The sequence below is a fragment of the Methanobrevibacter smithii ATCC 35061 genome (assembly GCF_000016525.1).
In the GTDB taxonomy this organism is placed as follows: Archaea; Methanobacteriota; Methanobacteria; order Methanobacteriales; family Methanobacteriaceae; genus Methanocatella; species Methanocatella smithii.
In genome coordinates, this window is sequence record NC_009515.1 from 1,560,586 (window position 1) to 1,675,928 (window position 115,343).

Annotated in this window: 78 protein-coding genes, 3 tRNA genes and 2 pseudogenes (2 of these 83 only partly in view); 66 read left to right on the forward strand and 17 right to left on the reverse strand. The window is 29.7% G+C overall.

The window, feature by feature from the left end; translation table 11 throughout:
* The 10 genes from MSM_RS09430 to MSM_RS07725 form a co-directional block, all read left to right on the forward strand.
* A protein-coding gene (locus tag MSM_RS09430) for a hypothetical protein (protein WP_011954575.1) crosses the window boundary here: on the forward strand, window positions 1-618 show its 3' portion. It extends 2,841 nt beyond the left edge of the window; the window shows 618 of its 3,459 coding nt (coding positions 2,842-3,459); the start codon falls outside the window, past its left edge; the stop codon is at window positions 616-618.
* Between the two features lie 18 nt (window positions 619-636).
* Window positions 637-8,766 carry an isopeptide-forming domain-containing fimbrial protein gene (locus tag MSM_RS08990; protein WP_011954576.1) on the forward strand — a complete coding sequence of 2,710 codons (8,130 nt, stop codon included), beginning with the start codon at window positions 637-639 and terminating at the stop codon, window positions 8,764-8,766.
* A 230-nt stretch (window positions 8,767-8,996) separates the two neighbouring features.
* Window positions 8,997-9,992, forward strand: a complete 996-nt coding sequence (pseB, locus tag MSM_RS07690; RefSeq protein ID WP_004033459.1) for a UDP-N-acetylglucosamine 4,6-dehydratase (inverting) — start codon at window positions 8,997-8,999, stop codon at window positions 9,990-9,992.
* Window positions 9,993-11,144, forward strand: a complete 1,152-nt coding sequence (gene pseC / locus MSM_RS07695) for a UDP-4-amino-4,6-dideoxy-N-acetyl-beta-L-altrosamine transaminase (RefSeq protein WP_011954577.1) — start codon at window positions 9,993-9,995, stop codon at window positions 11,142-11,144. It begins immediately after the preceding gene.
* 4 nt (window positions 11,145-11,148) lie between these two features.
* A complete protein-coding gene (locus MSM_RS07700; protein WP_011954578.1) occupies window positions 11,149-11,979 on the forward strand; it encodes a cytidylyltransferase domain-containing protein in 831 nt (276 codons plus the stop codon).
* Window positions 11,976-13,373 (forward strand): bifunctional UDP-2,4-diacetamido-2,4,6-trideoxy-beta-L-altropyranose hydrolase/GNAT family N-acetyltransferase, encoded by a 1,398-nt coding sequence (locus MSM_RS07705; RefSeq protein ID WP_011954579.1) that lies wholly within the window; start codon window positions 11,976-11,978, stop codon window positions 13,371-13,373. Before MSM_RS07700 ends, MSM_RS07705 begins: the two co-directional genes overlap by 4 nt.
* Window positions 13,374-13,376: 3 nt before the next feature.
* Window positions 13,377-14,426, forward strand: a complete 1,050-nt coding sequence (gene pseI / locus MSM_RS07710; RefSeq protein WP_011954580.1) for a pseudaminic acid synthase — start codon at window positions 13,377-13,379, stop codon at window positions 14,424-14,426.
* A 45-nt stretch (window positions 14,427-14,471) separates the two neighbouring features.
* Complete coding sequence (locus MSM_RS07715; protein WP_011954581.1) at window positions 14,472-15,437, forward strand: NAD(P)H-dependent glycerol-3-phosphate dehydrogenase; 966 nt, start codon at window positions 14,472-14,474, stop codon at window positions 15,435-15,437.
* Between the two features lie 1,328 nt (window positions 15,438-16,765).
* The gene (locus MSM_RS07720) at window positions 16,766-17,461 is read left to right on the forward strand and encodes an IspD/TarI family cytidylyltransferase (RefSeq protein WP_004035290.1); all 696 of its coding nucleotides are present in this window, start codon (window positions 16,766-16,768) and stop codon (window positions 17,459-17,461) included.
* Between the two features lie 3 nt (window positions 17,462-17,464).
* Complete coding sequence (locus MSM_RS07725) at window positions 17,465-18,760, forward strand: surface carbohydrate biosynthesis protein (protein WP_011954583.1); 1,296 nt, start codon at window positions 17,465-17,467, stop codon at window positions 18,758-18,760.
* Here MSM_RS07725 and MSM_RS07730 read toward each other — a convergent pair.
* Window positions 18,748-19,581 (reverse strand): LicD family protein, encoded by an 834-nt coding sequence (locus MSM_RS07730; RefSeq protein ID WP_048058644.1) that lies wholly within the window; start codon window positions 19,579-19,581, stop codon window positions 18,748-18,750. The two genes, MSM_RS07725 and MSM_RS07730, sit on opposite strands and share 13 nt — an antisense overlap.
* Window positions 19,582-19,710: 129 nt before the next feature.
* On the opposite strand from MSM_RS07730, the gene MSM_RS07735 reads away from it, so the two are divergent.
* From MSM_RS07735 to MSM_RS07780, 9 genes are all read left to right on the forward strand, one after another.
* On the forward strand, window positions 19,711-20,754 hold the full coding sequence (locus MSM_RS07735) for a glycosyltransferase family 2 protein (RefSeq protein ID WP_011954585.1): 1,044 nt from the start codon (window positions 19,711-19,713) through the stop codon (window positions 20,752-20,754).
* Window positions 20,755-20,780: 26 nt separating this feature from the next.
* A complete protein-coding gene (locus tag MSM_RS07740) occupies window positions 20,781-21,230 on the forward strand; it encodes a hypothetical protein (RefSeq protein ID WP_011954586.1) in 450 nt (149 codons plus the stop codon).
* 62 nt (window positions 21,231-21,292) lie between these two features.
* Window positions 21,293-22,024 carry a phosphoribosylaminoimidazolesuccinocarboxamide synthase gene (gene purC / locus MSM_RS07745; protein ID WP_004035282.1) on the forward strand — a complete coding sequence of 244 codons (732 nt, stop codon included), beginning with the start codon at window positions 21,293-21,295 and terminating at the stop codon, window positions 22,022-22,024.
* Between the two features lie 13 nt (window positions 22,025-22,037).
* Window positions 22,038-22,304 (forward strand): phosphoribosylformylglycinamidine synthase subunit PurS, encoded by a 267-nt coding sequence (gene purS, locus MSM_RS07750; RefSeq protein ID WP_004033481.1) that lies wholly within the window; start codon window positions 22,038-22,040, stop codon window positions 22,302-22,304.
* A gap of 12 nt (window positions 22,305-22,316) precedes the next feature.
* The gene (gene purQ, locus MSM_RS07755; RefSeq protein WP_011954587.1) at window positions 22,317-22,961 is read left to right on the forward strand and encodes a phosphoribosylformylglycinamidine synthase subunit PurQ; all 645 of its coding nucleotides are present in this window, start codon (window positions 22,317-22,319) and stop codon (window positions 22,959-22,961) included.
* Between the two features lie 9 nt (window positions 22,962-22,970).
* On the forward strand, window positions 22,971-23,681 hold the full coding sequence (cobA, locus tag MSM_RS07760; RefSeq protein ID WP_004033483.1) for a uroporphyrinogen-III C-methyltransferase: 711 nt from the start codon (window positions 22,971-22,973) through the stop codon (window positions 23,679-23,681).
* 9 nt (window positions 23,682-23,690) lie between these two features.
* Window positions 23,691-25,472 carry a glutamine--fructose-6-phosphate transaminase (isomerizing) gene (gene glmS / locus MSM_RS07765; protein WP_011954588.1) on the forward strand — a complete coding sequence of 594 codons (1,782 nt, stop codon included), beginning with the start codon at window positions 23,691-23,693 and terminating at the stop codon, window positions 25,470-25,472.
* A gap of 5 nt (window positions 25,473-25,477) precedes the next feature.
* The gene (locus MSM_RS07770) at window positions 25,478-25,786 is read left to right on the forward strand and encodes a hypothetical protein (RefSeq protein ID WP_011954589.1); all 309 of its coding nucleotides are present in this window, start codon (window positions 25,478-25,480) and stop codon (window positions 25,784-25,786) included.
* 674 nt (window positions 25,787-26,460) lie between these two features.
* On the forward strand, window positions 26,461-28,344 hold the full coding sequence (locus MSM_RS07780) for an adhesin (RefSeq protein WP_233417976.1): 1,884 nt from the start codon (window positions 26,461-26,463) through the stop codon (window positions 28,342-28,344).
* Here MSM_RS07780 and MSM_RS07785 read toward each other — a convergent pair.
* Window positions 28,329-29,552 carry an MnmC family methyltransferase gene (locus tag MSM_RS07785; protein WP_011954591.1) on the reverse strand — a complete coding sequence of 408 codons (1,224 nt, stop codon included), beginning with the start codon at window positions 29,550-29,552 and terminating at the stop codon, window positions 28,329-28,331. The two genes, MSM_RS07780 and MSM_RS07785, sit on opposite strands and share 16 nt — an antisense overlap.
* 210 nt (window positions 29,553-29,762) lie before the next feature.
* On the opposite strand from MSM_RS07785, the gene MSM_RS07790 reads away from it, so the two are divergent.
* The 11 genes from MSM_RS07790 (at window position 29,763) to MSM_RS07840 (ending at window position 40,239) form a co-directional block, all read left to right on the forward strand.
* On the forward strand, window positions 29,763-30,821 hold the full coding sequence (locus MSM_RS07790; protein WP_004033498.1) for an acyltransferase: 1,059 nt from the start codon (window positions 29,763-29,765) through the stop codon (window positions 30,819-30,821).
* Between the two features lie 102 nt (window positions 30,822-30,923).
* On the forward strand, window positions 30,924-32,903 hold the full coding sequence (gene tgtA, locus MSM_RS07795; RefSeq protein ID WP_011954592.1) for a tRNA guanosine(15) transglycosylase TgtA: 1,980 nt from the start codon (window positions 30,924-30,926) through the stop codon (window positions 32,901-32,903).
* Between the two features lie 15 nt (window positions 32,904-32,918).
* Entirely contained in the window at window positions 32,919-33,581 is a 663-nt protein-coding gene (locus MSM_RS07800) for a class I SAM-dependent methyltransferase (RefSeq protein ID WP_004035273.1), read from the forward strand.
* Window positions 33,582-33,633: 52 nt separating this feature from the next.
* Entirely contained in the window at window positions 33,634-35,064 is a 1,431-nt protein-coding gene (locus tag MSM_RS07805; protein ID WP_011954593.1) for a flippase, read from the forward strand.
* 49 nt (window positions 35,065-35,113) lie between these two features.
* Complete coding sequence (locus tag MSM_RS07810) at window positions 35,114-36,541, forward strand: flippase (protein ID WP_004033513.1); 1,428 nt, start codon at window positions 35,114-35,116, stop codon at window positions 36,539-36,541.
* A gap of 55 nt (window positions 36,542-36,596) precedes the next feature.
* Window positions 36,597-36,670: transfer RNA gene (locus MSM_RS07815), tRNA-Gly, on the forward strand.
* Window positions 36,671-36,675: 5 nt separating this feature from the next.
* Window positions 36,676-36,749, forward strand: a tRNA-Gly gene (locus MSM_RS07820).
* A 151-nt stretch (window positions 36,750-36,900) separates the two neighbouring features.
* Window positions 36,901-37,938, forward strand: a complete 1,038-nt coding sequence (locus MSM_RS07825) for a hydroxymethylglutaryl-CoA synthase (RefSeq protein WP_004035269.1) — start codon at window positions 36,901-36,903, stop codon at window positions 37,936-37,938.
* 8 nt (window positions 37,939-37,946) lie between these two features.
* A complete protein-coding gene (locus tag MSM_RS07830; protein WP_004033515.1) occupies window positions 37,947-39,107 on the forward strand; it encodes a thiolase domain-containing protein in 1,161 nt (386 codons plus the stop codon).
* A 74-nt stretch (window positions 39,108-39,181) separates the two neighbouring features.
* Window positions 39,182-39,448 carry a hypothetical protein gene (locus MSM_RS07835; RefSeq protein ID WP_004033516.1) on the forward strand — a complete coding sequence of 89 codons (267 nt, stop codon included), beginning with the start codon at window positions 39,182-39,184 and terminating at the stop codon, window positions 39,446-39,448.
* A gap of 59 nt (window positions 39,449-39,507) precedes the next feature.
* A complete protein-coding gene (locus MSM_RS07840) occupies window positions 39,508-40,239 on the forward strand; it encodes a class I SAM-dependent methyltransferase (protein WP_011954594.1) in 732 nt (243 codons plus the stop codon).
* Here the strand turns inward: MSM_RS07840 and cobQ are convergent.
* Together cobQ and MSM_RS07850 are read right to left on the reverse strand one after the other, a co-directional pair.
* A complete protein-coding gene (gene cobQ, locus MSM_RS07845; protein WP_011954595.1) occupies window positions 40,214-41,794 on the reverse strand; it encodes a cobyric acid synthase CobQ in 1,581 nt (526 codons plus the stop codon). The two genes, MSM_RS07840 and cobQ, sit on opposite strands and share 26 nt — an antisense overlap.
* 42 nt (window positions 41,795-41,836) lie before the next feature.
* Window positions 41,837-43,054 carry a DDE-type integrase/transposase/recombinase gene (locus tag MSM_RS07850; protein ID WP_011953673.1) on the reverse strand — a complete coding sequence of 406 codons (1,218 nt, stop codon included), beginning with the start codon at window positions 43,052-43,054 and terminating at the stop codon, window positions 41,837-41,839.
* 239 nt (window positions 43,055-43,293) lie between these two features.
* On the opposite strand from MSM_RS07850, the gene MSM_RS07855 reads away from it, so the two are divergent.
* Window positions 43,294-49,875, forward strand: coding sequence for an Ig-like domain repeat protein (locus MSM_RS07855; RefSeq protein ID WP_011954596.1), 6,582 nt, complete (start codon window positions 43,294-43,296; stop codon window positions 49,873-49,875).
* A 67-nt stretch (window positions 49,876-49,942) separates the two neighbouring features.
* Here the strand turns inward: MSM_RS07855 and MSM_RS07860 are convergent, their stop codons facing one another.
* On the reverse strand, window positions 49,943-50,221 hold the full coding sequence (locus MSM_RS07860; protein WP_011954597.1) for a transcriptional regulator: 279 nt from the start codon (window positions 50,219-50,221) through the stop codon (window positions 49,943-49,945).
* A gap of 714 nt (window positions 50,222-50,935) precedes the next feature.
* Between MSM_RS07860 and lonB the strand changes: the two genes are divergently transcribed.
* Window positions 50,936-52,816, forward strand: coding sequence for an ATP-dependent protease LonB (gene lonB, locus MSM_RS07865; protein ID WP_230453975.1), 1,881 nt, complete (start codon window positions 50,936-50,938; stop codon window positions 52,814-52,816).
* Between the two features lie 122 nt (window positions 52,817-52,938).
* On the forward strand, window positions 52,939-54,366 hold the full coding sequence (locus MSM_RS07870) for a Mur ligase family protein (RefSeq protein ID WP_011954599.1): 1,428 nt from the start codon (window positions 52,939-52,941) through the stop codon (window positions 54,364-54,366).
* Here the strand turns inward: MSM_RS07870 and MSM_RS07875 are convergent.
* The gene (locus tag MSM_RS07875; RefSeq protein WP_011954600.1) at window positions 54,356-54,838 is read right to left on the reverse strand and encodes a hypothetical protein; all 483 of its coding nucleotides are present in this window, start codon (window positions 54,836-54,838) and stop codon (window positions 54,356-54,358) included. The genes MSM_RS07870 and MSM_RS07875 overlap by 11 nt on opposite strands.
* Window positions 54,828-55,799, reverse strand: a complete 972-nt coding sequence (locus MSM_RS07880; RefSeq protein WP_011954601.1) for an ADP-ribosylglycohydrolase family protein — start codon at window positions 55,797-55,799, stop codon at window positions 54,828-54,830. The genes MSM_RS07875 and MSM_RS07880 overlap by 11 nt, the downstream gene beginning before the upstream one ends.
* 18 nt (window positions 55,800-55,817) lie before the next feature.
* On the opposite strand from MSM_RS07880, the gene MSM_RS07885 reads away from it, so the two are divergent.
* Genes MSM_RS07885 through MSM_RS07895 form a run of 3 tightly spaced genes read left to right on the forward strand, consistent with a single transcriptional unit; the run spans window position 55,818 to window position 57,252 of the window.
* Entirely contained in the window at window positions 55,818-56,342 is a 525-nt protein-coding gene (locus MSM_RS07885; protein WP_011954602.1) for a GNAT family N-acetyltransferase, read from the forward strand.
* A 4-nt stretch (window positions 56,343-56,346) separates the two neighbouring features.
* The gene (locus MSM_RS07890; RefSeq protein ID WP_048058700.1) at window positions 56,347-56,877 is read left to right on the forward strand and encodes a nitroreductase family protein; all 531 of its coding nucleotides are present in this window, start codon (window positions 56,347-56,349) and stop codon (window positions 56,875-56,877) included.
* 6 nt (window positions 56,878-56,883) lie between these two features.
* On the forward strand, window positions 56,884-57,252 hold the full coding sequence (locus MSM_RS07895; protein WP_004035252.1) for a zinc ribbon domain-containing protein: 369 nt from the start codon (window positions 56,884-56,886) through the stop codon (window positions 57,250-57,252).
* 49 nt (window positions 57,253-57,301) lie between these two features.
* On the opposite strand, the gene MSM_RS07900 is transcribed toward MSM_RS07895, so the two are convergent.
* Window positions 57,302-57,793, reverse strand: coding sequence for a hypothetical protein (locus MSM_RS07900; protein ID WP_004033538.1), 492 nt, complete (start codon window positions 57,791-57,793; stop codon window positions 57,302-57,304).
* 88 nt (window positions 57,794-57,881) lie between these two features.
* On the opposite strand from MSM_RS07900, the gene MSM_RS07905 reads away from it, so the two are divergent.
* From MSM_RS07905 to uvrB, 3 genes are read left to right on the forward strand one after another with little or no spacing between them, the layout of a single operon-like run.
* Window positions 57,882-58,778 (forward strand): ribose-phosphate diphosphokinase, encoded by an 897-nt coding sequence (locus tag MSM_RS07905; RefSeq protein WP_004033541.1) that lies wholly within the window; start codon window positions 57,882-57,884, stop codon window positions 58,776-58,778.
* A gap of 2 nt (window positions 58,779-58,780) precedes the next feature.
* Window positions 58,781-59,080: a hypothetical protein gene (locus tag MSM_RS07910; protein WP_004033543.1), complete on the forward strand. Its 300-nt coding sequence runs from the start codon at window positions 58,781-58,783 to the stop codon at window positions 59,078-59,080.
* Window positions 59,081-59,086: 6 nt separating this feature from the next.
* The gene (gene uvrB, locus MSM_RS07915; protein WP_011954604.1) at window positions 59,087-61,054 is read left to right on the forward strand and encodes an excinuclease ABC subunit UvrB; all 1,968 of its coding nucleotides are present in this window, start codon (window positions 59,087-59,089) and stop codon (window positions 61,052-61,054) included.
* A 76-nt stretch (window positions 61,055-61,130) separates the two neighbouring features.
* Here uvrB and MSM_RS09435 read toward each other — a convergent pair.
* Window positions 61,131-62,003 (reverse strand): annotated as a pseudogene (locus MSM_RS09435) (hypothetical protein).
* A 332-nt stretch (window positions 62,004-62,335) separates the two neighbouring features.
* On the opposite strand from MSM_RS09435, the gene uvrA reads away from it, so the two are divergent.
* The 3 genes from uvrA to MSM_RS07935 all read left to right on the forward strand — a co-directional run bounded on the left by uvrA (window position 62,336) and on the right by MSM_RS07935 (window position 68,832).
* Entirely contained in the window at window positions 62,336-65,227 is a 2,892-nt protein-coding gene (gene uvrA, locus MSM_RS07925) for an excinuclease ABC subunit UvrA (protein WP_011954606.1), read from the forward strand.
* A 140-nt stretch (window positions 65,228-65,367) separates the two neighbouring features.
* Entirely contained in the window at window positions 65,368-66,186 is an 819-nt protein-coding gene (locus MSM_RS07930; RefSeq protein WP_004033548.1) for a DUF368 domain-containing protein, read from the forward strand.
* A 54-nt stretch (window positions 66,187-66,240) separates the two neighbouring features.
* Complete coding sequence (locus MSM_RS07935) at window positions 66,241-68,832, forward strand: DUF5814 domain-containing protein (RefSeq protein WP_011954607.1); 2,592 nt, start codon at window positions 66,241-66,243, stop codon at window positions 68,830-68,832.
* Here the strand turns inward: MSM_RS07935 and MSM_RS07940 are convergent.
* Window positions 68,806-69,210 (reverse strand): GIY-YIG nuclease family protein, encoded by a 405-nt coding sequence (locus MSM_RS07940; protein ID WP_011954608.1) that lies wholly within the window; start codon window positions 69,208-69,210, stop codon window positions 68,806-68,808. The two genes, MSM_RS07935 and MSM_RS07940, sit on opposite strands and share 27 nt — an antisense overlap.
* Window positions 69,211-69,366: 156 nt before the next feature.
* On the opposite strand from MSM_RS07940, the gene MSM_RS07945 reads away from it, so the two are divergent.
* The 7 genes from MSM_RS07945 to MSM_RS07980 all read left to right on the forward strand — a co-directional run bounded on the left by MSM_RS07945 (window position 69,367) and on the right by MSM_RS07980 (window position 91,560).
* Window positions 69,367-73,143, forward strand: a complete 3,777-nt coding sequence (locus MSM_RS07945; protein WP_048058645.1) for an adhesin — start codon at window positions 69,367-69,369, stop codon at window positions 73,141-73,143.
* Window positions 73,140-78,635: a right-handed parallel beta-helix repeat-containing protein gene (locus tag MSM_RS07950; RefSeq protein WP_011954610.1), complete on the forward strand. Its 5,496-nt coding sequence runs from the start codon at window positions 73,140-73,142 to the stop codon at window positions 78,633-78,635. The genes MSM_RS07945 and MSM_RS07950 overlap by 4 nt, the downstream gene beginning before the upstream one ends.
* Window positions 78,636-83,744: a right-handed parallel beta-helix repeat-containing protein gene (locus tag MSM_RS07955; protein ID WP_011954611.1), complete on the forward strand. Its 5,109-nt coding sequence runs from the start codon at window positions 78,636-78,638 to the stop codon at window positions 83,742-83,744.
* 141 nt (window positions 83,745-83,885) lie between these two features.
* Entirely contained in the window at window positions 83,886-84,368 is a 483-nt protein-coding gene (locus tag MSM_RS07960) for a helix-turn-helix domain-containing protein (protein ID WP_011954612.1), read from the forward strand.
* Window positions 84,369-84,701: 333 nt separating this feature from the next.
* Window positions 84,702-85,163, forward strand: coding sequence for a transposase (locus MSM_RS07970; protein ID WP_011954613.1), 462 nt, complete (start codon window positions 84,702-84,704; stop codon window positions 85,161-85,163).
* Window positions 85,164-85,283: 120 nt separating this feature from the next.
* Entirely contained in the window at window positions 85,284-90,938 is a 5,655-nt protein-coding gene (locus tag MSM_RS07975) for an adhesin-like protein (RefSeq protein WP_011954614.1), read from the forward strand.
* Window positions 90,939-91,146: 208 nt separating this feature from the next.
* Window positions 91,147-91,560 (forward strand): DUF371 domain-containing protein, encoded by a 414-nt coding sequence (locus tag MSM_RS07980; RefSeq protein ID WP_011954615.1) that lies wholly within the window; start codon window positions 91,147-91,149, stop codon window positions 91,558-91,560.
* On the opposite strand, the gene MSM_RS07985 is transcribed toward MSM_RS07980, so the two are convergent.
* Together MSM_RS07985 and MSM_RS07990 are read right to left on the reverse strand one after the other, a co-directional pair.
* Window positions 91,547-92,623: an ABC transporter ATP-binding protein gene (locus MSM_RS07985; RefSeq protein WP_011954616.1), complete on the reverse strand. Its 1,077-nt coding sequence runs from the start codon at window positions 92,621-92,623 to the stop codon at window positions 91,547-91,549. The genes MSM_RS07980 and MSM_RS07985 overlap by 14 nt on opposite strands.
* A gap of 10 nt (window positions 92,624-92,633) precedes the next feature.
* A complete protein-coding gene (locus MSM_RS07990) occupies window positions 92,634-93,413 on the reverse strand; it encodes an ABC transporter permease (RefSeq protein WP_011954617.1) in 780 nt (259 codons plus the stop codon).
* Window positions 93,414-93,491: 78 nt separating this feature from the next.
* Between MSM_RS07990 and MSM_RS07995 the strand changes: the two genes are divergently transcribed.
* Both MSM_RS07995 and MSM_RS08000 read left to right on the forward strand, forming a co-directional pair.
* Window positions 93,492-97,073 carry a bifunctional glycosyltransferase/CDP-glycerol:glycerophosphate glycerophosphotransferase gene (locus MSM_RS07995; RefSeq protein WP_011954618.1) on the forward strand — a complete coding sequence of 1,194 codons (3,582 nt, stop codon included), beginning with the start codon at window positions 93,492-93,494 and terminating at the stop codon, window positions 97,071-97,073.
* Between the two features lie 17 nt (window positions 97,074-97,090).
* Complete coding sequence (locus MSM_RS08000; RefSeq protein WP_011954619.1) at window positions 97,091-98,131, forward strand: FkbM family methyltransferase; 1,041 nt, start codon at window positions 97,091-97,093, stop codon at window positions 98,129-98,131.
* Between the two features lie 43 nt (window positions 98,132-98,174).
* On the opposite strand, the gene MSM_RS08005 is transcribed toward MSM_RS08000, so the two are convergent.
* Window positions 98,175-99,380 carry an ISNCY-like element ISM1 family transposase gene (locus tag MSM_RS08005; protein WP_011953615.1) on the reverse strand — a complete coding sequence of 402 codons (1,206 nt, stop codon included), beginning with the start codon at window positions 99,378-99,380 and terminating at the stop codon, window positions 98,175-98,177.
* A 252-nt stretch (window positions 99,381-99,632) separates the two neighbouring features.
* Here MSM_RS08005 and MSM_RS09095 point away from each other — a divergent pair, with 252 nt between their 5' ends.
* The 5 genes from MSM_RS09095 (at window position 99,633) to MSM_RS08020 (ending at window position 102,373) form a co-directional block, all read left to right on the forward strand.
* The gene (locus MSM_RS09095; protein ID WP_080513228.1) at window positions 99,633-99,788 is read left to right on the forward strand and encodes a glycosyltransferase; all 156 of its coding nucleotides are present in this window, start codon (window positions 99,633-99,635) and stop codon (window positions 99,786-99,788) included.
* Complete coding sequence (locus MSM_RS09235) at window positions 99,789-99,935, forward strand: hypothetical protein (protein WP_011954620.1); 147 nt, start codon at window positions 99,789-99,791, stop codon at window positions 99,933-99,935.
* Between the two features lie 401 nt (window positions 99,936-100,336).
* A complete protein-coding gene (locus MSM_RS08010) occupies window positions 100,337-100,936 on the forward strand; it encodes a class I SAM-dependent methyltransferase (RefSeq protein ID WP_011954621.1) in 600 nt (199 codons plus the stop codon).
* Window positions 100,937-100,940: 4 nt separating this feature from the next.
* Window positions 100,941-101,546, forward strand: a complete 606-nt coding sequence (locus MSM_RS08015; protein ID WP_011954622.1) for a methyltransferase domain-containing protein — start codon at window positions 100,941-100,943, stop codon at window positions 101,544-101,546.
* A 14-nt stretch (window positions 101,547-101,560) separates the two neighbouring features.
* A complete protein-coding gene (locus tag MSM_RS08020; RefSeq protein ID WP_011954623.1) occupies window positions 101,561-102,373 on the forward strand; it encodes a DapH/DapD/GlmU-related protein in 813 nt (270 codons plus the stop codon).
* Window positions 102,374-102,390: 17 nt separating this feature from the next.
* Here the strand turns inward: MSM_RS08020 and MSM_RS08025 are convergent, their stop codons facing one another.
* Window positions 102,391-102,879, reverse strand: a complete 489-nt coding sequence (locus tag MSM_RS08025) for a hypothetical protein (protein WP_019264446.1) — start codon at window positions 102,877-102,879, stop codon at window positions 102,391-102,393.
* A 161-nt stretch (window positions 102,880-103,040) separates the two neighbouring features.
* On the opposite strand from MSM_RS08025, the gene MSM_RS08030 reads away from it, so the two are divergent.
* The 5 genes from MSM_RS08030 to MSM_RS08050 all read left to right on the forward strand — a co-directional run bounded on the left by MSM_RS08030 (window position 103,041) and on the right by MSM_RS08050 (window position 107,393).
* Window positions 103,041-105,608: a bifunctional glycosyltransferase/CDP-glycerol:glycerophosphate glycerophosphotransferase gene (locus MSM_RS08030; RefSeq protein ID WP_011954625.1), complete on the forward strand. Its 2,568-nt coding sequence runs from the start codon at window positions 103,041-103,043 to the stop codon at window positions 105,606-105,608.
* A 107-nt stretch (window positions 105,609-105,715) separates the two neighbouring features.
* Window positions 105,716-105,799, forward strand: a tRNA-Leu gene (locus tag MSM_RS08035).
* Between the two features lie 31 nt (window positions 105,800-105,830).
* Window positions 105,831-106,136 (forward strand): DUF167 family protein, encoded by a 306-nt coding sequence (locus tag MSM_RS08040; protein WP_011954626.1) that lies wholly within the window; start codon window positions 105,831-105,833, stop codon window positions 106,134-106,136.
* Window positions 106,137-106,211: 75 nt separating this feature from the next.
* Window positions 106,212-107,063: a UTP--glucose-1-phosphate uridylyltransferase GalU gene (galU, locus tag MSM_RS08045; RefSeq protein ID WP_011954627.1), complete on the forward strand. Its 852-nt coding sequence runs from the start codon at window positions 106,212-106,214 to the stop codon at window positions 107,061-107,063.
* A 129-nt stretch (window positions 107,064-107,192) separates the two neighbouring features.
* A complete protein-coding gene (locus MSM_RS08050; protein ID WP_011954628.1) occupies window positions 107,193-107,393 on the forward strand; it encodes a hypothetical protein in 201 nt (66 codons plus the stop codon).
* A 253-nt stretch (window positions 107,394-107,646) separates the two neighbouring features.
* Here MSM_RS08050 and MSM_RS08055 read toward each other — a convergent pair whose 3' ends face one another.
* From MSM_RS08055 to MSM_RS08065, 3 genes are read right to left on the reverse strand one after another with little or no spacing between them, the layout of a single operon-like run.
* Window positions 107,647-108,777 (reverse strand): TIGR04083 family peptide-modifying radical SAM enzyme, encoded by a 1,131-nt coding sequence (locus tag MSM_RS08055; RefSeq protein WP_011954629.1) that lies wholly within the window; start codon window positions 108,775-108,777, stop codon window positions 107,647-107,649.
* A 1-nt stretch (window position 108,778) separates the two neighbouring features.
* On the reverse strand, window positions 108,779-108,988 hold the full coding sequence (locus MSM_RS08060; protein ID WP_004035214.1) for a TIGR04165 family Cys-rich peptide: 210 nt from the start codon (window positions 108,986-108,988) through the stop codon (window positions 108,779-108,781).
* 24 nt (window positions 108,989-109,012) lie between these two features.
* The gene (locus tag MSM_RS08065; RefSeq protein ID WP_011954630.1) at window positions 109,013-110,227 is read right to left on the reverse strand and encodes an aldo/keto reductase; all 1,215 of its coding nucleotides are present in this window, start codon (window positions 110,225-110,227) and stop codon (window positions 109,013-109,015) included.
* A gap of 314 nt (window positions 110,228-110,541) precedes the next feature.
* Between MSM_RS08065 and modA the strand changes: the two genes are divergently transcribed.
* The 5 genes and pseudogenes from modA to MSM_RS08090 form a co-directional block, all read left to right on the forward strand.
* Window positions 110,542-111,345 (forward strand): molybdate ABC transporter substrate-binding protein, encoded by an 804-nt coding sequence (gene modA, locus MSM_RS08070; RefSeq protein ID WP_011954631.1) that lies wholly within the window; start codon window positions 110,542-110,544, stop codon window positions 111,343-111,345.
* A 48-nt stretch (window positions 111,346-111,393) separates the two neighbouring features.
* Entirely contained in the window at window positions 111,394-112,068 is a 675-nt protein-coding gene (gene modB / locus MSM_RS08075) for a molybdate ABC transporter permease subunit (RefSeq protein WP_011954632.1), read from the forward strand.
* A 15-nt stretch (window positions 112,069-112,083) separates the two neighbouring features.
* Window positions 112,084-113,067 (forward strand): sulfate/molybdate ABC transporter ATP-binding protein, encoded by a 984-nt coding sequence (locus tag MSM_RS08080; protein WP_011954633.1) that lies wholly within the window; start codon window positions 112,084-112,086, stop codon window positions 113,065-113,067.
* Window positions 113,068-113,364: 297 nt separating this feature from the next.
* A pseudogene (locus MSM_RS08085) lies at window positions 113,365-114,668 on the forward strand (UDP-glucose dehydrogenase family protein).
* Between the two features lie 185 nt (window positions 114,669-114,853).
* Window positions 114,854-115,343, forward strand: partial view of a CBS domain-containing protein gene (locus MSM_RS08090; RefSeq protein ID WP_004033598.1) — the 5' portion only. The gene runs 413 nt beyond the window's last position; 490 of the gene's 903 nt are visible here — the first part of the coding sequence; its start codon is at window positions 114,854-114,856; its stop codon lies off the right edge, out of view.

Genomic DNA, 115,343 nt, shown 5'->3' on the forward strand with positions numbered 1-115,343 from the left:
GTTGGTGAAGTGGGGATTTATAAAATAACTGTAAACTTCCCAGACTTAAGAGTTCCAAACTTAGTTATTAAAGATGAGTCATATGGAATTAAGTATACTAACTTTACAATAACTACCAGTGATGGTGTTACTGTTCCTGAATATGCATATACAGTAACTTATACTTCAAGTGCTACTCATCCTGAAAAAAGTTATTTGACTATTGACTTTAATGGTGACCTTGTACCTGCTTATGCTAAGAATAACCAATTAATTGTTAATGCATATTATACTGTTGTTAATAATGAAAATGTTATTCCAACTGGTGCAGACAGTGCAACAACCAGTAATCATGCAAGTATTAGTTGGACTAATAATACCTTAAATTCTGATACTGTTTATGTTGATATATATCAGCCTAAAATAGACATAAATAAGGTATTTGGACCTAATATAGTTCAGGGTAATGATGAGGCTAGTTTCACAATTACTGTAACTAACAGCGGTAAAGGTACTGCTTATAATACTACTATTACGGATGATTTAACAGAATTTATCAAAACCTTTGTAAATAGTAGGAGTGATATAGGTGTAACTATACTAAAAGGTAATGAAACAGGTAAAGTTATTTTTAATTGAAATAATGATGTAGCTACTTTGAATGTTGGTGAACTTTTAGCCGGTCAAAGTGTCAGTGCTAAATTTACATTCAATGTAAAAAATGATGTTGTTATTGGAAAAGAATTTAAGAATATAGCTAAAGTAGATTATTATTCTATTTTTAATGAAACAAAATTCGATGAAAAAAGAAATTACTCTAACCAGGCAAGCAGTACCCTACACACTTACGATGCTAAAGTAAATAAAACTGTATTTAACACAACTATTGTAAATGGTAAGGATAAGGTAACTGTTGGTGAAAATGTAACCTACAATATAACTGTAATATTGCCTGTTGGAAAATACAATATTTTAAAAGTTACAGACACTCTTCCGGAAGGTTTAAAATACATTGACGGTTCAATTGTAGTTTACAAAGGAAATACTCAAAATAAAGCTGTTGAAGGTAAGGATTATACTGTAACTGTAAATGGCAATATTGTAGAATTAACATTTGCTTCTGAATTTGCAGATGAAATTATTAAGGAATATGGCGGTAAATTCCAGGCATTTTTAAATGCTACAGTATTAAATGTTAACAATAACAAAGCAGGTGCTGTTAAAACTAATAAAGCAGTACTTACCTGGAATACTCATGAATCCACATCTGATGCAGCTGTCGGCATTGTTGAACCGGCCATAGATATTACTAAAAACTTCAATGTAGACAATGTTATCGGTGGGGATGTAATATACTTTGATATTACTGTAACTAACAGAGGTCAGTCTCCATTATTTAATGTAACACTTAGTGACGATTTAAGTGATTTAATTAGTAAATTTGTCAGTGGAGGCATTAATATTACATCTGGTGGTGCTGTTGTAACTCCGACATGGGATAACAATATTGTAAGCATAAATATTGCTGAACTTGGTATAGGCAAATCATTAACTTACAGATTTACATTTAAAATAAGAGAAGATGTAGTTATAAGTAGTAGTTATACTAACACAGCTAATGCAATAGGTTACTCTGCACCGTCTAACGGTAGAAATTACACTGATGCTGCAAAAGACAGTTTTACCACCAAACTTCCGGTAATTACTAAATGGGTTGTTGATTCAGAGATTGATAATGGTAGGGATAAGGTAACTATTGGTGAAAAGGTAATTTATGGTGTTAATGTAACTTTGCCTGTTGGTAATTATACTAAATTGGTGATTAAGGATACTTTGCCTCAGGGATTTGAGTATATTGGTGCAGATGCATTTTATGCAAATGGTACAAAATTAGTAAATGGCAAAGATTGGACTGTAAATGTAAATAATTATGATATAACTATTACAGTCAATAATGTTCATTCTAGTAACTTTGCAAATGGTGTTTTGTCTATTAATTTGACTGCCAGACCTACAATATTTGATCCGTCCAATAAGGAAGGTGCGGTTAAAGTTAATAATGTGGAATTGTTCTTAAATGATGAAACTATGGGTAAGTCTAGTGCAAAGGTTACAATTGTAGAACCTACGGCAGACATTACTAAAAAATTCAATGTAACTGAAGTTGAAGGCTTAGATCATGTTTCATTTGATGTAATTGTTAAAAACAACGGTAAAACCCCATTATTTGAAGTGACTATTATTGATGATTTGGAAGACCTTGCTTCATTTATTGGTCAAACACCTGGTGAAGATAATGTGGTTATTAAAGTAACTGGTGCTGATGGAAATCCAATTGATGCTAAAATCAAATGGATTGGTTCTCATGTTGAAATTGATGTGGCTCAGTTAAATCCTGGAGATATAATTCATGCAAAATATTCATTTGTTATAAGGTCAGATATCCAAATTGGAAGCCAATATGTAAATATGGCTAATGTTGTCGGATATTCCGCACCTGATCATGGTAGAAATTACTATAATTATGATGAGGACACTTTAAAAACTAAACTTCCTGCAATTACTAAGTGGGTTGTTGATTCAGAGATTGATAATGGTAGGGATAAGGTAACTATTGGTGAAAAGGTAATTTATGGTGTTAATGTAACTTTGCCTGTTGGTAATTATACTAAATTGGTGATTAAGGATACTTTGCCTCAGGGATTTGAGTATATTGGTGCAGGTGCATTTTATGCAAATGGTACAAAATTAGTAAATGGCAAAGATTGGACTGTAAATGTAAATAATTATGATATAACTATTACAATTAATAATGTTCATTCTAGTAGCTTTGCAAACGGTATTTTGTCTATTAATTTGACTGCCAGACCTACAATATTTGATCCGTCCAATAAGGAAGGTGCGGTTAAAGTTAATAATGTGGAATTGTTCTTAAATGATAAGACTATGGGCAGGTCTAGTGCAAAGGTTACAATTGTAGAACCTACGGCAGACATTACTAAAAAATTCAATGTAACTGAAGTTGAAGGCTTAGATCATGTTTCATTTGATGTAATTGTTAAAAACAACGGTAAAACCCCATTATTTGAAGTGACTATTATTGATGATTTGGAAGACCTTGCTTCATTTATTGGTCAAACACCTGGTGAAGATAATGTGGTTGTCAAAGTAACTGGTGCTGATGGAAATCCAATTGATGCTAAAATCAAATGGATTGGTTCTCATGTTGAAATTGATGTGGCTCAGTTAAATCCTGGAGATATAATTCATGCAAAATATTCATTTGTTATAAGGTCAGATATCCAAATTGGAAGCCAATATGTAAATATGGCTAATGTTGTCGGATATTCCGCACCTGATTACGGTAGAAATTACTATAATGAAAGTAAGGATACTTTAAAAACTAAAATGCCAAGTATTACTAAATTAGTAATTGGAACTACACTTGGCAATAAAGAAGGCAACATTTTTACACCAAATATTGGTGAAAATGTAACTTATCAAATTATGGTAAAGTTACCTAAAGGTAATTACACTAATTTGCAGGTTAAAGATATCCTTCCACAAGGATTTGAATATCTTGAAAATTCAGTTATTTTATCAAATGGTACTTTAATCAGTGATGTCAGTGTAAATGGAAACCTTGTAACTATAAACTTTGGAAATACTACATCTTACAAATATTCTGACAACATTATATTTAATTTATCTGCTGTTGTCTTAAATGATCAATCTAACAAAGCACAATCTATTAAATCTAATAATGTTGAATTATATTTAAATGATGATAAAATAGATAATTCTAATGCACAAGTTAAAATAGCTGAACCTAATATAAGTGTTGTTAAAACATCAGATAAACAAAAATATGAATATTATGAAAATGCAACTTATTCAATTGTAATTACAAATAATGGAAACGGAATAGCATATAATATCACAATTAAAGATGTGCTGCCATTAGGTTTAAAATACACTGGTATTAATTCAACTTCCAAGTCAAATGGATGGGTTGTTGAATTTGATGAAAATACACGAACATTTACAGTTAATGGTCTTAATTTAACTGTTGGTGACAAATTCACATTCACATATAAAGTTTCATTTGATGAATGGGAAATAGATGGTGTAAAATACTCACCAATTGGCCAAAACTTTATAAACTCAGTTAATGTAGCTTATGTTTCAATTAATGGAACAAATCCAAATAATAGGACATACACTACTCAAACAACCAAAGAAGTTCATGTTACTGAAGCTGATCTTAATGTAGTTAAAAACTGTAATAATGAAGTAGTTATAGCTGGTGAAGATATTTACTACACAATTATAATTACAAATAACGGACTAGATACTGCTCAAAATGTTAAATTAAATGAATATTATCATTCAGAATATTTAACTAATTTAGAATACTCTTTAGACGGTAAAACATGGAATGTTTACAATAAGCCTATTGATTTAGGAAATATCAATTCTAAAGCTTCTAAAACTGTCTATATCAGAGGACATTTGGATGCAGGTATTGTTGATGATACAATATTAAACAATACTGTCAGAGTCAACACCACTACAGGAGAATTAAAACTTGAGGATAATGAAGCTACAAACATTAAAAATGTTACTACATTAGCTGAATTGCATGTTACTAAAGTTAATATTACTGAAGCAATTGCAGGTAAAATTATTAAATACGAAATAGTAATTACCAATAATGGACCTTCATATGCACGTGATATTATTTTAAAAGATATTTATAATGATTCTGAATTAACAAATATGTTGTATTCTTTAGATGGTCAATCATGGACTCGTTATGATGCTTCTATTAATATTGGAACATTAGCTAATGGTCAAAATAAAACAATATTATTTGAAGGATTCATTAAAACAACTGTTCGTGGAAATGTAATAAATAAAGCGGTTATTGGCTCTTCAACAAAATTAAGAGAAAATAGTACTTTAGAAGATGATGTTGCTGTAAATGTTAAAGGAGATACTACATTGGACATTACAAAAGTAGCTAATACCACTCTTGTAAATCCTGGAGATGTAATTAAGTATACTGTTCAAATAACTGCAGGAGGATTGTCAGATTCTTTAGATGTTATTTTAACTGATAATTTAAGTGAAATGTTCTTTGATGTTAGTAAGGCAACTTATTCTGTAAACGGAATAGACAAAGGTGTTTGGATAGGAAATGCAAACCTTGGAACCATTTCTTCAGGAATGACTGTTAATGTAGTAATTACAGTTCCAGTTAAAGCATATGTTGATGTTGGAAAATTAAACAGCATTACAAACTTTGCATCTGTAATTAATTCAGATAAAAAAGCAGCTAATGATACAAACATTGTTCCAATTAATGTAATTGATTTGGCAGTTAACAAAACAGCTAATCATCAAAATAAAACATATAATTATGGAGATAATGTTGAGTATGTTATTGAAATTGTTAACAATGGTCCTGGAATAGCTACTGATATTATAGCTACTGACAACTTACCAGAAGGATTGAAATTTATTAATGCTAATGTTCCGGGTGGTTGGACTCTTAGTATATCCAATAATAAAATCACAATAAATGGTGAAAAATTAGCTAATGGTGAAAAAGTTTTAATTACTATTATAGCAAAAGCTGCAAAATCAAATACAACCCTTATAAATAATATTAAAGTTAATGGTACTGGATTTGATTCAAACATCTCAAATAATAATGATTCTGAAACAATTAAAATAACTCCTTTAGTTGATTTGGCTATTACAAAAGTAGTTGATAATGCAAATCCATTATTTGACTCAATAATAACTTACACAATCACTGTTGTTAATAATGGTCCTGATAAGTCATTTAATGTTACTGTTGGTGATTTATTGCCTGATGGTGTTAAATTCATCAGCTCTGATGGCCGATACGATCCAGTTACTGGTGTTTGGTTTGTTGGTGATTTAGATGCTAATGAAAGTGTAACTTTAAAGATTGTTGTTCAGGTTATTAAGGTTGGAAATATTACTAATAATGTTAATGTTACTGGTACTGGTCATGATACTAATTTAACTAATAATAATGATTCTGTTAGTGTTAGTGTTCCTGATTGTGTTATTTTGGATATTTCTAAAGTAGCTAATTCTACTGTTATTGTAGCTGGTGAAAATGTAGGTTATACTGTTGTTATAAACAATTACGGTCCTTCTGTAGCTAATGATGTTGTTCTAAAAGATGTTTATAATGTTAAAGAGTTATTTGGATTACAATATTCATTAAACGGTAAAGATTGGTTCAATTACAATGAAGCTATTAATTTAGGTAATATTGATGTTGGTGCTAGTGTAACTGTTTACTTTAGGGCTAAAGTTAATGCTTCTGTTCGTGGTGATGTTTTAAACATTGTTAATATTATTACCAGTGTTGATGATGCTAGAGGTAACTTTACAGATAATGAAACAGTTAATGTAATTGCTAACACTACTTTGGTTGTAATTAAGGATGCTGAAATTAAGGAGTTAAATCCTGGTGATACAGTTCATTTCATTGTTACTGTTATTGCTGGTGGATCTTCAGATTCATTGAATGTAAACTTAAATGATATTTTGGATAATAAGTTGTTAGATATTAATTCAGCTAAATACTCTATTAACGGTGGTATTTTAAGTGACTTTAATGGAAATATTTATTTAGGCAATATGCTTACAGGTACTACTGTGACTGTTGATATTTGGGCTAAAGTATTGGATATTGCTGATAGGGACATTTTCAATTTAGTTAATGTTACTAGTGATGAGCATCCTGAGGGTAATACTTCTAATGTCAGTGTTCATGTTAGGATTGTTGATTTGGCTGTTGATAAGCTGGTAAATAATTCTGTTCCTAAGTATTTGGATATGATTGAGTATACTATTGTTGTTGTTAATAATGGTCCTGATAAGTCATTTAATGTTACTGTTGGTGATTTATTGCCTGATGGTGTTAAATTCATTAGTTCTAATGGTCAGTACAACCCAGTTACTGGTGTTTGGTTTGTTGGTGATTTAGATGCTAATGAAAGTGTAACTTTAAAGATTGTTGTTCAGGTTATTAAGGTTGGAAATATTACTAATAATGTTAATGTTACTGGTACTGGTCATGATACTAATTTAACTAATAATAATGATTCTGTTAGTGTTAGTGTTCCTGAATCAGTATTGTTAAACATTACAAAAGTTGCAAATTCAACAATAATTGTTGCTGGTGAAAATGTAGGTTATACAGTTGTTATAAACAATTACGGCCCTTCTGTTGCTAGTGATGTTGTTCTAAAAGATATATTCAGCAGTAATGAATTGCTTAACTTACAATATTCATTAAATGGTGTAGATTGGTTAGATTACAATGAGGCTATTAATTTAGGTAATATTGATGTTGGTGCTAGTGTAACGGTTTACTTTAGAGCTAAGGTTAATGGTTCTGTTCGTGGTGATGTTTTAAACATTGTTAATATTACTACTGGTGTTGATGATGCTAGAGGTAACTTTACAGATAATGAAACAGTTAATGTAATTGCTAACACTACTTTGGTTGTAATTAAGGATGCTGAAATCAAAGCACTTAACCCTGGAGACACAGCACACTTTGTCATTACTGTTATTGCTGGCGGGTCTTCAGATTCATTAAATGTTAAATTGGAAGATATTTTAGATGCTGGATTGTTGGATGTTAAATCTGCAACCTACAGAATAAATGGAGGTAATTTAACTGATTACACTCAAATTATTTCATTAGGAAATATGCATACTGGCAGTAAGATAGTTGTAGATATTTATGCTGCAATATTAGGTACAACCGGTCAGGATATCTTCAATTGTGTAAATGTCACTAGTGATGAGCATCCTGAAGGAAACACTTCAAATACTACAATACATGTAAATATTGCTGATTTAGAAATTATTAAAATAGTAAATAATGCTACTCCAAATTACGGAGACGAAATAACTTACACAATAACTGTAAGAAACAACGGTCCGGATAACTCAACCAATATTAAAGTATCTGAAGTATTGGCAGATAATTTCAAATTCATTTCAGCTAATGCTTCTAAAGGATATTATGATTTAACAAATGGTGTTTGGGCAGTCGGTAATTTAACTAATAATGAAACAGCTAAATTAGTTATTACTGTAAAAATAGTTAAAACAGGATTTATTCAAAACAATGTAAGTGTAAATGGAACAGGTTTTGATCCTAACGTAACTAACAACAATGCTACTGTGAATATTACTGTTCCTCAAACAGCAGATTTGTCTGTTGTAAAAATAGTTAATGTTGATAGGGTAAGTGTTGGAAATAGAATCACATACACTATTGTTGTTAAAAATAATGGTCCTGACACAGCATTAGATGTTTATGCAGTAGATAAATTATCAGATGCTCTTAAATTTGTTTCATATAAAGCAAGTGTAGGAGTATATGATCCGGCAACTGGTATTTGGACAATCGGTAATTTAACTAACAAAAGCAATGCTACATTGGAAATTACATGTATTGTTTTAAAAACCGGCGTAATATCTAATGAAGTATTTGTAAATGGAAGTACAGTTGACTTGAATATGACTAACAATTATGGTAATGTTTCAGTTACTGTAATTCCGGCTCCTGCTCCAGTACATCCTGCTGATAAAGATATTATGGATTCTGATGAAGTTGCAATGGGTGTTGATGCAATGGCAAAAACAGGAAATCCAATACTTGCTTTATTGGTTGTTTTAATCTTCGGAATATTTGGATTTGGAGTTTCCAGAAGGAAAAAATAAATTTAAGGGATTTTTATAAATCCTTCTTTTTTCTTTTTTTATTTTAAACTAATTTTAAATAGTTATTTTTTTATTTTAAATTAATTTTGTCATCAAATAAAAAATTAACAATTATATAATCTTCTATTTATCAAATACAATTTTCCTGTAAAGATATAAACTTGCTTCTAACAATATTTATATATTTTCAAAAATAAATTTATAAATAATTTAATATCGGAGTTTTGTTTATGTTAAATGATAAAACTATTTTAATTACTGGAGGAACAGGTTCTTTTGGTAAAAAGTTTACAAAAAGAGTATTGGAACAGTACAATCCTAAAAAAATTATTATATATTCAAGAGATGAATACAAGCAATATTTAATGCAAAGACAATTTGCCCAACATAAAAAAGTAATGCGTTACTTTATTGGGGACGTTAGAGACAAAGAAAGATTTGCACGTGCTTGTGATGGTGTAGATATTATTGTTCATGCAGCTGCATTAAAACAAGTTCCGGCTGCTGAATACAATCCGTTGGAAGCTATTAAAACCAATATTGATGGTGCTAGAAACATTGTGGATGTTGCTATTGACAAGCATGTTGAAAAGGTAGTGGCATTATCCACTGACAAGGCAGTTAATCCGGTTAACTTGTATGGTGCTACTAAAATGGTTTCAGATAAATTGTTCATAGCAGCAAATGCTTATGTGGGTGCTAAAAACACTCAGTTTTCAGTAGTTCGTTATGGTAATGTTTCAGGCAGTCGTGGATCTGTAATTCCATTTTTCAAAACTTTAATTGATGAAGGTCAAACTAAAATACCAATTACTGACATGAGAATGACAAGATTTTGGATTACTCTTGATGAGGCTGTTGATTTGGTAATTAAGGCTATTGGTGATGCTAAAGGTGGGGAATTATTTATCCATAAATGTCCTTCATTTAAAGTAACTGATTTGGCAAAAGCCATGCTTCCGGATTGTGAATTTGAAGATGTGGGTATCAGGCCAGGTGAAAAGCTCCATGAAGTAATGATAACCAAAGAAGATTCAAGGTCAGCTTATGAATATGATGATTATTATATAATTTACCCTGATTTGGAATGGTGGGAAGATGTTAATATAAAAGAAGGTGGAAAAAAGGTAGAAGACAGATTCTACTATGCATCTGACAATAATCCGGTTTGGTTATCTGTTGAAGAGATTAGGGAAGCTTTAAAAGATATAGATATTGTATACTAGGTGATTTTTATTTCTAAATTTTTACCCTATGGAAAACAATGTATAGATCAGGAAGATATTGATGCAGTTGCTGATGTTTTAAGTGAGGATTTTATTACTCAGGGGCCAAAAATAACAGAATTTGAAGAAGAAATAGCTAAATATGTTGGGGCTAAATATGGAGTTGCCTTCAATTCCGGAACTTCAGCTCTGCATGGTGCTTATTTTGCATTAGGTCTTGATAAGGGAGATGAAATGATTACAACTCCTAATACTTTTGTAGCTACTGCTAACGCTGGGCTATATTTGGGAGCTAAAGTTAATTTCTGTGATGTGGAAAAACAAACCGGAAATATTGATGCATCCAAATTGGAGGCTAATGAAAATACTAAGTTAATAACTCCTGTACATTATAGCGGAAATCCTGTTAACTTAAAGGAAATAGCTGATATTGCTGAGGATAATGATGCCAGAATTATTGAAGACGGAGCACATGCACTTGGTGCAAAGTATAACGGCAAAAAAATAGGCTCTTTAAAATACTCTGAAATGGCAATGTTTAGTTTTCATCCTGTTAAACATATTACAACAGGTGAAGGTGGAATTATTGTTACAAATGATGAGGAGTACTATGAAAGACTTCAGTTATTCAGATCCCATGGAATTACTAAAAATAACTTGGTAAATCCTCGTGACGGCGACTGGTATTATGAAATGCAGCATTTAGGATTTAATTACAGAATAACTGATATTCAATGTGCTTTAGGTTTATCACAGCTTAAAAAATTAGATTCCTTTGTTGAAAACAGAAGAAAAATAGCTGAAAAATATAATGGAATGTTTGAAGACAATCCATATTTTGATGTTGTTAAAGAAAATCCGGACGGTGAGTCTGCATATCATTTATATCCGATTTTGTTAAAAGAAAAATATGCAAATCATAAAAAGGAAATATTTTCAAAATTACGCTCTGAAGGATTAGGTGTTCAGGTGCATTATATACCTGTTTATTTACAACCTTACTATCAAAACCTTGGATTTAATAAAGGACTTTGTCCAGTAGATGAAGAGTTTTACAAAAGAGAACTTAGTATACCAATGTATCCTACATTAACTGATGAAGATTTAGAGTTTGTACAAGAAAAACTTTACAAAGTGTTTAGTGAGTATTAGGAAAATGAAAATTGGAGCAATTATTCAGGCCAGAACCTCTTCAACAAGACTTCCGCAAAAAGTTTTAAAACCACTACCTTTCAATAGCAAAACCAATGTATTGCAGCAGGTTATAAGAAGAGTATCCAAATCTGAACTTATTGATGAAATAATAATAGCTACAACAATACATGATGAAGATGAAAAAATAGTTGAAGTAGCTAAAAAAGAAAACATTAAGTTTTACAAAGGCAGTCTGGAAAATGTTCTGGAACGATATTATAATGCTGCTTTGGAAAACAGTTTGGATGTTGTTGTCAGGATAACCAGTGACTGTCCATGTGCCGATGCAAATATAATTGATGAAATTATTAAAAAACATATAGACTCCGATGCAGATTATACTTCCAATACATTAACTAGAGGATTTCCAAGAGGAATCGATGCTGAAGTAATTAATTTCAGTGTTTTGGAAAAGGCATATGAAAATGCCACTGACAAATTTGAAAAGGAACATGTAACTCCATTTATCTACAAAACACATCCTGAAGACTTTAAAATAGTGCAATATGAAACAAAAAACGACAACTCTGATATTAGGATTACTTTAGATACTCCTCAGGATTATGCTCTGCTCTGCAGTGTTTATGATAATTTATATGATAAAAATGAATTCTTCTCTCTGGAGGATATTATAGAATTATTTAACAATAAACCTTATTTAAAAGATATAAACTCCGAAATTACTCAAAAAAAGGTTTGCAATAGTTTGGAAGAGGAATTGGCTGAAGTTATAAATTTATGCAAAAAACAGGATTTGGACAGAGCCAAACAATACATTGAAAAGATAATATGAATGTAATAATATTAACTGAAGGTGGAAAAGACTACGGTTTTGGTCATGTAGCAAGATGCAGCTCAATATATCAGGCTTTTAGAAAATTCTGCATAACACCTCAATTTATTGTTAATGGAGACAAATCAATTGATGCGATTTTGCAAAATATTGATTATACTATTTATGACTGGCAGAATATGGAATTTGCTGATGATGATATTGTTATTATAGATTCATATCATGCACCACTCGAATTTTACCAGAAAATAGCTAAAACAACTGCACTGGCTATTTATATTGATGACAATAATCGTATAGATTATCCTGACGGAACAGTTGTAAACGGAACAATCCTTGCAACAACCAAAAGAAAAGATGCACTGTACGGTTCAAAATACATTCCGCTTAGACAGGATTTCTGGAACACAAAAATAATTGATGTTAATGATGAAATAAGAAATGTTTTAATTACTTTAGGTGGAAATGATTTAAGAAATCTGACTCCGAAAATCCTAAATTTGCTGAAAAATGAGGATTTTACAAAAAAGGTCATTATAGGAAATAGCTTTGATAATGTTGGTGAAATCGAGGAGTTTGATGATGAACTGATTTATTCTCCAGACAGCAGGCAAATGCTTGAGGCTATGGAAAGCACAGATTTGGCTATTTCATCAGCAGGTCAGACATTATATGAACTTGCAAGAGTAGGTGTTCCGACAATTGCTGTCGGGGTTGTTGATAATCAGATAAACAATATTAAAAACTGGCAGAAGCAGGGTTTCATTGAGTTTGCAGGATTTTGGGATGATGAAGATTTGGGGGAAAATATTTTAGCCAAACTCGAGTTGCTTAAAGATTTTGATTTAAGAAAAGAAAAACAGAATAGAGCAATAAGTGCCGTTGATGGTAAAGGTTCACTGAGAATAGCTAAAACTGCTCTAAACAAGTATTACAGGAAAAATTCTGTTTTTAGAGAAATTAAAAAAGAGGATTGTCTTAAAATATTTGAAATAGCTAATGATGAGGAAGTAAGAAAAAGCTCATTTAATTGTGATAAAATAGATTTGGAAACTCATAAAAAATGGTTCAATAGGATATTAAATGATGATACAACAGGATTTATGGTTTTGGAATACGGTCAGGATATTATAGGTCAGCTGAGATTTGATTTTGATGAAAAGTATCCTGTTATCAGCATCAGCCTAAATAAAAAATATAGAGGCTTGGGATTATCCAAATATCTGTTGAATAATGGAATAAATTATATTAAAGAGAATTATAATCAGAATACTTTAATTGCTGACATTAAAAAAAGCAATGCAAGGTCAATTTCATTTTTTGAGGCTATGGGATTTAAAAAAGAATATGAAATCAGAAACGGCAGTGCTTTAAGATTTATTTACAGAGGCTAAATTATGGAATTTAAAATTGAAGACAGATTAATTGGTGATGGACATCCTGCATTTATAATAGCTGAGCTTTCAGCAAACCATATGAATGATTATGACATAGCTGTTAAAACTATAGAAGCAATGGCAAAATCTGGTGCAGATGCAGTTAAATTTCAGACCTACACTCCGGATACCATAACTTTAGACTGTGACAATGAGTATTTTCAGATAAAACAGGGAACAATATGGGACGGTCAGGTATTGTATAACCTCTATGAGGATGCATTTATGCCATGGGATTGGCAGCCTAAACTGAAAAAGGTAGCTGAAGATTTGGGGTTAATTGTATTTTCTTCACCCTTTGATGAAACTTCAGTTGATTTTTTAGAAGATATGGATATGGGAGCATATAAAATTGCATCTTTTGAAATTACAGATATTCCATTAATTGAATATGTAGCAAGCAAAAACAAACCGGTTATAATCTCAACAGGAATAGCTTCAAAAGAAGACATTGATTTGGCCATTAAAACATGTAAGGATGCAGGTAATGATAAAATAGCTGTTTTAAAATGCACTTCATCTTATCCTGCTCCATTGGAAGAAATAAATCTTAAGACAATTCCTGATTTAAAAGAAAACTTCAAAACAGTTGTCGGACTTTCAGACCATACTTTAGGCAGTGATGTAGCTGTTGCATCTGTAGCTATGGGAGTTAAAATAATTGAAAAACACTTTATTTTAGACAGAACTATGGAAGGTCCTGATTCAGACTTTTCAATGGAACCTGATGAATTTAAGCAGATGGTTGATTCAATAAGAAATGTTGAAAAAGCTCTGGGCAAAGTTAGCTATGAATTGTCTGATAAAATGAAGGCAAACAGGGAGTTTTCAAGATCATTATTTGCAGTTAAAGACATTAAAAAAGGAGAACTCATAACAAAAGACAATGTCAAATCAATCAGGCCAGGCTTTGGATTGCATCCTAAATATCTCTCAGAAATTATCGGATGCAGGGCTTCTGAAGATATTGACAGAGGAACTCCTTTTAAACTGGAATTTGTAAACAAATAAATTTAAATTAAAAAAGGGTTAATATATAATTTTAAGAGGTGCTTAATGTCATTGAATGTTGGAGTTATAGGTGCTGGAGCAATGGGAACAGCTATTTCTCAGTGTATTGCACCAAATACTAATAAATTGTTATTGTATGCCAGAAGAAAAGAAATCTGTGATGATATAAATGAAGGACATATTAACTGCGAGTATCATCCAAGTGTTAAACTGCATGAAAATATTAGGGCTGTCAATGATTTATGTGATCTGAAGGATGTTGATGTTATATTTTTATGTATTCCTTCATCAGTTATGCGCCAGACAATGGTTCAGTTAAATGAAATAGTTTCAGATAAGTGTATTTTTGTAAGCACAGCTAAAGGAATTGAAAACAAGACAAATAAAAGAATGAGTGAAGTTATTAAAGAGGAAACCGGAAGATCTGCAGTAGTGTTATCCGGACCGAACATAGCTTCTGAAATGATGAAAAACCTGCCTTCTGCAACTACAATAGCCAGTATAAAGAAAAAAGATCTGGAAATAGTCAAAAGTGTATTGTCAACTTCCAAACTTAAAGTTAACACTAATCATGATGTTATCGGAACTGAATTTTGCGGTATCATTAAAAATATTTTAGCTATTTCTCAGGGAATCTGTAAAGGAATGGGCATTAATGACAATGCTAAATTTGCAGTTTTCACCAAAAGTTATAATGAAACTAAATGTATTATTGAGAAATTAGGTGGAAACAGATCAACAGTAGATGATTACTGTGGATTTGGAGATATTATAACAGCATCTACATTAAATGTAAGTAGAAATCATACTTTAGGTATCTGGTACGGTCAGGGTGTATATCTGGATGAGCAGACAGGAGTTCTTTTTGAAGGGAAAAACACAGCTATTGTTCTTAAGGAAATCTGTGATAAGTTAAATATTGAATGTTTAACTGTTAATTTTGTTTATGATGTTATTATTTTGAAAAAAAGTCCTAAAAAAGCATTTTATGCATTATGGGAAAAATTATAATTAATCTCATAATATGTCTATTTTATATTTATTTTTTCAGTTTTAAAGCAATTTTTCTATTTTAAGTCAATTTAAGATTAAACTGTTTTTTATAGCTATTTTTAATGTGTAATCAACAGATTTATATATTTTAAACATATATTGCTGGTTGTAGAATATGTTTTTATATGTGTTCGTCAGTGTTAAATAGGATATGTTATTATTTTATTTCTAAATTAATGGCAGTAAAATAGTTTTTCAATAGCTAATGGGTGATGTTAATGTAAAAAAAGAGTTAATATTAACTGCTGTACAAATCTGTGAATATCCAATTGTTAATCGTAGGCTATGAGATATCCGTCTTCACAATCGATGGATCAGATATTGTCTGAAGTTGTATCTGCTACTGTAGCAGATTTTTCTGTTAATTTGGAGTTATAATTCTAAAATCTTTATATAGTATATTTTAATGGCTACAATTTTTTAAAATGTCTTCAACAAGCTTTAAATAATATTTAAACAATATTTTCCAAGTAAAAGCCTCAATTCTAATCAATAAGGGAGGTGGATAAACATGAAATTATTATTTTTAAGTAGTGTTTATTTAATTATCAGTTCAGTTTTTTCCGCATACTGCATTGGTGTTCTTTCCATTTTTCCTTGGGAGGTGAGATGGTGGAGTTAATTATCTTCATAATTGGAACATATTGGTTTAATATTGATTCATTTATTAAATCATTAATGATTCTGATTAATGGTGAAAGATAATAGCTCAATTTTCACTTCCATTTAACGGGTAATTAAATATAAACAATTCAATGATGGGCTTTGAAAATTTAGTTTTCGTGAGGTCTTTTCCTTGAGATGGAAACTGTTTAATTACCTATTTTTTTAAATTAATAGTTAAGTTTATATAATATTTTAATAATATGATAAATACAAGAGAATTACTTTTGAAGTAAGTCTCTATGGGAAAATAAATTTGATTAGAATTTTAATGTCTAATGCGGAATATTGTGGAGATTTTTCTCTGCAATAAGACATTAAATTTGATTTTTTTTTATCATTGATTTTTACTAATTTTTGAATATTTTTATTTAAATAATAATAAATAATGGATGTCATGTTTTTCAGTAATTTTTAAATTTTATTTCTTAATAACTCATTATTATCTTTATTTTTTCAGTTTCAATGCAATTTTTCTATTTTAAATCAATTTTAAGATTAGACATTGATTTTCAGATGTAATTTATAGTTTTGCATATTTTAAAGCTTGATCTTGTTAATTTTAGAATGAATGTTTAGAAATACATTATTATAAATATAAAAAATAACAAAATCTAACTTTAATGATATGTGCTGCACTACTTGCTGGAGGTATAGGAACCCGTTTGGATGTTGGAATGCCTAAGCAATTTTATTTAATAGCTGGTAAACCGATTTTAATACATTCTCTGGAAGCTTTCTTAAAAGTTGAAGAAATGGATGAAATTATAGTATCTTCACCGAAAGAATGTGTTAATAAAACTAAAGATGTAATAAAAGAATATGACTTAACAGACCCAAGAATCACTGTTATAGAAGGTGGAAAAAGACGTAGTGATACAATTTTAAATTCCATTAACTACACTCTTGAAAATGATTATCCTAAAGATTCAATAATGGTTACTCATGATGCTGCAAGGATATTTGTAACTCCAAAATTAATTAAAGACAGTATAAGATATGCAAAACAGTATGGTGCAGCCAGTGCAGTTATTCCGGCTACAGATGTCATATTTGAATCTAAAAAAGACGGAATATTAACTGACGTTCCAGACAGACAGTATTTGCTGCAGTCTCAAACACCCCAATCATTTAACATAAATCATTACATTGAAATTTACAGTGATTTGTCCGATGAGGAAATTGACAAATTAGATGAAGCTATGATTTTGTTTCACATGAGGGGTCATGAAATTGGTTTATTTGAAGGAGATAGAACTAATTTTAAAGTTACAAGACCATCAGATATTAAAATAGCTAATGCGATGTTAAGGGGATAAATAATGGCTGATATTGTAATCTTTTATGAACTTCCGGAAAGGGAATTAAATAATGCTAATCTTTTAAAAGCAGAATTTGAAAAAAGAGGATATTCTGTTGATATATTAGGTTATTATAATTACAGGGAACTTATTTTTCCAAGAAAATATAAACCTAAATTATTGATTGGTCAGGCAGGTTATAACAATAATGACATTGAAAGATATACTGTCAGATTCAAACCTAAAATCGATAAGATACTTAATTTAAGATATGAACAGGTAATAGCTAAAAGAATTCTTGATTCTAAAGCTCATTATCCAAAAGAGTATATGAAAAAAGCCAGTCATGTTTGCTGGAGTGAAAATATAAAACAGGATATGATGGCTGAAGGAATTGATGAAAAAAATTTACCTGTTACTGGTGATATTAAAACAGATTTCTCAAATCACCGCTTTGATTCATTTTTCAAAACTAAAGATCAGCTGGCAAGTGAATTTAATTTGGATTCATCCAAGGAATGGATTTTATTTATTTCAAGTTTCACATTTAATGAAAAAGATTCTAAACGTTTAATGAGTATGAATCATAATCTGGATGATGGTAAATATATGCAAAAATGGAATGTTGAATCAAAAGCTATCGTAATGGAATGGTTTGAGAAATTCCTAAAAACACATCCTGAAAAGGAATTTATTTACCGTCCACATCCTGTTGAATTCAATGTCCTTGATGAAGACTCTACAATCAGTATTTTAGATGAAAAATATCCTAATTTCCATTATATCAATAAATATGCAATTCAGGAATGGATCAGGCCATGCGATTATTTAAACACTGTTATAAGTACTTCTATTATTGATGTTTACTTGCTGGAAAAACAGTGCAATATTTTAAGACCTGTTGAATTAAATCCTGACTTTGATAATCCGTTGCTTGTTGGAGCTAAAACTATCTGCACTTATGATGAATTTGAAAAGTTAAACACGGATAAAAACACTGATGAATTCCCGGTTTCTCGTGAAATGATTGGTCAGTATTATGATTTTGGAGATAAGTTGGCTTATGAGAGAATTTGTGATTATGCAGAAAAGATGATTAATGATGATTCGTTTAAGCATGATTTCTATCCGAATCCGTCAAGATTCCACAGATTGAAGTTTATTATTAAAAGGTCTCTTGATGTACCGAAATTAATTCCTGCTGTTATCAAGTCAGCTATTAAAAACAAGTCATCCACATCCAAAACCAAAGACAACAGGTCAATTTATGAAAAAAATGCTAAAAAAATAAGGGAAATTGTAAATCAGTCTTCATAAGGGCCAAAATCTATTTTTTGAGTTATATGATTATATCTTTCAGATTCTGGAGGTAATTTCATATAATCTCCATAGATTTGTGTAAGGATGCTGTCAAGATTATTCGGGCAGTGAACTTCAACATCTTCAAACATTATTGTTTTTCCCGGTTTGAAATCACTTATTTTATAAATTTGGGGATGGTGAAGAGCTGAAATATCACAGACACATTCACAGTCTTTATCATTGTATTTGTCCAGTAATTTATGGGTTTTATCAAATAATGATTCTCTTGAAATATTAAACAGCTTTAAAAATGCATGTCCTGTATTGGCTAATGCCTGAACTAATGAAGGATATCCTTTAAATTTTATAACAGACATTGCAAGTAATCTGTCTAAGACACGGCAACGTTTTACATGGAAGAATCGTTTTAGTTTATTGTCCGGAACTTTGTCCAATACAAATATGTCAATGTCAATTCCTAAATCAAAATCTACCTGATTGACCCACCATTCTTCAAAAATAGTGTTTTTGAGCATGATTTTTGAAAATAAAAAGAAGTAATCCTTTGTTTTGCTTGTTAAAAAATTATATTTATTGTTGGGTTTGGATAATGCGACTTTTTTAAACTTTTCATAGTCTTTTCTAAACATAATAATGTCTATGTCATCATCCCATGGAATAAAACCGCCATGTCTGACGGCACCTAATGCACTGCCTCCGTAAATAAAATACTCAATGTTGTTTTCTTCACAAATAGCTATAAAATCCTTTAGAATCATAAGCTCCAATTCCTGCAGTTTGTGAATAGTTTCATCAGAATAATCAGTATAATGCATCATTTTCCCTTTTTAAAAAACTTGTTAAATTATTATTTATAATTAATATACATATATAACTTTTCTAATGGAAATTTTTATTAATTATGTTTGGTATAATTTATAGTTATACAATTGGATAGGAAAAATATGACTTTTAAAATTAGTGTAGTAATGCCTGTTTATAATGCTGAAAAGGAATTGAATGCAGCTATTGATTCAATAATCAACCAGTCTTTAGGTTTTGAAAATATTGAGCTGATAATAGTTGATGACTGTTCAACTGATAATTCCAGAAACATTATAAGTGATTATGCTAATGAATATGATAATATTGTTCCTGTTTTTTTAGATGAAAACTCAGGGCTTCCAGGTAAGCCACGCAGTTTAGGTATTAAATATGCCAGTGCCGATTACATTTCCTTTTTAGATTCTGATGATGAATATCTTAAGGAAGGTCTTGAAAATTTGTACAATACTATTTTAACTCAAGACTCTGATTTTGTAATCGGATCACATATCATTAATCTGGATGGAGATAAGGTTAAGGTTAAATTCCTCCAAAGTGATGAAAGATTAGTGAATTTAAATCCTTTGGAATCTCAGGAAATATTTGACAGCTTAAGTTTGAATTATTTTGTAGCTCCATGGGGTAAAATCTTTAAAAAAGAATTAATTTTAGATAACAATATCTCATTCCCGGAAGATACTCTGTGTGAAGACACTTATTTTTATTTTAAGGCACTGATAAATTCAAACAAGATTTCTGTTTTACCAAATACTCAAGTTTATATGTATAACACATTTGAACATAAAAAAACAGCCATTCATGGTCATGATATTAAAAAATTCAACAGATTTCTAAAGGGTATGTATAATGTCAATGATCTTCTGGAACCGGTTAAATTGTCTCAGCATGTAACAATCGGGGAAAATATCGGAAGTTTGCTTTTAATATTTTCTAATTTGGATAAAAGTCATAAGATGTATGCGGTTAAAGAAATTTACAAGTTTGAAAAGCATTTAAACTGCAAAATAGATATTCATAGAAGAGAAATTGCTGTTTTAAACAATAAAGTTTTAAATAAACAGTTTAAACAGGCTATTTTCATTTCCAAACTTTATACTTCACTTTACAATAATCAGACAATAAAAAATCTTTACAGGAAGTTCAATATTCGGAAAAATAACTAAGTTTTGTTTTATTGGTGTGTTTGTAAATGGGTAAAAAAACCAAAAAGAAGTTTTGGACTATGCCAAAAACCAGGAAGTTCAAATCTTTTAAAAAAAGACAGGATAATGAATATTACTTAACTGAAGTTAGACTCAATAAGGAAATTAAGGAATTTCGGGAAATGTTCAACAGTCTGTCATATCCTTTGTCTGTTGATGAATATGATGATATGGATTCCCGCAGACTGAAAATTAAGTTTTTATTTTCTAAACAGGAGAAAAAAGTCTGGAATAAATCCGATAATCGCCGCCGCATTTATCTGGAACAGTTAGCTTTTTTTAAACATGTTTATGTTAAATGGAAACATATAACTTATCCGATTTATCTGGAAAGACACTATGGGGTTCCTCACCATACTACATTTTTTGTTCCGTGGTTTTTGAAAAAGAAAGATAAAAAGAAATTTATTTCTGTTGTAGCTAATGGTTTAGTTTAATTTATATAGTATTTTAATCAGAATTATACATAATATAAATTTAAAAATTACTTGTTGATATCATGGATAAAAAAGAGTTAATTAATAATGGTAAAGTAAAGAGTGTATATACTACTGATGATGAAAATGCAGTTATCATTGAGTTTAGAGATGATATGACTGCAGGTGACGGTGCAAGAAAAGAAGTGATGAATAAAAAAGGTTCTTATAATGCACTTATTTCCACTAAACTTTTTAAAGTATTGGAGGAAAACGGTATTAAAACACAGTTTATTGATTTGCCTGAAACTAATGTTATGGTAGCTAAAAAATTGGAAATGATACCTATTGAGGTTATTGTTAGAAATATAGCTACAGGCAGTTTAATTCGTAAATATCCAATAGCTGACGGTACTAAATTAGATCCTCCTATTGTTCAAATGGATTTTAAAGCAGATGAATTCCATGACCCTATGCTTAATGATTCCATTATTAAAGCTTTAGGATTAGCTACTCAGGAAGAAATTGATGAATTAACCGAAAAAGCATTAAAAATTAATGAAGTTTTATCTGAATTCCTTTTAGAAGCTGGAATTATCTTGGTTGATTTCAAAGTTGAATTCGGTAAAGATAAAAACGGCGAAATTATTTTAGGTGATGAAATTAGCCCAGACGGATGCAGGTTATGGGATAGTGAAACCTTGGATATGTTGGATAAGGAATTGTTCAGAAAAGGTAAAGACAATGAAGTTATGGACGCTTATGTGGAAGTTTATAACAGAATTATCCCTGATGACGAGAAAATAGAATTGTAAGGAGTTTTTAGAAATGATTTTTGATATTGAAGTTAAAGTATCTCTTAAAGAAGGTATGTTAAACCCGGAAGCTACAACTATTGAAAGGTCTCTTGCTTTACTTGGTTATGATGTTAAAAATGCTAAAACTGTAGACATCATCAAATTCCAAATGGAAGGAGAAGACAGGGAAGCTATAAGGGAAGACGTTGTAGACATGTGTGAAAGATTACTTTGTAATCCTGTAATTCATAATTATAAAATTACTGTTATTCCACAAAACTCTGCTTGTGGGGCTTAAGGGGTTTTTATAATGAAAATTGGAGTAATTAGATTTCCGGGAACCAACTGTGATAGGGATGTGGCCAGAGCTATTGAACTTGCAGGTTTAACTCCTGAATATATCTGGTGGAATCAGGAAGATTTAACAGATTTTGACGGTATTGTAATTCCTGGGGGATTTTCTTATGGTGATTATTTAAGAGCAGGTGCTATGGCTTCCATCACTCCTGTTATTGATGGTATTAAAGCATTGGTTAAAGAGGAAAAACCTGTTTTAGGAATATGTAACGGAGCTCAAATTCTTGGTGAAATAGGTCTTGTTCCAGGTGTTTTCATAACTAATGAAAATCCTAAATTTAACTGTGAATGGGTTGATTTGAAAGTCGGAACTGCAAGAACACCTTTTACAAAATCATTTAAAAAAGGTCAGACTTTACAGATTCCAATAGCTCATGCAGAAGGAAGGTTTTACACAGAGGATATTGATTTATTAAAAGATCAAGATCAGATAGTTTTACAATTTAAAGATAAAAATCCTAATGGTTCTATGGAAGCTATTACCAGTGTTTGTGATGAGTCAGGTCTTGTTTGTGCAATGATGCCTCATCCTGAACGTGCTTGTGAAGAAATATTAGGTTCTAGTGACGGGTTAAACTTTTTTAAAGGATTTTTATAAGTGATTTAGATGGTAGTTTATTTAGTGGGTGCAGGTCCTGGAGATGCTGATTTAATAACTCTTAAAGCTATAAAAGCTCTAAATAAAGCAGATGTTGTTTTATATGATTATCTGGCTAATGATGAAATTTTAGAGCATGCTCCAAAGGATGCCAAAAAGATATATGTTGGTAAGAAAGCTGGAGAACATTATAAAACACAAGACCAAATTAATGAATTGATTGTCGAGCAGGCTAAGGAAAATGACACTGTTGTTCGTCTTAAAGGAGGGGATCCTTTTGTTTTTGGTCGTGGAGGAGAAGAAATATTAGCTTTAATGGAAAATGATATCAAATTTGAAGTAATTCCTGGTGTAACATCAGCTATTGGAGCGCCAACATCACTTGGGCTACCTGTAACTCATAGAGCTATAGCTACCTCTGTAACATTGGTAACTGGTCATGAAGATCCTACTAAAAAGGAAAGTCAGGTTAAGTGGGATTATACTGCAGATACATTAGTTATATTAATGGGTATAGGCAATATTAAAGAGAACACAAGTGAAATTATGAAGTACCGTTCAGGAGATACACCTGTTTGTGTTATAGAAAGCGGTACTCTTCCAGATGAAAATGTGATTTTCGGAACTCTTGAGAATATAGCTGATAAGGAAATTAACACTCCTGCTATTTTGATTATTGGAGATGTAGTAAGTCTTTATAAAGACATTTATAATTATTGAGGTGTAACAATGTGTGGGATTGTAGGTTGCATATTAAAAAACAATAAAAATGCAGCTCCTGTTCTTTTAGATTGTATATCTAAATTGGAATATAGAGGTTATGATTCAATAGGTATCGCTACAGTTAGTGATGGTATTAACATTAAAAAAGATAAGGGGGAAATTAAAGAGGTTGATTCTAAATTAGATTTGGCTGATATGCCTGGTCATTATGGTATTGCACATGTTCGCTGGGCTACTCATGGTGATCCAAATAAAATTAATGCTCATCCTCATACTGATGAAAATGAATCAGTAGCTGTAGTTCACAATGGTATTATTGAAAATTATTTGGATATTAAATCTCAGCTTGAAGAAGAAGGCCATGTATTTAAATCAGATACTGATACTGAGGTTATTCCTCATTTAATAGAAAAATATATGGACAAAGGATTTGATTTGGAAGATGCTGTACGTGAAACAATCGGAATAATTCACGGAGCTTATGCAATAGCTGCTGTTAGTAAAAATGAACCTGATAAAATAATAGCTACCCGTAAAGACAGTCCTTTAATTGTCGGTATTGGTGAAGACGGATATTACCTAGCTTCTGATTCTCCGGCTATACTGGAATATGCAAGAGACATAATCTATCCTGAAAAAGGGGAACTGGTCATTATTGATGAAAATGAAATAGTGGTCAAGGATGAATTTGACAATGTTATAGAAAAAGAAATTGAAACTATTGACTGGACTCCTGAAATGGCTGAAAAGGAAGGTTATGACTATTTCATGATTAAAGAAATCAATGAACAGGCTACAGCAGTTAGAAACACTTTAACTGAAAGGGATAATATTCAGGAAATTATTGATGATTTGGGAGATATTTCAAGAATCTGTTTTGTAGCATGTGGTACATCTTTCCATGCTTCTATAACTGGTAAATATCTTTTAGAATCTTTGGCAGGTATTCCGACTGATGTTATTTTAGCTTCTGAATTTAAATACTCTGCAAATACATTAAACGAAGATACTTTAGTTATTTTCATATCCCAATCAGGTGAAACAGCAGACAGTCTTAAGGCACTGGATTTAGCTAATGAAACATCCAAAACTTTAGGTGTAGTTAATGTAGCAGGTTCAGCTATTACAAGGCGTGCTGATTATGTGATACAAACTCAGGCAGGTCCTGAGATTGGAGTTGCTGCAACCAAAACTTATGTAAGTCAATTGACTGCTATTTATTTATTTGCAGCATTAATAGCTAAAGATGAAAAATTGCTTGAAGATATCTACAAGGTCCCTGATTTCATTGAGGAGCTACTGAAAGAAGTTGATTCAATTAAGACAATGTCTAAAAAATATAAGTTTGCCCGTGACTTTTTCTTTATTGGAAGAGGATATTCTTATCCTATAGCTTTGGAAGGAGCTTTAAAACTTAAAGAAATTACCTATATTCATGGTGAAGGTTATGCTGCAGGTGAACTTAAACATGGGCCACTTGCACTTATTGATGAGGGAATTCCTGTTGTTGTAATACTGCCTCCTGGAGAAAACCACAGAAAAACAATGAGTAATTTGGAAGAAGTTAAATCCCGTGGTGCAGATATTTTAGCTATCGGTTCTAAGAATGATGAAAGACTAAAACTAAAGTCTGATGATTTGTTTACTATAGACAGTGATGTTAATGAAGTTATTGCACCTTTAGTTTATATAGTGCCATTACAATTGCTGGCATATTATGTGGCTGTTGAAAAAGGTTTGGATCCTGATAAGCCTAAAAACTTAGCTAAATGTGTAACAGTGGAGTGAGATTTATGATTTCAATTTTTAAACTTGATGGAGAAGAATCTAAAGCTATTTTTGCTTTGGAATTTAACGAAACTCCATATTTATTTTTATATTTCAATCAGGAATGGGTTAATGAAACCGACCCTGAAGTTAAAGCTCTAAAAGAAGAATATTCTAAAGCAATGGATTTAAACGATTTAAGAGATTTGGAGTTAGGTGAAAGTATTGATTTTGATGATGGTGTCATACTTTGCTTATCTAAATTTGAAAATCCGAACTCCGGAGTTAAAGATATTTTATATTCCTATTCAGAACTTCTACTTGTAGATGATTAAAAAATATGTTTTTGAATTAGCTATTAATTATATTAATTAAATAGCTATTATTTTACTATTTATTTTGCAATACTCTTATTTAATTGACTTTCTTTTGCATTATTCTAATACTTCCTTGAAAAGCAGTTTTTCCAAAATCTGTTTTTGAAACTTAATTTAACTATTTTGTTTGGTTTAATTAATTTAAATATTTGGGATAATCTAATTTTGCAGTTTATTTGTGTGTTTTTTATAATTTGGATTGCAGTATTTTGGAATCTGATTTAAACATAATAATTCATTGTTTTTTAGATAATTTTAAGTTTAATTTTTATCATATTTTAATTTAGATAGTTAATTAATTGCTGTTTATTAAAATAATGGATTAACTATTGTTGATTATTAAAATAAGCCTTCAGATTAATTTTACTTTAAGCTTATTAATTTATTTGGCTCTCGTAGCTTTATTTGACTAAATACCTTAGGAAAATTCTCCTGTGATTTTTAATTATAACTTATTAACAATTTTTAAATACTTACAATTATCTATATTTTTTTTAAGCTTTAAATTGCTTATTTTAGCTATTTTAACTTTATTTGAGCTTATTTTGAAATTCAAAAGCTTTTTATAAGAAAAGATAAAAACAATATACACACAAGAAAAAAATATTTCTTGATTCATAAGAGGTGGACTTATGTTTGGCAATAAAATGAAGATATTTTTAATAACACTTTGTTTCATGTTGTCTGTATCTGCAGTTGGTGCGGCTTCAGATGTTGGTAATGTGGTGTCATTTGATGACGATGTTGAAACAAGTGATTTGGATGTTGATCCTCCATCGGGGATTGATGATATAAATAATGTAACTTATTCTAAATCCGAATATACTCGAGAACCGGTTATTTATGGTGAAGACCTTTCAATGTATTATAAAAACGGAAGCCGGTATGAAGTATCTATATATCAGGATGGTAAACTTATAAATTCTCAAAATAATGATTCTAAAGTAATTTTCAATGTTAATGGTGTGAATTACACAAAAGAATTGGTAAACGGTAAAGCTTTCATAGGGATTAACTTAAATCCTGGAAATTACACAATAACTACATTTTATCATTATACAGACGGATTAGCTACCAAGACCAATAATATTGAAGTATTGTCTACTATTCAGGCTAATGATGTTGTTAAGTTTTTTAGGAATGGTACTCAGTATTGTGCTAAGTTTTTGGATGGTTGTGGCAGTCCTTTGGTTAATGCCAGTGTTATTTTTAATATTAATGGTGTTTTTTATAAAAAGCAGACTGATGATAATGGTATGGCCAAATTGAATATTAATTTGCGCCCTGGTGTGTATATTTTAACTGCTATGCATCCTGACGCTTTGATGTATGGAAGTAATATCACTGTACTGTCTACTATTCTGGCTAATGATGTTGTTAAGTTTTTTAGGAATGGTACTCAGTATTGTGCTAAGTTTTTGGATGGTTGTGGCAGTCCTTTGGTTAATGCCAGTGTTACTTTTAATATTAACGGTGTGCTTTACAAAAAACAGACTGATTATGAAGGTGTAGCTAGGCTGAATATCAACCTCTTTCCGGGAAAGTATATTTTAACTGCTATGCATCCTGACGGTTTGATGTATGGATATAATATTACTGTACTGTCTACTATTCATGGAGACGACATTGTTAAGTTTTTTAGGAATGGTACTCAGTATTGTGCTAAGTTTTTGGATGGTTGTGGCAGTCCTTTGGTTAATGCCAGTGTTATTTTTAATATTAATGGTGTTTTTTATAAAAAGCAGACTGATGATAATGGTATGGCCAGATTGAATATTGACCTATTTCCTGGAGAGTATATTTTAACTGCAATTCATTTAAACGGTGAAGAAAAAGCAAATATTATTAAAGTATTGACTACTATTTCAGCAGAGGATATTTCATTAATTGAGAATAAAAGTGGAGTATTTGTACTTAAAACTCATGACGGTGCAAGAAATGTATCAATAACAATTGATGGTGTTGAATACATTGTTCAAACTGATGATGGAGGTGTTGCTACTTTGAATGTTTCTTTATCAAAGGGTAATCATGCAGTACTTTCCAAGAACTTGAATTCAGGAGAGGAAATATTCAATACGATTTATGTAATGGAAGATCCTGCTTTTATTAAATACTACAGCATTTACGGTGTATCTCCTGATGGAAAATATATTATGGCTATCGGAAGACCTTCAGCTGCTGGTGAATTAAGCAAATATGGTTATACATTATACAAATCAGTATTTGAAAGAATATGTCCATGCTGCAGAAGTGACAGACTTTACTGGGGAATATTTTGGGCAGGCAGTGAAACAGCAAACTGGGGTGTTTTCCCAGCTACTGGTTTAAAAGAGTCAGGAAGTGCAGAAGGTCATATATTCTGTGCTAAATGTGATGCAGATTTCTCTGTTATTGATGGTAAAAACCATGGTGGCGGTTCTAAAAATCTGATAAAAGTTATTTCTACTGTCAGTTCATCGAAGGATGAAGCATACATATTAAAAAATGGACAAATGCCTTATTCGGCATTATAATCTCCATTTTTTACTTTTTCTAATTTTTCAGTCATGTCTAGTATTCTAGTTCTTGAATTGTTTTTCAAGTCTTGTTTTTCAGTATAATTTTCCTCACATTCTAAAATATAAAAGGCTTCTTTGGAAGTAGTTGATGGAATGTTCATTTTAGCTAAATTACGCTCAACACGTCTTTTTAATTTTTCATCTTCCATATTTTTAGTTAGAAAAATCGGTGTTTTGACAGCAGAGGATATTTTGGTGTTGTGTCTTGCATCATGTCTGACTTCTGCCCGTTTATCTAAAATAAAATCACTGCTGTTGTTTAGATTAGGGTCTCTAAATGGAATGCCTACATCAGATAAAGCTATTCTGATTTCATCGTTTTTTGGAAGGGATTTATCAAGAACTTCTGGATTTGGACTGGCTAGGGTTCCTCCCTGTTTTCTTCCGAAAATAGGTCCCTGACCAACATAAAATCCAGCTTCTATAAAACCTGCCCTGACTGGTGCAGAAGAAGTATAAGTAGCTATGATACCTCTGTCTTTAATTACACGTCTGAACTCCCTGAAGAAATCCAGAGAAAATAATTCAGGAGCCATATTTTGACTGAATGGGTCTAAAAATATTGCATCATAATAGTTGTCTTCCAAATTTTGAACAGTTTGTCTTGCATCTTCAATATAAACATTGATGTCAATATTTTCAGGAATTTTGCATTTTTCATAGCTAATGCCGGCATAATCCTGTTTTATTAATTCATTTTCAATAGCTTTTTTGGTAATGTCATGTTCCGGAATTGGTGAGGGAACTAAAAGACCGCATGCAAGAGTAGCTTTTGAAATTTCAACCATATCAATTTGTAAACTGGAATCTGAGCTATTTTTAATAAAATCGGCTATTGCAGCAGATGAATTGTATCCAAGTCCTGCACAGATATCTAAAATAGCTAGATCTTCATCGTAGTTGAATTTCATAGGTTTGATAAATTTCTCAAATGATTCACTTATTGCACCTGTAGATGTATGAAGTGTTTCAACTTTGTGATTTATTTCCTTTGAATTAATGGAATATGATCCGTCATCAGTTAAAACAAAATAATCCTTGTTTCCATCAAAAAAATTACATCTTGAATTAATATTTCCACTACTTCTTTCTTTTTCAAAACAGCTGTTGACTAAATCAAAAATATCATCATTGATTACTCTGGCATTTTTTTCATAACTCATTTTAATCTATTTAAATAATTAATTTTTGACTAATATAAATCTATTAGAAAAAGTAAAAATCGGTTTTATAAATCATTACAAGAATATGATACTTTAAAAAAGATAATTATTACTGATATTATTTATGATATGTCAGGTTTGATATAATTTAAATTCAGATTACTATAATTTTAAATACTGTCATGATACAATATTATGTGGTGACTTTTTTTGGAATTTTTCAATTTTGATGTTGGTAAAAATCGTATATATAATGTGGATTGGCTTAAGACTATTGCAATACTTGCGGTATTGTTATTGCACTGTTCTTCGAAATATTTGATGCCGGATTTTGTGTTTCAGCCAAATTGGTACTGTGGAGTATTTTTTGAATCACTTTCCAGATTCGGTGTTCCTTTATTTATCATGGTTTCAGGATTTCTTATTTTAAGAAAAGACCAACCAATTTCATCTGTTCCTAGAAGAATTAAAAGGGTTTTAATTCCTTTTATTTTTTGGCTAGTAGTCTATGTAATTGCTAAATTTGCAATGATTTATCATTCATTTGATTTAATTCAATTTGGATACTTTTTAATTCAGGCATTTTTAGACCCAACTATTGTTTCAATCGAGTTTTGGTTTGTTTACATGATTGTAGGGTTGTATATATTTTCACCGATTATTACTACATGGCTGCATAATGCCGAAATTTATGAAATTGAGTATTTTTTAATTGTATGGGCTTTGATTTCCTTTGTAGGATTTTCAAATGTTGATTTTTTATTATATGATTATTTAAAATATTTCACAGGAAGTATCGGTTATTTTATATTGGGATATTATTTATACATTAAACAAAAATCTGTTTTAAAAAATAAAAACTTCGGACTGGTACTGTTTGTAGCAGGAACATTGTTGTCATTTTTAGGAACAGTATTGTCTTCTATGGCGATTGGTGGACAGTCTTTATTATTTTTTAATTTAGGTGATGTAACTCCAAATGCCTGTCTTCAAGCTATTGGAATGTTTATAATAGTATTAAACACAGATTGTGAAAAATATTCTAAATCAGTTAATAATGCTTTTGTTTTTTGCAGTATTGGAAGTTATGGAGTTTATTTAGCTAATGTTTTATTTATTAACATTTTCGATAAAATTCTTTCATTTAATGTTATGGGAAATGCTGCACTGACTATAGTTTTAGAATGTATTGCTGTTTTTATAATCTGTAATATTTTTATTAGACTGATGAGTAAAGTTCCGGTTTTAGAGAAATTTTCCGGAATTTAATCTTTTTTATTTTTTTACTTCAATTTTTATTTTAAAAATGAGGAAAATTTATATAATTTCTAATTTAAATTTTATTTTAACTAATAAAATAAGGTTAATTAAATGTTTGAGATTAAAGCTAAAGATAATAGAGGCAGAGTTGGTGTTTTGAAAACTAACTCTGGTGATGTAAAAACCCCTAATTTAATGCCAGTTATCCATCCTCGTAAACAAACTATTGATGTTAAAAAATATGGGGCAGATATAGTTATTACCAATGCTTATTTAATTTACAAAGATGAGGATTTAAAAAAGAAAGCTGCAGAAATAGGGCTTCATAAGTTAATTAATTTTGACGGTCCGATTATGACGGATTCAGGTTCGTTCCAACTGTCTGTTTACGGTGATGTTGATATTACAAATAAAGAGGTTATTGAGTTTCAGGAATTGATTAAAACAGACATTGGAACTAGTTTGGATATTCCAACAGCACCTTTTGTAACCCGTGAAAAGGCTGAAGCAGATTTGGAAGTTACTTTGGAAAGGGCTAAGGAAGCTGTTGATTACAGAAATTCCCAAAATATGGAAATGAAATTGAATTCTGTAGTTCAAGGTTCAACTTTTCCTGATTTAAGAAGAAAATGTGCAGATGAACTGACTAAATTAGATGCGGATTTGTATCCTATAGGTGCAGTAGTTCCGTTAATGGAATCATATCATTATAAGGAGCTTGTTGATGTTGTAATGAACAGTGTAGCACATCTTCCGGACAGTAAGCCCCGTCACTTGATGGGTGCAGGCCATCCGATGATTTTTGCCTTGGCTGTAGCTATGGGATGTGATTTGTTTGATTCAGCAGCTTATATATTATATGCTGAAGATGACCGTTTATTGTCTGTAAGAGGAACTTACAAACTTGAAAACTTACAGGAAATGCCATGTTCATGTGAAGTTTGCTGCAACTACACTCCGGATGACTTAAGGGCTATGCCTAAAGAAAAAAGAAGAGATTTAATAGCTCAGCATAACTTAAATGTTTCATTTGCTGAGTTAAGATTAATTAGGCAGGCTATTTATGAAGGTTCATTAATGGAACTTGTTGAAGAACGCTGCAGAGCACACCCTAATCTGCTTGAAGCTCTTCGCCAATTAGGCAACTACAGCAAAGATTTGGAAAAATATGATCCGAGAAGTAAAAAATCAGCATTTTTCTACACAGGTTCAGAATCATTATACAGAAGTGAAGTTTTAAGGCATATTCAAAAGCTAAGGGCAATGCCCAGAAAACGTGATTTGGTAATATTGCCTCCTTCACGTAAACCTTACAGCAAATATGTTTCAAGTAAGCTTGGAAACTTTTATGTTTATGGAAGTGAACAGGAATTGGATTTGAACAATACTGATTTTATGGTATTGGATATTCCGTTCGGTCTTATTCCTCTTGAAATTGATGAAATATATCCATTAAGTCAAAATGAATCTCCAAGAACCTGGGATGTAAGCAGTCTGGAATTTATTGAGGACTTTATCTCAGAATTTGTAGAATACTATGATCAGGTCTTAATTCACTCCAATGTTATTAAAAAATTGGATATTGGATTATATAATATTCATTCACAGTCTGATGAAATCAGATATGCAAAAGATGACCTTAAAAAGGTTAAGGCAATAGCTGACTATCAGTTTGGTGTCGGAGCAGGTGATGCTTTATTTGCAGGTAATATAAAAATTGAAAAAAGTAAAAAAACAGGTAAGATAAGACATATTTATGACGGAAAAACATTAATTGTAAATATGAGAGCTTCTGACAGCTTTTTAATCCTTTCAAAAGAAGGTGCAAAAAGACTCCATGCAGCTACACAATATCCTAAAAACAGAGTTGTAGTAAATAAGGACTCAGAACCATTTTCACTTGAAGGAAAAAGCGTTTTTGCCAAATTCGTCGTGGAATGTGATGAGGATATAAGAGCTAAGGATGAAGTTTTAATTGTAAATGAAGAGGACAAGTTGCTTGCTTATGGTAAGGCATTACTTGGGGCCTGTGAAATCAACGATTTCCAAACAGGACAGGCTATTAAAACACGTAAAGGAATGAAAAAATAAGGAGGAAAACATAATATGTCTGATAAAGTAAATACTGGCAACAATATGGAAGATAAAAAACTTATTAAAAATGCAAGAAAACCTGAAGGAAAATTAGGTCATGAAATACTTGACAGGATGAATAAATCTCATGAAACAATGGCCAGATGGGGAGTCAGTCATTTTAACATTGATGAAACAGATAAAATCCTTGATATCGGATGTGGCGGAGGGAAAAATCTTGAACGCTTCGCTAAACAAATAGGTAAAGACGGATGTGTTGTTGGAATTGATTACTCTGAAGTAAGTGTTGAAAAATCCACTGATTTAAATAAACAGGCCATAGATGATGGCAAAGTTAAAGTCTTACAGGGATCTGTATCTGAAATGCCCTTTGAAGATGAAAGCTTTGACATTGTAACAGGTTTTGAAACAATTTATTTCTGGCCGGATTTTATAAATGACTTAAAAGAAGTAAACAGGGTTCTTAAAAAAGACGGTTTGGTATTTTTCTGTAACGAAGCAGTTTACAGAGAAGGTAAAATGGATAAATATGAAGATTTAATAGAATTGTTGGATATGAAAATTTATTCTGAAGATGTTTTGAAATCAGCACTTGAAAAAGCAGGTTTTAAAGATTTTCAGGCATTTATTCAGGATGAAAATGAGTGGATTTGTGTAACTGCAAGAAAAGCTTAACTATTAAAAACAATATAATATCATTTTTCAAATACTCCTAAGGTTTAAAATTATGAATAAGGTTCGAACAATATTTGCAAATATGAGCTGGCTGATGATTTCCCAAATCATTACCAGTGTTTGTGCTTTTGTTTGGACTATTTTAACTGCACGTTACCTTGGGGTATCTGACTATGGTATTTTAGGAACAGCAACTTCTTTTTCTGTTATTGTAATTGTTGTTGCTGATTTGGGAGTCACTACATATATTACAAGATCCATTTCGGTGGATTATAATGTAGAGGCGGAGTATTTGGGAAATGCACTGTCCCTTAAATTAATACTGTCTGTACTCTATTTGGCAGTGGTTATTTTTATTTCCTATTTGCTGGGATGGGATAATTTTACTATTTTAATAACTTTCCTATTTGCAATTGAAAGTTTAATTAAATCATTTTATAATTTGCTTTTTGCTTCATTTCAGGCTCACGAACAGATGAAATATCAGGCAATTACCAATACCTTACTTAATGTTTTGACTTTGGTATTTATTGTAATGATTTGCTTTACTGATTTCGGTTTGCTTGGAATCACCTTTGCATACATTGCAGCTAATTTAATCGGTTTGATTTATTGTATAGCTGCCCTGACAAAGCATATTATAGTTCCGAAATTATTGTTTGATTTGAAATTTTTTAAGAAACTGATAATTGCGGGAATTCCTTTTGCTTTAACTACACTGTTTTATACATTGTATTATTCAATTGACATGGTTATGATTACTCAGTTTTCAACTACCTATGCAACAGGGCTTTATAATTCTACCTACAAGCTAATTAATGTTTTAACATTGTTTTATACAATTTATTCAGCTGTTATTTTCCCGGTTATGAGCAAGCTGTTTAAACAGGGAAAAGACATGTTGCGCCTTAGCTTTGTCAAATCAATTAAATATTTGTCTATGATTACTATTCCAATAGCTGTAGCTACCTTTTTCTATGCGGGGGATGTGATTTATCTTTGTTATGGTAATCAGTATGCTGATGCAGACAGTGTTTTAAAAATATTGGTGTGGACTGTCTGTTTCTTATTCGTTAACGGTGCATGTTCCATGATTTTAAATGCATCTCATAAGGAAACTTCCGTTACAAAGATTTATTCTTTAGCTGCAGTGTTCAATGCAGGATTAAATTTATGTTTAATACCTTATTTCTCAGCACACGGAGCAGCATTTGCAACAGTAATGACTGATGTTTTAATTTTAATTTTAGAAATGTATATGATTAGTAAAATAAATCAGCTTCCTGACAGGCATTTGATTTTTGATTTGATTAAGATAATTATTGCGTCTGCTGTCATGGGCGGAGTATTTTACCTGGTTAACATGTCATTATGGTTAGCTATTCCTGTTGGTGTTATAGTTTACTTAATAGTTATTACTCTTATAAAATTCTTTGATAACGAGGATAAACTTATAATTAAACAGATTTTAGGTAAAGCTTAATATAGAAAACTGATATATATTAATCCTAGTAATTTGTGAGTTTAGTATTATGAGTAGGGTAAGAACTGTTTTTGCAAATATGAGTTGGTTAATGTTTTCTCAAATCATAACTAGTGTCTGTGCTTTTGTTTGGACTATTTTAACTGCTCGTTATTTAGGTGTATCTGATTATGGTCTTTTAGGTACAGCTACTTCTTTTGCAACTATTTTTGGTGTTTGTGCCGATTTGGGAGTTACTACCTATATTGTCAGATCCATTTCTACAGATTTTGACTCTGAAAAGAAATATTTGGGAAATGCTATTGGTATTAAATTAATATTGGCGGTATTTTACCTGGCAGTGGTATCACTGGCTTTATTTATATTGGGCTGGGATAATTATACTGTTGTAATCTGTTTCTTGTTTGCTGTGGAAAATGTAATTAAGTCATTTCAAACTGCAATGTATTCTTCATTCCAGGCTCACGAAATGATGAAGTATCAGGCTATTACAAATACTTTGCTTAATGTTTTAACATTTATATTCATTGTAGCTGTTACATTTACAAATTATGGGTTATGGGGAATTACTTTAGCATATATTGCAGCTAATTTAATCGGTTTAGTTTATGCGACTTTGGCTTTATCTAAAAAGATTATTGTTCCAAAACCGTTGTTTGATAAGGCTTTTTGTAAAAAGTTAGTTATTGGAGGCCTTCCTTTTGCATTGACTAGCTTATTTTATATGATTTATTATTCAATTGACATGGTTATGATTACCCAGTTTGCAAATACCTATGCAACAGGGCTTTATAATTCATCTTATAAGTTAATCAATGTTTTAACTCTGTTTTATACAATTTACACTTCTGTTATTTTCCCGGTTATGAGCAAACTGTTTAAACAGGACGGAAATTTACTGCAGTTTAGTTTTGTCAAATCCATCAAGTATCTGTCTATGGTTACTATTCCTATAGCTATTGCTACTTTTTTCTATGGGGGAGATGTAATTTCATTATGTTATGGTAATCAGTATGCGGAAGCAGGAGAAGTTTTAAAAATCCTTATTTGGACTGTTTGCTTCTTATTTATTAATGGAGCATGTTCCATGATTTTAAATGCATCCCACAGAGAAACTGCAGTTACTAAAATTTATTGTTTGGCTGCTTTGTTTAATGTTGCCTTGAATTTTATTTTAATACCTCATTTCTCAGTTTACGGTGCTTCAGTAGCTACTGTAATTAGTGAGATTTTAATTTTAGCTTTGGAATTATACACCATTTATAAAATTAATCAGCTTCCTGACAGACATCTTCTGGTTGATATTTTAAAAGTTGTACTTTGTGCAAGTGTTATGGGTGTTGTTTTACATATTCTTAATCTTAATTTATGGTTAGCTATTCCTGTAGGAGTTGTAGTTTATTTAATAGCTATTATTCTTACTAAAACATTTGATGATCAGGATAAACTGATTTTTAAACGAATTGTTGGAAAATAGTTTTACCAAAAACTTTATATACTATCAAAACAAAAGTATAATTGTTGTCTGTTATGCGGTGTTAGTCCAGCCTGGTTAAGACTCTAGCCTGCCACGTTAGAGACCCGGGTTCAAATCCCGGACGCCGCATTTATGCAGTTGTGGTATAGTCTGGTTATTACTTGGGCCTTCCAAGCCTACAACCCGGGTTCGAATCCCGGCAACTGCATTTGTTTTATCTAATTTTCTTATTTTTTTCTTAATTCTTATTATACTGATTAGTTTTTTTAGTTACTTTTATATAATACTTTTTATAAAGATTAAATTACTAAAGTTAGTTTTCTAACTAATTTATAAATTAAAAAAATCTTGGTGATTCTATGGTAGGAATTGTTGGATATGGGGCATATGTGCCGTCATATAGAATAAAAGTGGAAGAAATTGCTAAAGTGTGGGGAGATGATCCTGTTGCTTTATCAAGGGGTTTAGTTGTAAACGAAAAATCCGTACCTTCTGCTGATGAAGATACTGCTACTATTGCAGTAACTGCTGCTAGATATGCTCTAGCAAGAGCTCAGATTGACCCACAAAAAATAGGGGCGATTTATGTTGGTTCTGAATCACATCCTTATGCAGTAAAACCATCTGCAACTATTGTTGCAGAAGCTATAAATGCTACTCCTGATTTGACTGCTGCTGATTTAGAATTTGCTTGTAAAGCTGGAACTGCTGGAATTCAAATGACTATGGGGCTTGTGGATTCCGATATGATTGAGTATGGATTAGCTATTGGTGCTGATACTTCTCAAGGTGCACCTGGAGATGCATTGGAATATACTGCATCTGCTGGAGGTGCAGCATATATTATTGGTAAAGATAACACTCTTGCTGATATTGAAGAAACATACAGTTTTACTACTGATACTCCTGATTTTTATAGAAGAGAAGGACAAGACTATCCATCTCATGGTGGCCGTTTCACTGGAGAACCTGCATACTTCAAACATGTGTTAAGTGCTGCAAAAGGTTTATTTGAAAAAACTGATTCAAAACCTGAAGATTATGATTATGCTTGTTTCCACCAGCCTAACGGTAAATTTTACTTAAGGGCAGGTAAAAAACTTGGATTTACTAGTGAACAAATCAAACAAGGTCTTTTAACTCCAAATATTGGAAACACCTATTCTGGTGCAGTTCCATTAGCTTTATCTAATATTTTAGATGTTGCAGAACCGGGAGATAAAATATTTGTTGTTTCATACGGATCAGGTGCAGGTAGTGACGGATTTACCTTAACAGTTAATGAAGAAATTAAAGAAAAAAGAGATTTAGCTCCAAAAACACAAGACATCATTGATAGAAAACAATATGTTGATTATGCTGTTTATGCTAAATTTAAAGGCAAAATTAAAATGTAGGTGTAATTATGAGAGATGTTGCAATTATAGGAGTTTCACAAACTAAATTCGGTGAATTGTGGGATTCATCTTTTAGAGATTTAATCGCTGAAGCAGGTGTAAAAGCTGTTATGGATGCTGAAGTTGAAGGAGACGATATTGAAGCAATGTATGTTGGAAATATGTCTTCAGGTTTATTTGTAGACCAAGAACATATTGCTGCACTTATTTCTGATCACATGGGTCTTAATCCAATCCCAACTACAAGGGTAGAAGCAGCATGTGCATCTGGGGGGCTTGCTTTAAGACAGGGAATTATGGCAGTTGCATCAGGTTTCCATGATGTTGTAATTTCTGCAGGTGTTGAAAAAATGACTGATGTTGTAGATGCTACTCCAGCTATTGCTACTGCATCTGATCAAGAATGGGAAGCACAACAAGGGGCTACTTTCCCGTCATTATATGCGATGATTGCAAAAAGACACATGTATGAATATGGAACTACAAGGGAACAATTAGCTCAATTTTCAGTAGTAAACCATAAAAATGCTAAAAACAATCCAAATGCACAATTCCCATTTGAAATTAGTGTGGATAAAGTAATTAACTCTACTATGGTAGCTGATCCTTTAACACTTTTAGACTGTTCTCCAGTTTCTGACGGAGCAGCAGCTGTTGTTATGGTTCCTGCAGAAGATGCTAAAAAATACACTGACACTCCAATTTATGTAAGAGCATCTGCACAGGCTTCCGGAACTATTGCATTACATAACAGAAAAGACTTAACCACTATTGATTCAACTAAAGTAGCTTCCAGAAAAGCATATGAAATGGCAGGAGTTACTACTAAAGACATTGACCTTGCAGAAGTTCACGACTGTTTCTCAATTAACGGTCTTTTAGCTGTAGAAGACTTAGGATTTGCTGAAAAAGGTAAAGGTGGAATAGCTATTGAAGAAGGTCAAACAGAAATCGACGGTGATTTCCCAATTAACCCATCTGGAGGTTTAAAAGCTCGTGGACACCCTCTTGGAGCAACAGGTATTGCTCAAGCTGCTGAAGTTGTATGGCAACTTAGAGGAGACGCAGGCAAACGTCAAGTTGATGGTGCAGAAATAGGTATGACTCACAATATAGGTGGTACTGGAGGTACTGCAGCAGTACATATATTTGGAAGAGATCTTGAGTAGACAGTCATCTTCTCTTTTTAAATACTTTAAAGTACAATATATTAATTAGACATATTTTTGGAGAGAGTATAAAAATGAAATTTAAAATAACAGCAGTAAATACTAAAAACCCAAGTGAAAAATTCGAATATGAATTAGAAGGAGAATCTGTTGACAGTTTCAAATACTTTGACGAAGCTGAAGGTAAATTCTTCCATCCTAAAGAAGTATTAAACAACAAAATGAGAGAAATTAACAACAATTTAATGTTAAATGACTCACCAATATTTACCATTAAAAAAGCTGGTGAAAAAGCTAATATAAAAGCTATGACTTTTGACATTGAAATTGAATCAATCTAATAGATTTAATTTCACTTTTTTTTATTTAAAAGAGACTCATTTCTCTTTTATTGATTTTTATGGATATTCCACTTTATTTTTATGCTGCTTTTAAGGATATGGACAGATTAGCTCCTGGAAGTGATAAGTCTACTTTAAAAGCTATTGGCTATATTGATTTTAATAAAGATTCGCAATTAACTATTTTGGATATTGGCTGTGGTGTGGGAGCTTCAACTTTATTATTGGCTGATTATTTTAAAAATTCAACAATTGAGGCTATTGATTTATTTCCACATTATCTGAAAGTTTTGGATGAAAAAATAGCTGACAATGATTTGGATAACAGGGTTTACACCTGTCAGATGGATATGAATGACCTGGATTATCCGAACTGCGAATTTGACATTGTTTTTAGTGAAGCTTCAGCATATATCATGGGTCTTGCTAAAGCACTTAAAAGTTGGAAACGTGTTTTAAAGCAAAATGGTTATCTGGTTGTTTCTGAGCTATCATGGATTCAAAAGCCTTCAAAAGAATCTAAAAAGTTTTGGAAAACACATTATTCGGAAATAGACATTATTGAAAATAAAATAGCTCTAATAAAAGATGAAGGTTATGAGTTTATAGATTATTTTATTTTACCGAAAAGTGATTTTGAAGATTATTATGCTAATTTAGAAAGCAATCTTCGAACATTAGATGATAATGACTTTAAAAAAGATTTTAAAAAGGAAATTGAAGTTTATGGAAATAATAGTGGTGATTATAGCTATGTTTATTATATTATGAAAAAAGAAGTTCGTCAATAATTTCCATATCTATATTTTCTTCAACAATTTGTGCTAATTTATTTAATGAGTAATCTTTTTGTGTTTCGTAAGGGTCTTCACCATATTTTGCTTCAAGACCTTTTTTGACTCTTAGATAATTTAAAAATTCACGTCTGAAATTGTAATTGTGGAATATTCCATGGAAGTATGTTCCAAAGACATTTCCATTACATGCTCCGTCAAAGTCACCTTCATCATTATTTCCCTGTCCTTTTTGAACATTTAATAATGGGCATACATCTTTACTTGAATTCAGGTGTGATGTACCTTCATGGATTTCATAACCGGTTACTTTCTCTCCAGCAATCTTTGCAAATATTTCACCAGCTATTCCGGACAAATCCTCTTTTTGAGGTATAACTGCTTCAGACTGTGTTACAATTTTTTCGGTATGCTGGAATTTTGACTCAATATCCAATAATTTTAACCCTTCAATAGTTCCAACATCAGATTCTTTTTTATTTTCATCATAAATTATATTTCCAAGGATTTGATATCCTCCACAGATTCCAACAACTGGGATTTCATCGGATTTGGCTATTATTTTACTTGCAAGTCCGCTGTCAAAGAGTTCTTTTGCATCTTTGGTTGAATTACGTGTTCCGGGAATGATTATAGCATCAACATTTCCAATTTCATCATTGGGATTAATCATTTTAATTCCAACATCCTCTTCAAACTCAAAAGGATCAATGTCTGTAAAATTGGAGATTTTAGGAAGCCTTATAACTCCAATAATAATATCCTTATTTTCATCAAATATGTGGGTTGTTAGGGATGCTGAGTCTTCTTCAGGCAGTTTTAATGTTTCATCATAAGGAAGAACACCTAAAACCGGAGCTTCGGTGATTTCTTCAATTCTGTCAAGTCCAGGTTTCAAAATATCCAAATTTCCTCTAAACTTATTGATGACAGTAGCTTTCAGTCTGGATCTGTCATAGTCATCTAAAAGCACATATGTTCCGGCAATAGCTGCAAAAACACCACCCATTTCAATATCAGCTATTAAAATAACATTTGCATCAGCCATATGTGCAATTTCCATATTGGCAAGGTCTTCTTTACGCATATTAATTTCTGCAGGTGATCCTGCTCCTTCAATGATTATAATATCGTATTTTTCTTTTAAAATATTGAAACTTTCCTGAATAGCTTCAAAAGCCGTGTTGTGATAGTCATGCTGATACTGGTAGAAATTCATATCTCCGATGGATTTTCCCTGAATAATTACATTGGATGTAAAATCACCTTTTGGTTTTAAAAGAATAGGGTTCATATGTACACTTGGTTCAACCATTGCAGCTTCTGCTTGCAACATTTGAGCTATTCCTATTTCTCCGTTTTCTTTAGTTGTATATGAATTTAAAGACATATTTTGAGATTTAAAAGGAGCTACGTTATAGCCTCTGTTTTTATATATTCTACATAATGCAGCTACAAGCATACTTTTTCCTGCATTTGATGATGTTCCCTGAACCATTAAACATTTAACCATTAAAATCACTTTTTTATTTGCTTTAAAAATATTTGTCATTTATATTTTATAAATGTTAATCGGTTAATTATGTCGGCTCTTTCAAAAACTTGTGTGATTTTTTTCTTTTTCATTGTTTAAATTCCAATAATTTAGTTTTAGCATGAATCTGGCTAGAAGTCCTTGTTCTATTTTCATTGTTCTTTTTATGTGTTTTGGGAATACTTTTTGGAAGATATTTTCGATTTTATTGTTTGTTGATGGGATGTTCGTGTTTTCCAGGTGTGTCGTTAATTTTTTGAAGTAAGGAATGATGAATTTCCAAAGAATTTTGTTTGTGAACTTGTTTTTTGTATATTTTTTGTTTATTAATTCGTTTCTAAGTTCTTTAGCAGTATTTAAGTCTTTTGCATCCAATATTTTATAAATGTCCTGTTTTAAACAATTTAATATGTCTTTTTCGTCTTCAGATAATGGATTTTTGTCAAAGTAATCTTTAAATCTTTTGTTTACTGCTTGTTTCACGTGAAATTTGCAGAAATGGTGTTTTACTTTTAATTTATCGATGGCTTCACGATATTCGTGTTTTAAGTCTGTGCCTATTGATATTTTTTTCTGATTTCTTAGAGATTCGTTTAAAAATTGATAAATGGTCTTAGAATCTTCTGATTCGACCAATTTGACGGAAACGAGAGTATTCAATTTAACGTCGAATAAGGCTAAAATATAGTTCCATTCACCATTAATTTTAACCCAAAGACTATCAAATAAGTAATATCCAGAATAAGTCCAATTATCATAGTTAAATTGATAATTAGAGTTCAATAAGATGTTTTCAATGCTTTGATGTGAGATTTCAATGTTATGTTGTTGTTTTAAATCAAATCGTATTTTATGGAGCCCTGCTCCATAAATTTGATATAAATTCTCAATACATTCAATAACAGGCAATGTAATATTTGAATTAGAATAAACAAGAGATAATAAATCAGTATAAAAGACTTTACCGCATTTTATGCACTTATATTTTTGAATAGTGCAAATTTGTTCTCCAATTCTTAAAAAAATAAGTTTACGTTCATAAGTACCATTTTTAACAGCATTATGTGATTTACAAGATGGACAAATTGCAACTCTATTCTCAAAATGTATTTTACCTCTTTTTTCCAATCTGATAAGATTATTCTCAATATTTTCGCAACCAAATCGAGAAAGATCATCAAATTGACGGAATTCAGAAAACTCAGGAACAAAATCGAAAAGTTTAAATTGTTTTGACTCCATAAATTCATATGGAGCTTTTATTTTGATACTAGACATATTAATATATTAGCTCCACTTAATATATTAATTTTACTGCTTTTAAATTAAAAATAAAGAAAAAATAGAACGAAAAAAATTCGTGACTCAAAAACTAGTGAAAATTCAAATCACACAAGTTTTTGAAAGTGACATTATGTCTATAATATTATATATTATTTCAACTAAAATTTATAAATGTAAAAAAAATTTTATTAAATATAAAATATATTTTAATTTAATAAAAAGGTTGATTATTTATGAAATTTAATAAACAATTCTTTTTAGGCATTATGTTGCTTGTTCTCCTTTTGGGAGTAAGCAGTGTAAGTGCGAACGATTTGAATGAGGATAATTCATCTTATATTAGATTAGATGACTCTTCAATGGTAATTATGGAGGATTCTGCTCAGGCAGGCAGCGATGTTAATGCTCAGACAGGCAATCCTTCTGATGATGTGATTATTGTAAATAATTGGGGTGAACTAAAAACATACTGTGAAAAAACAGATAAAAACTATGTGCTTCAGTTAAAAGAAAATACTAATTTTTACCCGGAAAATGGAGATGACATTTCCAATCAGATTACTGTTAGAAATAATGTAACTATCCTGGGAAATACAGGAGCATATATTGGTGATGTATCTCCTAAGGCATCAACACTTTTTTATACTCCAATTTCAACTCCGGAAAATTCAGGAATTAGTTTAAAATTAGTTAATTTGACATTTAAATTTATATCTGTTTCAAAACTTTCATCTCTGGATAGTGGAATGGTTGTGGAGTTGGCTGGTGATTGTACTGGCAACTTGCTTGAAAATTGTACTTTTGACAATATAACTGCTTTGTCAGGTCATTCCTGTGTTTATTATATTAAAAAAGGTTATACAACTGTTAGAAATTGTAATTTTACAAACATCAATACATGTTTTGGTGTTTTAAGTATTTATGATCCTGATGCTGGCTTAAACTGTAATACTTCACATATGTTAGTTGAAAACTCTTATTTTGAAAATAATTATGCTACAACAGAACCTGGATGTATTAACAATTGCGGTCAGTTAATTGTTAAAAATTCTACATTTTATAAAAACAGTGCATTTTGGTGGGCTGGAGCAATACACACTCACAGTGGAGCAAATACAACAATATATGATTCTAATTTCACAGATAATGTAGCTGGATGGAATGGTGGAGCATTGTATACCTACAGTTACCTGCAAATATACAACACCACTTTTACAAGTAATAACTGTACAACCAACAATGGTGGGGGAGCTATTGGTGCATGTTTCTATGGAACCAATCCTCATATTTATATTGAAAACTCATTATTCCAGTATAATACAAACAACTGCTGGTCTCTTACTAATGAATCTACAACAGGTACTGGTCGTGGAGGAGCTATTTCAATAATGGATGCAGGTGATTTGGATGTATATAATACTACTTTCATAGCTAATTCTGCATCTATAGGTACTGCAATTTGTGCAAATCAGGCACAGGGTTACGGATCTCCAAATGTCAGATTAATAGGCAATAAATTTATTAATCACACAGTGGTTGGCGATGTATTGATAATTGATCTTTCCAAATCTGAACTGGAATTATCTGATAATTATTATTATAACAATTCTTTAGTATTTTCTAAAACCAAACTTAGTGAAGAGGAAAGAATTGGCAACACAACAGTATTGAATATTCAGTTTAAATTAAAAAACGACAAATATTATGATTCTGATATTTTATCCAAATCAGGTTATTTTGTTTATGTAGATGGTGTTTATTTAAAAACAGTCTACAGTGAGTCTTTTAATTTGACTTTTAATGACGGTAAGGAACATAAGGTATATGTACGTTCAGTTGCAGGTGTCAGTAACTCAAATAATCTCACTGTAAATGGTGTACCTGTTCAGTATATCTATGTTTCTGTAAACGGTAATGACAACAATAACGGAAGTAAAAACGCACCTGTACGTACAATAGCTAAAGCTATTTCTTTAAATACTAATGGAATTTATATTTTAGAGGGAAATTACAGGGAATATGGATTAAATATTAACAGTGATTTAAAAATTGTTGGTGATGGAAAAGTTATTATTGGCGGAATTAGTTCAGCTGATCCGGTATTTAAAATTTCAAACAGTGCAAATGTATCATTTAATAATTTAAAATTTGCTGATATATCCAACGGTGAAATTATTAATGGATTAGCTGCTGGAGAAGTTGAAATAAGTGGTTGTGAGTTTTATTCAAACAATCAGAAAGGAATTCTTGTTAATGTAGCTAATTTGCTTATTTCAGATTCTAAATTTGAAAATAATAATGTTTTCAAATGCATTTATACTAATTATTTGGAAATGAGAAACTGTGAATTTGTAAACAATACTGCAAACGAGAAAAAATCCACTTCTGAGGTAGGCAATTTAATTTATCTGGACCTTAAAGACCAGCAAGGAATAATTTCAGGCACTTTCTTTGAAAATAATAATGTTTATCAGGGATGTATTTTTGTAAAAAGTAGTGATTTTAATCAAGGATTGGAGATTGCGAGTTCTGTTTTCATAAATAATACTGGAGTATTTAGAGGAGGCTGTCTGTATGCTGATTCAAGTTCCAGCAGCAACTATCCTATTACAATTTCATCTTCTGTATTTATTGATAATTTTGCACAGTCTGGAAGTGTTGCTTTTGTTATGAAAAAATGTGTACTTACAGCTACAAATTCAATCTTTTTAGGCAATAAAGAAAAATCCTCATCATTAGGAGAGGTATTTTCAACTGTAGGCAGCAGTGCAAAATTTGCAATAGACAGTAATTGGTGGGGTAACACTGCTGAAAATGCAACAACTGCTCCAAGAAAAGGGTTGAACAATTGGTTATTTTTAAATGTAACTGGTAATGTTGATAAATTGAATTTCAATGAAAATGGGATAATAACTGTTGATTTAGCTAATGTAATTAATAACAACGGTGAAATCAGCAAATATGATGCTGGAGACAAATTGCCATTAGATACTTTAAATATCACTTCTGTTAATGGTATAACAACAACTGTCGGTGATAAATTTGTGGATGGTAAAATACAGGTTATATTTACTCCAACTGCTACTGGAGAAGCTTCAGTAACTACTGATCTTTATGGAGTAACCAGTACTATAAAATTCAATGTAGGTAAAACACTTTCAGATTTACATATCTATACTAATGATATTAAGGTAAATGAAGACCTTGTAATTAAAGTAGCTTTAGAAAGCAGCAGGCCAACAGGTACCGTTACAGTTAATATTAATAATAAATCATATATTATTAATTTAGTAAACGGTACTGGATTTACAACAATATCTGGATTAGCTGGCGGAGAATATGAAATTACTGCCAAATATAATGGTGATGATAATTACGAAGAAGCTATTGCTACGTCTTCAGTTAAAGTTAATAAAATAGCTTCATCAATGGATATTAAAGTTTCTCTTGGAAAATACACTACAATTGTTGTAAGTCTTCCAGAAGATGCAACTGGTGAAGTAATGTTTACTGTTGACGGTGAAAGTGAAACTGCAACTATTGAAGATGGTAAGGCATATATAGTTTTATTTGACCTTGATGAGGGAGTTCACACTGTTCATGCAGTTTATGGTGGAGATAATAACTACTTTGGATGTGAAGCTAGTGAACAATTCAGTAAAACCAAACTTAATTCTACTTTAACTGTAAATGCAAATGATGCTAAAGTAGGTGAAGACGTTGTTGTTTCTGTAATTGTCATGCCTGCTCCAGGTAGTGACGGATCCAGTGTAAATATTACAATCGGAGATAAATCCACAATTGTAAAAGTTGATAAAGATACAGGTAAGGCTTCCTTAAAAGTATCTGATTTAGCAGCAGGTAATTACACTGTTAAAGTAGTTTATAATGGTAACGGATTGTATAATGGTTGTGAAAATACAACTAATATTAAAATAACCGGTTATTCTGTTCCTCAATGGGGTAATGATGGATTTGACACTAAAAACACTGGAAAAACAAATTACACAGGAAATAGTAATGGTGTAGCTATCTGGAATTATGTTGTAAGCGGAAGTCAGATTAACGGTTCTATGGCTATTGATAATGCAGGAAATATTTATGTAGCTTGTAATGATGGAATTTATTCATTTACTTCAAACGGAACTTTAAGATGGAAATTTGAAGGTTCCTTTGGAAGAGAGATATCTTCAGGAATAGCTATTTCCCGTGATGTTATTATTGCTCCAAAAGCAGGAGATGCAATATACTTTATAAACTCCACTACAGGCAAAAAATATAATTCCAATATCTGGCAGGGATCAAGTATTTTCTCACCTGTTGTAGATGAAAATGCTAATGTATATATTTCCAGTGAATACCAGTACAGCAGCGGAAGCTACAATCTGGTAATCATCCCATATAATATGTGGAAATACGGCGGAACTCCTACAATGATTGATTTAGGATCCCAACCGGTTAGTGCACCTACATTACTGGGTAACGGATTGGTAGCTGTTAATACAAAAGACGGTCTTAAAATAATCAATGTTACAAGCAAAACTGTAATTGGAAGTTTTGTAGGAATAGGTGTTGTAGGACGTCCGGTAGTTGACTCCAGTGATGTCATATATGTATTTGATAAAGACGGAAAAGTCAATGCATTAAGTGCAAATAACAAATTATGGACTACTGAAATAGCTATAAATGGAAGCACATTAGCTTTAGATGAAGAAAACAGTGCATTATACACTGTTGGCAGTGATGGAAATGTCTATAAAATAGATATATTTAACAAAGGAGCAGCTTCTGTTTTCTATAATTTGGGAGGTAATGCATCTTCCATAATGATTGACAATGATGGAACTGTTTATATAGGTTCAGATAATGGAAAAGTTTCTGCCATCACTAGTGAAGCTAAATTATTATGGACATTTACTGCTGAGTCTCCAATTAAAGGACCAATCGTCATGGATAAAAATGGTACGGTCTATGTTTATTCCAGTAAAACAGTTTATGCAGTAGGAATGGGAAAAATCACTCCTGCTATTGATGTAAATGCTGAGGATGTTAAAGTCGGTGAAGATGTAATTATCAATATTGAGCTTCCTGATGATGCTACAGGCAGTGTTGAAGTAGTTATTGGAAATATTACACAAAATGTTAATATTAAAGACGGTAAAGCTTCTGTAACTATTGCTAATTTAAGTGCCGGTCAATACAGTGCTGCTATTCAGTACAGTGGGGATAATAAATACAACGGTGCAAAAACAGATGTTTTATTTAATGTTAATAAACATGAATCAAAAGTTGATATTTCTGCAGATGATATAGAAATTGGTAAAACTGCTGTTGTAACCATTAATGTTACTCCTGGTGCTACAGGTAATGTTACTGTAGTTGTCAATGGCAAATCACAGGTTGTAGAACTTAAAGACAGTAAAGCTACTTTAACTATTGAAAACTTAGCTGCTGGAGATTATAAAGTAGAAGCAATCTATAATGGTGATGCCAAGTATTTAGCTTCAAGCAATAATGCTTCATTCAAAGTTTCCAAAATATCAGGATATGATATTAAAGTTAATGCTGGTGAAGTAAATGAAGGTGAAGATGCTACAATTATAGTAGTTTTACCTAAAGATGCTACCGGCAATGTAACTTTAGTTATGAACAACAAACCTTACTTTGCAAAAGTCAGTGATGGTATGGCTAAAGTGGTTGTTCCGTCTGTTTCTGCAGGAACTCATGATTTCATTGTAAATTATTCTGGTGATGATAAATATGATAAATCAACTGTAAACGGAACTATAAAGGTTAATAAAAAAGCAGCAACATTAATTGTTGAAGATCTTGTAAAATATTACAAAGGAGATGAAAAACTTACAGCTAAACTGGTAGACGGCAGAGGCAATCCAATAGCTAATGCTGATGTTGCTTTTAATATTAATGGTAAAGATTACATCAGAAAAACCAATAATGAAGGAATAGCTTCTATGAATATTAATTTGGTGGCTGGAACCTATAATGTGGCAGTTAAATATAATGAAAGCTCAGTTAATGTAACAGTAACTGTAAAATCTACTATTGTAGCTGATGATTTAGTTAAAATGTATCAGGACCCTACAAGATTCTATGCTAAGTTCCTGGACAGTACAGGAAAAGCATTGGCTAATACTCAAGTTAGATTTAACATTAATGGTGTTTTCTACACTAAAACTACTAATAATGATGGAGTTGCTGATTTGGGTATTATGTTAAGACCTGGAACATATATTTTGACTGCATATAATCCTGCAAATGGTGAAGAAAGAGGAATCACCATAACTGTAAAATCTTTAATAGTTCAAAGTGATTTAACTAAATACTACTTAAATGCTTCCAGATTCCAGGCAACCATTTATAATAAGGATGGAAGCTTGGCGGTAAACAAAGAAGTAACCTTTAACATCAACGGTGTTTTCTATCATAAAACCACGGATTCAAATGGTGTAGCTAGTTTAGGTATTGCTTTAAGGCCTGGAGAATATATTATCACAACTATTGTTGATGGACTTGATATTGGAAACAAGGTCACTGTACTTCCTACATTAGTAACTAAAGATTTGGATATGAAATACCTTGATGGAAGTGACTTTACTGCACAAACCTTGGACGGTCAGGGTAAGCCATTAGCTAACCAAAATGTATCATTTAATGTGAATGGTGTATTTTATCATAAAGTCACTAATGAGGACGGTATTGCAAGTCTAAAAATCAGATTGATGAGTGGTGAATACATTATAACTTCCTCATGGAATAATTTCCAAACAGGAAACACTATAAAAATTAGTCCTTAAGAGAATTTCTCTTATTCTCTTAACTTTTTCTTTTTTTATTATAATTTTTATTGGATATCAAAAATAGCTATTTTAATATTTCAAGTATTTTCAATCCTAATTTTGTTGTTTTATAAAGTCTGCCTTTTTTAGCATTTTCATTGAGACATATTACTAGTTTTTTACTTTTCAAATCATTTAATGCACTGGATACTTGTGTTGGACGTAAATTGGTTTCTTTTGCAATTTCAGAAGGCATTTTATAATCATTGCCAGACAATGACTTTATTGTTTTGTACCGTGAAGATGATACTTTTATAAATCCGATAATTTCCCAGATATTTTCTTCATTTTCTTTTTTATTCATGTTATATGTCTTTATGTTGCATTAATCACTTTTTTATTTATAACTTTATTCTGTATTATTTTATTTTTACTTGGTTTTTGTTCTATTTATTATGTTTTAGTAACAATTTTATACTACTTGTCACAAAAATGTTATTTGTAAGTTAAACATGGTTTTAATTTACATTTTTATGATGATGGCTTGGCTATTGTTATAAAACATCATTTACTATTTAATTTCAATGTAAAAGTAGTAAATTTGGGAAATATGGGATAAATTAACTTAAGAATTATACTTGTCTGTTTAATAAAAGAATAGGTAAAATTTTGCACATTTTAGGGGTTTGTGCAATTTTTTTAAGATAATGGCTGTCATTTATATGCAGTCTGAATTTTTTAAATAGATGTATAATTCTTGTTAATTTTAATTATTTCAGCTTTTTTTATATTTCTAAAGTCATTCAAATCTTTAAACTTAAAAATACTGGTTTATTTTTTAATATTATTTTACTTACTAAAATTTACTAAAATAGAAAGCTTTTTATATAGCAATTTGCCAATATTTAAATAGTAAATTAACTTAAATTATTTATTGTTGAATTATATTGAACTAAAAAATTATGTAGAGGTAGGTTTCATGAAATTTGAAGAACAAGAATCAATCGACGATTCCTCAAAAGAAACTGTATTAAAGCCTGAAATAGAAGAAAATGAGGCTTTTGAAAAAATTGAACCAATGTTAGATTATGGTAATATTAAAAGTTCAAAAGATATTGAAGTTCCTCCATTATTAATTGATCAAGTTATTGGACACGAAGAGTCCATTGAAACTATTAAAAAAGCAGCAAAACAAAGGAGAAATATTTTACTTATCGGTGATCCTGGGGTTGGAAAATCAATGCTTGCTAAAGGTATGGCTCAGATTTTACCTCATGAATCCTTAGAAGATATTTTAATTTATCCGAATGTAGAAGATAATAATCATCCATTAATAAGGTCTGTTCCAGCAGGAGAAGGTAAAAAAATAGTAAAGGCAACCAAAGGGTCTGCTAAAAACCATGAAGAGAAAAAAACATTAATTACAACATTTGTTATTGCAGCTATTGTTGTTATTGGATTTATGTATGGCAGAATACTTGAAGCTATTATTGCAGCAGCATTAATATTGCTTATTTCTATTCAGATAAAACCTAAAAACAATAACATGTCTCCAAAATTACTGGTTAATAATGAAGATAAACGATTCGCACCATTTATGGATGCAACTGGTGCTCATGCAGGAGCATTACTTGGAGATGTCCGTCACGACCCTTATCAGTCTGGAGGTCTTGGAACTCCTGCACATGAACGTGTGGAATCAGGAATGATTCATAAAGCTAACAAAGGTGTTTTATACATTGATGAAATAGGTACAATGACTATGAAAACACAACAAGAGCTCTTATCTGCAATGCAGGAAAAAAAATATGCTATTACTGGTCAAAGTGAAAACAGCAGTGGTGCAATGGTAAGGTCTCAGGCAGTACCGTGTGATTTCGTTCTTGTAGCATCAGGTAACCTTCAAGTTCTTGAAGGAATGCACATAGCTATGAGGTCAAGAATCAGGGGATACGGTTATGAAGTTTTTATGAAGGATTCAATGGAAGACACTCCGGAAAACAGAAAAAAATTAGTAAGGTTTGTAGCTCAGGAAGTTAAAAATGATGGAAGAATTCCTCATTTTGCTCCTGATGCATTAGATGAAATTATTTTAGAAGCAAAACGTCGTTCAGGAAAACAAGATGCTTTAACTCTTAAATTAAGGGATTTAGGTGGACTTGTAAGATCATCTGGTGATGTAGCTATTGAAAAAGGTGCTGATTTGGTAACTGCTGAACATGTAATTGAAGCTAAAAAATTCTCCAGAACATTAGAACAGCAAATAGCTGACAGATCCATCAAACAAAGAAAAGAATACAGTATGGTTCACCCTGAAGGTGGAAGAGTTGGTCTTGTAAATGGACTTGCAGTTATTGGAGATAGAAGTGGTATTGTTTCACCAATTGCTGCTGAAGCTGCTCCTGCTCAATCAAAAGAAGGTGGAAAAATCATAGCTACCGGTAAACTTGGTGAAATCGCTAATGAATCAGTTCAAAATGTAAGTGCATTAATTAAAAAATACACTAACAAGGATATTTCTGATTATGATATTCATGTTCAGTTTATTCAAACTTACGACGGTGTAGAAGGGGACAGTGCAAGTGTTTCAATAGCTACTGCAGTAATTTCTGCTGTTGAGGATATTCCTATTGATCAGACTGTTGCATTAACCGGATCTTTAAATGTTCGTGGGGATGTAATGCCTATTGGTGGTGCTACAGCTAAAATTGAAGCTGCTGCAGAATCCGGAATTAAAAAAGTATTGATTCCTAAGTCTAACATGAAAGATGTTATGCTTGAGAAAAAATATGAAGACATGATTGAGATAGTTCCAACTGAAACTTTAAGTGATGTATTGGAAAATATTTTAATTAGCGGCAGTAAAAAAGACCGTTTAATTGAAAAAATGAGAAATTTAAGTTCCAAAGTTGCAAGTAAAGTTTCCAAATCTCAAATTGAAAAACCAGCTACTAACTAAGTTGGTTTTTATTATTCTTTTTTTTTATTTTAAATTTTTTCAATCGCATTTTTATAACGAAAACATAATATATTAATAATTTTATATTAATATAATATATTAGAAGTTGAAATGTGATTGATATGGGTGTTAAAATTCGTTTTAATGTAGCTAAGTTTGGAGCTAAGGTAGCTTCTCAGGTATCTAAATTTGGATTTGGAAGTGGTAATAATCTTCCGGGATATGTTTTTTATAAGATTGCTGGAAAGGAAGCACTAAAAGATTTGGCTCATGAAATGAGTATTGGACCTATTTTAATCACAGGAACCAACGGAAAAACTACTACAACAACTCTTTTAATTAAATTGCTTTCTGCTGATACGAAAATCAGAAAAAGCTTTGAAAGCAATACTATTCATGCAATAACTACAGGTATTTTAAAAGGTGATGGGGATCTTGGTGTTTTTGAATATGGAATCAGAAATAAGAGCTATGGAATTCCGGACACTGTTCAGAGACTTATTGATCCTGTAGGTGTTGTTTATACAACAATTTCACGTGAACATTCACAGGTAGCAGGTGTTAAAAATCCCTTTGAGGAATATGTAGATGCCAAATCTCTACTTTCACAGGGTATGACTCGGGGAGTTGTTATTTCTAATGCAGATGATCCTGTAACAGCAAATATTGCTTGCAATAAACGAAATGACCTGCATGTTAATTTTTATGGATTGGCCATTGATAGTATTAATGATATTTTCGAATCAGACAGTCCAAATTGTCCAAGGTGTGGCAAAAAGCTTGAATATTCTCAAAAATTCTTGAATCACAGAGGAATTTACAGTTGCTGCTGCGGTTTTAAACGCCATGAACCTAATGTTAAATTGATTGGTGCTGACTTTAAGCCTGATAATTGGGATTTGACAATTGAAGGAAATTTATATAATTATACAAACAATAAGGATATTTCATTTGAAGTAAGTATAAATGTTCCTCCATTCGGATTCCATAATATTTACAACACATTGGCTTCCATTTGCACATATGCTACTTTTACTCCAAAAATAGACAATATTGAAAATACTATTAAAGAGGTTTTCAATAATTTGGACATGTCTTTTATTCCTCCTGGAAGATTTGAAGTAGTTAAATTAAATGACAAATATGTTGGTTTGGGACAGGGAGATAATGGTGATGCAGCTAAAATCAATGCATTATTTATGAATCAGTATATTGACGGTCCTTTAGAATTTATTTACACAACTCCTGATGAAAATGAGGAAGAAATATTTGAAGACCATCTGGAAGTTATTAAAAATTTAAATCCTGACCATATGATTGTTGTTCCCGGAAGAAAATCCATTGAAAAAGCTAAGGAATATTATAACATAATATCTGAAGAATATGATAATGCTGATTTTTATCCATTAAGCTATGATAAAATGGATGAAAGGATTAGAAAACTGGTGGATTTGGCTGAAACTTCAGATTATAATTATGTGATTATGACAGGCTGCGGTGAAGAGCAGGAAATGTGGGAAAATATAAAACAAAAATTAATCAATAAATAATATTGCTTTCAATTATATTATTTATTGTTTTATAGAAGTTGTCTTCGCTTTTTTTGATTTGTCTAAATGATGAATCGATTTTACATCCGCATAAATCACAGCTGCCGATAAGGAAGTCATTGCTGTTTTTTTTAATCAGGATTCCGAAGTACTCTTCTTTTAAATCCCCATATTTTTGAAATTCTTCACTGCTGAGACTTATAGTTTTATCTTCAATGGAAAAAATATCGCATTCATTAAACATAGGTATAAAAGCGAGCATTCCGAAAGTTATAAAGATATTTTCATGTTTAAGGACTTTTAAGACTTTTTCAACATAGCTGTCTTCATTTTCAATTCCATATTTTTTTAATTCACCAATGTTGTTGGAACCCATTGTGCAATTATCACGGATTATACAAATAGCTAGTTGAGGGTCTATATAATTATCACATTTAGCTACAATATTTTCAATACTTTTTTCAATATTCATTAATAACACCTTCGTAACTTTCACATAATGAAAGAATCTCTTCAATTTTTGGAATTTGATTGAGCCAATCTATAGGAATTGAATCAAATCCATAATAAATTCCAGAAAGCCCACCACAAACAGCTGCAATAGTATCAGTATCTCCACCTAAATTAACAGCTTTCAGGACACTGTATTTATAATTGTCAGTAGTTTCCAAACAATAAATGACACTTTCCAGAGTGTCTATTACATAACCTGAACTTTTAATATTCTCTTTTAAATCATCATTAAAAATTCTCTCAAAATGTTTAAGCTCTTCTGAATCTTTGTAATGTTTTCTGATTTTATCGCAGGCTATTTTAACATGTTCTTTAATTGTTAAATTATCTGAAATCATTGATTTGGCCAGTTCAACATAAAATACGCAGGCTATTTTTGATCTTAAATGGCCATGAGTTAAGCCGGATATATTTTCAATTGTTTCATAGTCAATGTCATGGATAAAGGCCAGAGGCAAAATTCTCATTAGAGATCCGTTTCCATTATCTCTTTCACTGACTCCTCCACATTTTAAAGCTTCAAAACCATTTTTAAACCTTAATAATGATTCATAAGTTGTGTTGCCGTAATCAAAAGTTTCTCCATACTGAGTGTATTTGCCATTAAGAAGCCATTCTAAAAACTCGCTTTGGATATCTTCATAGTCAATAGTCTTTTTATTGCAGATGCTGCTCATAGTAGCCAGGGTCATTGAAGTATCATCTGAATAAGTTCCGGGTGGCATATTGTATGTTCCGTAACCTGTTATAGTTTTAACCGGATTTTTTTGGAGTGTTTCACGGGAACTGAACTCCGCCGGAACACCTAAAGCATCACCGACAACAAATCCACAAATACCTGCTTTGATTTTCATAGATATAGTTATATCTTTAAAGTTGATATAAATAGCAGTTTCAAATTCATAAATTATAATTATCACTTCAAATAATTATTTAACATGGTGATTCTCAAAACACAGAATTTAATTTTAAGGTCATGGAAGGTAGATGATGCTGAAGAGTTGTATCATCATGCTAAAAATCCAAAAATTGGTCCGATTGCAGGGTGGCCACCACATAAAAATGTTGAAAATAGTTTGGAGATAATTCAAACTGTTTTTGCAAAGGATGAAACTTATGCCATAACTTTAAATGGTCAAATTATAGGATGTGTGGGTTTGCTTGTTTATCCTGACGGAAATCATTATTGGGGAGAAAATAATGCAGAACTTGGATATTGGATTGCAGAAGAATTTTGGGGAAATAATTATGCATGTGAAGCATCTGAGAAACTTTTAATACATGGTTTTAAGGATTTAAAGTTAAATAAAATATTTGCTTCATTTAGAAAAAATAACCTTCAGTCAAAAAGGGTTCTTGAAAAATTAAATTTTAAATACTTTGATGAACTACAAAATATTGATTATACCGGAAAATGCTATCTGGAAATTGTAATGAGTTTAGAAAATAATGACACTGGATGATAATATGGAAACATTGGAAGCAATTAATAAAAGAAAAAGCATTCGTGCTTATAAGGATGAGCAAATAACGAAAGAGGAATTAGACACAATTATAGGAGTAGCTAATAAAGCCCCAAATGCAGGACCATTTCAAGTTAGTGTAATTCAAAATAAAGAGTTTTTAAGTGAAATAAATGATAAAACTAAAGAGTTCATGTTAAATTCTGAAGGTTTTATGCGCCAGAGAGCTTCTATTCCAGGTTATGAGCCATTATATGGTGCTCCAACTTTAATTGTTATTTCTGCACCTGAGGGTCCTTTTTCTCAAATAAATGTTTCAGCATCTGCAACAACAATGATTTTGGCAGCTACTGATTTGGGATTGGCTACATGTTATGTTGTATCTCCAATAGCTATTTTAACTCAGCTTAAAGATAAATTAAACCTTCCTGAAGATTTCATACCAGTTTCAGGTATTTTAGTTGGTTATGAAGCTCCCTGTGATATTCCATCTCCTGAACGTGAAATTCCAGATAATATAAATTTTATTGGTTAGATAATTATGGTTAGAATTTGTAAAAATTGCGGATTTGAGAATCAGGACAGCTATGACTTTTGTGCCAAATGCGGAACTCCATTAGTGGAAGGGCTCCAGCCCAACACATTCTTTGTTTATAGAAATGTGGAACAGGGAATTAGTAGGAAATTTATAATTATTTCTTATATAATTACCATATTTTTTTCATTTGGAGGTTTTCTTATGGATCTGGTAGCTAGAAATACTTCAATGGGTTTTTTTAGCTTCTTTGGATTTTTCATGCCGTTTTTCCTAATTCAGGCACAGGATAATAATATTAAAAAGCATGGTTTCATCCAATTGTTCATATCTCTTGTTGGATTTATTCTGTTTGTAAGAACTTTACCATTGTAAAAAAAGAGTTTTTAGTATTGTTTTTAAAAAACAATACTTTTTTTTAAATTTAAACAAAATGTATTTTCATATCTCCAGTTAATAAACATTCTGGAATTGCCAAATAATTCATGTGGAAATCACCCATTGCTTTATCAGCTGCATCTCCACGGTCCATTCCGTCACCCCAGTCGTATTGGCGAATATCGGATATGATGTCTCCGCCAAATATTTTCTCGGCTGCATTATTATTTACTGTTATGATAATATTTGGAGATATATTGTAAGTGTATTCCATTATTTCTTTAGCTGCTCCGTAAGGATTGTCGGGATCATCTAAATGAATGTTGTGTAGTGTTTGATGCTGTGCGTTAAATGAACTTCCCGGATAAATCCAGTTAAATCCACCGGTTAAATTCCATGTGGCACCCATGTCAACACCAGGAATACCTCCTTCACTTTCGTCTTCAGCTATTATTAACACACTAGAAGTTGCAGCTATTCCCACTATAACAATGACAGCAAGTATTATAACTGCAAAAATAATTCTTCCAATTTTCATGATTTACAATTGTTTTTAGCATTAATATAGTTAACTTTTTTTATGTTAAAATCAAATATTAATTATTATATTAATTTTTGGTGATAATGTGATTATTGGTGGTTCAGCATCTCAAGATTTGGCCGCTCATGTGGCAGAAGAGTTAAATGATGATTTATGTTATGTAGAAACTAAAAAATTCCCAGATGGCGAAAGATATTTGCGTGTTGATGGTGAGATTGATGATGAAGTTACTGTTATTCAATCTACAGGATATCCTCAGGATGAAAATTTGATGGAATTGCTGTTTTTAATATCAAATCTTAAAGACCTCGGAGCAAAAAAAGTTAGGGTTGTTGTTCCATATATGGGTTATGCAAGACAGGAAAAACGTTTTCATGATGGGGAAGCAGTTTCTGCAAAAATTGTAGCTAATTTAATTCAATCTGCAGGTGCTGATGAATTTATTACATTTAATATTCATGAAAAATGTGTTTTGGACTTTTTTGATATTCCAACTACAAATATTTCTGCTATGGGTGCAATAGCCGAATATATTGATGAAAAAATTGATGAAAAACCTTTAATTGTTGCTCCTGATAAAGGAGCATATCCTTTTGCTCAGGAAATAGCTGAAATTCTTGATTGTGAATGCACTTATCTGTCTAAAGTTCGTCTTGGACCTGATAAGGTGGAAACTAGAATTGTTGATGTTGAAGGCAGTTCTGATGAAACAGTTAATGTGGATTCAGTTAAAGGTAAAAAGGCATTTATTATTGATGATATTATAGCTACCGGTGGAACTATTGTTAATGCAGTTAAAATATTAAAGGAATACGGTGCCAAATCAGTTGATGTTTGTTGTGTTCATCCGATTTTGGTAAATGGAGCTACTATGAGAATCTATGCAGCTGGTGCTAACAGTTTAATATCTACCAATAGTTTATCTGCAGACAGTTCTCGTGTTTCTCTTGCAAAAAGCATAGCGAATGTTTTGAGGGATTAAAGATGTTTGATAAAGATGCTATTAAAAAAGAACTTATTGAAGGATCTAATATAATTTTAAAAAGATATGATGAAGAGGATGTTGTTGATTCCATATCTGTTATGAATACAAAAGATCATGTTATTTTTTTAGGGTCTTTAAGAGTTTATAATGAAATGAATGTTAAAAATATTGAGAAAGCTTTAGAAAACTGTTTTGAAGACTACGGCAAAGTTAGCATAAGAAGTAGAAAAGTTGTTCCCTGCTGTTCCCTGCCCTATTTCCATATCAGTTTTCACATCAATGTTGATGAAGTAATTTAGAAAAGCATGAAAAAATTTAAACTAAACTCACCTTACAAGCCATTAGGTGATCAGCCAAAAGCCATTAATTCATTAGTTGATGGGATAAATAAGGGTGAAAAGGAACAGACTCTTTTAGGAGTTACAGGTTCCGGCAAAACTTTTACAATGGCTAATGTTATTGAAAAAGTTCAAAAACCTACCCTTGTCATCTCCCATAATAAAACATTAGCTGCACAGCTTTATGAGGAATTTAAAGAGTTTTTCCCAGACAATGCAGTTGAATATTTTGTCAGTTATTATGATTATTATCAGCCTGAGGCATATGTTCCAAGAACTGACACTTTCATTGATAAGGAATCATCTGTCAACGAAGAAATTGACATAATGAGACATTCTGCTACCCAATCACTTTTATCCCGTGATGACGTGATTGTAGTCAGCAGTGTCAGCTGTATTTATGGTATAGGTTCTCCGGAGGATTATGGGGAATTTGCATTTGGAATAGCTGTAGGGGACAATTATGACCGTTCAGATATTATTCGCAAACTTGTTTTCATGCAGTATGAAAGAAATGATATTGAATTTGCAAGAGGTCATTTTAGAGTACGCGGAGATGTAATTGAAATAAATCCTGTTCACGGCACTCCTCCTGTAAGAGTTGAGCTATTTGGTGATGAAATAGATGCAATCAGTTTAATTGATAAAGTCACAGGCAAAAAAACAGAAAGTTTAAAAAGATACATGATTTTCCCGGCAAAGCACTTTGTTGTCGGGCAGGATAAAATGGATACAGCAATCAGAAACATTTCTGATGAGCTGGATGAAAGATTAAATGAGTTTAATTTATCAAATAAGCTTCTGGAAGCTCAAAGATTGGAACAAAGAACACGTTTTGATATTGAAATGCTTCAGGAAATGGGATATTGTCCGGGTGTAGAAAATTATTCAATGCATCTGTCTGGAAGAAAATGGGGTGAAAAACCTTATTCATTATTAAAATACTTCCCTGAAGATTATCTGACTATTATTGATGAGTCTCATGTTACACTGCCTCAAATTCGTGGAATGTATAATGGAGACAGGGCACGTAAAGAGACTTTAGTAGAACATGGATTCAGATTACCTTCTGCTAAGGAAAACAGGCCATTGAGATTTGATGAATTTGAATCATCTATAAACCAAATCATTTATGTTTCAGCTACTCCAGGAGCTTATGAATTGTCAAGATCAAGTAATATTGTTGAGCAGATTATCCGTCCGACAGGTTTGGTTGATCCTGAAGTGATTATTCGTCCGGTTAAAGGTCAGGTTGAAGATTTGCTTGGCGAAGTTAAAAAAAGAGCTAAAAAAGATGAAAGAGTTTTAGTTACAACTTTAACCAAGAAAATGGCTGAAGATTTAACTGATTATTATGCAAAAATAGGTGTTAAAGTCAGATATATGCACTCTGAAATAGATACTTTAGAGAGAATTGACATCGTAGATGATTTAAGACGGGGAACATTTGATGTGCTGGTCGGTGTAAATTTACTTAGGGAAGGTCTTGATTTGCCGGAAGTTTCTTTAGTAGCTATTTTAGATGCAGATAAGGAAGGATTTTTAAGAAATGAAACTTCTTTAATTCAGACTATTGGAAGGGCTGCAAGAAATATCAACGGTCAGGTAATCATGTATGTTGATGAAATGACTGATTCCGTTAAAAATGCAACAGCTATTACAAGTAAAAGAAGAAAAATCCAAATCAAGTATAATGAAAAACATGGTATTGTTCCTAAAACTACTAAAAGGGCACTTAAGGATAAAAAAGTAGCTGAGGATTTGGATATTGAAGGAACGGATATTAGTAAAATACCTAAAGATGAATTACGTTTACTTATCAGTGATTTGGAAAATGACATGAAAGAAGCAGCAGCTAAACTTGATTTTGAAAGAGCAGCCAGTTTAAGAGATCAGATAGCTACTTTAAAAGGATTAAAAAAAGATTCTTCATAGAATAATTTAAAAATGGGAACTGTCCATTAATTTTAATTTTTGCATTTTATTTAATGGACAGCTAGAACTTATTTTTTTAGAAAGTTGTTTTTAGTGTTTTTAATATTTCGTCGGAGGTTTTTCCTTCGTTTTCAAGAGTTTTTATTGTGTTTTTCATATTTGTTTTTTCTTCTTGTTTTCCTTTTTGTTTTCCTTCTTGTCTAAGTTCTATTTCTCTGTTGTGTAGTTTTTCGTTTATGCTTTGTCATTTTAGGGTACTCATTGTTCTCACCTTTTCTAATGTTTCTGGGTTTTTTATGAATATTTCTGTTGTTAGCCAAAGTCCCCATGTTAATATTTTAGTTTGTTTGGTTGTTATTTTGGTAATTTTGCTAACATAACCACAGATTTCTTTAACTATTTCTTCAGAATTTTTGGTTGTGTTTAAAAATGGTATGAAAATTAAATCTAATATGTCAAAAGCTGTTAGTTTTTTGTTATTTTCTATTTTGATTTTAACATTTTTTAATCTTTGGTCTCAAGGATATTTTTTTAGAAAAATTATTCTTATTGGTGTATATTTATTTACTTTTCCAATCCAGCATTCTGTTTCTGATTTGTTTGGATTGCCTGTAGATATTATGATAGTATTTATGGGTTTTCCAGTTTCTTCATGTAATTCCATGTCGTAACGTCCAGTATGGGTAAGATTACCATGAGTTAAGTTACCGCTGTAATGTTCATAATGGATATATGAATCATCAACCATTTCATATACAAAATCCATTAATAAACCCTTAAAATTAGGTGTTATTAATTCTGTAGAATATACCTTTTTAATTTTTGTACAAGGCAATGGTTCATGTATTTCATCTGTTTCTTTTTCTAATGCTTCTAAATAATCAAAGAGGTCTTGACCATAATATTTTGCTAATCCTTTTATTAATTTATCCTGTTTTTGATAAATCATTTTTTCTCTCCTTAATTGTTTAGTATTCTATAAATCGATTTGATAAAATACACTAATACTTTCTATTGGCCACTATATAAGTTGTTAAGTTGTAAATAACTTAAATAAAATATTTTGAGTAAATTTAACACTTTTAAATCAATATTTCAATAGTTTTTATAATGGTGGTGTGGATACAGTTCCAAAATATTAAGTGGAAAAATGATTAGATATATTTATATATGTAGATGTCTAATATTTGTTTGATACATTACGAATGTTTTATTTTTCAAATGCTCTTAGATTAATATATTATATTGGGGCATTGGATAATTATTATTAAGGAGGGTACTATGACAAAAGACTCTAAAAAACAGATTATCATTAAAGGAGCTAAAGAACATAATTTGCAAAATATAGATTTAGCTATTCCTCGTGATGAATTTATTGTAATAACAGGATTAAGCGGGTCTGGTAAGTCTTCACTTGCTTTTGATACAATTTATGCTGAAGGACAGCGTAGATATGTTGAATCTCTCTCAGCTTATGCAAGACAATTTTTAGGGCAAATGAAAAAGCCTGAAATGGAATATATTGAAGGTTTGTCTCCTGCTATTTCAATAGACCAAAAAACCACAAAAGAAAACCCAAGATCTACAGTAGGAACTATTACTGAAATTTATGATTATCTTAGATTATTATTTGCAAGAATAGGGACACCCCACTGTCCAAAATGTGGAAAGGAAATATCTCACCAAACATTGGGCCAAATTGGAGACAGTATAATAGAAGAAGGGGAAGGTAAAAAAATACATATTTTAGCTCCGGTTGTTAGGGATAAAAAAGGCCAGCACAAGGATGTTTTGGATGATTTGAGAAACAAAGGATTTGTAAGGGCAAGAGTGGACGGTGAAGTTAGAGACCTTGAAGAAGATATTGACCTTCCGAAAACTTACAGACACAGCATTGAAGTAGTTGTAGACAGACTAAAAATAAGAAAGGATGTTGACTTTAAAAGAAGACTGGTTGATTCTCTAGAAACAGCTTCAGAGTTTGCAGACGGACTGATAAATGTACTATTTTCAGATGATGGCAGAGATTATGAGAAAAAATATTCAGAACACTTTGCCTGTGTAGACTGTGGAATAAACTTTGAAGAACTCACTCCAAGGATGTTTTCATTTAATGCACCTCAGGGAGCATGTCCTGAATGTAATGGTATTGGAGTTAAAATGGAAATCGATCCTGATTTAATTATTCCAAATAAAAATCTTACATTAAATGAAGGGGCAGTTACTCCTTGGGCAAAATCAAATAAAAAAGAAAATTATTATCATCAGATGCTGGAAGCAGTATCTAAACATTTTAACTTCAGCATGGACACTCCGTTTAATGAATTAACCAATGAACAGCAGGATATAATATTATATGGCTGTGACGATAAAATACCATTTTCATTTAAACGTAGAAATAAATCTTATCAAGTTAATCGTCAGTTTGAAGGTGTTATTCCGAGAATGGAACGTTTATACATTGAAACCAAATCAAATTACAGCAGGAAATACATTTCCAAATTCATGAGTGACAGAAAATGTCATGTATGTCATGGAAAAAGACTTCGTCCTGAGGTACTGGCTGTAACTGTTGGTGGAAAATCAATAGCTGACGTAGTGGAAATGTCAATTAAGGATTCATATCAGTTCTTCTTGAATTTGGAACTTACTGACAGAGAACAGTTCATAGCTAAAGAGGTTTTAAAAGAAATCAGACAAAGACTTAAATTCCTTGTCGATGTTGGGCTTGACTATTTATCAATGGCACGTTCATCAGGTACACTGTCTGGTGGTGAAGCTCAAAGAATCAGATTAGCTACTCAAATAGGCTCCGGATTAGTTGGTGTTCTATATATTTTAGATGAACCAAGTATTGGTCTTCATCAAAGAGATAATGTAAAACTTATTGAAACACTAAAGAGACTTAAAAACTTGGGAAATACTTTAATTGTTGTAGAACACGATGAAGAAACAATATTGTCTGCAGATTATGTTGTAGATATAGGTCCTGGAGCAGGAGAACACGGTGGAAAAGTAGTTGCCTGCGGAACTCCTGAAGAGATTATGGAGTCACATGAATCTGTTACCGGTCAGTATATTTCAAGACGTGAAACAATACCAATTCCACAAACACGCAGATCAGGAAATGATGAATCACTTATAATTAGGGGAGCCAGACAAAACAATCTTAAAAATATTGATGTTGAAATACCTTTAGGCAAGTTCACATGTGTTACAGGAGTAAGCGGGTCTGGTAAAAGCAGTCTGATTAATGAAATTTTATACAAAGGGTTAAGCGGAAAATTAAACAATAAATTTACCTTTGCAGGAGATTATGATAAAATTGAAGGTGTAAGCAACATTGATAAAATCATAGCTATTGACCAAAAACCGATAGGACGTACTCCAAGATCAAATCCTGCAACTTATACTGGAGTTTTCACGGATATTCGTGATTTATTTGCAGAAACTCCAGAAGCTAAAGCTAGGGGATATAAACCTGGCAGATTTAGTTTTAATGTAAAGGGAGGAAGATGTGAAGCATGTTCAGGTGACGGTATTGTGCAAATTGAAATGCACTTTTTAGCTGATGTATTTGTTCCATGTGAAGTGTGTGGCGGCAAAAGATACAATGAAGAGACTTTAGACATTCGTTACAAAGGTAAAAATATTTATGAAGTTTTGGAAATGACTGTTGAAGAAGCATTGGACTTTTTTGAACATATTCCGAAAATACATAAAAAACTTAAAACCTTGCTTGATGTAGGTTTGGGCTATATGAAAATAGGTCAGCCGGCTACTACTTTATCAGGTGGTGAAGCTCAAAGGATTAAATTAGCTAAAGAGCTTTCAAGGTCAAATACAGGTAACACATTATATATTTTGGATGAACCTACAACTGGTCTTCATTTTGCAGATATTAAGAGATTGTTGTCAGTTCTTGCCAGATTGACTGATGCGGGCAATTCAGTTGTTGTTATTGAACATAATTTGGATGTTATTAAAACAGCTGATTATATTATTGATTTGGGTCCTGAAGGTGGAGATGGTGGTGGAAAAGTAATAGCTACCGGAACTCCAGAAGAAATAGCCAAATCTGGAACATACACTGGTGAATTTTTACAAAAAATCCTTAGTGAAAATATCACACCTTATGCCAAACAGCTTGTTAAAGAGAAAATGAGCAAGTAAATTTTCTCTTTTTCAACAAAGTATTTAATAAAGTTATGACATATTAACTTTAAGTTCACTTTTTTAGAAGTAACTAATATTTAAGGTGAAATATTTTGAAATTTGTAGATTTTTTCTCAATTTTTATTCGCGGAATACTTATGGGTTCTGCAGATATTGTTCCTGGAGTTTCTGGAGGAACAATTGCATTAATCACAGGTATTTACGAACGTTTGGTACATTCAATAAGTACAATTAATTTTACTTTCATAAAACCATTACTTAAAGGAGATTTAAAGGGTTTTAAAGAAAGACTATTCTATGAAATTGACTTTAAATTTTTCATACCGTTATTATGTGGTATTGGACTTGCAATGTTAACATTAGCTAATGTTATTTCATATTGTATGGATGTATACACTGCTTTAACCTATTCATTCTTTTTAGGATTAATTATTGCTTCGTCATATGTGTTATACAGGCAAATGGATGAACTTACTCTCAAACATGTAATTTTTACTGTTATTGGGGCTGTTTTAGCATATATTTTTGTAAGTTTAAATCCGATAGCTATGAATCATACTTTGCCGATACTGTTTATTTCAGGTTTGATAGCTATCTGTGCAATGATTTTGCCGGGTATTTCAGGATCATTTTTACTTTTATTGTTAGGTCAGTATGAGTATATGTTAAATGCTTTAAAGACTATGAGTTTAAGTGAAATTGTTGTATTTTGTGCAGGTGCCTTTATTGGTATTTTAGGATTTTCCAAAGTCTTAAATTATTTGCTTGAACATCATGAAGGCATTACAATGGCATTTCTTATTGGTGTGATGATTGGTACATTAAAACTTCCTGTTGTACATATTGTAAATACAACTCCGCTTACATTTGCTGCATTATTGCCTTGTATTATCCTGGCTATTATTGGATTTGTTATAATTGTTGTTATGGAAACTAAATTCGATTATATCGAATGATTTTTCCTCTTTTTTTTTAAAATATTATAAACCTTAACGATATAATATTATATAATGATAATTCTTAAAAAAATAAAAAAACAGTGGAAATTATATCCAATAGGTTCTCCAAAAGGAGCATTGAATAATAAAAGAGAACCTGAGTATGTTGGAACTGTTAAATTTAAAAAATATGATGATTCAATAGCTATTTCCAGATTTGTAGCGGATTACAATTACTCGGATTCATCTAATTTATCAGAAAAATTAGTTCCGCCTCAGGAAGTAATTAAACTTTTAAGGAGTCAGGCTGTTTTTTTAGCAACTAGGGATGATGAAGTTGAGGATTATCTTAAATCACTGAATATTAAGGTAAGGCACACCAGAGTTTGTGATTTTTGTGCATTTGAAGGAAATATTACAATTGTAAACTCTGAATTTTCATATAAACACAATAATCAGTTGATATGTGAGCAGTGTGCATATGAAACAATTAAAAGGGAAATTAAACTTCAGGGATTTGATAAAAAAATATTCAGAAACCTTAAAGACATTTTAGATAAAACAGGTAATTTGGAAAAAACATTGTCTGTTCTCTCACCTAAATTTGATCCACTTTCTAACAGAAATTTAACATTATTTGACAGAGTAGATACAAAATCCAAGTATAAAATACCTGATGTATCAATGAAAAGACTTAAAATACCTCATAAGTTCAGGGATATTTTAATTAAAAATGGAAATAAAAAATTATTGCCTGTCCAATATTTGGCAATTAAGGAAGGCCTTTTAAAAAATCAGGATTTGCTTGTTGTAAGTGCAACAGGAAGTGGAAAAACTTTGGTTGGAGAGCTTGCAGGAGTAACCAAAGCAATGAAAGGTCAAAAATTTATATTCCTGACACCTCTGGTAGCACTGGCTAATCAGAAATACCGTGATTTTAAAAGAAAATATAAAAAGTTAGGCTTAAAGGTAGCTATTAAAGTAGGTAGAAATAGGGTTAAAGCTAAAGGTGAATTGAAACTGCCTGACAGTGATGTTAAAGATGCAGATATAATTGTTGGAACCTATGAAGGCTTGGATTATCTTTTAAGAAACGGGAACTCAGCTTTATTGTCTAATTTAGGAGTGGTTTTAATTGATGAAATCCACATGATTGATGATGAAGACAGAGGAACAAGACTTAATGGATTAATAAAACGTATCAAGCATTTATATCCTCATTCACAGATTATTGGTCTTTCAGCTACTGTTAAAAATCCTGAATTTTTAGCCGGTGAGTTTAATATGAAATTGGTGGAATATTCTCAAAGGCCGGTTCCATTGGAACGTCATTTGGTTTATATCAGATCAGAATCTTCAAAACACCATATAATGCAAAAATTAGCTAAAAAGGAATTTAATACAAAGTCTAAAAAAGGTTACAGAGGACAGACTATAATTTTCACCAATTCAAGACGAAAAACTCATAAGATAGCTAATTTCCTCCAAAATAAAAAGGTCAATGCCGCAGCATATCATGCAGGTCTGTCCTATTATAAAAAAGAAAAAATAGAAAAGGACTTTGACAGGGGAAAAATATCTGTTGTTGTAACTACAGCTGCACTTGCTGCAGGTGTTGATTTTCCAGCGTCACAGGTAATATTTGACTCATTGGTAATGGGAAATAAGTGGATCAGTCCAAATGAATTTTCACAAATGCTTGGACGTGCAGGAAGACCAAGCTATCATGACAGGGGAATAGTATATTTGCTGCCTGAAGTAGGCCATGACTTTGACGGCGAAAGTGAAGAGGCAAAGGCACTGGATTTACTTGAAAGTGACAGCGAAGATGTATTTATAGAATATGATGAAGAAAGCTCATATGAACAGATATTGGCAGATATTTCTTCAAGATCAATAAAAACAACAGATGAGTTAAATAAATTCTATAAAAATATAAATATTCCGGTAGACATTAGAACAGCTATTAATGAAATGGAAGATTTGGGATTAATAGATATTGTAGGAAATAAATTAAACATAACAAAATATGGCCGTGCAGTATCAGTATCCTTTTTATCTCTGGAGGATGCGGATTATATTAAAAAATCAATTGATGATAGGGGATATCTAAAGGTCTATTTAAGAAAGTCTCCGTACTATAAGAAAAAAGACAAATTCAACAAATTAAGGGTAAAAATATTGGCTATTGGACTGCAGCTGGAAATGTTTGAAAATGCATATCTGTCTTCAGTTGTACATAATCAGATAGCAAACGCTTTAAAAATTAAATTTTCAACAAGACTGTTTGCAGAATCAACACTGGATATTATTTCATCAGGTGAAGCAATAAGTAAACTGGACAAAAAATTTCAGGATGCTTTAATTAATATTCAATCAGATTTCTTAAAATGCAAATGTGAAGACAGACCGTTTTGTGACTGTCTGCAAAAGGGAATATCTGAAGTAATAATAAATGAAAGGCTTAAAGGTAAAGATCCGATAGATATTTCAAATAAACTGTTCAGGAAATATCAGATACAGGTCTATCCTGGAGACATATTTTCATGGTTAGACAGTTATGTTAAAAATTTAGATGCGATAAAAAGAATAGCTAAAGCATTTAACCGTAAAAAAGTTGAAAGAGAGGCACATAAATTAATCAAAGCTATTGAGAACGGATGAAACTTTTAAATTAGCCAATTTTGAGTTTTTAAAATAAATTAAATGGGAGTGGCATTTGCAGTCACTGCAGCCGAAATCAGCTATTGATTCCTCATTTTCAATTATTTTTTTAGCTATTTCACATTCCAGTTTTTCATCAGACTCTTTTGTATAAACCTTTTCAATTTCGCTGTTTTTATTTAATAAAAGGTAATCAATATGCCAGTGCTTTTTCTTATTGTCTGACAGGTGTCTTTTAACTCTGGATTCAAGGCAGTTCATAGCTGAACCGACATAAACATAACATCCTTTTTTAAAGTTGATAAATCCTAATTTTTTGCCGATTTTAATTTCAGTATCTTTTTTAATGTTGATTATTAGACAGTAGCTTCCTTTCATGTTTTTCTACACCTTGTAATAATAGTTTATTATATATTTTTTTTATTTTCTTAATGCTTTTTTAAATATATTTCAATTAACTTTATTTATTAATAAAAACATAATTGACTTCATAATAAAGTTATTTTATTATTATATAAAATTATGAGGTGTTTTATGAGGAAAAAATTCTTAACAGTATTTTTTATTTTATTGTTTTTACTATGTTTGTCTGTAGTTTCTGCAACTGATGAAAATACTAATTCCAGCATAGTTGCTCAGGATTATGATGGAAATGAATTTTATGTTGATTTAGGAGGAGATGATAGTAACTCCGGTCAACTTAATAGCCCATTTAATTCAATAAATAAAGCAGTAGAAGTATCTAATCCTCGTGATAATGTTGTTATTCATTTAGGGGAAGGTACATTTGAAGGAAATGGAAATGTGATGATATCAATCAATAAAGCTCATTTAAGCCAAGGTGGTTCAATAACTATTGTTGGTGCAGGAGCTGATAAAACTATAATTAAAGGAAGTAGTGCATATTATGCATTTAATATATATGCTGATTCTGTAGTTACTTTAAGAGATTTATCTATTGTTGATTGTAAAAGTGTTGAAGGTGGTGCAATATGCAATTCCGGTACATTATTAGTTGATAACTGTATTTTCAGGAATAATTTTGCATTCAATACTGGGGGAGCTATATCTTCTATAGAAAATGGGGATTGTAAAATTTATAACTCAGTATTTATTAATAATTCAGTTACCTGTAATGATGAATATGGGAATGCTAATGGTGGAGCTGTTTATTCATTAAAAAGTGATTTATTAGTTGATTCCTGCAGATTTGTAGGTAATTTTGCAAAAGGTAACTGTTTAAATGCAATTTCTGGAGGAGCTATTTATGTAGGTACTTATTTAAATAATGTTCCTTCTGTGAAAAACAGTAATTTTATTAATAATTATGTTGTTTCAACAAACTTCAGAACAAACTGGGAATATGCCAAAGGCGGATCTATTTATATGATAAACTGTAACTTATTTAATGATTCTTTTATTAATTCTAGTGTTACAGGAAATAATGGAGTAGGTGGATCTTATTATTCTGAACCTAAATACTTAAATAGTATTTCCAATATTTTGAGAATTAACTCAAGTGTTAATGGTGTTTTGGAAAGCAATATTTATCCTGCTGATTATGATGGAAAGTACTCTAATGAAGTTGTAGTGTATGTTTCTGTTAATGGTAATGATGAAAATGGTAACGGGTCTTTTAATAATCCTTATGCTACAATAGCTAATGCAATTGCTAAATCAGCGGGTAATGTATATAACTTGAAAGTGTACTTGTTAGATGGAATTTATAGTGGAGCAGGCAATACTAATATCAGTTTGCCAAGTAGTATGAATATTCAAATTGCAGCTATTGGTTCTAAAGTCATAATTGATGGAAGTGGTTCTAATTGGTTTGCAGCTAATGAAAGATCAATTTCCGGATTTAAATATGTTTTATCTAATTTAAATTTAATTAATTTTAAAGCTAAAAGCACAGGATATAAAAAAGAAAATAATATTGGGGTTATTTCTAATTATGCAGATTTAACTATTGATAATTGTATTTTTAAAAATATTGCAGGTTCTTCAATATCCAATTATGATTTGGCTAATTTAAAGGTTATTAATTCATCATTTGTAGATTCAAAACACTTGGGATTCTATGGTGGTGTTTTATTTAATTATGATGCTAATGCAAGATTTTATAATTGTATTGTAAATAATTATTCTTCAACAGATATTTTTTATTCTACAGCAGTTAATACAGAAAATGTTTATTTGGAGTTTTTTAATTCAACATTTAAAAATTTAAAAAGCTTTGATTCCAGATGTAAGTTTTTAGGAGCAAGTAATACAAATGTTACTATGAGTTATGTTAATTATGCAGATAATGATTGCAATTTTGCAGTTGCTTATGATAAATCCTTTGTGAAAATAGATAATTCTGTATTTAAAAATAGTAACTGGTTAAGCGGGTCTGTTAATGGAATGATATGGAATGTTTATAATTCCTCTTTTATAAATATAAACTCTTTAACTTTCAGTTCAATTAATGATTATAAAAGTAATTTTAACGGATGTCTATTTGATGGAGGAAATGTGGAATTTAGAGGAAATACCATAACTGTTGGAAATTCAAGTTTTTATAATAATAAAGTAATCATTGTTAATAATGATAATCAAAAGGGAAATTTAGATTTTAATTATAATTATTGGATTGATGAAACTCCTAAAAATATGATTGATACAACTGCAAATGTTAAATTAAATTATTGGATTGTTAAACATTTATCTGCAGAAAACTTATTTAATGATAGCTATAAAGTAGTTATTTCTTATAAATTATTTGATGGAAGTGATTATAAAGATTATGATGTTAGATATGTTCCAATAAAACCGGTTAGATTTACTTTAATAACTTCCAAAGGAAGTAATTCTTTAGATTCCGGTACATTGATTAATGATATCTTTGAATTTATTAATACGGCTAATGATGATAGAAATGTAGTAGTTAGCTTTACAGATAATACTAAATTAAATATAACTCTTTATAATCAACATAAAGTAGATACTAATATAGATTTATCTCAAAAAACAGCTAAAATATGGGACATAGTTGAAATTAATGTAAATATTAAGGATAATAAAACAGGATTGGCAGTTGATTTCGGTATTGTTGAAATTTATTTAAATAATAAATTAATAAGTTCAAATAATGTTACTGGATTAACTATCAGTAAATCTATCACAGTTGATGAAAGTAAATCATTTTATAATATTTCAGTTATTTATAAAGGAAATAATAAATATGCAAATTCTTCAAATTCAGCTATATTAAGAATATCTTCAATTCCTCTTGAAACAGTTATTATTTCTAAAGATTTAACTAAATATTATAAAAACGGATCCCAGTTTGATGTTGTCCTTAAAGATGTTTTAGGTAATGTTCTAGTTGGTAAAATAGTTAAAATCACAATTAATGGTGTTACTTATAATAAAATAACTAATGATAAAGGAGAAGCCAGATTGTCTATAAACCTTTTCCCAGGTGTTTATAATATAACTGTTTTATTTGAAGATGATGATAATTATGTTAAATCATTAAATACCAATAAAATAGTTGTTTTATCCAAGATAATTACAAAATTTGTAGATAATAATAAATTTATTGTTAAATTGGTAAATGATGATGGAACTCCAAAAACAAATGCTTCATTAGCTATTATTGCAAATGGTGTTCAATATAATCGTATTACTAATGGTAGTGGTGAAGCTAGACTTAATGTTAGATTAAATCCGAATAATTATATTTTTGCTGTAACTGATGGTCAGGAAGTTGTTTCAAGTTCTGTTAATGTTTTATCAACAATTGAAACTAGTGATATTTCAATGTTTTATAAAGATGGAACAAAATATTCTGTTAAATTATGTGATCTTGATGGAAATATAATGCCTAATAAAAATGTTGCAATTACTATTAATGGTGTTACTTATAATAAGGTAACTGACTCTAATGGTGTTGCTTATTTAAATATTAATCTTAATCCTGGTGTTTATGGTATTTCAGCAAGTTATGATGGAAAAACTGTTTATAATACCATTTCAATTGCAGCTATGCCTGTTACTATAGTTTCATCTAGTGTTAATATTCAACAAGGTACATTTTATAAAGTTAAATTTTCTGATGCTTTGTCAAATCCAATCATCGGACAAAAAGTGGGAATGCTTGTTAATGGAGTAATGTATTATCGTGAAACTGATGATTTAGGTGTTGCATCTATTAAGATTAATCTTAATCCGGGTCATTATATGATAACTTCTGGTTTATTATCTAATGCATATGAAGCTAAAACTATGAATAATATTATAACAGTTAGTGGAGGTTACTTATGAGGTTTAATAAATGTATATTATTAGTAATATATGCAATTATAGCTATTATAGTATTCACACCATTATATGCTGAAAATAGTAATAATACTATATTTACGTTACCAAGTGATGATGTTATTGTATGTGATAATGTTTATACTGGTAATGTAATTACTATTACTGATGATAATTATGGTGATTATTTTGATGTTTATTCAGGTGAGATGAATCCCGAGTCTAATATCAATGATGGAGATAGAATACATATTGGTAATGTTACAGATAAAACATTTGTTATCAATAAACAACTAGAAATCACTACTATGCATAATGGTGATATTATTAAAAATGGTTATATTAAATTAGTTAAAGGTAGTGATGGTTCTAGTATTCATGGGTTAACTATTATTAATGATAAAGTAAATTATGTTGTAGATGGTATACCTAGTATTGATTTAAGTGGTATTGGTTTATTTTATACAAATAATAATTATGTATATAATAATTCTGTTCAATTAGCAGATAGTAGGGGAGTATTTGCACTTCCTATGGGTTCATCATCTAATAATAAGATATATAAAAATAAATTTGTAAGTACATTAAGTACTTGTGTGCCTATGAGTGAATGTGATAATAATCTATTTTATGATAATTATTTCCAATCAACTGCAGCTAATGTAATTTATTATAATCCGTGGGGTCATGCAGGTTATAGTGGTTCTGGTAAGTGTTTTAATAATTCATTTATCAATAATTACATGTGTTCTTTAAATAGGAACTCTCCTTGGGTTATTGGAATGTCTCTTTTAAGTAATTGTAATGTAAATATTGTAAACAACACTATTTTTAATGTTCGTGACGGTGTTAGTGGTTTAGGTGTTAATTCTACAATAAATGGAAATAAATTTATTGGTGTGTCTAATTTAGCTTTATCCGTAAGTAGTGCTAATTTAACTATTGAGAATAATTCATTTTCAGATACATCTATGGCTATAGCTATTTTAAGTAGCAATATAACTGTTAAAAATAATATAATCGAAAATTCTTCAATTGGAATTTGGGTATTTGGAAAAAATGCATCTTTAATATCTAATACTATTAGTTTAGTTGATGGATATTATGCAGTTAATGTTGAAAGTGAAAATGTTTTAATTTTAAATAATAATATTAAAGTGAGTAATTTTGGTGAAGGAATTAGAGTTGCTGAAAATAATGTATCTATAATAAATAATACTATAAGAACTGCTGTTGACTCTGGAATTTATATATTGTCTTCTAATAATGTTATTAGTGGAAATAGGATATCTTCTAATTTATATGGAGTTTATATTGATGCAGTATCTGATTTATATTATTATACTCGTGGTGTACTAGGTGTTTCTTATTATGCTAAAATTGATCAAGGTAAAATAAATCATAATAATATTACAAACAATATAATCAATTCAGCTTCTTACGGAGTTTATCTGGTAGGGACTGTGTATAATACAACTATTATAAATAATAATATTACTACAAATGCAGCTGTAGGTATTGTTGAGAATATTACTGATCCATTTTCAAATAATATTAAAGACAATGTTGTTAATGGTGTTCTTTTAAATTATAGTGGTATAGTTATCAGTGATGATAATTTTAATGTCTATTTTGATGAAAAAGGATGTTTTAAATTTGAAGATATTAATTCTATTGTTTTGGTAATTACAAAACTTTCTAATAAGGACATGTTGATTAATCAAAAAATGACTTTATTAAATGGAGGTTTAGTTAATATATTAACCAATGTTACTATTTCTTTAGTAACTGGATCAAATGGAACATTAATTAAATCATTGAATTTTAAAAACACAGATAAAAATGCGATTATCATAAATAATGTAAGTGATATAACTTTAGAAGACAATAATATAATGTCTGTTTCTCAAATGAAAGATATTTTTGGAATTTCTTTAAATTTATCAAATAATACTGAACTTATTGATAATGATGTATATATTACTGGTGAAAATACATTAATTCAAGGTATTTTACTTAATAATTCTGATAATCTTACATTTGTAAAAAATAGTGTGATTTTAGAAGCTAATAAAATAGCTCAGGGAATTATTATAAATTTATTAAATTCATCTAATTTAGTTAATAATACAATCCATCTTCAAGGAAATGGTGTTTTTGATTGTGTTTTAATTAATGGGTCTAATAATTTGAATATTTTAGGCAATAATATTATAGCTAGGTCTATTTCTAATGTTATTTCACCATTAGCAATTTCTAGTTCTAAAGATATTGTTTTGGATAAAAATAATATTAGTGCAATTGGTGATTTAGTAAAATCATTAAATTTCTCAAATACATCTAATGTTGTTATAGAATCTAGTTTTATTAACTTAATAGGATTAAGTAAAACAGAGGTGATTTTTGCAAATGATGATTTAAATAATATTGAAATAACTAATTGTGTAATTTATTCCAATGCTTTAGGTTTGATCAGTGGAAATATCACATTAAAAGAAAATAAATATGTAATCTATGATGATAATGTTGAAACTTACTTTGATTCAAATGGTATGTTTAGTAATAAGTTAATAACTCAAAAAGATGTGTTGATGTTTGATAATTTAAAATCAAAACATTATACTTTGACTTTTAATCAGGTGGTTATTTTAACTTCTTATTATAAGAATTCATTAATTGATGCAACTTTAAATTTCAATTCAAAATCAAGTAATTCAACTATTAAAAATTTAAACTTTGATTTAGTTGAAAATGTTGCATTTAATTTATATTTTGCATTAAATATTACTATTGAAAATAATAATATTAATTTAGTGTCTTCTAAAGATGTTTCAGCTATCATTATTACTGGAGAAAGTTTTAATAATTTAATTAACAACAATACTGTTAAAATAAGGGGTAATGGTACCCTAACTGGAATTACTATTTATAATTATTATGATGAATATTATGGTTTAAGTCCAAAAAATAATGTAATTTCAAATAATGATATTGTAATCAATTCAAATAATGATGTAATTGCTATTTATAATGCAATGGCTGATAATACAATTATTAGAAACAATAATATTAGAATAGATGCACGTGATCATGCTTATGGTGTTTATAATATTTATTCACAAGATTTCAAAGTATTCATGAGTACTATTTGGACTACAAACACAAAAATTATCCACAATATTATTGAAGGAAATGGATCTATTGTTTGTTTAATTAATTCAATTGAAGCTAAAAACACATTAGTTGATAATAATACATTAATAGCTATAGCTAATGGTTCTTATGGTTATGTAGGATATAAAACATCAGGGGATGTATTAAGATATAATGATTTTACAATAAATGGAACTGGAAATAATGATTTATTTATATCTAATGTAAGTCAAACTGGTATTTATTTATCAAATAGTTCTTCTAATGCATTGATTTTGGAAAATAGTATTATTTCTAATTATGCTCCTGGAAATGATTATGCAATTTATGTAGAGGTTAATTCTAGCAAAATTTCTATTGTTGATAATTATTTAATTAGTGATAATTGGAACAGATACGCTGATAATGCAATATATGCTCCATCAGCTACTTTAACTAATAATGAACTTTATTATGTTTATGTATCACCTGAAGGTAGTGATGAATTAGGTAATGGGTCTATTAATAATCCATTTAAAACAATAAAACATGCACTAAATAAGGTAATTAATAAAGGAATAGTTTATGTACTGGGAGGTAATTATACTGAAGATTATATTACAATTTCAAAAACACTTACTCTTAAAGGATTAGGTAAGGTTATAGTTGATTGTAAAGGTAGTTTATTTAATATTACTAAATCCGGTTCATTAAAAGTTTTTAATATTAAATTTATGAATGCAAATGCAACTACAGGTTCAACATTTTACAATTTAGGAAAACTATACTTAGAAAATGTTTCAGTAATCAATTCCACAGCTTTAACTTATGGTGGAGCTATTGTTAATTATGGTGAGTTAATTATAAGAAACTCTACATTTTCATCAAATAAAGCTAAAAATGGTGGAGCTATCACTAATTATAATAAATTAGATATTAAATCATCAAATTTTACTAATAATAGTTGTTATATTAAAGGCTCTGGAGGGGCTATTTATAATTTAGAAAAAGCTACTCTTAGTATTGAAGATTGTAATTTTGTAAATAATAAAGTTGATGCTGAATATCTTATTGAAGAAGATGATTTTGGTGTTCGTTTAGGATCTGGAGGAGCTATTTACAATCGTGGAAATTTATATATTATTAATTCAAATTTCAAATCTAATAGAGCATTTAATTATGGTGGAGCTATTTTAAGTGCATCTACTCAAAAACACGATCTTAAAGTAATCAATTCAACATTTGATAAAAATACCTGTTTTGCAGGTGGTGGAGGAGCTATGTATATTGTTAATGCAAATTTAGACATTGCTAATTCATCATTTACATCAAATGAAATTGGAGAAAATAGTGGTGGAGCTTTATGCATAAGTGAATCTGAAGGTAAAATTTATAATTCCACATTCTTTAAAAACTCTGCAAGTTTTGGTGGTGGTGCAATACAATTTTGGTCTTCTGATATAACTATGGATTTATGTAATATTACTGATAATAATGCTGGAAAAGGTGGTGCTATATCTTATTATGGTCAACGTATTGGAAATCATGTTGTAGGTTCTCTAAATATTTATAATTCAACAATTTATAATAATAAAGGATTTGATAGTGGTGGAGCATTTTATGTTAGAAATTTAAACATGAATGTTAAAAATTCTAATATTTATGATAACTTTGGAGGAGATGGTAAACATACTCTTTCAGTTGAAATAAATTATCCTACAAAACCAGTTAACAATATTGATTTAAATGGTAATTGGTGGGGTAGTAATAGTGGCCCTGGAGAAGATGTTTGGTTAAATGCACAATATTACAGGGAATGGATTAAAGATAAAATTTCATGGGATGTACTTAATCCGAATCCTAATCCTAATCCTAATAAACCTGGAAGCAATACAAGACCTGGTCAATCAAATAATAATCCAATTGTAGGTCCAAGTACTGGAGGATTATTAAACCCAGGGAGACCTGGACAAAATGGATTTGGAACGGGTATTGGAACAGGAACTGGAAGTGGTTTTGGTTCTGGATCTGGTAATGGTATGGGTTCTGGAAGTGGAACTAATGCTGGTGGAAGTTCCGGAAGTCATGGTGGAAGATTTGGTTCTGGTAGTGGATTTAATGGAACAGCCTATTCTAACCAAGGCACATTAGGTGATTTAGGTTCATCTTCAAGTTCTGGAGCTGGTGGGAGTGAAGCAGGATCTCCATCTTCAGCTTCATCAAATAATGCAATTTATGAACTTAATAAAGATGTTAAAAAAGCATTGTCTGGATATAATATAATTTATGGAATTATATTTTTAATAGTCATTATATTATTAATTATATTTGGATATAAACGTAATTCTAAAGAGGAGGATGAATAAATGAGCAATTTTAAACCAATTTTAATTTTGTCTTTATTTGTATTATTTATGGTTTCATTAGGAGCTATATCTGCTGAAGATGTAAATGTTACAGTTATAAGTGATTCTCAAGTAGATAATTCAGTATATGTTGATTCAAATATAGTTGCTAATGGAAATGGGACTATTGATAATCCTATAAGTAATATTAAAAATGCTGTTGATTTAGCAAATAATGATTCTACAATTTATCTTAAAGGTGGAAATTATTCTGGTGTAGAAAATAATGGGATAATCATTAATAAAACATTAACTATTACTTCTTGTGATGGACTGGCTATTATTAATGGTGATTATAAAGATTATATATTTTACATTGGAGATAAAGGTTGTTTAACTTTAAAAAACATTAGCTTTGCTAATACAAATTATTTAAATGTTAAAACATATGGAGCTATTATAAATTATGGTAATCTTACTGTGGAAAATAGTTTCTTTGATAATGCAACTGGTTTAAGAGCAGGTATTATATTAAATTATGGAAATTTAACTGTTACTAATTCTGAATTTAAGAATAATACTGCAAAATATTATGGTGGAGCTATAACCAACTTTGGTTTTGCAAATATTGTTAATTCATTATTTGAATCCAACACTGCTGCTGAAGGTGAGGCTATTTTAAACAGTTATGACATGTTTATTTCAAATTCAAGATTTGTTAATAATAATATTTCATCAAGTAAATATCAGGATGCTGAAAGTTTAATAGATATTTCATCTTCATACTTTATGGAAAATTCAGGTATCTTTGTTAAAGATAGTGGTATACATATTAAAGAATCTTATTTGACTTTAATTAATACAACAAACTCTATTGTTGATATTAGCTATTCATTTATCAATACTTATGATTTTATTAACTCAAAAATCAATGTTGATGATAATTTATGGTGTTCTAATGAAAACATTCCTAAACAAGCTAATAGATGGTTAATAATGACTTTTACTGATAAAAATACTGGAAGTTCCATAATTCCATCTAAAACCGTTACTGATGTTTTAGTTAGTTTTAAAACATGTAATGGAAAATCTACATATAGTTTGCCTTCTAGTGTTAATTTACCTCATGTTTATATTCAACTTGAAGCAGATAATGGTAAATTTAAAGAAAATGGTGGATTTTTAGTAAATAATGTATTTTCAACTACTTATTATGGTAATTCTAAAGACACATTATTATTTGCAATGATTGATGATTATTTTGCTACTTTAACAGTGGGATCTGGTGTTAATAATGGGAAAATATATGTTTCAAATTCAGGTTCTGATGAAAAAGGAGATGGATCTATTAATAATCCATATAAGTCATTAGTTAAAGCAGTTAATGTAGCTTTAAATGGTGACACTATTTTGATTGCAAAAGGAAGTTATTATGGTTGGAATAATTCTGGACTTTTAATTAATAAAACTTTAACATTTTCCAGTTATAATGGTGAGGTTATATTATACAGAGATAATTTTCATACAATGTTTACAGTTACACTAAGAGGAAATTTAAATTTAATGAAATTGACCTTAACAGCTGAAGACAAATCAAAATTCTTCCCACTTGTAAATAACTCTGGAAAAACAATTATAGATAATTGTATTATTAAAAATATTGATGGGGGAGATAAATATAAATATAAATCATATCAAGCATTATCTTATCAGTATTATTCTAATCAAAGTGTAATTTACACTAGTAATGATTTATTTATTAATAATTCATTATTCACGGATTTAGAAGATATTGTTATTAGATCATACTTTTATACTGGAGATAATTATTTTAAACATTTTGACGTGAATATTGAAAATTCAGTATTTACTAATTGTAAAGGTTATGCTTGGGAAACTGTATGGGATAGCCAAACATATGCTGATAAATTGGATGTTGTATCTCCATCATTTATAATTAATGTAGGTGCAGAAAATGTTTTAATTAATAATTGTACTTTTAAAAACAATTTAGCATCTGTTATGCGTGTTAATGCCTCTAAATCATTTTTAGTAAATGCTTCTAAATTTATAAATAATAGAGGTTCTATTTATTCTTTAACAAATGGTGTGATGAATAATACATTGATAAGTGAAGATAATGGTCCAGTTTTAAGATTTGTAACTGGCCATACTCTTTCAATAATTAGAAATATGCAAAATGTTATTAATTCAAATTTCACTAAAAATAATGATGTTATTATAAATACATGGTATTCTTATTCAGATAATGTCTATTTGTATAATTGTTCTTTTTGGAATAATAGTAATAACCATGCTCAAGGTTATGGAAATACTAGTGGAAAAGGATTAATATTAAATGGTGGAAATATGACTGTAGATTACTGTACTTTTGAAAACAATTCAGTATTCTATGGTGGAGTGTTTTATAATGATGGAACAGCTATGGGTGCAGGTGGAATTTATTATTCTACATTAAACATTACTCGTTCAGTATTTTATAAAAATAATGCTGTTTTAGGTAAAGATATATTTCATAGAGGTGGTAATTTAGTTGTTTCTGATTGTTGGTGGGGATCTAACAGAGGACCAAATGATGCGAATATTTATAATGCTGCAGGTAGTGTTGAAGTTAAAAATTGGGTTATATTGACATTTGATATTCAGGATAATACATTAATTGCTAGTTTAAATAAAGTAACGGACAATAAAAGTAATATTTATAATATAAGTGGAAATTTACCTTCTAGAATAGCTATCTTTAACTCTTCAATGGTTAAAATAAATCCAAATGTTATTCCATTAATCAATAATCAAGCTAAAGTAAATATTTCATTTAATGGTGAAGATATTTCAGCTACAGTTAGTATAGATAATCAAACAATCAGTTTAATATTTTATAATAAAAACACTATAATTGATTTAAAAGATATTATTGTTTATGGTAAAGGAACTGCATATTCATTTGTTTTAAAAAGTGTAAATGGTTATGTTATATCTAATAAAACAGTTAATTTATTAATTTTAAACGGAACTGATGTTTATCAAAATCATACATTAATAACTAATAGTTTTGGTGTAGCTAGTTTAATTCTTAATTGTAGTATGGGTAATTATACTTTTAAAGCTAGTTATAAGGGTGATGATTACTTTAAACCTGTTCAGAATAGTGCTAATTTGGTTGTAATGCCTTATTATACTTCTGTATTTGTTAAAAGTAATCAAACATTTTATGGTAATGGTAATTTCTTATATATGTATCTTTATGATAATTTAGGTGATGCTGTTGTTAATCAAATAGTTTTATTTACTATAACTAGTTCAAATGGTATTGTTTATAAGAAGTATGCTCTTACTAATTGGGAAGGTCAAGCAGGATTCTACCTTAATTTATCTGGTGGAAATTATAATGTTAATGTAAGTTATTCTGGTGATAATTGGCATTATGGGTCTTCAAGTACTGGTTTATTTAATATATTATCTATTGGAACTAATGTAATCATTGAACAGTCTTTATTTAATGGTAGGGGTAATACTTTAACAGTATTACTTAGAGATAATAACTATAGGGTTTTATTTAATGAAACTTTATCTATTACTTTATCTGATGGTAAAATTGCACAAACATTTGATGTTACTACTAATGAAAATGGACGTGCAGGGATTATTGTTAATTTACTTCCGGGTAAATACAATGTTTATGTGAAATATGGTGGAGATAAGTTAAACTTTGCATCTTCTAGTGAAGGTGATTTAATTATTAATCCTGTTGGCACTCAAATTTCTGCAGATTCCGTTGTTATTTTTAATAGAACGGTTAATAATTATCTTGTTAAATTAACTGATATTTATGGACGTTTGCTTGTTAATGAGACTGTTGTTATTACATCAATTAGTCAAAGTACTGGGGTTAAACAGATATTTAAAGTTAAAACAAATGATGAAGGAATAGCTAATTTAACATGTAAGTTAGATATTGGTTATTATTTATTGAAAGTTAACTTTGAGGATAATGAATGGTATGGTGGCAGTAATTATGCAAGTACTTTAATTGTAGCTGATACTGTTAGTGATTTTAATCCATATGCTACTATTTTAGTTGCTAATGACTTTAATAAGTATTATAAGAATGCTACTCAATATGTTGTTCGTTTGCAGGATATTTATGGTAATCCTATTTCAGATATGGATGTTGTTATTTGTGTTAATGGTGTAAATTATAATAGAATAACCAACAGTTCTGGTGAGGCTAAATTAAATATTAATTTGTATCCTGGAATGTATTATGTAAGTACAAGTTTTGGAGGTTGTGGAAATTGGACTAAATCATTTGTTAATAGTTCAGTTACAGTTTTGTCTCAAATTATTTCACATGATTTAACTAAAATTTTAAGAAATGGAAGTCAATTTATTGTTAAATTTGTTGATAATGCTGGAAATCCTATTGGAGGCAAAACAATAGATATTTCTATTAATGGAATTGTTTATTCCCGTATTACTAATAGTTCTGGTGAGGCTAAATTAAATATTAATCTTAATCCTGGTAAATATGAGGTTATAACTTCTTGTGGTGATTTTGTTAATCATAATATGGTTAATGTTTTATCTAACATAGAAAGTGATGATCTTTCAATGTACTATAAAGATGGGTCTAAATTTAAAGTAGTTATCTATGATAGTGAAGGTAAAGTTAAACCTAATGCAACTGTTAAATTTACCATTAATGGTGTTTCTTATGTTAAAACTACTGATAATGATGGTATAGCGGCTTTAAGCATTAATTTAAATTCTAATATTTATACAATAACGACTGAATATAATGGTGTTGTTAATACTAATCAAATTTGGATTTATAATATGGCAGTTAATATAGGTGCTGTTAATGAAACAGTTGAAAGGGGCAATTCTTTTTGTGTAAAATTAAGTGATGTTAATGGAAATGTATTGTCTGGTGGACAAGTGACATTTAAAGTTAACGGAGTTTCATATATTAAACAGGTTAATGAAACAGGTTATGCAAAATTAAATATTAATCTTAACCCTGGAGTATATAAAATTATCACAGCATTTTCTATTAGAAACTATGAAGATAAACTAGTTTATAATACCTTAAATGTGACAAGTCATTAATTTATTCATTTAATGAATAAATTTCTTATTTTTTTTATGTAGGATACTTTTTAAATTTTAATTTTTTGATTTATTTTTTCTTATTTTTTATTATAGTTACTAACCAAACTTTTATTATAGATGGGTGATAGATTATAAAATATGTCAGGAAAATCTAAAATTAATGTTTTTAACAAAATGACAAAAACTGCTTTGGATGAAGAAATAAGTACTTATGTGGCATATCATAGATACTATCAGCGGTTAATTGCAGTTAAAATAGTTAGTGAAGGAAATACAATTGCAGATGCGGCAAATATATTGGGAAAATCATATCAAACAGTTCATAGATGGATAAAAACTTGTGAATCTGAAGGATTAGAAGGTTTAAAACCATCATTTGGTGGTGGAAGGCCATCAAAATTAACTTATGATCAATTGATTGAATTAGATAAAATCATTGAAAAAACACCAAATATGTCAATGAAAGATGTACATCTTCTTGTTAATGAAAAATTCAATGCAGATTATAGTTTAAAGCAAATAGGAAAAATTGTGAGAAAATTAGGATACAATTACAGCAAAGCATATCCTAAATTTTCAAAATCACCTGAAGATGCAGAAGAACAATTAAAAAAAACTTAGAAGAACATAATATATCATCTAACGATATTATAGTCTTGTTTGATGAAGCATCCTTTCAAAATGAACCATATACTCAAAAATCATTATATAAAAGAGGAACAAAACACACTCAAACTGTAAATCCTTTACAAATTCAAAATCAATGCCACAGGATCATTATCAATAAATGGAAAATCAACCACCACAATCACAAATTCTTCAACAGCACCAGAAATAGCAATAGCACTCCTAAAATTAAGATGTATTAATACAAAAAATAAAAATGTCGTAAAATTATTAAATAAAATAATTGAAGAAGTTAAATTAACTGATGAAGAAATAGATGAAATTTTAATGGAAAACAATGAAAATAACAAAGTTTTCACAGAAAAAATAATAAAAACAATTGAAAAATATAAAGACGATACAACCTCAACAATTGCTAGAATCATTGGAAAACACTGCAATCGAGAATCATTCAATAATGTAAAAAGAAGAGAAATAAGAAGAAAAATAACCTTAAATTTATTAGAAAAAGAAGACATGATAACAAAAATGCAAACCGAACAAAGGATATGTTTAATCTTAGATAATTTCAGCGTTCATAAGTCTGCATTCATCAAAAAAATAGCACTACATCTCAATATTACATTAATATACCTTCCACCATACTCTCCACATCTAAATCCAATAGATCAAATATGGAGACAAATGAAACGAGAAATTAAACATCATTACCTAGAATCAAGAGAATTTTTACAAGAATTAACAATAAAAACCTACAAAGAATCGATTTATGAAACAAAAGTTTGGTAACTAACTATAAATCTTAATAATTTCTGCCAACATTCAATTTATAAAGTTTCCTTTACTTAGTATAACTTTTATATTATTAAAAAGTAATATAATAATTGTCAATTTTATTTGGCGAAATTAATGTTAAGGAGGAATAAAAACTTGAAAAATAAATTTGCAATATTAATTTTGTTAATATTGTTTATGGTATCTATTTCTTGTGTTAGTGCAGAAGATAATGATTCTTCTAATATTCTAACTGATGGTGCTTCTGATATTTATGTTAGCCCATCTGGAAATGATGCTAATGTTGGAGATATGAATAATCCTGTTGCTACAATTAATAAAGCAATTAATTCAACTGCAACTAATATTCATTTATCCGAAGGAAAATTCACTGGTACTGGTAATAATGGTTTAACAATTGAAAATAAAACCATAACTATTGTGGGTGCTGGTATTGATAAAACTATAATTGATTTAAACGGAACTCAATTTATGGATATTAAATCTACTAGTTCTGTAGTTTTAACTAATTTAACTATAATAAACGGTTATTCAAATTATGGTGGAGCTATTTATAATGACGGTAATTTAACTATTCAAAATTGTAACTTTAAAAATAACTCAGCTAGTTCTGGTGGGGCGATTTACAACAATGGCAATTTAGACATATATTATTCTACTTTTGAAGATAATTTTGTTAAATATAGTGGTGGTGCTATTTGTTCTTATAAGTATGCAACTATTCAAGATTCTACTTTTTTAAGAAATATAGGTACTGCCACATCTTCAAATGGAGGTTCTGTTTATATTAGTGGTAATAATGATAAATATTCCATTTTGAATAGAAATAAATTTAAAGATACTCAGGCTTTAAGAAATGGTGGTGCACTTTATGTAAATTATGCAAATGTTACTAATTGTATTTTTGAAAATGCATCAATTACTTCTACAGGTTCAAGTAATGGTGGTGGAGCTATTTATGGTTCTAACTTTAATCTTAAAAACAACACTATGACTAATTGTGTATCTAAAAGTGGATATGGAAATTACATTTGGTCAACTTCTAGCTTTAATGGGGTAGTTACAGTTCTTGATGGTAAAAATGTAGATATAACTAGTTCTACTTTTACTCTTAATGCAACTGCAACTGATGATATGGGTCATCCAATTCATGGTGGATATTATACCTTTAAATTTAATGATGTTTTTGTTGGCGGTGCAAACTCTGTTAATGGATTTATAAATGGCACATTTTCTAAATTATTTGATAATGGTAAATATACTGTTACAGTTTCAGGTCCTTTAAATGATAATGCAGTTGTTAAAACAGCTACTGTAAATGTTAAAATTGACCGTGACTATGTGGATTATTATGTATCACCTAATGGTGATGATAATAATACTGGTTCAAAAGATAATCCATTTAAAACCATTAATAAAGCAATAACTGAAGCTTTTGCTAAAAATATCTATGTAAACATACATCTTTTAGAAGGAACTTATGTAGGTGCTGGAAATCTTAATTTAACATTTAATAACTTAGGTTACCTTAACATAATTGGTGTAGACGGTAAAACAATCATTAACGGTTCTAATAAAGATTGGGCATTTAATTTTGGAAGTACATTAAATGTTAATATTATAAATATTACATTTGCTAATTTATATCAAAATAATTATGTAGGTTTAATTAAAGCAAGTGGAAATGATTATACTGTAAACATTGATAATTGTGTCTTTGAAAAATGTAATACAAAGTATATAATTTATATTACTAATGGTGAGATAAATAATGTAATAATGAGAGAGAATATTATAACTGGATGTGTTATTAGTGGAGGTACTAGTATAACTAATCTTTTATTTGAAAATAATTCTGGTTCCGCTTATTTCACAAATATTAAAAAAGGAGTTTACAATTCTACTTTCATAAACAACAAAATTAATCAGGGTAATGATTATGGATTATTCTATATATCTTCCAAAAACTTTGTATCAAGCAATAATATATTTGAAAATAATACAATTAAAGCACTATATATTTCAGCATATAATGATATTAATTTTACAAGTATAAATGATACTTTTAAAAATAATGTTGCAAAAAATGGTGGTGCTGTTAGTGGTGGCGGAACTTTTATTAATGCTAAATTTATTAATAATACAGCTACTCAAAAAGGTGGAGCTATTTACCATAATGCTATGGTTTTAGTTTTAAAAAATTGTATTTTTGAAAACAATAAAGCAGATGACGGTAATGATATATATGGTTTTATGAGTACTAATGTTAGAATTAATCCACTTTTAAACATGTCTAATTCTTTAAAATTCGTATCTACCAATTCTTCAAATGTTAAATCTGAATTAAAAGCTATTTTTGATTTAGGTGGTATTCAAGTAAGTGGTTATAATGTTAAATTCTATTTAAATGGAACTTACAAAGGCTCAGCTCCTTTAATTGATAATGTAGCTACTTTAATAGCTATTGCTGAAGATGGAAAATACGAAATTTCCGGTTCTGTTGATCAAGTTAATAAAACTAATGTTGTTACTGGTATTTTAAATGTTAATGCTAATCCTGCAAGTGTTTTTGATGTTTATGTTTCTGAAAAAGGTAGTGATGAATCAGGTGATGGTTCATTAGCTAAACCATTTGCAACTATTAAAAAAGCATTTGATTATGGAATGAATCAAAATGCATTAAGTTTAACAATCCATTTAATTGGCACTTTAAAAGGTGAAGGTAATGTTAAACTTGATTTAAAACCATATGTGGATTTAACTATTGTTGGTGAGAATAAAGAAACTTCAATTATTGATGCAGAAAAAAATATTTATGTATTTGATTTTGTACCAATGTATGATGATGTTAAAGTTTATTTATCAAACTTAACAATTAAAAATGGTGTAACTAACAAGTATCCTTCTGGAGGTGTTAGTTTTACAGTGGACACTGGTCTTGTTCGCAGTACTGGTTTTTATTTAAATGTTAATAACTGTATATTTATGAATAATACAGGTTATGGAATTTCCGCAGATAAATTATTCTCAACTATTGTAATTAATAATACTAAATTTATAGAATCTCGTGGAGCATTCTATTCTTATCAAGCAGCATTAAATATTATTATATCAAATACTGAATTTTTAAAAAATAATTTGGTTGTAGAAAATAATAGGGGAAAATTAGTTTGTTTAAATGGTTTAATTTCAATTAGGGATATTCTTTCAAAAGGTAGTAGTAATTATAATTATCATTTTAATATTACACAAGTGTTATTTGATAATGTGACTTTTGACGGAAATCATAATGTTACTGGTACTGCTAAGCCTAGTGCTCTTTATTTAGTAGGTACAAATACTACTATAATTAATTCTAAGTTTACAAATCAAAAAGATATTTCAGCTATAGGTGTATTTAGTAATTATGATACTGGATGTAATGTAACTATTTATAATACTTATTTTGAAAACAATACAAGAGATATTATTTATGGATATTCATCTCAAGGTGATTATCGTCCAATTATTATATTAAATAATTCAACATTTGTTAATAGTGGAGCATTTACATGGCCAGATCCTCGTTATCAAAATGCATGGTGGGTTGTTAACAATACTAAATTTATTAACATGACCAATATGATGATATTTAAAGGGTCAGTATCTAGTTCTTATAAGGATAATCCATTACCGTTAGGAGTTAATAATACTGTAACTATTATGAATTCATTATTCTTAAACAATAAAAACGGTGTTGAATTTGGTAATGGTAATATTTCAGGATCTAGTTTCTATAATACCCCAGTATTTGTATCTTTAACTAGTGGTAGTCAACCTCCTGCATGTATTGTTTACTTAAACAATAATTTCTGGAATAGTTCAGTACCTATATATAATGTTACCACTCCTGCTAGAGCTACTGTTTATTGTGATAGTTGGTTAGTTCCAGCATTAGTTACAGACAATGCTTCTGGTCCGGTTCAAACTATTAAACTTGTATATTTAGCATTTAATGGAACTGATTATTCTTATTATGATGTTTCTAAAGTACCTATTTTGGATGTTAATGCTAGTTTAACAGTTTCTAATGGTGTAATTACTCCAAATAAAGGTGTTCTTAACTCTAATGGTTTAACTGCTAATTATACATATAATGGTGTTGGTAATCAAGTTGTAACTGCAACTTTAAGTGATGGAAATATTTTAAAATTAAATGTAACTTTCTACAGAATTGATACATTTACAAATATGACTATTTCAAATAATGTTCCGCAAACTGGAGATTATATTACTGTTAATGTTGTTGTTCGTGATAAGAATGGTAAACTTTTAAATGGTAGTGTGAATGTTTATCTTAATAGTGTTTTAAAAGGAACTATCAGTTTAATAAATGGTATGGGTTCCTTTGATGTGTTAGCAGAAAAAACTGGTCCTTGTGAAATATTTGTTAATTATACTGGAGATTTAGATAATTCTTACTCAAGTAATATGACTATTGTTTCAGTTAAAAATACACAAATGAATGTTTCTGTTTCTGATTCAGATTCTGCAAGTAATGTTACTTTTACTGTGGACTTTGATCATGTAGCTAATGGTTTTGTATTTGTAACTATTGGTGGTGTAACTTACAATGCTACTGTTTCAGGTAAAGAAGCTAAAGTTATTGTACCTCCGTTAGCTGTAGGTAAATATGATGCTATTGTTTCATATAATGGTGTTGTTAATAAAACTGTTGCAGTTAACATATCTCCTGATAGAAATCCAGTATTAAACATTTCAGATATTGTGATGATTTACAAAGACGGTACCAGAATGGTTGCTGTTTTAACTGATTATTTAGGTAATCCTATTGCTAATGCTATTGTATACTTTACTATTAATGGTCAAACTTACAATAAAACCACTGATGTTAATGGTACTGCTTCCATGGGATTAAACTTAGCGTCTAATGTGTACAAAGCTACTGTTTCATATAATGGTTCAGATAAGTATAATGCAGTTTCTAAAAACATTACTGTAACTATTAATCCGACTATTGTAGCTGATGATTTGGTTAAAATGTATCAGAATGCTACCAGATTCTATGCTAAATTCACTGACAGCACTGGAAAAGCAATAGCTAATAAGGAAATCAGATTTAATATTAATGGTGTTTTCTATACTAAAAAGACTGATAAGGATGGTGTAGCTGATTTAGGTATTATGTTAAGACCTGGAAATTACATTTTAACTGCTTACAACCCTGTAACCGGTGAAGAAAAAGGATTTAACATAACCGTAAAATCATTAATCATGCAAAATGACTTAACCAAATATTACTTAAATGCTTCCAGATTTGAAGCAACTGTCTACAATAAAGACGGATCTTTAGCAGTAAACAAAGAAGTAACATTTAACATCAACGGTGTGTTCTATCACAAAAAAACAGATGAAAATGGTGTTGCAAGCTTGGGAATTGCTTTAAGACCTGGAGAATATACTATTACAACAATGTATGATGGTTTGGATATTGGAAACAAAGTCACTGTCATGCCAACTTTAGTAACAAAAGATCTCTCCATGAAGTACCTTGACGGCAGCAATTTCACTGCTTTAACTTTAGATGGTCAAGGTAAACCATTAGCTAACCAAAACGTATCATTTAACGTAAATGGTGTCTTCTATCACAAAGTTACTAATAAAGACGGTATTGCAAGCTTAGGAATCAGATTAATGAGTGGTGAGTATATTATTACTTCCTACTGGAATGATTTCCAAACAGGAAACACAATAAAAATCAGTCCTTAAAGAGAATTCCCAATTCTCTTACTTTTTTTCTTTTTTATATGTAGATTTAACTTTATATATTTATTATTTTTTAACATAGCTATTAATTTAATAAAAATAACATTTAATTTTTCAATATGTTAACTAATATATCGCTAATATTATGGTACTTATTTTTAATTATATTCAATGAAAATATTTATTAGTTTTACAGTTTAAAATTACAATTATGATTTTTAAAATTAGAACTAAAGGTCACAAAAATGTATCTTCCATGCACAAATCCACTTTTGAAATAACTAAAGATCCAGAAATTGGACCTACTGCAGATTGTATTGTTGGAGTGGCTATGGATAATTCCATGGATGATTTTTCAGATGAGTTTAAAGCTAAAATAGCTAATAAAAACACTAAAATAACTGTTATATTAGATACTGAAAACGGCCATGATGAGATTGTCGGCTTTGGTCATGAAGATTTGACTTTAACTCATCCGACAGATATTGTCTGCAGAACCAGTGATTATGTCTGTTCCCGTACTTTAATGATAAATGCAGACAAAGCTGCCAGAGATCTTGATTTGGATTTAATTGAAGATTTGAAAAATGAAAAAGAAATGGAAGTTACAATTATTCTAGACTGATGTTTTTAAGCTGGTCTTTACTTGCACTTTGTGCTGCTTTAAGATAAGCGTCACAGACTTTATTTACTTCATCAAAAGCTACAACTTTTCCTTCATTAATCCATAATGCTTTATCACATATGTTTCTGATTTGTTGAATTGAGTGTGATACAAGTAAAACAGTAGTACCTGAGCCCATTAGTGATTTAAGTTTATCATTACTTTTTTTCTGGAATTTAACATCACCGACAGACAGAATTTCATCAATAATTAAAATATCCGGATTTACAACAGTAGCTATTGAGAAACCAAGTTTTGCAAGCATTCCTGAGGAATAGTTTTTAACAGGAAAGTTAATAAACTCTTCAAGTTCTGAAAATTCAACAATTTCATTATATTTTGATTTTAAAAATTTTTCAGTATATCCTAAAATAGCACCATTTAGAAAGATGTTGTCTTTTCCTGAATAGTTATAATCAAAACCGGCACCTAAAGAAAGTAACGGTGCGATTATTCCGTTAGTAGTTACTTCTCCACTGTCACAGTCATAAACACCAGATACTATTTTAAGTAAAGTACTTTTTCCAGCACCGTTAAAACCGATTACTCCAACTTTTTCTCCCTGGTAGATTTTAAATGAAACATTATCAAGAGCTTTGAATTTTCTGCTTTTTTCTTTGTTTCTTTTAATAGTACGTATTACATATTCCTTTAAATTGTCAATTTTATCATTAGATATTTTAAAACTTAAAGAAACATTTTTAAGTTCAACTGCAACTTTTTCATGATAGTCTGGAATAAATTGTGAAACTAGATTATCAACATCCTGATGTTGTTTTGCAGTTTCTTTTTCTAATATATTATTATGAATTGGTTCGATGTAATCTGGAACTTCATTATTTTTTGATGGCTGCCAACCATTAGGGTGTAGAGATTTAGGCTGTTGCATATCATTTGGGATTCTGTTGTAATCATCTTGCAGGTCAAAGATAACTTCTTTTGGTTGTTTTCTCTGATTAAAATTTCTGTTTTGATTGTTGGAATCACTATTTATATTATTTTTAAATCTTAAATTCTTTTTCATAATAAACAACCTACAATTCTAATGTAATTTTCCTTTGGTATTTTGTAAATATTATAACTCCGGCAACTAATACAATAAGAGCAAATAAACTGGTATTAATAACACTCATGATATTTGGTAATGTATTATACATTATAATGTCTCTGAATTGATCAATTAGTAAATACACAGGATTAAGATATAAATATTGTCTTAATGCTTCTGGAATAATCTCTGCAGGATAAAATATAGCGGATGCATACATCAATAATATTGTAAATATGTTGTAAAGGTATTCAATATCTCTAAAGTATGTACATACGATTGATAATATTAATCCGATTCCCACTACCATAACAAAGAGTATTATCATAGGAATAATAGCTAATACTGACATTAAGGTTAAATGAAGGCCTGTTAAATACATTACGGCAACAAGTATTATTAATGAAATTATGAAATTGATAAACTCTGAACATATTCCTCCAAAAGCAAAGATGTATCTTGGAACGAATATTCTTTTTAAGATACCGCTGTTTCCTTTTATGGAATTCATAGCTATTTTTGTCCCGGCACTAAAAAAATCAAATAAACATCGGCCTGCTAAAAAATAAACCGGATAATTTGCAATATTTCCGGAAAATATTGTTGAAAAAATTGCAGTTAATAAAAGCATAGTTAACAATGGGTTTATAAAACTCCATAAGATTCCAAGTATTGAATCTTTGTATTTAGCAGTGAAATTTTTTTTAATTAATTGTTTAAGTAGGAAATGCTCACTTGTATTTCTTTTAATCATTTCTTTAAACATAACTTCCACACAAAAATTTATAAATTAGTATCAATATACTAATATTTAATTTAAATATCATTTATAGGTTACTGAATCATGTCGAAAGTTAAAGTTTCTGTAATAGTTCCGGTTTTTAATGTTAGAGATTATTTATCAACATCATTAGATAGTATTTTAAACCAGAGTTTAGAAGATATTGAAATTATTTGCATTAATGATGGGTCAACTGATGATTCTTTAAAAATTTTAGAAAATTATGCTAAAAAAGATAACCGAATTAAAATAATCTCTAAAGAAAATGAAGGACAGGGAACTGCACGTAATGTTGGATTGGACAATGCTTGCGGTGAATTTATATCCTTTGTTGATGCAGATGATTTTATAAAAAAAGACATGCTTGAGAAATTGTATAATAAATCAGTTAATGGAAATTTGGATTTGGTAATGTGTAAGGTTTCTTCTTTTGATAATGAAACACATATAATTGATGATAATTTATGGTATTATTCTCTTAAATGTTTCAGCGGGTTTAAAAAAGAGGTATTTAATAATTTAGATACTAAAGAGTTCACTTCATTAATTTCGGTAACTCCTTACAACAAGTTATATCGAAGGTCTTTTATTGAAAAAAATAATATCAGATTTCCGGAAAAATATATATTTGAAGATGAAGTCTTTTTTTACAATGTTTATCTTAAAGCTAAAAGGATTTCTTTAATTGATGAAAACTTATATTATTACAGAACAAACAGAAAAGGTTCAACAGTTTCTAAAGGTCAGGATAAAGATTATATTGATGTTATTCATATTTTCAGATTAATTCGTGACTTATTAGTTGAAACTAATTATATAAATGTCTATAAAAAACAGGTTTACAACAGATTCATCCATCTTATTTTATGGAGATTCAGCCAGACAGCTCCAAAATATAGAAAAAATTTCTTTAATCTGATGAAAAAAGAATTTGATGAAATATTAGATGATAGTTCAAAAGATTTTTCATTAAATGTTGATGAACTGGATTTTAAAATAAAATCAAGAACTTTAAAAGTATTGAATTCCAAAAATCTTGAAGAATTTGAAAAATTGGATTCATGTAAGCCATTTTCAGTTATAATGGCATCTTATAATAATGACAAATATCTTGAAGATGCAGTTGAATCTTTAACAGTTCAAAATTTTGGATTCGAACATAATGTGGAACTTATTATAGTTGATGATGGAAGTAATGATGATTCTTTAAAAATAGCTAAGAAATATCAGAAAAATTATCCTTATAATATTCAGGTAATATCTAAAGAAAATGGCGGTCAGGCAAGTGCACGTAATTTAGGATTAGAATATGCTACGGGAGATTATATAAACTTCCTTGACAGTGATGATAAACTGTCTCCAAATACTTTTAAAGCAGTTTATGATTTTTTAGTGAAAAATCCTGCTGTAGATGTTATATCAATACCTATAACTTTTTTTGACAATCAGAAAGGAGCACATATTCTTAATTATAAATATAAAAACGAAAAAGTAGTTAATCTTTTAGATGAACCTGATTATCCGCAGCTTTCAGCTTCATCAGCTTTTATTAAAAGGGAAGCTATTGGTAATTTAAGATTTGATACAAGTCTTGTTAATTCAGAGGATGCATTATTCGTTAATAAAATTCTTATTGATAATCCGAAATTAGGATTAGTTAAAAATGCCAATTATTTATATAGAAAACGTTTTGATGAATCATCTACAATTGATAATTCTCAAAAAAAGAAAGGATTTTTTACAGACAGATTAAAATATTACTTTAAAGAACTTATTGACTATTCAGTTAAAAAATATGATAAAGCTCTGGAATTTATTCAGTATACTTTAATTTATGACCTTCAATGGATGGTAAAAGTTGAAGAAATTGATAATATTTTAAATAAAGATGAAATTAATGAATTTTGGGAAGTTTTTTTAGATATCTTATCTTATATTGATGAAGATATTATTAAAAACTATAAAACTTTAGATAATAATGTTCGCGAGTTTTTATTAACTATCAAACAGTCTGATTTAACTGCTAAAACAATTAATGAATTGCAGCTTAATGACCGTTTAGGTATTCACAGGTTTTACATTGACATAGTCAATATAAAAAATGGTTTTTTAAACATATCAGGTCTTTTAATGAGTAATTTTAATCCGGACAATATTGAAATAGTAGCTAAGTGTGAAAATAAGGAATTTATCTCTAAACGATTTGTTTATCCTACAAGGAAACCATTAAAATTTTTATCAGTTGGGTATAAATTTCCTTATGATTTTGATTTGGAAATTCCGGTAGATGAAATTAAAAATAAAAAAGTAACTATAAATGTTTTAAGTGGAAATGAATCATTTAATCTTCCAATTACTTTTGAAAAGCATGCAAGATTATCAACTAGCAGCAATTACTTAATTAAAGACAATAATATTGTGGTTTTTAAAGATAATTCTTTTTATATAACATCATATTCATTTATTAAAATGTTAAAATTGGAGTATAAATGTTTAATGAAAATCTATAAAGATAGAGGTCCTTATTATACTTCGGCATTGGCTTTTAGATTAACTTATCTTGCCTTATATCCATTTTTAAAAAATAAAAAAATCTGGTTATTTATGGATAGGCGAAATGAGGCTGATGATAATGCTGAACAATTATTTAAGTATGCACTATCCAGAAAAGATCATGTTAAAAAATATTTCACAGTTTCAAAGGATAGTAAAGATTATTCCAGATTAACAAACAAATATAAAAATGTTTTACCATTTTATTCACTAAAACAAAGATTAATCTATTTATTTGCAGATAAAATAATTTCTTCACATCCTGATGAAAACATTTTAAATCCTTTTTATGCCAAAAATGGAGATTTATACAGTGGACTGATTACATCAGAGAAATACTTCTTACAGCATGGAGTTACAAAAGATAATATTTCTAAATGGATTAGAAAATATGATAAGGATTTATCTTTAATTTTAACAGTTTCTCCTTTAGAAAGAAAGTCCTTTTTAGGTGAAGATTATAATTATTCTCCTGAAATTATTCAAACACTTGGATTTCCACGTTTTGATAATTTGGAAAATAATAATCTCAAAAAACAGATATTAATAATGCCTTCCTGGAGAGAATATTTGCAAAAAAGTGAATTTGCTCTTAAAAATTCCAAATACTTTAAAGGATTAAATGATTTATTAAATAATGAAGAGTTAATTGGTTATGCTAAAGATAAAGGTTATAAAATAATTTTTAAACCGCATCCGAATTTAGCTAAATTCCGATATTTGTTTGATTTAGATAGAAGCATTATTGTAGATGATAAAAAGACTTATCAAGAGCTATTTAATGAGTCAAAATTACTTATAACTGATTATTCATCTGTTGCTTTTGATTTTTCATATCTTAAAAAGCCAGTTATATATTATCAATACTCAGATGACTATAACTTTGATTTATCCAAAAGCTATTTTGATTATAAAACAATGGGCTTTGGAGAAGTTATCAAAAAAGAGGATGATTTAATAAAGCTAATTAAAGATTATTTGGATAATGATTGTGAAATGAAAGAAGTTTATAAAAAAAGAGTTGACAAGTTCTACAGATATAATGATCAAAATAACTCTAAAAGAGTTTATGACTGGATTTATGAAAATTAATTACATTAAGGCATACTATGACAATTAAGGATAACATTTTTGGAAATAAAAAAAAGCTGATTCAGGAAAATAAAGTTCTTAAACAAGAAATAGAAAATTTACATAAAGAGATTGATTCTCTTAACGATAAATATAACAATCTTAGTAAAATTAGAGCTAATGAACATACTGCAGCTAGCTTTTGTAATTGGTCTTATATAAATTATTATTTTAGAGATGATTTTGAGGAAAAATTCAAGAAAATGGTTGAAAATTTACCTAAAGAATCAAAAAACTACTTTAAATGGCTTTTTTTAAGAAGTTTAGCTATTAATTATAACAGAAGAGAAACTTTATTTTTTGATGATGAACTGGAAAAACAAAAACAGTGGACAGATTTTAAAATAAATAATGTATCTGAAGATAAAATAGGAAAATATAACTTTAAAGGTGGATATAATCTTCATGGATTTATAGATTTAAATTTAAGTAAAGAAGATAAGAATTTTCTTGAAAATAAAGATATAATTGATGCAGGAGCATTTACTGGAGATACTGCAATTCCATTATCTGAAGTTACTCATAAAAATGTTTTTGCTTTTGAACCATTTGAAGAGTCTTTTAAATTATTAAAAGAAAATGTTGAAATAAATAATATTTCAAATATAAAACCTGTAAACAAATCTTTAGGAAATATTAATGGTGAGCGAAGTTTATATTTAGCTAATGATAATTTTCAGGGGATTACATCTGATTCTAACTTAAGAAAATATACAGAAGAGCTAAAAGTTCAAGAAGTAACTGTTGATCAATTTGTCAAGGAAAATAACTTGGATGTTGGTTTGATTACTATTGATGTTGAAGGAGCGGAAAAGGATCTTTTAAGTGGAGCTATTGAAACAATAAAAAGTCAAAAACCAATGCTGTTTATTAGTATATATCATAGTGTCGAAGATTTCTTTGAAATAAAACCTTGGATTGAGAATTTAGATTTAGGTTATAAATTTGAGATTATTAAAGAACAGCCCTGGACATTTATTGTGGATACTATTTTAAAATGTAAAATAAATGATGGATAATTATTAATTTTTCAATTAATGGAGTCTGTAAAATTTTATAGGCTTATTTGATTTTAATGTGTTTTTCAGTCCAATTTTGCATTTGATAGTCTAAAAATGTCAGGATTCCATTTTTGGTTTTGTATATTTTCTTTATTTTTTCAGGATTGGTTTGTCTGTAGTAATTTTCGACTTTATTTGATGTTTTTTCTATATTTTCATCATCAAGATATTCTACGTATCTGTGGAAGTGATTTATGATATGTTTTCTTATGAAATCTTTTAAAACAACTGGTATGGCCGTATATTTTTGTAAATATTGTTTAAATTGTTCTATTGCTTCTTTTTTTGAGTTTTGTCTGAAACAGTTTTTTAATTCTTGTGCATTTTCGTAAATATGGTCTCTTTGTTTTCCATTAATCTTGTTTCTTCTACAATATACTTTTAATTTATGGTTTATTGTTTGAAACAGATGAAATATGCACAATTGATGTTTTACTTCTATTTCATCTGCTACATTACGATACATTGGGAATAAATCGGTTGTTAGGCAAATGAATGGTTTATTTTCTGTTGATTCTAAGATAAATTTTTTCGTGTTTTTTGGTATTCTGCGACGTACTATTCGTTCTGTGACTGGAATATTGAGTATTGCATCAAATAAAGTTAATCTGTAGTGTCTAGTTCCATTAAGTCTTAAAAATTGCTCATCATATAAATAATAGCCAGAATATTCAAATTTTTCATTGCTGATGCTTTCTTCGTGATTTTTGTCAGACCAGTTCTTGATTGTTTGATGAGATATTCTGATTCCAAGGAATATTTCAAAGTATTTACTTATTTTACGAAGTGATTGGTACCCTATTTTCATTATTCCTGGAATTTTATCCATTATTTCTTGTAAAAATTGTTTATTTTCACCAATTAATGGATTATTGTATATTCCGAATTTTTTTCCACATTTTTTGCATTGATATTGCTGTTCTTTGAATTCTGTTGTTTTTCCATTAGTATTTTGTTTGTTTTTCTTTATTGTGCCTTTTTTGATTATTTTGTGGCTTCCACAAACTGGACAAATGGGATTATCATATTTAAAAGTATTATTTTCATCTAAAAATAGTTTATGATTAGTATTTTCAAAATTAGGTGTTTTATTCAATCTTTTTGAAATAATTTTTTCTTGATCAATTTTTTCATCAAAAAAATCATAAAGTTTAAGTTGTATGAAGTCTATATTACTATTGAGGGCAGATTTGTTTTGTTTGGTCATAAAATATTATTTGTCCTCACTTATTAAAGTATTTTACTATTTTTAAATCATTTATATTAAAATTAAAGAAAAATTAGAATGAAATTTCATCAAAATGAAAGTTCAACTGTAAAAAATTAAAAAACAAATAAGCCTATAAAATTTTACAGACTCAATTAATGGAGTAGTGTGATTTATGAATGTAATAATAGTATAATTCACAAAATTAAATATTGATAATTAGATTATTATAATTTTGACAATTTCAAAGCTATTCATTTAGATGAAAATAATGGTGCTGAAGGTAAGCATCGTAATATTGGTTTTGAGGAAGCATTATGTGATTTTGTAATGTTTTTAGATTCTGATGATTTTTTTGTAGAAAATGCAATTGAAGTTTTATACAATCAAATTAATAATAATGTTTAATTGGATATTGTTTTGGGAGGATATCAAAATATTCATGGAGATAATAAACAGATTGTATTGCCTTTTAAAAATTCAGATGAGTCTTATTTTGAGGATACTGCTAATTGCATTGATTTGGTTAAGATAAATCCAGTTAAAATTAAATAATCAGGGTTTTTTTAAATAAATAAAATCAAAGTTCAAATAAAAAAATAATTTTCATTGATTAATTAGTGTATTAATTAAAATAAATTTTCTGAACCATAGAGATTAAAATTGTAATTTTAAAGAATAAAGTTTACAAGTTTTAAAAAAGAAAAATGGAAAAATCATTAATTGAAAATGAGAAATTAATTGCAAAAAATAGGAAATTAACTTGAAAATAACTTTTTTCCAAAATTAAGAGATTAGTCTTTAAATAGGATAGACAATTAACTATAAAATTTGAAAGAATATTAAGTTCTGATTTAAAGTTATTTTCTTTAAATAAACTTAAAATAGGAAATAATTATTAATATAATTAATTATAAATTATATGGTAGTTAATCAATAATATTTAATGGGATAATATGCATAAAAGTTCGTTTCAATCAATGGAAAAATTTAAAGATAATTATTTGAACACTGAAGATTCATTAAATATTTTAGACATTGGGTCTTATGATGCTAGTGATACTTCTTATAATTACGGCAGATTTTTAAGAGAAGATAACTGGAAATATCAGGGTATGGATATTCAGGAAGGTCCTAACGTAGACATTGTTGTTTCAGATATTTATAATTGGATTGAAATTGAAGATAATTCTTTTGATGTTGTTGTTTCTGGTCAGGCTTTTGAACATATGGAATTCTTTTGGAAAGCTATAAAAGAAATTGAAAGAATCTTAAAACCTGGTGGATTATGTTGTATTATTGCTCCTAGTGCAGGGCCTGTTCACAAAAATCCTTATGACTGTTTCAGATTCACTGATAATGGTATGAAACAAGTAGCTAATTATGTAGGATTGCAAATATTGGAATGCTATGTTAATGATGATGAAATTTCTTATCCGTGGTATGATTGTGTTTTAATAGCTAGAAAACAGTATGGTGTTAATAATAATCTAGAAAAAAGAATGGATAATCTTGAAAATAAATTAGATTTAATTTTAGAGAGAATTAATTGGTGATAACATGCATAAGTCTAGTCATGATAAAATGAGTTGGTTTAAAAATACTTATCTTAATGATAATGATTTTTTAGATATATTGGATGTTGGTTCTTTAGATACAAGTGGTACTAATTATAATTATAAATCTATTTTTAATAGTTCTAATTGGACTTATCAGGGTTTAGATTTTGAAAAAGGGGCTAATGTGGATATTGTTGTTGATGATATTTACAATTGGTATGAAGTTGAAGACAATAGCTATGATGTTGTTGTTTCAGGTCAATTTTTTGAACATTTAGGTTTCTTCTGGCTTACAATGGCTGAAATTGACAGAGTTTTAAGGCCTGGTGGTTTTTGCTGTATTATTGCTCCTAGTGGAGGACCTAAACATGGTGATGCAGATACTGACTGCTATCGTTTTTATGAAGATGGTATGAGTGCATTAGCTAAATATGTTGATTTTGAAGTTATTCATGTTTCTACAAATGCTGATGCTAAACCTTGGTGTGATACATGTCTTGTTGCTAAAAAAACAGGTTCTTTAGTAAATAGTGGAGATAATTTAGAAAGAAGAATGAATAATCTTGAAAATAAATTAGATGCGATTCTAAATTCAATTAAAAAATAATTATTGTGGTTTTTATGGAGTCAGTTAGTAATATTGATCAAATTGGGAATTTAAAGCAAAATAATTTTATTGGTAGACCAGAATTTGTTAATTCCAATGTTACTTTTAGAGGTAAAGGTAATTTATTTTATTGTGAACGTGAGGTTAAGTTAGTTAATGCAAATATACGTTTTGAAGGTAATAATTCGTTAGTTTATTTATCTTCCACTCCTAATTCACAATATCCTTTGAATTTACAGGTTTATCATGATTCAGTTGTCTTTTTTGGTCGTGATAATAATATGACTGCTCCTTTAAACATCAATGTTCAGGAACATCAGAATTTAGTTATTGGTGATGATTGTAATATTGGTAGTGGTACAAATATTAGAACTTCTTTTGCTTATCCGATATATTTATCCAAAACTAAAGAAAGGATTAATTTTCCGGGTTCTGTTCTTATTGGGGATCATGTGTGGTTAGGTCATTTGGCTTATATATCTTCAGGAGTTGTTTTAGGTTCTGGTTCTATTGTAGATAATAATGCATTTGTCCCTCCTAACTGTAAAGGATTGTCTAATTCTTTTTTGAGCGGTAATCCTGTACAAATTATTCAAGAAAATGTTTTTTTTACTAAAGATTATTTAGGTGCTTTCAGTGAATCAGAGTCTGAAAGTGTTAATAGTTATGTAAGTGATGTTTTTATTTATAATGTCATTCCAAATGAATCACTTTACTTTCCTAAAATTGACGAAACATTAAAATGTTTGAATGTTGATGATTCTCTGGATTTTATTCAGAAATTATTTGTCCAAAATAAAAGAAAAAATAGATTTGCAATAAAATAAGGATTTGAAGGTTATTTTTAACCTATATATCCTTGATTTGCAGGTCTTAGGCTTGTAATAATTTCAGCAGCTATTTTTGAAGAATAATCATTTTTATTATCATAGTTCAGTATCCACATACGATAATTTGTATTATCTTTTTCAAAGAATAATTGTGTTGAATTAGTATAATTTGTTTCACGATAGGTTACATATACATTAATATCATCTATTTTTTGAGTTTCATTGCCTACTGTAAAATTATCTTTTAGAGCTTTTTGGAAATAGGTTTTAATTGAAACATTGTCATTTAAATGAGTTATATTTATAGTTATATTGTTACTTTTATCGTAGAGGCTTATTGTATTTTTACTTTCATTAGTAATATTGAAATTGTCAGGCAAATCAAACTTGGCACCTTCGAATTCTATTTTGTTTGAATTAAAATCAAAACCATTGTAATTGTATAAATTGACCTCTACCATTAATAAAATCAGTATAATTAATAATAAATATAGTTTTTTCATAATTCTCACCATCAAAAGCTTTATTATCTTTGGTAGATATATTATTATATTAATGGTTATATCTGATATATTTTTGGGATTATTTTTTAAAATAGTGGGGGGCTATAAAAATTCATGATAAATTTTTATTTTCTGTTATAATTGCAGCACATAACTCTGATTTGTATTTAAAAAAAGCATTTGATTCTGTTATTAGTCAAAGTTTGGATTTTGAAAAAAATATTCAAATTATTGTAGTTAATGATGGAAGTACGGATAATACAGAAGAAATGTGTTTGAAATATAGGGTTAGATATCCTCAAAATATTAAGTATATATCAACTAAAGATTGTTTTGGCCCAGCACATGCTAGAAATCAGGGATTAAAAGAAGCACAAGGAAAATATATTAATTTTTTAGACAGTGATGATTATATAAGCCATAATACATTTAAAGATGTTTATAATTTCTTTGAAAAACATTATTCAGAAATTGATGTTGTTTCAATTCCAATATATTATTTTGGATCACAAAAAGGTAATCACCCTTTAAATTTTAAATTTAAAAAAACAGAAGTTGTTGATTTATTGAAACAACCGGAATTTATTCAATTATCCGGACCTTCTTCATTTTTTAAAGCAGAAGCTATTGAAAATATTAAATTTAATGATAAATTACAAACTGCTGAAGATGCATTTTTTGTTAATCAGGTTCTTTTAAATAAACTAAAATTAGGGCTTGTTAAAAGCGGATCTTATTTTTATAGAAAATTTGAAGCTAAAAATTCTCTTCTTGATTATTCAAGTAAAACTAAAGAGTACTATATTTCTAGAATTAAACAGTTTCATTTTAAATTAATTGAATGTTCTAAAAGAGATTATGGTGAAGTTTTAAAGTTTATTCAATATGTATTGATGTATGATTTGCAATGGCTTTTCAAAATTAAAAAAATTGACCATATTTTAAGTTATGATGAAATTTATGAACTTTACATCAATCTGATTTTTATTTTGCAAAATATTGATGATGATGTGATATATAATCAAAAAAATATTCAAAATCAGCTTAAAACACATATATTCTTTTTAAAATATTTAGGTAATGATTATTTAGCTAATTGTGATTGTAAATATAGAAAACAAGTTTATAATGATATTCTTGATAAGTTATCATTAAATCAGGTTTTTATTGATATTTTTGAGATACAAAATGATGTTATTTATGTTTCAGGATTTATTACTACATTTTTCAATAAAAAAGGTAAGGTTTTTGCCTTTGTTAATGATAAGATTTTTGAAACTAAAGAGTTGAAATATCCACAAAGAGATAGGTTTTCTCTAAATTTTGAATATGCTTACAATAATGATTTTGAGCTTTTTATTCCAATTACTTCAAAAAATCTTAAAATCCAATTTAAAACGGATGTTAATGATTTTAAAGATCTTAAAATAAAATTTAATAGGCCTTGCAGACTTTCAAATACTTCTAAATATTCACTTTCAAAAAATCACATTGCTAAGGTTAAAGGAAGTGTAATAACTGTCAAACCAAAAAATTGGGTAAGAATATTGAAAAATGAGATTTCAACTATTTACACAATGTTGCGTGAAACTAATCAGGGCTGGAGAACTGGTGTGATATTTAGAATTGTTTATTTTATTTTATATCCGTTTTTATCATCTAGAAGAATTTGGATTTTTATGGATTTACCTTATTTGGCTGATGATAATGGTATTAATCTTTTTAAATATGCTGTTGGTATAAATGATGGTATTGAAAAGGTTTTTGTTTTAAATAAAGATAATTTTGCATTTGATGAAGTTTCTCAAATTGGAAAAACCATTGAATACGGTTCTATTAAACATAGGATATATGCTTTATTTGCAGAAAAGGTCATATCCTCCCATCCGGATAATGGTTTAGTATATCCATTTTGGGGCAATTATCCTTTTTTATCAGGTCTTGTTAAATTTAGGCTTGTATTTTTACAGCATGGTATTACAAAGGATAATATTTCAATGTGGCTTAATAAAGCGGATAAAAACATTTCATTAATTGTAACTGCATCAAAACTGGAATTGCAATCATTTTTTAAGTATCCTTATAACTATCATAAAGATGTTCCTCAGTTATTGGGGTTTCCCAGATATGATGCTCTTGAAAAAAAGGAAGATTATAAAGAAATTGTAATTATGCCTTCTTGGAGGAGGCATTTCCATCATTCAACTAAAGAAAAAATATTAAAATCAAATTACTTCAAAATATACAATACTTTAATTAATGATTCTCGTTTAATTGATTTTTGTAAAGAACATGGTTATAAATTGATTTTTAAACCGCATCCAAATGTTTACAGATTCATTGAATTATTTGAAACTAATGATTATGTAACAATTGATTCAACTTCCAATAGTTATAATAATATTTTCACACATGCTTCTTTAGTAATAACAGATTATTCTTCAATAGCTTTTGATTTTGCTTATTTAAAAAAGCCAGTTATTTATTATCATTATGCTCAGGATTATCATTTTGATATTGAAGAGAGCTATTTTGATTATAAAACAATGGGTTTTGGAGAAGTTGTTGATAATCATGAAGAATTAATTGATTTGATAATGGAATATATTGAAAGTGAATGTGAAATGAAAAATCAGTATATTAAAAGAGTCGATGATTTCTTTGAGTTTAATGATAAAAATAATTGTAAAAGAGTCTATGAGGCTATTAAAAAGATGGATTATGAGTAACTGGATAATGAAATTAAAAAATCAGTTTTTACTGTTTATATTAAAATCGTTAACTTTATATACTTTAAAAAACACATTTTTTAATAACTACTTTTGTTATGTGTGATGCGGGGGTGGTCGAGTGGTCAAAGGCGATAGGTTGAGGGCCTATTGGGTTAGTCCCTTCGCGGGTTCAAGTCCCGTCTCCCGCACTTTAATTAATAAACTATTTTTCTGATTATTATGTCTAATAAATACTTAAATGCAATTTCTTCATTAGATAATAATGTTTTTATAGATATTGAGGTTTCTCCAAATTCCAATAAATTTCAAATTTCAGGATTTAACGAATGGAGAAACAGATTTGAAATACGTATTAAGCAAGTTCCTCAAAAAGGCAAGGCCAATAAGGAAATTGTAAAAGAATTATCTAAAATATTTAATTGTGATGTTAGTATTTCAAAAGGTGAGAAATCTTCTCAAAAAACAATTGTCTGTTATAATGTCAGTATTGATTGTATATTGGAAAAATTAAGTGAAATTTTATAAATGTAAAAAATAATTAACTATTTAACCAATTAAAACATAAGTTATTATTAATTAAATTAAGAGGGTGATAATTAGATGAAAGCAGTAATTCCGGCAGCTGGTTTTGGGACTAGGTTTTTGCCAGCTACTAAAGCACAACCTAAAGAAATGTTGCCTGTTTTTGATAAACCTACTATTCAGTATGTTATTGAGGAAGCTGTAGCTTCAGGTATTGATGATATTTTAATTGTAACTGGTAAAAATAAACGTTCTATTGAAGATCATTTTGATAAATCATTTGAATTGGAGTATACTTTAAAGCAGGCTGGTAAGACTAAATATTTAAAACAGGTTCAGGATATCACTGATTTGGCTGATATTTGTTATATTCGTCAAAAAGAGCAAAAAGGATTAGGTGATGCAATTTATTGTGCCAAAAAACATGTGGGAGAGGAACCTTTTGCAGTAATGCTTGGAGATACAATAACGAAAGGAAAAACTCCATGTACAAAACAGTTAATAGATATTTACAACAAATACGAAGCATCAGCTATTTCTCTTGAAAAGGTACCTCAGGAAAAAGTGGAAAGATACGGTATAATTAAAGGAGAAGAAATAGAAACAGATGTTTATCAGATTGATGAACTTGTTGAAAAACCACCAGTTGATCAGGCACCGTCTAACTTAGCTATTATGGGAAGATATGTACTCACTCCAGACATTTTCGATAAAATCAAAGAAACCGGAGCTGGAGTTGGAGGAGAAATTCAGCTTACTGATGCGCTGGCTAAATTAGATAAAATTTATGGAAATACCTTTGAAGGAAAAACCTATGATATAGGAAATCGTTTAGAATGGTTGAAAACATCTATAGAATTTGCAATGGATGATGAAGAATCTAAAAACGATTTAATCAGTTATATGAAAGAAATTATAGCTTCAAATTAAAATTAAGTATTTTCTATAATTTCTTTTTAACTTTTTTTTAAACTTATTTTTACCACAACATTTATATATTTTTGTGTATAAATTATGATTTATAGGTATCTATAATATATCTAGTATGGATTGATTTATATGCTTAAAAAAAGGGATAAAATGGGTTATGGCGAAGATATGAATCATCAGATAGTAAAGTCTATTGAAAAAATGAACAGCCACAGTGATAAATTATTTTATGAGCAGTTATATCTTCAAAAAGATCCTGTAAAATACAATGAATTTAAAGATTGGTGTATTGAAAGAGGATATTTAAATGAATTGTATAAAAAAGAGTAATATCTGTTATTTTATTATATGTATGTAATTTTTAAATGCTCTTTAACTAAAAATAAATAAGAGAATGTAAAAATAAGTGTGGGAGCTGTAATTGGGAGTGTTAATAAAAAATTAATGGTGAAATCAAATTATTTAAAATAGCCTCATAATAACTCTGTGTGATTGAAGAATTAACTGATTGTAAGGTAGTTGGCAATATTAATTCTAAAAAAACATGATTTATTATATAAATAAAATTAAAATAAAAAAAATATTATGGTTTCATCATCAAATCCATAATACTGAAAGCTTCATTTTCTTTTTTAATGCCTGGTCCGTTTAATCCGCCAAATGCATTTTTTGCAAATTCCTTGTTAAGTCTTTTAGAAACTTCACCAAAAATCATTTTATAAGCCTTACATTGAGGATCAACAGCTTTTGGAGTTTTACTGGCTACAATAGCATTATATGGACATCCGCCTTCGCAATATTTTACATATCTGCATTTGGCACAGTTTTCATCAACATATTCTCTAAATTCTTGAAGTTTTGCCCATGCGTCAGACTCTTTTAGCTTATCAAAACTTGGGTTTGCTTTGACATTGCCTAAAATATATTCATCCATTCCTACAAACCTGTAGCATGGATAAATTGAACCGTCTGCACCGACAGCTAATGTTGTACCTATACAATCTGCAAACGTACATAATGTTCCCCTTCTTCTGAATGTACTTTTAGCAATGTGGTCAAGATCCATTACACTGAATTTATCTAAATCATAAAGATACTTGTCTAGCCAGTCTATTAAAAGTTTTCCGTGTTCTTCCTGATCAAGAGCCCATGGGTCAGCATTGTCTCCACGTAGTGACGGAAGTGCAGCATGTATTTTTAAATTCATACCATGGGATTTGAAAAATTCATATAACTCGTCACTGTAGTCTTTGGAATATTGAGTTACTGTTAAAACAAAGTTTATGTTTAATCCTTTTTCTTTTGCTCTTTCATATCTGCCAATGGTTTTTTTAAAGTAACCTTCTGCTCTTTGATAGTCATTAATTTCTTCAGGTCCGTCAATACTGGTACTTACAGCAACATTGTACTTTAAAAATAAATCGATTAGTTCATCTGAAAGTAACCAGATATTACTTTGAAGTGAAAAACCTTCTAAATTGTCTATTTTGGATAATTTTTCTAAAGCTTCAGCATAGAAATCATAGCCTGCAAGAAGAGGTTCTCCTCCGTGGAATGTAAAATGAACTTTATCATCTCTGAAATCTTTTAACCATGTGATAATGTCATCAATTACGCTAATGTCCATCATTTCTTTTGTTGATTCTGAACCCCAACAGTATTTGCAGTTGCATTGGCAACCTAAAGTGGGAATTATCATTACATGAAAAGTCATTTTATCCGTAATATTTATTTAATTCTTTTAAAAGTTCTTTTTTTTCGTCTTCTTCCATACTATCATTTACAAAGAAAATATAACCGCAATCTTCGCATTTTACAGTGTCTAACTCTGCATGTGCTCTGTGATTGTCTAACATTTTTCTGTGTACATGTTTATCTTTGGAACCGCATTTTGGGCATGGAGCTAATATTTCTTCGAGTTTCATGTTTATCACTTTTTATTTTATTATTTAAAAAAATTTCTGATATATTTTCATACCGATACTTTTTACGAATAATACTTTAAATTTAAAGAAATGGCCTTCAAATTCTTTTTTAACTTTATCAAGTTCTTTTGGAATGTCCAGGTGTTGGGGGCATTTTCTTAAGCACTTTCTGCATCCATTACATAATCCTGCATTTGAACTGTCTATCATAATTCCGCTTACAGTTAAATAATAATCGATTAAGCTTTGATTTAAAAGGCCTTTTTGATTGAATAAATATTTTTCATTATATATTTTCATGCATTCAGGAATATTCACGCCTCTGGGGCAGGGCAGGCAGTATCCGCAGCTTGTACAGTTAATTTGAAGCAATTCTTTTAAGGCTCTTTTTGCATAATCGATTGTTTCAAGTTCTTCCAAACTCATGGAATGGGGTTCAACACTATTTCCAATAGCTATATTTTCATCAATTTGAGCTATGTTATTCATTCCTGAAAATACACAGGTTATTTCAGGATGATTTAAAATCCAGGATATGCTCCATTCTGCATTTGTTTTTGAGGGGTCGGCTTTTTTAAATATACTTTCAACTTTATCAGGCATTTTCCCGGCTAAAATTCCACCTTTTAAAGGTTCCATTACAAAAATTCCCATTCCTTTTGATGCTGCATGGTGAATTCCTTCAATATCTGCCTGAACATTGTTATCAAAGTAATTATATTGGATCATCACCATATCCCAGTCATATGCATCAAGTAATAATGGAAATTCTTCAGTAGTGCCGTGGTATGAAAAACCGACATATTTTATTTTTTCCTCTTGTTTTGCCTTTGATAAGAATTTTAAAACATCTTTTTTAAGCAGTCTGTTCATAGCTTTCAAATCAACATTGTGTAGAAAGTAATAGTCAATACAGTCAATTTGCAGCCTTTCTAACTGTTCATTTAATATTTTTTCCATATCTTCATACTTTTTTATGTTCATTGCAGGCAATTTTGTAGAAATTTTGACTTTGTTTCTATATTCTCCTTTTAGAGCCTTTCCAAGGACTTTTTCACTTTCTCCATTATTATAGATAGCTGCAGTATCGATAATGTTTATTCCATTGTCTATTGCATGGTGTATTAACTTTTCAGATTCTTTGTAGTTGATTTTACCATTTTTTGAAGGTAGTCTCATAGCTCCAAAGCCTATTGGTGAGAGTTCTTCTCGTGTTTTTTTGACAATCCTCTTTTCCATAATAATATAGTTAGTAAATGACCATAATAAATATGTTTAGAAAATTTAAATAAAAGGTTATTATTTTATATATACTGGATAAACAACTAAAATTCTTAATTTTTTTGAAAAATTGTAAACAATTAGTTTTTGATGTTTTGAATATGGCTGATTTTTCTGAACATTAATCACTAAAGTTCTTGACGGAGCTAAATAAATCGATATGATAATATTTATATATTGATGAAATTAAACTTATAATTATACCTATTTGACAATTAGGTTATTATGACTAATTTTTGAGGGTATTGATTTATTTTAAAAGGTGATGAATAGTGGTTTCAAAAAAGATTATAGCTATTGTTGTTGTAATAGCAGTGTTGGCTGTTGGTGTTGGAGTATGGGCTAACGGTTCAGCAAGCACTGATGACAGTTTAAATGGACAGGAAGTAAATTTAGCTGCTGCGGCTAGTTTAAAAAATGTTTTTGATGAAAAATTAATTCCAATGTTTGAAGAAAAATATCCTGGAGTAAAAGTCACTCCAACTTATGCTTCAAGCGGTGATTTACAAAAACAAATCGAAAATGGTTTGGATGCAGATGTATTTATGTCTGCAGGTAATAAACAGATGAATAAATTAGTTAATGAAAGTTTAATTGATAACAGTACTAACATTCAATTTTTAGAAAATAAAGTTGTTTTGATTGTACCTAAAGATTCCGACTTAAACATATCTTCATTTGAGGATTTGAAAAATGTAGATGGTAACATTGCTATGGGAGATCCTTCTTCAGTACCTGCAGGTCAATATGGTAAGGAAGTATTAACCAATCTTGGTGTATGGGACAGTGTTGAATCCAAATTGTCTTTAGGTACTGACGTAACTGCTGTATTAAATCAGGTAGCTCAGGGGTCTGCTGAATGCGGTATTGTATATTCTACTGATGCCAAATCTAATGATGATGTTAAAGTAGTTTGTGAAGCTCCAGATGATGCTTTAAAAACTCCAGTTATTTATCCGGTAGCTGAACTTAAAAACTCAGAGCATCAGGATGCTACTCAAAAGTTCATGGAATTCTTAAAAAGTAAAGAAGCTAAAGATGTATTTGTTGAATATGGATTTACAATTCATGAATAAACTTTATAACTTAAAATCCATATGATAATTTAAAGGAGAATTATTAACATGACTGACTGGACTCCAATTTTTATTTCAATGAAAACAGCAAGTTTATCAATTTTTATAACCTTTTTTTTAGGATTAATAGTTGCCTGGGGCATTGTTAAACTTAAAAATGATTCAGTAAAAATTGTACTTGACGGTATTTTTACACTTCCAATTGTATTGCCTCCTACTGTTGTAGGATTCTTTTTATTGTATATTTTTGGTGTTAGGGGTCCGATAGGTAAGTTTTTTGTAGACTTTTTTTCTGTGAAAATAGCATTTTCATGGTCTGCAACAGTTATCGCTGCAGTGGTCATGTCTTTTCCTTTAATGTATCGTTCTGCCAGAGGTGCATTTGAACAGGTAGATTCTAATTTATTGGATGCTGGCCGTACATTGGGGATGTCTGAGTTCAAAATTTTCTGGAAAGTTTTGCTTGCAAATGCACTTCCAGGAATTATTAGTGGGGGAATACTTGCCTATGCCAGAGGTTTAGGTGAGTTTGGTGCTACGGCAATGATTGCAGGAAATATTGCAGGACAAACTAGAACTCTTCCAATGGCGGTTTATTCTGAAGTAGCTGCCGGTAATATGGGAGATGCTTTTAATTATGTAATATTCATTGTTATTATATCATTTATAGCTATTTTTATTATGGATTATGTTTCAATACGTAAGGAAAGGCAGTGGAAATAATTTGGGGAATATGTTATGAGTAATGAATTGTTAAAAGTAAATATTCAAAAGAAACTTAAAGAATTTGACTTAAATGTGGATTTTGAATTAAAAAAAGGATGTTTAGGTATTTTAGGTCCTTCAGGTTGTGGTAAAAGTATGACTTTAAAATCTGTTGCAGGTATTGTAAATCCAGATAATGGTGTTATAAGTTTAACTACAAATGATGAAACTGTTTATTATGATTCTAATGAAAAAATTAATTTAAAGCCCCAAAAAAGAAATGTAGGATACTTATTTCAAAATTATGCATTATTTCCGAATATGACTGTAGAGGAAAATGTTGCTATTGGTTTACCTAAAGATTATGATGAAAAAAGGTTAACTGATATGATTAAACGCTTTCGTTTAGAAGGTTTGGAAAAGAGATATCCTAGAGAGTTATCTGGAGGTCAGCAGCAAAGAGTAGCTTTGGCCCGTATATTGGCTTACAGTCCGGATGTTATACTGTTGGATGAACCGTTTAGTGCAATGGATACATTTCTAAAAGAACAGTTACGTATTGAACTTAGTAATGTACTGAAAGATTTTGACGGATTTTCTATTCTTGTTACCCATAATCGTGATGAAGTATTTCAGTTTTGCGATGAGCTTTTAATATTGGACAAGGGTAAAATTATTGCAAAAGGAACTACTCACGATGTGTTTGAGAATCCAAAAAAAGTTCAGGTTGCTAGACTTACAGGATGTAAAAATATTTCTAAAGTTGAAATAATAGATGATTATCATCTTAAATCATTAGAATGGGGAATTACATTTGAAGTAGCTGAAAAAATTTCACAGGATATTACTCATATTGGAATAAGGGCACATGATTTTTTGCCTGCTGAAAAAGATGATATTAATTCATTTGACACTATAAACGCAACAAAATTGGAAATACCTTTTGAATGGCAAATAACGTTGGCAAATGGATTATGGTGGAAATTAGATAAAAAATACATGATCATGAATTTATAATTCCTGATTATTTAAAGGTAGATCCTAAAAATATTATCTTGTTGGAAGAGTAATTCAATATAAATGTATTTTTAATGGTATCTGAATTAATATGGATTCATTTTATCCAATTAATTATTATTTTTTGGAAAATGAAATAACGATTTTTATTTTTTTAAGTGTTTTTATAGTTTTTGTTCTGTTTAGATTACAGGCATTAATAAAAAATAAGATGCTAGTAAACAGATAAAAAAATCAGCTGACTTTTTGGCGGAGCCATAATAAACTTTAAATTATTTAAATAAGATATTATTTTTCATGAAACTGACAATTATTGGAACCGGCTATGTAGGTCTTGTTACCGGAACTTGTTTTGCAGAAATGGGAAATAAAGTTTACTGTGTTGATAATGACTTGGAAAAAATAGCTAATTTAAAAAATAATATCTTACCTATTTATGAACCTAATTTGGCATCATTAGTTAAATCCAATCAAAAAAAGGGAGATTTAATTTTTACCAGTGATTTAAAAGAGGCTTTAGACAATTCCAATATTATTTTCATAGCTGTTGGAACTCCTGAACATGAGGACGGTAGCGTTAATTTAGATTATGTTTATGATGTAGCTTCAGAAATAGCTGATGTTATTAGCCAGGATTCATTAATTGTCATTAAATCTACTGTTCCTGTCGGCACTGCTTTTAAGGTTAAGAAAGTAATAGAATCTAATTTAAATAAAGATATTAAAATTGATATAGCCAGCAATCCTGAATTTTTAAAGGAAGGGGTAGCTATTGCTGATTGTATGCATCCTGACCGTGTAATTATTGGTGCACAAAATGATGAAGTTTTTGAGACTTTAAAAGAGTTATACTCATCATTTATTGTTAATAGTGATAGATTTGTTTTGATGGATGTTAAAAGTGCTGAAATGAGCAAATATGTTGCCAATGCTCTGCTTGCTACTAAAATATCTTTCATGAATGAAATAGCCAATATATGTGAGAAAGTTGGTGCAAATGTTAAAAATGTTCGTTTAGGTATTGGCAGTGATAAAAGAATAGGTTATGATTTTATTTATGCTGGCTGCGGTTATGGTGGAAGCTGTTTTCCTAAAGATGTAAAAGGGCTGATTAATACTGCCCTTGATAATGTTATGAACCTAAGATTTTGGCTAATGTTGATGATGTCAATGAAAATCAAAAGCTTGTTTTAGTAAACAAGATTGTTGATAGGTTTGGTGAGGATTTATCAGGTCTAACTTTCGGTATTTGGGGTCTTTCTTTTAAACCTCAAACTGATGATGTAAGGTGTGCACCTTCTTTAATAATAGCTTCTGAAATTATTAAAAGGGGTGGAAAAATAAAAGCATATGATCCAAAAGCCATTGATAATTTCAGACAGAACTTTGATTCTAAAAATATTGATTATAAAAAATCCAAATATGATGTTTTAGATGATAGTGACTGTCTTGTTTTAATTACTGAATGGAAAGAATTCAGAGCTCTTGATTTGGATGAATTAGCTAAAAGATTAAACCAGAAGATTATTTTTGACGGCAGGAATATTTATTCACCTAAAATTAGAGAAGCAGGTTTTGAGCTATATCAAATAGGTTGCTAAAACTTTTAGCAATATCTAAATTTTATTTTTTAAATTTAATGAATTTTAAATTATTTTTAGTGTTTTGTTTTTATTTTCCTATTTTTCCCTATTCAATTCTAGATTTGTTATGATAAATCATTATATTTATAAACATTATTTGACAGATATAATATTAATTTTTATAATGATATTTAGGTGTTTTCATGTTAACATCAGTACAAAAAGAAATTTTACAAACATTAATTAATTTGTACCAGTCTGCTAACGGCGGATCTATTAAAGGTGAAGACATTGCTGAAATTATGAGTAGAAATCCGGGAACAATTCGTAATCAGATGCAATCTCTTAGAAGTTTAGGTTTGGTTAAAGGAGTACCAGGGCCTCGTGGTGGTTATAAACCTACTGTAGAAGCTTATCACTCTTTAAACATTTCAGTCACTGATAAGGATTTTAATGTACCTATTTATAAAGATGGGGAAAAATTAAAAGATATTTCAGTTGCAAAAATTGAATTTACAAGTATTCCACAGCCTGGCGAATGTGAGGCAGCTATTAAAGTTTTAGGAAACATTAAGGATTTAAGTTTGGGAGATACCATTAGAATAGGCCCTACACCAGTTAACAATTTGGGAGTAATGGGTAAAATTGTAGGTAGGGATGATATGGACAATATTTTGCTTGTAGACACTACTA

Bases quoted from the DNA above. Each gene is read 5' to 3' on its own strand.
- MSM_RS08025 (WP_019264446.1), bottom strand. From the start codon at position 102,879: ATGAAAAAACTATATTTATTATTAATTATACTGATTTTATTAATGGTA.
- MSM_RS07890 (WP_048058700.1), top strand. From the start codon at position 56,347: ATGGAAACATTGGAAGCAATTAATAAAAGAAAAAGCATTCGTGCTTAT.
- MSM_RS07850 (WP_011953673.1), bottom strand. From the start codon at position 43,054: ATGTCTAGTATCAAAATAAAAGCTCCATATGAATTTATGGAGTCAAAA.
- pseI (WP_011954580.1), top strand. From the start codon at position 13,377: ATGGAATTTAAAATTGAAGACAGATTAATTGGTGATGGACATCCTGCA.
- MSM_RS07870 (WP_011954599.1), top strand. From the start codon at position 52,939: ATGGGTGTTAAAATTCGTTTTAATGTAGCTAAGTTTGGAGCTAAGGTA.
- MSM_RS07885 (WP_011954602.1), top strand. From the start codon at position 55,818: ATGGTGATTCTCAAAACACAGAATTTAATTTTAAGGTCATGGAAGGTA.
- tgtA (WP_011954592.1), top strand. From the start codon at position 30,924: ATGTTTGAGATTAAAGCTAAAGATAATAGAGGCAGAGTTGGTGTTTTG.
- MSM_RS07995 (WP_011954618.1), top strand. From the start codon at position 93,492: ATGTCGAAAGTTAAAGTTTCTGTAATAGTTCCGGTTTTTAATGTTAGA.
- cobQ (WP_011954595.1), bottom strand. From the start codon at position 41,794: ATGACAAATATTTTTAAAGCAAATAAAAAAGTGATTTTAATGGTTAAA.
- MSM_RS07975 (WP_011954614.1), top strand. From the start codon at position 85,284: ATGTTAAGGAGGAATAAAAACTTGAAAAATAAATTTGCAATATTAATT.
- MSM_RS07785 (WP_011954591.1), bottom strand. From the start codon at position 29,552: ATGAGTTATGAAAAAAATGCCAGAGTAATCAATGATGATATTTTTGAT.
- MSM_RS07715 (WP_011954581.1), top strand. From the start codon at position 14,472: ATGTCATTGAATGTTGGAGTTATAGGTGCTGGAGCAATGGGAACAGCT.
- MSM_RS07705 (WP_011954579.1), top strand. From the start codon at position 11,976: ATGAATGTAATAATATTAACTGAAGGTGGAAAAGACTACGGTTTTGGT.
- galU (WP_011954627.1), top strand. From the start codon at position 106,212: ATGAAAGCAGTAATTCCGGCAGCTGGTTTTGGGACTAGGTTTTTGCCA.
- MSM_RS07985 (WP_011954616.1), bottom strand. From the start codon at position 92,623: ATGAAAAAGAATTTAAGATTTAAAAATAATATAAATAGTGATTCCAAC.
- MSM_RS07805 (WP_011954593.1), top strand. From the start codon at position 33,634: ATGAATAAGGTTCGAACAATATTTGCAAATATGAGCTGGCTGATGATT.
- MSM_RS07725 (WP_011954583.1), top strand. From the start codon at position 17,465: ATGGCTGATATTGTAATCTTTTATGAACTTCCGGAAAGGGAATTAAAT.
- MSM_RS08050 (WP_011954628.1), top strand. From the start codon at position 107,193: ATGCTTAAAAAAAGGGATAAAATGGGTTATGGCGAAGATATGAATCAT.
- MSM_RS07735 (WP_011954585.1), top strand. From the start codon at position 19,711: ATGACTTTTAAAATTAGTGTAGTAATGCCTGTTTATAATGCTGAAAAG.
- MSM_RS07780 (WP_233417976.1), top strand. From the start codon at position 26,461: ATGTTTGGCAATAAAATGAAGATATTTTTAATAACACTTTGTTTCATG.
- MSM_RS07895 (WP_004035252.1), top strand. From the start codon at position 56,884: ATGGTTAGAATTTGTAAAAATTGCGGATTTGAGAATCAGGACAGCTAT.
- MSM_RS07960 (WP_011954612.1), top strand. From the start codon at position 83,886: ATGTCAGGAAAATCTAAAATTAATGTTTTTAACAAAATGACAAAAACT.
- MSM_RS07990 (WP_011954617.1), bottom strand. From the start codon at position 93,413: ATGTTTAAAGAAATGATTAAAAGAAATACAAGTGAGCATTTCCTACTT.
- purQ (WP_011954587.1), top strand. From the start codon at position 22,317: ATGAAAATTGGAGTAATTAGATTTCCGGGAACCAACTGTGATAGGGAT.
- MSM_RS07720 (WP_004035290.1), top strand. From the start codon at position 16,766: ATGATATGTGCTGCACTACTTGCTGGAGGTATAGGAACCCGTTTGGAT.
- uvrA (WP_011954606.1), top strand. From the start codon at position 62,336: ATGACAAAAGACTCTAAAAAACAGATTATCATTAAAGGAGCTAAAGAA.
- MSM_RS08055 (WP_011954629.1), bottom strand. From the start codon at position 108,777: ATGACTTTTCATGTAATGATAATTCCCACTTTAGGTTGCCAATGCAAC.
- MSM_RS07855 (WP_011954596.1), top strand. From the start codon at position 43,294: ATGAAATTTAATAAACAATTCTTTTTAGGCATTATGTTGCTTGTTCTC.
- purC (WP_004035282.1), top strand. From the start codon at position 21,293: ATGGATAAAAAAGAGTTAATTAATAATGGTAAAGTAAAGAGTGTATAT.
- MSM_RS07740 (WP_011954586.1), top strand. From the start codon at position 20,781: ATGGGTAAAAAAACCAAAAAGAAGTTTTGGACTATGCCAAAAACCAGG.
- MSM_RS08040 (WP_011954626.1), top strand. From the start codon at position 105,831: ATGTCTAATAAATACTTAAATGCAATTTCTTCATTAGATAATAATGTT.
- MSM_RS07730 (WP_048058644.1), bottom strand. From the start codon at position 19,581: ATGCATTATACTGATTATTCTGATGAAACTATTCACAAACTGCAGGAA.
- MSM_RS07800 (WP_004035273.1), top strand. From the start codon at position 32,919: ATGTCTGATAAAGTAAATACTGGCAACAATATGGAAGATAAAAAACTT.
- MSM_RS08080 (WP_011954633.1), top strand. From the start codon at position 112,084: ATGAGTAATGAATTGTTAAAAGTAAATATTCAAAAGAAACTTAAAGAA.
- MSM_RS07900 (WP_004033538.1), bottom strand. From the start codon at position 57,793: ATGAAAATTGGAAGAATTATTTTTGCAGTTATAATACTTGCTGTCATT.
- MSM_RS07955 (WP_011954611.1), top strand. From the start codon at position 78,636: ATGAGCAATTTTAAACCAATTTTAATTTTGTCTTTATTTGTATTATTT.
- MSM_RS08020 (WP_011954623.1), top strand. From the start codon at position 101,561: ATGGAGTCAGTTAGTAATATTGATCAAATTGGGAATTTAAAGCAAAAT.
- MSM_RS08000 (WP_011954619.1), top strand. From the start codon at position 97,091: ATGACAATTAAGGATAACATTTTTGGAAATAAAAAAAAGCTGATTCAG.
- MSM_RS07840 (WP_011954594.1), top strand. From the start codon at position 39,508: ATGGATATTCCACTTTATTTTTATGCTGCTTTTAAGGATATGGACAGA.
- lonB (WP_230453975.1), top strand. From the start codon at position 50,936: ATGTTAGATTATGGTAATATTAAAAGTTCAAAAGATATTGAAGTTCCT.
- MSM_RS07945 (WP_048058645.1), top strand. From the start codon at position 69,367: ATGAGGAAAAAATTCTTAACAGTATTTTTTATTTTATTGTTTTTACTA.
- pseB (WP_004033459.1), top strand. From the start codon at position 8,997: ATGTTAAATGATAAAACTATTTTAATTACTGGAGGAACAGGTTCTTTT.
- MSM_RS08005 (WP_011953615.1), bottom strand. From the start codon at position 99,380: ATGACCAAACAAAACAAATCTGCCCTCAATAGTAATATAGACTTCATA.
- MSM_RS07770 (WP_011954589.1), top strand. From the start codon at position 25,478: ATGATTTCAATTTTTAAACTTGATGGAGAAGAATCTAAAGCTATTTTT.
- MSM_RS07810 (WP_004033513.1), top strand. From the start codon at position 35,114: ATGAGTAGGGTAAGAACTGTTTTTGCAAATATGAGTTGGTTAATGTTT.
- MSM_RS07830 (WP_004033515.1), top strand. From the start codon at position 37,947: ATGAGAGATGTTGCAATTATAGGAGTTTCACAAACTAAATTCGGTGAA.
- MSM_RS07980 (WP_011954615.1), top strand. From the start codon at position 91,147: ATGATTTTTAAAATTAGAACTAAAGGTCACAAAAATGTATCTTCCATG.
- MSM_RS07825 (WP_004035269.1), top strand. From the start codon at position 36,901: ATGGTAGGAATTGTTGGATATGGGGCATATGTGCCGTCATATAGAATA.
- MSM_RS07875 (WP_011954600.1), bottom strand. From the start codon at position 54,838: ATGAATATTGAAAAAAGTATTGAAAATATTGTAGCTAAATGTGATAAT.
- modB (WP_011954632.1), top strand. From the start codon at position 111,394: ATGACTGACTGGACTCCAATTTTTATTTCAATGAAAACAGCAAGTTTA.
- purS (WP_004033481.1), top strand. From the start codon at position 22,038: ATGATTTTTGATATTGAAGTTAAAGTATCTCTTAAAGAAGGTATGTTA.
- MSM_RS07970 (WP_011954613.1), top strand. From the start codon at position 84,702: ATGGAAAACAATGAAAATAACAAAGTTTTCACAGAAAAAATAATAAAA.
- MSM_RS07700 (WP_011954578.1), top strand. From the start codon at position 11,149: ATGAAAATTGGAGCAATTATTCAGGCCAGAACCTCTTCAACAAGACTT.
- MSM_RS07940 (WP_011954608.1), bottom strand. From the start codon at position 69,210: ATGAAAGGAAGCTACTGTCTAATAATCAACATTAAAAAAGATACTGAA.
- MSM_RS07910 (WP_004033543.1), top strand. From the start codon at position 58,781: ATGTTTGATAAAGATGCTATTAAAAAAGAACTTATTGAAGGATCTAAT.
- MSM_RS08060 (WP_004035214.1), bottom strand. From the start codon at position 108,988: ATGAAACTCGAAGAAATATTAGCTCCATGCCCAAAATGCGGTTCCAAA.
- MSM_RS08065 (WP_011954630.1), bottom strand. From the start codon at position 110,227: ATGGAAAAGAGGATTGTCAAAAAAACACGAGAAGAACTCTCACCAATA.
- cobA (WP_004033483.1), top strand. From the start codon at position 22,971: ATGGTAGTTTATTTAGTGGGTGCAGGTCCTGGAGATGCTGATTTAATA.
- MSM_RS07950 (WP_011954610.1), top strand. From the start codon at position 73,140: ATGAGGTTTAATAAATGTATATTATTAGTAATATATGCAATTATAGCT.
- MSM_RS07930 (WP_004033548.1), top strand. From the start codon at position 65,368: ATGGGTTCTGCAGATATTGTTCCTGGAGTTTCTGGAGGAACAATTGCA.
- uvrB (WP_011954604.1), top strand. From the start codon at position 59,087: ATGAAAAAATTTAAACTAAACTCACCTTACAAGCCATTAGGTGATCAG.
- MSM_RS08015 (WP_011954622.1), top strand. From the start codon at position 100,941: ATGCATAAGTCTAGTCATGATAAAATGAGTTGGTTTAAAAATACTTAT.
- MSM_RS07935 (WP_011954607.1), top strand. From the start codon at position 66,241: ATGATAATTCTTAAAAAAATAAAAAAACAGTGGAAATTATATCCAATA.
- glmS (WP_011954588.1), top strand. From the start codon at position 23,691: ATGTGTGGGATTGTAGGTTGCATATTAAAAAACAATAAAAATGCAGCT.
- MSM_RS07835 (WP_004033516.1), top strand. From the start codon at position 39,182: ATGAAATTTAAAATAACAGCAGTAAATACTAAAAACCCAAGTGAAAAA.
- MSM_RS08010 (WP_011954621.1), top strand. From the start codon at position 100,337: ATGCATAAAAGTTCGTTTCAATCAATGGAAAAATTTAAAGATAATTAT.
- MSM_RS07860 (WP_011954597.1), bottom strand. From the start codon at position 50,221: ATGAATAAAAAAGAAAATGAAGAAAATATCTGGGAAATTATCGGATTT.